The organism is Xanthomonas sp., from assembly GCF_017163755.1.
Classification (GTDB): domain Bacteria; phylum Pseudomonadota; class Gammaproteobacteria; order Xanthomonadales; family Xanthomonadaceae; genus Xanthomonas_A.
Genome location: NZ_JAFIWC010000016.1, coordinates 1 through 115,343, shown reverse-complemented (window position 1 = coordinate 115,343; position 115,343 = coordinate 1). Strand labels below are relative to the sequence as shown.

Sequence of the window (115,343 nt, the reverse complement as noted above, 5' to 3'; positions counted from 1 at the left end):
AGCAGCAGTTCGAGGTCGCCCGCGACGAGCTCGCCAGCGCCCTGCAGGTGGAGCTGGAGCAGGCCAAGGTCATGCCCTGAGCGGACCTGCACGACCCTCGATCATCGACCTCGGCGTAGGGCGGGCATGGCGCCGCCTGGACGGTCGCGCCGCATGTCCCTTGTGGGAGCGACTTCAGTCGCGACGCGGATAGCCAGAGCCTGTCCCCGCTGAAGCCGCTCACGCACGGGTGGGCGCAAGGCGCGTTCGCCATCTGCGACCGGGCGCGCCCGTGGGTGACGACCGGAGCTTGCCTGCGCCCTTGCGCCGATGCAATGCGTCCGGGTGCCTGTCGCGGCTGAAGCCGCTCCTACGAAAGCGTGCACGCACCGCTCCTTGTAGGAGCGGCTTCAGCCGCGACAGATGGCACGGCACGACCTCACGTCCATCAGGGATCGAACACATCCCAGGGATCCAACACATCCATGGAACGCCCGCATCTGCTGCGGCTTGACCCAGCCCGTCCAATCGCGCTAATGTGCTAACACGCTATTACATTAATGCAATGAAACAACGACCCGTTCCGCTTCCCGATCGCGATGTCGACGCCTCCTTCAAGGCGCTGTCGCGCGCCCTGGCCCACCTGAGCAAGCCGCAGGAGGTCGCCGCGTTCCTGCAGGACCTGTGCACGCCGGCCGAACTGGAGGCGATGTCCGACCGCTGGCGGGTGGTGCCGCTGTTGCTCAAGGGCGTGCCGTACCGCGAGATCCACGAGCTGACCCAGGTCAGCGTCACCACCATCGGCCGCGTCGCGCGAACCCTGGAACACGGCGCCGGCGGCTATGCCGTGGCGCTGCGCCGGCAGTCGGCGCGCCCTTCCGATTCCCATTGAGATGTCCTGATGAGTGCTTCCCTGGCAGCGCCGGCGCGTGACCGGCTGCGTATCGCGATCCAGAAGAGCGGCCGCCTGGCCGAGCCGGCGCGCGCGGTGCTGGCCGCCTGCGGGCTGAGCTGGCGCGAGAGCCGCGACAAGCTGTTCTGCTACGGCGAGTCGCTGCCGGTGGACCTGCTGCTGGTGCGCGACGACGATATTCCCGGGCTGATCGCCGACGGCGTGTGCGACTTCGGCATCGTCGGTCGCAACGAGTTGGAGGAGCAGGCCGGCGAACGCCGCCGCAACGGCCTGCCGGACGCCTATCGCGCGCTGCGCGGGCTCAACTTCGGCCAGTGCCGGCTGATGCTGGCGGTGCCCGACGGCTGGGAATGGACCGGCTCAGAACAGCTGCAGGGCAAGCGCATCGCCACCAGCTATCCGTCGGTGCTGGCCGACTGGCTGCAGGCGCGCGGCATCGACGCGCAGGTGGTGGAGCTGTCCGGCTCGGTGGAGATCGCGCCGCGCCTGGGCACCGCCGACCTGATCTGCGACCTGGTGTCCAGCGGCGCCACGCTCGCCGCCAACCAGCTCAAGCCGGTGGAGACGCTGCTGGAGAGCGAGGCGGTGCTGGCCGGGCCGGTACGCGAGCCGGGCGACGCGCGCGCCGGGCTGGCGGCGATGCTGCTGCGCCGGCTCGACGGCGTGCTCAAGCTGCGCGACAGCAAGCTGCTGATGTTCCGCGCCTCGCGCGACCATGTCGCCGAACTGACCCGGCTGCTGCCCGACGCCGACCCGTTGGTGCAGCTGCCCGGCGACGGCGACGGCCCGTTGCAGCTGCAGACGATGTGCCATGGCGCGATCACCTGGCAGCGGATGGAGGAACTGGAACGCGCCGGCGCGCAGGGACTGATGGTGTTGACGGTGGAGCGATCGCTGGCATGAACCGATTGGAGTGGAATTCGCTCGACGCGCAGGCGCGCACGCAGGCCCTGACCCGGCCGGTGCAGACCGTCGCCGCGCAGACCCGCACGGCGGTGGCGCAGCTGCTCGAGGACGTGCGCAGCCGCGGCGATGCCGCATTGCGCGAGATCACCGCGCATTTCGACGGGGTGGTGCTGTCGAGCTTCGAAGTCACCGCTGACGAGTTCGCCGCTGCCGAGGCCGCGGTGCCGGCCGTGCTGCGCGAAGCGATGGCGCAGGCCGCGGCGCGGATCGAGAGCTTCCACCGCGCCGGTATGACCCAGGCGTATGCGGTGGAAACCGCGCCCGGCGTGGTCTGCGAACGGGTGGTGCGGCCGATCGGCCGCGTCGGCCTGTACGTGCCGGCCGGCAGCGCGCCGTTGCCGTCCACCGCGCTGATGCTGTGCGTGCCGGCGGCGCTGGCCGGCTGCCGTGAGGTGGTGCTGTGCACGCCGCCGCGCGCCGACGGTTCGGCCGATCCGTCGGTGCTGGTCGCGGCCAGGCTGACCGGCGTGGATCGCGTGTTCAAGCTCGGCGGCGCGCAGGCGATCGCGGCGATGGGCTTCGGCACCGAGTCGGTGCCGTCGTGCGACAAGCTGTTCGGGCCGGGCAACGGCTACGTCACCGAAGCCAAGCAACAGGTGGCGCAGGCCGGTGCGGCGGCGATCGACATGCCGGCCGGCCCGTCCGAGGTGCTGGTGATCGCCGACGTCGGTGCCGATGCCGCGTTCGTCGCCGCCGACCTGCTGTCGCAGGCCGAGCACGGCCCGGATTCGCAGGTGCTGCTGCTGTCCGACAGCGCCGAACTGATCGATGCGGTCGAGGACGAGATCGAACGGCAGCTGGCGACCTTGCCGCGTGCGGCGATCGCGCGCCAGGCACTGTCGGCGTCGCGGCTGATCCAGGTCGGCACGCTCGAGGACGCCTTCGCGATCAGCAACCGCTACGCGCCCGAACACCTGATCCTGGCGCTGCGCGAGCCGCGCGGCTGGCTGGAGCGGGTCGAGGCCGCCGGCTCGGTGTTCCTCGGCGATTTCACCCCCGAAGCGCTGGGCGACTATTGCAGCGGCACCAATCACGTACTGCCGACCAACGGTGCGGCGCGCGCCTACAGCGGGGTCAGCGTCGCCAGTTTCCAGAACTTCGTCAGCGTGCAGAGCGCCAGCCGCGCCGGCATCGCCGCGATCGGCGCCTGCGCGGTGACCATGGCGCGTGCCGAGGGCCTGGACGCGCACGCCAACGCGGTGGCGCTGCGGATGGAGAAGGCGGCATGAGCGCGGCGACCGCTGCGGCGACGCCCGGCTCGGTGCTGGCGCTGGTGCGCCCCGACCTGCGCGACTTCGCCGGGTACTCGTCGGCGCGCAGCAGCGCGGTGCAGGGCGAGGTCTGGCTCAACGCCAACGAGTCGGCCTGGGCCAACCCCGCCGACCGCGATGCCGGCAACCGCCGCTATCCCGATCCGCAGCCGCCGGCGCTGCGCGCCGCGCTGGCCGCGCTGTACGCCTGCGCGCCGGAGCAGCTGCTGCTCGGGCGCGGCAGCGACGAGGCGATCGACCTGCTGCTGCGCGCGCTGTGCGAGCCGGGGCGCGATGCGATCGTGGTCACCCCGCCGGTGTTCGGCATGTATGCGGTGTGCGCGCGGCTGCAGAACGCGCGCCTGGTCGAAGTGCCGCTGCGCGACACCGCTGCCGGGCTGCTCACCGACGTCGACGCGGTGGTCGACGCGGCGCTGACCCAGATGGCCAAGATCGTGTTCCTGTGCTCGCCCGGCAATCCGAGCGGGGCGGCGATCGCGCTGGCCGATATCGAACGCGCCGCCGAGCGCCTGCGCGGACGCGCGCTGCTGGTGGTCGACGAAGCCTACGGCGAATTCTCCGAGACCGCCTCGGCGACCACGCTGTTGGGCCGCTACGACAACCTGGCGGTGTTGCGCACGCTGTCCAAGGCGCACGCGCTGGCCGCGGCGCGGATCGGCTGCGTGATCGCCGATCCGGCGCTGGTCGCGGTGCTGCGGCGCTGCCAGGCGCCGTATCCGGTACCGACGCCGTGCGCGCAGCTGGCGCTGGCCGCGCTGCAGGACGAGCCGCTGCGGCAGACCGCGCTGCGCGTGGCCGAGCTGCGCGGCGAGCGCGAGCGCATGCAGGCCGCATTGGCCGCGCTGCCCGGCGTGCGCCGGGTGTATCCCTCGCAGGGCAACTTCCTGCTGCTGCGTTTCGACGACGCCGAGGGCGCGTTCGGCGCCCTGCTCGCCGCCGGCGTGGTGGTGCGCGACCAGCGCGCCGCGCCGATGCTCGGCGATGCGCTGCGCATCACCCTGGGCACGCCGGAGCAGAACCAGCGCGTGCTCGGCGCGCTGCAGGCATGGAGGGCGGCGGCATGACCCCGATCCTGTTCGTCGACCGCGACGGCACCCTGATCGAGGAGCCGGCCGATTTCCAGATCGACGCGTACGAGAAGCTGCGCTTCGTGCGCGGCGTGATCCCGGCGATGCTGAAGCTGCGCGATGCCGGCTACCAGTTCGTGATCGTCACCAACCAGGACGGCCTGGGCAGCGAGGCCTATCCGCAGGCCGCGTTCGATGGCCCCAACGACCTGATGCTGCAGATCTTCGCCAGCCAGGGCATCGCCTTCCGCGAGGTGCTGGTCGACCGCAGCTGGCCGGCCGACAATGCGCCCACGCGCAAGCCGGGCACCGGCCTGATGCTGCCGTACCTGCAGGACCGCAGCATCGACTGGACGCGCTCGGCGATGGTCGGTGACCGCCTGACCGACATCCAGTTCGCCGACAACCTGCGCATCCGCGGCTTCCAGCTGAAGACCGAACAGTTCGGCGGCGACTGGGACTGGGCCGGCATCGCCCACGCACTGGCCGACGCGCCGCGTCGCGCCAGGGTGCAGCGCGACACCAAGGAAACCCGCATTTCGGTCGACATCGACCTGGACCTGGTGCGCGATCCGCACTGCGCCACCGGGCTGCCGTTCTTCGACCACATGCTCGAGCAGATCGGCAAGCACGGCGGCTTCGCGCTGGACGTGCGCGCCGACGGCGACCTGCACATCGACGAGCACCACACCATCGAGGACACCGGCCTGGCGCTTGGCCAGGCCCTGCGCCAGGCGCTGGGCGACAAGCGCGGCATTGGCCGCTACGGCTTCGATCCGCCGGACAGCCCGTGGCTGGCGACGGGCGAGGGCGGCCGCCACGGCTTCACCCTGCCGATGGACGAGACCCTGGCCAGCGCCGCGCTGGATTTCAGCGGGCGCCCGTATTTCGTGTTCGAGGGCGAATTCAAGCGCGAGCGCGTCGGCGACCTGCCAACCGAACTGGTGCCGCATTTCTTCCGCTCGCTGTGCGACGCGTCGGGCCTGAACCTGCACCTGAGCGTGCGCGGCGACAACGACCACCACAAGGTCGAGGCCTGCTTCAAGGCGCTGGCGCGCGCGTTGCGCCAGGCCGTGCGCCGCGAAGGCGATGCGCTGCCGTCGACCAAGGGGGTGCTGTGAGCGACATCGCGCTGATCGATGCCGGCGGCGCCAACCTGGGCTCGGTGCGCTATGCGCTCGAACGCCTCGGCGTGGAAGCGCGGCTGGTGCGCGACGCCGCCGGGCTGCAGGGCGCCGACCGGGTGATCCTGCCCGGCGTCGGCGCCGCGCCGCATGCGATGGCGCGGCTGCGCGAACAGGGCCTGATCGAGCCGCTGCGCGCGCTCGAGGCGCCGCTGATCGGCATCTGCCTGGGCATGCAACTGCTGTTCGAGCACTCCGAGGAAGGCGAGGTCGACTGCCTGGGCCTGCTGACCGGCGTGGTGCGGCACATGCCGCCGGCGCTGGGCATCCGCATCCCGCACATGGGCTGGAACCGGCTGCTGCCGATGCGCCCCTCGCCATTGATGGACGGCCTGCCGGAAGTCGCCAGCGCCTACTTCGTGCACGGTTACGCGGCGCCGGTCACGGCCGACACGGTGGCCGCCTGCGATCATGGCGGCCTGTTCACCGCGGTGGTGCAGCGCGGCCGTCGCTGCGGCGCGCAGTTCCATCCGGAACGCTCGGCCGACACCGGCGCGCGCATCCTGCGCAACTTCCTCGAGACCGACTTCCGATGAGCTTCGTCGTCTATCCCGCGTTGGACATCCGCGACGGTCGCGTGGTGCGGCTGGCGCAGGGCGACTACGCCCGCGAAACCCACTACGGCGACGATCCGCTGCCGCGCGCGCAGGCCTTCGCCGCCGCCGGCGCGCGCTGGATGCATTTGGTCGACCTGGACGCGGCGCGCGCCGGCGGCTATACGCTGGCGCCGCTGCTGACCCAGATCAGCGCCCGGACCGGCCTGCAGGTGCAGACCGGCGGCGGCGTGCGCTCGCGCGCCGACGTGCAGCGCATGCTCGACGCCGGCGCCGCGCGCGTGGTGATCGGTTCGCTGGCGGTGCGCGACCGCGAGTCGGTGCTGGAGTGGCTGGCCGAGTTCGGCGCCGAACGCATCACCGTGGCGCTGGATACGCGCCAGGACGCGCACGGCGTGTGGCGGCTGCCGGTGCTGGGCTGGACCGAGACCTCTTCGCTGACCCTGGAGGCGCTGGCCGGCGAGTACGCCGGTGCGGGGCTCAAGCACCTGCTGTGCACCGACATCGCCCGCGACGGCATGCTGTCCGGGCCGAACCTGGACTTGTACGCCTACCTGCGCCAGATCGCGCCGGGCGTGGACGTGCAGGCCTCCGGCGGCATCCGCGACGCGGACGACGTGCGCGCCGTGCGCGAGGTCGGCTGCGCCGGCGCGGTGCTCGGCAAATCGCTGCTGGAAGGGCGGCTGGGCCTGGACGAGGCGCTGGCATGCTGAGCCGGCGCATCATCCCGTGCCTGGACGTGCGCGACGGACGCGTGGTCAAGGGCGTGAAGTTCCGCGACCACGTCGACATGGGCGACATCGTCGAGCTGGCGCTGCGCTACCGCGACCAGGGCGCCGACGAACTGGTGTTCTACGACATCGGCGCCAGCCCGGAAGGGCGCTCGGTCGACTACGCCTGGGTCGAGCGGGTGGCGCGGCTGATCGACATCCCGTTCTGCGTGGCCGGCGGCATCCGCGACGTGGCCACCGCGCGCGCGGTGCTGCACGCCGGCGCCGACAAGATCTCGATCAACTCGCCGGCGCTGGAGCGGCCGGCGCTGATCGCCGAGCTGGCCGAGGCCTTCGGCGTGCAATGCGTGGTGGTGGGCATCGATTCGATCCGCGAGGACGACGGCCAGTGGCGCGTGCGCCGCTTCACCGGCGATCCGAACAAGACCCAGGCGCTGCGCGTGCGCACCGTGGACTGGGTGGTGGAGGCGCAGCAGCTGGGCGCCGGCGAGATCGTGCTCAACTGCATGGACAACGACGGCGTGCGCCGCGGCTACGACATCGCGCAGCTGCACGAGGTGCGCGCGCTGTGCAGGGTGCCGTTGGTCGCCTCCGGCGGCGCCGGGCAGATGCAGCACTTCGCCGACGTGTTCGAGCAGGCCGACGTGGACGGCGCGCTGGCCGCCAGCGTGTTCCACAGCGGCGCGATTCCGATTCCCGAACTCAAGCGCTTCCTGCGCCGCTGCCAGATCGAGGTGCGAGATGCCGGTTGAACACGCCGTGGCGCCGATGGCGGCGGACGCCGATGCGCTGGACTGGGACAAGGGCGAGGGCCTGCTGCCGGTGGTGGTGCAGGACGCCGACACGCTGCGGGTGCTGATGCTCGGCTACATGAACGCCGAAGCGCTGGCCGCGACCCGCGCCAGCGGCAAGGTGACCTTCTACAGCCGCAGCAAGCGGCGGCTGTGGACCAAGGGCGAGAGTTCCGGGCACGTGCTGGAGCTGGTGTCGATCGACACCGATTGCGACCGCGACACGCTGCTGGTGCTGGCGCGGCCGCAGGGTCCGACCTGCCACCTGGGACGCACCAGTTGCTTCCCGCAGGCACCGGGCCAGTTCCTCGGCGCGCTGGACCGGCTGGTCGAGCAGCGCGAGCGCGAGCGTCCGCCGGGCAGCTACACCACGCAGCTGTTCGAGAAGGGCACGCGGCGCATCGCGCAGAAGGTCGGCGAGGAAGGCGTGGAGACCGCGCTGGCCGGTGTCGCCCAGGGCGACGAAGACCTGCTGGGCGAGTCGGCCGACCTGCTGTACCACCTGGTCGTGCTGCTGCGCGCGCGCGGGCTGTCGCTGGCCGACGCGGTCGCCGTGCTCGAGGCGCGGCACCGCTGAGCGCGCCTGCGCGGGTACCGCGCGCGTCACCGTGCGTGGCTACAATCCGCGGTTTCCCGTCGCCGGAGTGCGCCGCATGATGCCACGCTCGTTTTCGCTCGCCGCCGCGCTGCTGGCGCTGTTCGCGGCCCCGGCCATCGCCGCGCCGGTGGTGGTCGACGGCACCGTCTACCAGGAACGCGACGGGCGCGCGGGACGCGGTGCCGGCGAGCGCGGCATCGCCGGCGTGCAGGTGTCCGACGGAGTACGCATCGTGCGCACCGACGCGCAGGGCCGTTACCGGTTGCCGGTGGAAGCCGGGCGCACGGTGTTCGTGATCAAGCCCGACAGCTATGACTTCGTCGCCGGCGACGATGGCCTGCCCGCTTACTGGCGGCACTATGCGCCGGCCGGCTCGCCGGCGACCAAATACGCCGGCATCGCCGCGACCGGCACCGCCACCGGCGGCTGGGACTTCGCGCTGCGCGCGCAGCCGCCGGCCGCGCCGACCGAGGTGCTGGTGTTCGCCGACACGCAGACCGCGAACATGGCCGATGTCGGCTACTACGCGCGCGGCATCGTCGCGCCGCTGCTCGGCAAGACCCGTGCGCGGCTGGGCACCACGCTCGGCGACGTGGTCAGCGACGACCTGTCGCTGTATCCGGCGTTGAACGCCGAAACCGCCAAGCTGGGCGTGCCATGGTTCCATGTGCCCGGCAACCACGACCTGAACTTCGACGCCCCCGACGATGCAGGATCGCTGTCCAGCTGGCGCGCGACCTACGGCCCGGACACCTATGCGGTGGAGGAGGGCGGCGCCAGCTTCGTGTTCCTGGACGACGTGGTCTACCAGCCGCAGCAGCGGCCCAACTACGTGGGCGGGCTGCGCGAGGATCAGTTCGCGTTCCTGCGGAACTACCTGGCGACGTTGCCAAAGCAGCGGCTGCTGGTGCTGGGCATGCATATCCACCTGTTCGATGCCGCCCCCGGCAAGGAAGCCTTCCGCCGCGCCGACCGCGCGCGGCTGTTCGCGCTGCTGAAGGACTTTCCCCACGTGCTGCTGCTCACCGGCCACAGCCATACCCAGCGGCACGTCTACTACACCGCGGCCGACGGCTGGGAGGGCGCGGCGCCGCTGCACGAATACAACGTCGGCGCCGCCTGCGGCGCGTACTGGTCCGGGGCCAAGGAGGCCGACGGCATTCCCGCGGCGACCATGGCCGACGGCACCCCGAATGGCTATGCGCTGCTGACCGTGCAGCGCGATGGCCGTTATGCGCTGGCCTACCACGCCGCGCGCGCCCACGACGATGCACCAATGGCTCTGCATGCGCCGAAGGTGCTGCGCCGCGGCGCCTATCCGGCATGGGGGGTATACGCGAACGTGTTCATGGGCGAGGACGGCAGCCGCGTGGAATATCGCATCGACGACGGCGCCTGGAAGCCGATGTTGCGCGTGCAGCAGCCGGATCCGGACCTGCTCGCCGAGAACGCACGCGACGATGCCGCCGAGGCCCTGCGCGGCTACGACCGCTCGCCGGAAGCGGTCCCGTCGCAGCACCTATGGCGCGGCGCCTTGCCGACCGACCTGAGCGGCGGCGAACACCGCATCGAGGTACGCGCCTTCGACCGCTGGCGCGGAGAGCAGCGCGCGACCACCCGCTATCGCCTGCAGGACGCGACGCCCTGAGTGCGCCACGGGTCGGCGCATTGATGCGAAGGGTTCCTGGCCTGGCAGACGGCAAGCGTTTCGCCTTCCGCGTCGGGACTGAAGTCCCTCCCACCGTGCACCCAGCCCGCTGATGCGCGCCCTTGTTGGAGCGGCTTCAGCCGCGACGAACGCGCCGGCAAACCGGTCGGCCCGCACGCGAACTTTCGGGGCTGAAGCCCTTCCTACAGTGCACTCCGGCTGGCTCGCCGCAAGTTCTTGTGGGAGCGGCTTCAGCCGCGACGGACGCGCCGGCAAACCGGTCGGCCCCGCACGCGAACTCTCGGGGCTGAAGCCCCTCCTACAGTGCACCCCGGCTGGCTCGCCGCAAGTTCTTGTGGGAGCGGCTTCAGTCGCGACGAACGCAGGCGACAGACCCTGCGTCTCGCGCCAGCGGCGCCGCTGGTCACAGGCCAGCAAGCGGATTTTCCGAATCCCAAAAACAAGAACGCCCCCACGCGGGAGGCTGTCGAAAGCGGTGATCCTGGCTGGCGAGCGAAGGCGAGCGGGCGGAAGGATCGGGCGCAGCTGGCTGGCGTGAGGCGGGCGGGCTTGCTGCGGAACGAAGTTTAGCGAGTTGCGGCAGTGCGCGATCAAACGCGAATCACTTGCATCTGGCTGCGGAAGGCGCTTGAGAAAACCACGCTCGACGCCGCATTCGGCGCTTGTGGCTTGGTCTCGATCGCTGCGCAGCATCGCCGCGCGGACCTCAGTGGCGGGGCGCTGTCGCCGACGGCGGTGCCGACGTCGGTATGTGCGCCGAACCTGCGGCCGCTGCCTTGGCCTCGCCATCGGCATTCGCAACCGACCCCGTTTCCGGCTGCGCATCGACCTTGCGGTTCGCATGGGCCTTGCCGTCGGCGGTCGGTTCCGGCGCTGCTGTCGTTTCCATCTGCATGTTCGCTGGCGCCCCGGTTGCCGTCTCCGGCTCAGGCTCGGGATAGGGATACGCCGGCGCCGCGACCGGTTGCAACTGCGCGCGCCAGCGCTGCAGCAACGGCGCGATCCGCGCGCCGACGTACAGCTGCGGATACGACGGCGTCTCGCCCTCGGCCTGTTCGCGCGCGGTGATCTCGGTGCTGGCCAGGCGATAGCTCTCGACGAAGTCGCTGGTGCGGGCCAGCGCATCGATCAGCCAGGCGCGGCCGAAATAGGTCGCGTTGGCGGTGTTGCCGCAGCCGAACGAGGGCCGGTCGCGGCGCGCGGCAGTGATGATCAGCGTGTCCGCGCTCTTCAGCGCCGGCACGAAGCCGCCCGAGTAGCACGCCGACAGCACGATCACCCGGTTGCGGATGCCGGCGTCGTCGAGCAGTTCGCGCAGTTCCGCCGGCGCGATGGTGTCGTAGTCGGCGTCCTCGCCGGGGCCGAACTGCAGGTACAGCTCGTGTTGCTCGGTGCCGTGACTGGTCAGGAACAGCAGCAGCGCGTCCTCGCGCCGGTCCATCAGCGTGCCGATCCGCTGCAGCGTCTCGGCCAGGTTGTCGTACGAGGCCTGCGGCGCGTAGGCGTGGGCGCCGAGATTGTCGGCGTGGTTGATCAGGGTGACGATGCGCCCCGCCGCGTCGAAGCGCTGCGCGAACAGCTCGCGCAGGTACAGCGTCTCGTTGCGGAACACGTCCTCGCTGGCGTCGCCGGCGAAGCCGACCACGTACAGGTCGGTCACGCCCGGCCGCTGCGGCTGCAGTGCGCGCAGCTGCGCCTGCAGCAACGGATCCCGTCCGGGATCGGGCGCGGTAGATGCGGCCAGCGCGACCGGCGCCGCCGGCGCCATCGCCGCGTGCGGCCCGGCGCCGCACAGCAGCAAACCCGCGGCCAGCAGGTATCGGTACGGACGTGAGCGCGGGCGGGAGGTGGCGGCCATGCGTAGATGATCGCGGCAAAGCGCAGGCCCGGCAATCGCCAGGCCGGACAGGAATCAGAAAGGTGCACGGAAGCGATCGGTTCTGCCGCTGCGCCACCGATTTTCGATTCGCGCGGCCAGGCGTAATCGGCGCCACAGCGAAGGGGCGAGCGTTGTGCAGGCATGTGGCCGAGCGTCTTGAGTGGGCCATCGCCGCCTGGGCGCGGCCAACCGGCTCGCGTGCGCCAAGAAAAACGACAGCCGCCTGGACCAGCGCGGCTGCCGTGGAGAGACCGACCCCATCGAAGCGCAGGAGCGGGTGCTCAGAACTTCCAGGTCATGCCGAGGTAAAGCTGGCGGCCGGTGTAGGTGTTGGACCGCAGGCGGGCCTGGGTGTCGTTGCCCAGGTAGATGCGCTGTTCGGACTTGGTCGCATTGAGTACCGACGCGGTCAGGGTCAGCGCATCGGTGACGTTGTAGGCCGCGTTGAGGTCCAGCTGATCGTAGGGCTCGGAGTATTCGGTCAGGCCATTGTTCAGGCCGCCGACGACTTCGCCGCGGCGGTTGTAGGAGGCGCGCGCCAGGAACTTCTGGTTCTCGTAGAACACGGTGAAGTTGGCCTGGTTCTTGGCGCTGCCGACCAGCGGCGAAGAGCCGATCTCCTGGCCATCCAGCACGATCGCGGCCAGATTGGTGTCGTTGTAGGTGTAGTTGGCTTGGAAGCCCAGGCCGATCTCGAACGTGTATTGCCCGTACAGCTCCACACCCTGCGACACGCCGTCCTGGCCGTTGGCCTCGGTCTCGTATCTTTGTACCGTGACCGACTGGCCGCCGACCATCATCTGCTGGTCGCGCACCACCGGCACGGTGAAGTTGTCCACGTTCTTGCGGAACAGCGCCACGCCGGCGACCGCACCCGGTTTGAAGTACCACTCCAGGCCCACGTCGAGCTGGGTCGCCTCGAACGGCTCCAGCGTCTTGTTGCTGCCCGAGCCCAGCCAGCCGGTAGTGTCGGTGCCGCCGGCGACGCGGCGGTCGTTGCTGTACTCCTCGCTGACGAAGCGCAGGCTGCCGGGGTAGGCGATGCTGGTGTAGCCCGGACGCGCGATCACCTTGGACGCGGCACCGCGCAGCACCAGGTTGTCGGTGATGTCCCAGGCGATGTTGAAGCTTGGCAGGAAGTCGGTGTACGTCTTCTCCATCGAGCTGAGCGCATAGGTCTTCTCGCGCGACAGGGCGTCGGGCAGGCGCACGAAGCCGCTTTCGCAGACGTAGCCGCTGTTGGATCCGATCAGCGCGGCGGCGGCGGGATCGTTGCAGCCCATCGGAGCGCCGGCGGCGTTGTCCTGGAAGTAGTCGTTGAACTGCTCCACCGAGTCGCTGGACTCGGCGAACTGCTTGGTGCGCACCACGCGCACGCCGACGTTGCCGCGCACGCGCTCGGTGCGGAAGTTGGCCTGGAAGTAGCCGGAGAAGATCTTCTCGTCGACGTTGTAGACGAAGTCCTCCTCGTCGCGGTTGTACGACCGGCCGTAGCGCTCGGTGAGGTGGCGCAGGTAGGCCGGGTAGTCGATGCCCGGGAACACGTTGGCGTTGAAGCCGCCGGCGATGTTGTCGATCGGGCTGGACAGGAAGAAGCCCGGCTGGGCGACACTCGCGTTGGGATCGCAACCGGCCTGGTAGCGGTTGTTGTCGTAGTCGGCCGGATCGGTGCCCTGGCACACCCAGTAGGTGTTGCCGGTATTGCGGTGCACCTGGCCGTCGCGATACTTGGCGCCCATCTGGATCGAATCCAGCCAGCCGCTTTCGAACAGCTTGGTGACGTCGGCCTGGAAGTAGTTCTGCTTGATGCTGGTCTGGGTCCACGACGAATCGGTCGAGCCGGTGTCGATCTCGGCGATGCCGGCCATCAGCTGGTCCTGCAGGTTCGGCGAGAAGGTGGCGCTCGGCGTGCCGGTCAGGTCCCACGCGCTGTAGCTGTTGCCGGATTGCCACACGCCGTCGACCTGGCGGCGCGGCTTGGCCGACATGCGGAAGTTCATCGACGGGCCGCCCTCGGACCAGGTGCGGCCACCGGTGAACGAGGCCTTCCACAACGGGCTGATGTCCCAGTCGATCGACAGGTCGGCGGTCTGCGACAGGGCCTTTTCGCGGCTGTAGTTGCCGGTGAGCTGCGGCGTGGGGATGGTGCAGTCGTCCGGACCCCAGCCGCCCGGCGCCAGGCCGGCCGCGGCGGCCTGTTCTTCGCTGCAGTAGTAGGCCTTGCCGGCCAGCTTCTCGTACTGCGCGCCGGTGACGACGCTGCCGCTCGGGTCGAAGCTCAACCCGTTGAGCAGGCGCCCGCCGTCCCAGTTGCCGTCGCCGTTGAAGCGCGCCAGGTTCCATTCCGGGATCTTCAGCATGTTCTGGGTGTAGTCGCCCTGCAGCTCGAAGCGGAAGTAGTTGGCGGTCAGGGTCAGGTTGTCGATCGGCTTGAACTGGAAGGTCAGCTGGCCGCCCTTGCGCTCGCGCTCTTCCTCGCGCACGGCGAAATTGACCGAGGTCGGCAGGAAGAACTCGCTGTAGTTGCGCCCGCTCTGGTCGTTGAAGCCGGACTGCCCCCACCAGTAGTGGATGCCGTCCTGGGACAGGGTATTGCCGTTGGCATCGACCGCATCGGTGCCGTTGCCGTACCACTGGTAGTCCTCGGTCTCCACTTCCATGCTGCGGTTGGTGCGCCTTTGCTGGGTCACGCCGACCAGCACGCCGAAGCGCTCGTCCTTGCTGTGCCAGGAGTACAGCGCCGACATCTGCGGATCGACGTCGTGGCTGGTATCGGACGAAGTGCCTTCGACGGTCACGTAGCCGGAGTTGCTTTCCATCTCCAGCGGACGGCGGGTGTGCAGGATCACCGTGCCGCCGATGCCGCCTTCGTCGATGCGCGCTTCCGGCGACTTGAACAGCTCCGCGCTGGACAGCATGTTCGACGGCAGCAGGGTGTAGTTGAACGAGCGCGTGGCCTCGTCGTTGGTTTCCGAGGTGGCGACGTAGTTGCCGTTCAACTGGGTCAGGGTCAGGTCCGGCGCCAGTCCGCGCACGCTCACGCTCTTGCCTTCGCCGCCATCGCGGGTGATGACCACGCCCGGTACGCGCTGCAGCGCGTCGGCCACGTTCTTGTCCGGGAACTTGCCCACGTCCTCGGCGGTGATCACCTCGACCACGGCGTTGGCGTCGCGCTTCTGCTGCAGGCTCTTTTCGATGGCATAGCGGTAGCCGGTGACATTGACGCTGTCCAGCGTGGTCGCATCGGGCGATTGCGCCGGCGCGGCGACTTGCTGCGCGAGCACGCTGGCCGGGGCCAGCGCGCCGCCGGCCAGGGCGGCCGCGATGGCCGCCGACAACGACATGCGGCGGTGCATGCGTGAGATCTGGTTCATTGCGCTCTCTCCCTCTCCTGGATTGAACTGGTGCGACGCAAGATCTGCATCGATCTAAAGACAAGAATCGATTCCCGGACGCCGGCACCCACGCGGCGCATGCAGCCGCGTGTTCGCGCCGGTTGGCTCCACTCCACAATCGTGCGATCGATGTAACTTGGATCGATCTAAACGACTGTTGCGAATTTTTTAACACGCGCAGACGGGCGGCGCATGCTGCTGCGCAATAGGAGCGGGTGAAGGCGCAACCGGAGCGGCAGCGAATCGGCACGGCGGATGTCGACCGTGCCGGCGACGATGCTGCGCCGCAGAATGCGCCGGCGGAAACGTCCATGGTCTACTTGAATCGATCTAAATACGTCAAAGTGCGCGGGCGGGCAGCGCCTCCAGGATTTCGCTGTTCGTGCTGTGCCGCCGCCGCGCTCACAAGGAGATTCGAGCCCGTGACCAGGTTCTTCTGCCATCGTTCCGTCCCCCTTGCGCCGGATGTCCCGCTCCCAGGCCGCGGCGACGGCCGCCCGACGCCCGCGCGGCGCCCGCTGGCCGGCCTGGCCTGTGTGCTGGCGCTGGCGTTCGCGCCGCTGCTGCAGGCCGCGCCGCAGGCGCTGGAACGGGAGGTCAACACCTTCATCGGCAGCAAAGACGACGGCAACACGTTCCCGGGCGCCTCGGCGCCGTTCGGGCTGATCCAGGTCAGCCCGATCGGCGAGCACTATGCCGGCTGGCGCTACGACGACCCGAAGATCCGCGGTTTCGGCCATTCGTTCCTGTCCGGCGCCGGGTGCTGGGAACAGGGCGGCCAGGTCTCGGTGCTGCCGGTGACCGGCCGCATCGGCCCGGGCGGCGATTTCGATACCGGCGATGCCAAGAGCTTCGACCACAAGCGCTACGCGTCGGCGTTCACCCACGACGGCGAAGTGGGGCAGGCCGGCTACTACAAGGTGCGGCTGACCGACTACGGCGGCATCGATGCCGAGGCCACGGCGCGCACCCGCGCCGCGGCCGAACGCTATACCTTCCCGGCCGCGGCCGGCACCGGCCACGTGCTGGTCAACCTCGGCCAGGCCAACGAGCGCCACTCGGTGATCGGCAGCGTGATCGACGTGGTCGGCGACCGGGTGGTCGAAGGCAAGCTGGTGACCAAGAGCTTCTGCGGCGGCCATCAGTACACCACCTGGTTCCGCATCGAGTTCGACCGCCCGTTCAAGGCGTTCGGCACCTGGGGCGAGGCCGGCGGGCTGCCCGGCGCCCGCCACGGCATGGAAGGCGAGCTCAAGCCGAGCGGGGCGTGGCTCAGCTTCGACCTGGCCCAGGGCCGCGCGGTGACCGCGGTCAGCGCCATCTCGCACGTGGATGCCGAAGGCGCGCGCGCCAACCTGCGCAACGACGGCATGCAGGACGGACGGCTGCTGGGCTTCGATCGGATGCGCGGCATGGCGCAGGCGCAGTGGCGCAAGGAACTGGCCACGGTGCGCCTGCGCGGCGGCAGCGGCGACGATCGCACCGTGTTCTACACCGCGCTGTACCACGCGCTGCTGCAGCCGCTGACCGGCAGCGATGCCGACGGCCGCTACCGCGGCTACGACGACAACATCCATCGCGCCGACGGCTGGACCTACTACGAGTACTTCTCGCTGTGGGACACCTACCGCGCGCAGAACCAGTGGCTGGCGCTGACCCGGCCGCAGGTGGCGCGCGACATCGGCCGCAGCCTGCTGGCGATCGACGAGCAGGGCGGCTGGCTGCCGCGCTGGGGCTATGCCAGTTTCGAAACCAACGTGATGACCGGCGATCCGGTGACCCCGTTCCTGGCCGACCTGTGGCGCTTCGGCGCGCTGCAGGGGCGCGAGCAGCAGGCCTACGCGGCGCTGCGCAAGAACGCCTTCGGCATCCCGCCGATGAACTCGCGCCATGCCGGACGCTCGGGCAATCCCAGCTACCTGGCCGACGGCTTCGTGCAGTACGACCGCGCGTTCCCGTCCAAGGGCATGGACGTGGACCCGCACCACGGCGGTTCGGCCACGCTCGAATACGCGCTGGCCGATTGCGCGCTGGCGCAGATGGCCGACGGGCTGGGCCACGCCGAGGATGCCGGCGTGTTGCGCGAACGCGGGCGCAACTGGCGCAAGGTGTGGGATCCGCAGGTGCGCGACGAGCAGGGCGGGTTCGAGGGCTTCCCGCGCCCGCGCATGGAGGACGGCAAGTGGTACACGCCGGCCGACGGCCGCTACAGCCCGCGCTCGCACCACGGCTTCCACGAGGGCACCGCATGGCAGTACCAGTGGCTGGCGCAGCAGGACATGCCCGGCCTGGTCCAGGCGATGCACGGCCGCGAACAGGCCGGGCGCCGGCTGGACGCGTTCTTCGCCTACGACGCGCTGCGCCAGGCGCCGCTGACCGCCGCGCGCAAGGAGTGGGTGGTCGGGCCGTACAGCTACTACAACCAGTACCGCTACAACCCCAACAACGAGCCGGACCTGCACGCGCCCTGGATGTACACGCTGATCGGCCAGCCGTGGAAGACGGCGACGGTGGTACGCGCGGCGCAGCAGCTGTTCACCAACGCGCCCAACGGCGTCACCGGCAACGACGACCTGGGCACGATGTCGGCCTGGTACCTGTTCAGCGCGCTCGGCCTGTACCCGGCGGTGCCGGGCAGCGGCCAGTTCCTGCTGCACCCCCCGCGCTTCGCCCAGGCCGAGATCGACCTGGGGCCGGGCAGGACGTTGACCCTGAAGGCGCCCGGCGCCGACGGCCGGCAGCTGCAGTACATCCAGCGCGTGCAGGTCGATGGCCGCGCGCATGCGCCGGTATGGCTGGACTGGGCGCGCCTGCGCCAGGGCGGCCGCGTCGACTTCGCGCTGGGCGCGCAGGCGCCGCAGCGGGGCTGGGGCACGCAGGGCGACGCGTTGCCGGTTTCGTTCTGCGCCACGCCCGGCGCGACGCTGGAATAGGCGCCGCACCCGCCGCCGGCGCTCCGGCGCAGGCGCGCAACGCGGGCGACCGGATCGTTTAGGCTTGCGTCCAACCGAGGAGCGCCGCGACGCGATGAACGACACCACCACCCCCGCCGGCAAGGGCGCGCGCGCGGTCACCGTGACCGACATCGCCGAGGCGATCGGCGTGTCGCGCGCGACCGTGTCGCTGGTCCTGCGCGGCAGCCCGCTGGTGAGCGTGGACACGCGCGCGCGGGTCGAAGCCGAGCTGCGGCGGCAGCGCTATGTCTACAACCGCGGCGCCGCCAACCTGCGCCGGCGCACGTCCTCCAGCGTGGCGCTGGTGATCAACGACCTGTCCAATCCGTTCTTCGCCGAATTCGCCTCGGGCGTGGACGAGGCGCTGGGCGGCAAGGGTTACGTGACCCTGCTCGGCAGCACCGGCGAATCGCCGCAGCGCCAGCAGGCGGTACTGGCGACCATGATGGAGCACACGCCAGCCGGCCTGATCCTGTCGCCGGCCGAAGGCAGCGAGGCCGCGCAACTGCGCCAGGTGCTGGGCCAGGCCAACGTGCTGCTGTTCAACCGCGAACTGGCTGGCGCGGACTGGGATTTCCTGACCCTGGACAACCAGCACGGCGCCTACCTGGCTACCCGTCACCTGATCGAGCGCGGTCACCGGCGCATCGCGTTCTTCGGCGGGCATGCCGCCTCCAGCTCGTGCCACCAGCGCCGCAGCGGCTACGCGCAGGCGCTGGGCGAGGCCGGGATGCAACCGCAGCCGGAATGGATGGTGGAAACGGCGCCCAGCCGCCTGGACGCCGCCGCGCGCACCGGCGAGCTGTTCGCGCATGCCGCCGCGCCGACCGCGGCGGTCTGCTACAACGACAGCGTGGCGCTGGGCCTGATGCTCGGCCTGGCCTCGCGCGGCGTGCAGCCGGGCCGCGATTTCGCGGTGACCGGGTTCGACGACATTTCCGAGGCCGCGGTGGCGTTGCCGCCGCTGACCACGCTGACCGTCGATCCGCGCGGGCGCGGGCGCCAGGCCGCGGAGCTGCTGCTGCAACGCGTGGACCGCCCGGACGCCACGCCGCAGCGCACGGTCGCGCCGGTGCAGCTGCGCATCCGCGAAAGCAGCAGCGCCAGCGTCGCCTGACGGCGCTCTTCGCCTGCCGCCGCGCCGCGGCGCGTAACCGCATGCGTACCGGTCGCCGTCGTCGTCGGACGTACGCAGTGCGCAGGGTAGCGACGCTCACGTACGGCTCCGCGCCCTCCGACACCTAGCGGCTGCTGCCGACTCCTGCCAATGGGCTGGACCTCGATGCGTCGATGTTCAACGCCGAGACGTGCCTATGGACACGCGGTGAGCCGGCGTCTGCCGGCCTGCGGTGCGCGGCGCGCGCATGCTCGAGCGATCATGGCCCGTCGAACAGGAGCGGACGGACGGCCGCCAGCTGGCTCCGCCGATTCCGCACCGATCCGCTCAGAGCACGATCTGCCGGAAATCCTCCGCGCGGTCGTGGCCATGCGTGGCCTCGCCGGTGCGCGGCTGCGGGTAGTCGTCCAGGCGGTCGAGCAGCCGGGTCTGCAGGCCGGCCTCGCGCGCGGCATCCAGTTCCTCGACCACGTCGGACAGGAACACGATCTCCGCGGCCGGCAGCCCGATCGCGGCGACGATGTTGCGGTAGCTGCCGGCCTCGCGCTTGCCGCCGATCTCGGTATCGAACCAGCCCGAGACCAGGCCGGTCAGGTCGCCGGCCTCGCTGAAGCCGAAGAACTGCTTCTGCGCCGCCACCGAACCGGAGGAATACACGTACAACGCGGTGCCGGCCGTATGCCAGGCCTTCAGCACCGCCGCCACCTCCGGATAGAAGTGCGCCTTGAAGTCGCCGTCGCGGTAGCCGCTTTCCCAGATCATGCCCTGCAGCGCCTTGAGCGCGGTGTGCTTGCGGTCCTGGTCGATCCAGCCCTGCAGCGTCTCCACGATCACCGCGTCGGTGCAGATGCCGCCGCACTCGGTGGCCACCTCGTCGAGCCAGCGGCGCACCTGCGGCTGCTGCCCCTGCGCGCGGACGAAGCCGGGCAGGGCGCGGCGCGCGTACGGGAACAGCACGTCCTTGACGAAGGAGATGCTGCTGGTGGTGCCTTCGATGTCGGTCAGGACCGCGCGCGTGGAGGACATCGGTCACTGCGCTCCGTCGTCGCGCAGCGCCGGCTCGTAGCGCGGGAAGCGCTGCGCGATGTCGGTGCCGGTGAAGTGGCCGACCCAGCCGTCCGGCTCGGTGAAGAAGCGGATCGCGACGAAGCGCGGCTCCGGCCCCATGTCGAACCAGTGGTGGGTGCTGTCCGGTACCGCGATCAGGTCGTCCTGCACGCATTCGATCTCGTAGACCTTGCCGTCCACGTGCAGGGTGAACAGGCCCGAGCCGGCGACGAAGAAGCGCACCTCGTCTTCCTTGTGGAAATGCTCGTCGAGGAACTTGCGGCGCATCTCCTCGCGCTGCGGGTGGTCCGGCGCGATGCTGACCACGTCCACGGTCTTGAAGCCGTGCTCGGCCACCAGGCGGTCGATGTCCGGCTTGTACGCCGCCATCACCGCTTCGGGCGTGGCACCGGGCTCGATCGGCTGGGTGGCCTTCCAGCGTTCGAAGGTCACGCCGATCTTGCTCAGCTCGGCGGCGATCAGCGCGGCATCGCGGCTGTCGAACTGCGGAGTGTCGGGGTTGCTGTCGGCGAAGATGCGGAGTCGGCTCATGGCGGCGGGCGAGGCGTCGAGGGGAGATCAAGGGTAGCAGCTGCGCGGTAAACGGCCGTGGCCGGCGCTGGAACGCTGCAGCGCGGCGGGTGTGCGCCCGTGGCGGGGCGGCAGCCTCAGTAGGACGCGGCCGGCATGCGCAGCTTGCGCAGTTCCAGTTCGCAGTTGAGCAGGAACTCGAACGCCTCCAGGTGCCGGCGCGCCTCGGCCATGTCGCGGCCCCAGGCGTACAGCCCGTGGCCGTCGATCAGGTAGCCCCACATCGGGCTGCGGTCCAGCAGCGCGTCGACCTGCGCGGCCAGCACGGTCATGTCCTGGGTGTTGGCGAACACCGGCACGTCCACCGCGGTCTCGTGGGTCTGGTTGCCGTGCAGGGCCTTGAGCAGTTCGTAGCCTTCCAGGCGGACATGCCCGGCCGCGGCGTACAGCCGCGAGGCGATGGTCTGCACCGGCGAATGCGTGTGCAGCACGCAGCCGATGTCCGGGAAGCGCCGGTACAGCTGGGTATGCAGCAGGGTTTCGGCCGACGGACGGTGTTCGCTGCCGACCGCCTTGCCTTCGAAGTCCACGACCATGATGTCGGCCTCCAGCAGCCGGCCCTTGTCGCGGCCGGACACGGTGATCGCGGCGTGGCGCGCGTCCAGGCGGTGCGAGAAGTTGCTGCTGGTGGCCGGCGTCCAGCCGGCCGCCGACAGTTCGCGGATGTTGCCGATCAGCAGGTCGGCCAGCGTGCGCAGGCGCGCGGAGTCGTAGGGCAGCTCGTTCATGCGCCTATTCTAGGGGCGGCCCGCATCGCCGGGTAGCCGCGCATCGAACCTGGCCCCGGTGGTCGGAGGACCCGCCGGCAGGCGCCGATCGGCGTCTCAACCCGCCGGCCGCCCGCGCAGGCGGCTGTGGCGGTAGCCATAGCCCAGGTAGATCGCCAGCCCGATCAGCGTCCATACCCCCATCAGCATCCAGTTGTGCGCGGTCATCGCCGACAGCAGCGCCAGGCAGCTGAGCACCCCGGCGATACAGATCGCCCACGCGAACGGGATGCGGAACGGGCGCGGCAGGTCGGGCTGGGTGCGGCGCAGGATCAGCACCCCGGCGCAGACCGCGGCGAAGGCGATCAGCGTGCCCATCGAGGTCAGTTCGCCGAGCACGTCGAGGGGAAACAGCGCCGCCAGCAGCGCGATGCCGGCGCCGGTGATCAGCGTATTGATGTGCGGGGTGCGGTACTTCGGATGGATCTTGGTGAACACCGGCGGCAGCAGGCCGTCGCGGCCCATGATCATGAAGATGCGCGGCTGGCCGATGATCATCACCAGCACCACCGACGACAGCCCGATCAGCGCGCCGATCTCCACCACGATGCGCAGCCAAGCCAGCTGCGGATGCGCGGCCACCGCGGTCACCACCGGCTCGTCGGTGCCGAGCTGCGCGTAGGGCACCAGCCCGGTCATCACCGCGGCCATCGCGATGTACAGCACGGTGCAGATCACCAGCGACAGCAGCATGCCGATCGGCATGTCGCGCTGCGGCCGGTGCGATTCCTGCGCCGCCACCGACACCGCCTCGAAGCCGATGTAGGCGAAGAACACCATCGCCGCGCCGCGCAGCACCCCTTCCATGCCGTACTTGCCGGGGCCTTCGTTGGCGGGGATGAACGGGTGCCAGTTGGCGGTGTCCACGTACTTCCAGCCGGCCGCGATCACCAGCACGATCAGCCCGGTCTTCAGCACCACCATCGCCATGTTCATCGCCGAGGACTTGCGGATGCCGACGTAGCACAGCCAGGTCAGCAGCAGCACGATCGCCGCCGCGGGCAGGTTGGCGATCGACCCGGTCGGCCGCATCCGCGCGTCCAGCGGCGCGCTGACCAACGCCTTGGGCAGGTGGATGCCGAAATGGTCGAGCAGGCTGAGCAGGTAGCCGGTCCAGCTGACCGCCACCGCCGACGCCGACACGCCGTATTCGAGCACCAGCATCCAGCCGATGAACCAGGCCGCCAACTCGCCGAAGGTGGCGTAGGTGTAGGTGTAGGCGCTGCCGGAGACCGGCACCATCGCCGCGAATTCGGCATAGGCCAGCGCGCAGAACGCGCAGCACACCGCGGCCAGCACGAACGACAGCATGATCGCCGGGCCGGCGTGGTCGGCCGCGGCCTGGCCGGTGATGACGAAGATGCCGCCGCCGATCACCGCGCCGATGCCCAGCGCGGTCAGTCCCCACGGTCCCAGCGCGCGCTGCAGGCCGAGCCCGCTGGCGTCCTCGTGGCTGGCGTGGGGATGTTTGGTGGCCCAGAGTTGCTTGAACATGGTCTTGGTGGTCTTCTTCGTTGGCGCGGCATCGCGCGCGCGGTACCGGAAACGACCGGGCCGGCGCTTGGCCGGCCCGGCGGTACTCAGGCGGAGGGGTTGTTCAGCTTGCTGTGGCGGATGCCGTAGCCGAAGTAGATGCACAGGCCCAGCAGCGTCCAGGCGACGAACAGGTGCCAATGCACCACGAACGCCTGATAGAACAGGAACAGGCACGCCAGCGCGCCAGCCGGGCAGATCAGCCACACCAGCGGCACGCGGAACGGACGCGGCAGTTCCGGGCGGGTGTAGCGCAGGATCAGCACGCCGACGCAGACCGTGGCGAAGGCCAGCAGGGTGCCCATCGAGACCAGTTCGCCGAGCACGTTCAGCGGCACCAGGCCGGCCAGCGCGGCGGCGACGGCGCCGACCACGACCGTGCTCCAGTACGGGGTGCGGAAGCGGCTGTGGACCTTGCCGAAGATCTTCGGCAGCAGGCCGTCGCGGGAAATGGTGTAGGCGATGCGGGTCTGGCCCATCATCATCACCAGCACCACCGAGGACAGGCCGGCGATCGCGCCGATCTCCACCGCCGTCTTCAGCCAGGCCAGGGTCGGGTAGGGCTCCAGCGCGGTGGCCACCGGCTTGTCGGTGCCCAGCAGGTGGTACGGCATCATCCCGGTCAGCACCGCGCAGACGATGATGTAGACGATGGTGCACACCGCCAGCGAGCCGAGCAGGCCGATCGGCATGTTGCGCTGCGGGTCCTTGGTCTCGCCGGCAGCGGTGGAGACCGCATCGAAGCCGATGTAGGCGAAGAACACGATGGTCGCCGCGCGGAACACGCCGCTCCAGCCGAACTCGCCGGACACGCCGGTGTTCTCCGGGATGAACGGGGTCCAGTTGGCCGGATCCAGGTGCGCGGCGCCGAAGCCGATGAACAGGCAGATCACGGTGACCTTGATCGCCACGATGATCGCATTGACGAACGCCGACTGGGTCACGCCCACGTACAGCAGGCCCGACACCGCCGCCACGATCAGCACCGCCGGCAGGTTGAACATCTTGCCGGAGGACACGAACTCGTGCCCGGTCCATGCGATCGGCGCCGCGCTGAGCGCGTCGGGGAAGGGCATGTGCAAGGTGGTGGTGATGAAGCTGATCAGGTACGCCGACCAGCCCACCGCGACCGAGGCCGAGGCGAACAGGTATTCCAGCACCAGGCACCAACCGATGAACCAGGCCATGCCTTCGCCCAGGGTGGCGTAGGAGTAGGAGTAGGCGCTGCCGGAGACCGGCATCATCGCCGCGAACTCGGCATAGCACAGGCCGGCCAGCGCGCAGGCGAAGCCGGCGAACACGAACGACAGCATCACCGCCGGACCGGCGTGGTTGGCCGCGGCCTGGCCGGTCAGCACGAAGATGCCGGCGCCGATCACCGCGCCGATGCCGAGCATGATGAGGTGCTTGGCCGTGAGCGTGCGTCTGAGCGTGGGCTCGCCCTGCAGGCTGCCTTCCACCGGCTCGCCGGCGTCCACGTGCGCGGTCGGCTCGATCGGTTTGACCCTCAACAGAGACTTCAGCATTCGGTGCATCCCCTGGCTGTCGGGGCGGAGTCGCCCCGGCAAGATGGTGCGCAAGGCCCGCAGCGGGCCGTGCAAGCGTCGTACCATGCCAAAGCCGGCCGGTCGCCACAAGCGCGGGCGCAGCATGACCGGCGATAATGCGCGCCCGCCCGCAGGGGCGTTCGCAGGAACCGGCAGTGGTGAATTCGAACTTGCGGCAGCAGTTGCTTGCTTATCGCACACATTGGCCCGAGGAAGCGGAAGTGGCGACGCAATTCATCGAACTGCTCGATGACGCCGCCGATCCGTTCGTGCGCGGGCGCCTGGAAGGCCATTTCACCGGTTCGGCGTGGCTGGTCGGGGGCGGCGGCGAGCGCGTGCTGCTGACCCACCATCGCAAGCTCGGCCGCTGGCTGCAGCTGGGCGGGCACGCCGACGGCGAGCGCGACCTGGCGCAGGTGGCGCTGAAGGAGGCGCAGGAGGAGTCGGGACTGAGCAGCCTGGCGCTGCGCGACGGCGAGATCTTCGACCTGGACCGGCACTGGATCCCCGAGCGCAAGGACGTGCCCGGCCACTGGCATTACGACGCGCGCTACGTGGTGCTGGCCGGTGCCGACGAGACTTTCGCGGTCAGCGAGGAGTCGCTGGCGCTGGCCTGGCGCCCGGTCGCCGAACTGCTGGCCGAGCCGGAGCTGGATCCCTCCCTGCGGCGCATGGCAAGCAAATGGGCGAAGCAACAAGCTGCTCTCGTCCCGGGAGAGGGGGCGGGGTGAGGGTCGGGCGAAGCCTGTGCGCTGTTCGAAGGCACGCGGTTTCGCCCGTACCCTCCACCGCTCACTCGATGCTCGGATGAGGCTGCGCCTGTACCCTCATCCGCTCACGCGATGTTCGGCTGCACGAGGCTTCGCCCGTACCCTCATCCGCCCCTGCGGGGCACCTTCTCCCGGTGGGAGAAGGGGGTGCTCCGCTGGAAGAAGGAGCACTGGGGGCTCCGCTCGGTAGAGACTCCGCGTCCGCAAGGCCACGATCTGCCCAATCGGGCGAAGCAACAAGCCCCTCTCCCTCCGGGAGAGGGGTTGGGGTGAGGGCCGGGGCGAAGCTCTCGCGATGTTCGACCGCACCAGGCATCGCCCGTACGCTCGTTCGCACCGCAAAGTTCTAGCGCACAACGCTTCGCCTTAGCCTTCATCCGCTCACGCGATGTTCGGCTGCACGAGGCTGCGCCCGTACCCTCATCCGCCCCTGCGGGGCATCTTCTCCCGGTGGGAGAAGGGGGGCGCTCCGCTGGAAGAAGGAGGACTGGGGGCTCCGCTCGGTAGAGACTCCGCGTCCGCAAGGCCACGATCTGCCCAAACGGTCAAAGCAACAAGCCCCTCTCCCTCCGGGAGAGGGGTTGGGGTGAGGGTCGGGGCGAAGCTCTCGCGATGTTCGACCGCACCCGGCATCGCTCGTACGCTCGTTCGCGCTGCAAAGTTCTAGCGCACAAGGCTTCGCTCGAGCCTTCATCCGCTCAGCGATGTTCGGCTGCGCGAGGCTTCGCCCGTACCCTCATCCGCCTCTGCGGGGCACCTTCTCCCGGTGGGAGAAGGGCGGCGCTCCGCTGGGAGAAGGATGGCTCCGCTCGGTAGAGACTCCGCGTCCGCAGGGCCACGATCTGCCCAATCGGGCGAAGCAACAAGCCCCTCTCCCTCCGGGAGAGGGGTTGGGGTGAGGGTCGGGCGAAGCTCTCGCGATGTTCGACCGCACCAGGCATCGCCCGTACGCTCGTTCGCACCTCAAAGTTCTAGCGCACAACGCTTCGCCTTAGCCTTCATCCGCTCACGCGATGTTCGGCTGCGCGAGGCTGCGCCGTACCCTCATCCGCCCCTGCGGGGCACCTTCTCCCGGTGGGAGAAGGAGGCGCCGTCTCCGGTGGGGAGGGGCGGTGCGATCAGTAGAGGATGCGCGTGCGCAAGGTGCCTGGCACCTGCGCCAGTTCTTCGCGCAGCGCCGCGGCCTGGGCCTCGGTGGCGCCGACGTCGATCACCACGTAGCCGACCTTGGGGTCGGTGCGCAGGAACTGGCCGTCGATGTTGACGTTGTGGCGCGAGAACAGCTCGTTAATCTGCGACAGCACGCCCGGCACGTTGCGGTGGATATGCAGCAGGCGCAGGCTCTCGGCGTGCTCGGGCAGGGTCACCTCGGGGAAGTTGACCGCGGTCAGGGTGCTGCCGTTGTCGCTGTAGCGCACCAGCTTGGCCGCCACCTCCACGCCGATGTTGTCCTGCGCTTCGAGCGTGCTGCCGCCCACGTGCGGGGTCAGGATCACGTTGTCGTGCGCGGTCAGCGGCGACTCGAACGCGTCGCCGTTGCCCTTGGGCTCGACCGGGAACACGTCCACCGCCGCGCCGCCGATCTGGCCGGAGGTCAGCGCCGCGTCCAGCGCGTCGATGTCGATCACGGTGCCGCGCGAGGCGTTGATCAGGTGCGCGCCGCGGCGCATTGCGGCGATCTGCTCGGCGCCGATCATGTTCTGCGTGGCCGCGGTCTCCGGCACGTGCAGCGTGACCACGTCCGAGCGCGCCAGCAGGTCGTTCAGGTCCAGCGCCGCGCGCGCGTTGCCCAGCGACAGCTTGGCTTCGATGTCGTGGAAGATCACCTGCATGCCCAGCGACTCGGCCAGCACGCCGACCTGGGTGCCGATGTGGCCGTAGCCGACGATGCCCAGCGTCTTGCCGCGGGTCTCGTGGCTGCCGGCGGCCGACTTCGACCAGCCGCCGCGGTGGCACTCGGCGTTCTTCTGCGGGATGCCGCGCATCAGCAGGATCGCCTCGGCGATCACCAGTTCGGCGACGCTGCGGGTATTGGAGTAGGGCGCGTTGAACACCGGGATGCCGGCCAGCTCGGCCGCGTCCAGGTCGACCTGGTTGGTGCCGATGCAGAAGCAGCCCACCGCCATCAGCCGCTTGGCGTGCGCCAGCACGTCCGCGCTCAGGTGCGTGCGCGAGCGGATGCCGACGATGTGCGCATCGGCGATGCGCGCCTTCAGTTCGTCTTCCGGCAACGACTTGGCATGCAGTTCGATCTGCGAATAGCCGGCGGCGCGGAACACGTCGACGGCGGTCTGGCTGATGCCTTCGAGCAACAGCACGCGGATATCCTGCTTCGGAAACGAGGTCTTCTTGGGCGACATTGCGGCAGCGCGGCGGTGGCGAAAGGGTCGGTCACTATGCCAGATGCGCCCGCGCTTTGGTGCGCCGCAATAGGATGCCGGGACCGGAAAAACGCAATGCCGGCAAAGGTTTCAGTTGCACCTATGCGGGACTCGGGACGCGGGACTGGGGACTGGGGACTCGGGACTCGGTGGGGGTCGTGCATCTGATGGAGTCGCCTTGCTTCATGCACGTGAGCTTTTGGCTTTGCCGAGTCCCGAGTCCCCAGTCCCGAGTCCCGGCCCCACCCCCAACTGGACGCCATCGCGCAACGCTGGCACGCTTGAATGCTTGCCTTCGCCGACCTCTTCAACCCCCATGACCGATCCGCGCCTGGATGCCTTGCTGCACGCCGTTCCCGACCTGCGGCTGAAGACCGATCCCGCCGACCTGGAACACTACGGCCGCGACTGGACCCGGCGCTGGACCCCGGCGCCGCTGGCGATCGCGTTGCCGGCGACGGTGCAGCAGGTGCAGGCGGTGGTGCGCTGGGCCAACGAATGCGCGGTGGCGCTGGTGCCGTCCGGCGGGCGCACCGGCCTGTCCGGCGGCGCGGTGGCCGCGCACGGCGAACTGGTGCTGAGCCTGGAACGGATGAACAAGCCGCTGGCCTTCGACCCGGTGGACCGCGCCCTGACCGTGCAGGCCGGCATGCCGCTGGAGGCGGTGCACAACGCCGCGCGCGAGCATGGCCTGGTCTACCCGGTGGATTTCGCCGCGCGCGGTTCGTGCTCGATCGGCGGCAACATCGCCACCAATGCCGGCGGCATCCGCGTGATCCGCTACGGCAACACCCGCGAGTGGATCGCCGGGCTCAAGGTGGTGACCGGCAGCGGCGAGCTGCTGGAGCTCAACCGCGGGCTGATCAAGAATTCCAGCGGCTACGATTTCCGCCAGCTGCTGATCGGCTCGGAAGGCACCCTCGGCATCGTGGTCGAGGCCACGCTGCGGCTGACCGATCCGCCGCCGCCGAGCAACGTGATGCTGCTGGCGCTGCCGTCGTTCGACGTGTTGATGCAGGTGTTCGACGCGTTCCGCGCGCGGCTGCAGCTGGAGGCGTTCGAGTTCTTCACCGACCGCGCGCTCGAGCACGTGCTGGCGCACGGCGCGCAGGAACCGTTCGACCAGGTGCATCCGTACTACGTGGTCACCGAGTTCGCCGCCGGCGACGAGGCGCGCGAGGCGGCGGCGATGGCGGCGTTCGAGCACTGCCTGGAGCAGGGCTGGGTCAGCGACGGGGTGATCAGCCAGAGCGACGCGCAGGCCGCGCAGCTGTGGCGGCTGCGCGAGGGCATCACCGAGGCCGTGGCGCGCTACAAGCCGTACAAGAACGACGTGTCGGTGCGGATCTCGGCGATGCCGGCGTTCCTGGCCGAAACCCAGGCGCTGCTCGGCCAGGCCTATCCGCAGTTCGACGTGGTCTGGTTCGGGCATATCGGCGACGGCAACCTGCACATCAACGTGCTCAAGCCCGACGCCACCGCCGACGCCGAATTCCTCGCCCAGTGCGAGCAGGTGACCAAGCTGCTGGCGCAGGCGCTGGCGCGCCACGGCGGCAGCATCTCCGCCGAGCACGGCATCGGCCTGGTCAAGAAGCCGTACCTGGGCAGCACCCGCAGCGAGGAGGAGATCGCGCTGATGCGCGCGGTCAAGCGCGTGTTCGATCCCAACGGCCTGCTCAACCCGGGCAAGCTGTTCGATCCGTGATTCCCGGTTCCTGATCCGGCCGGTCCGCGCGGTACGCGTGGGCATGCGTTCAGCCCTGCCTGGCGGCGTGCGGCTACGCTAGCGCGGTCCGGCATCAGCGCCAGGCATCTTCCCCATCTTCGTTTGGAGTCGTACTCGATGAACAGAATGACCTTGGCTTGCGCGCTGCTGTTGAGCCTGTCGGTGCCGGCGCTGGCGCAGGCCTCGAGCTTTGCCGGCACTTCTGCCGGCGCCTCGTCGGCGGGCAGCTCGGGCAGCAGCTCCGGCGACGACAAGGTGGTGCTGCAGGCGCGCGACGATGCGGCGAGCTTCGTCGCCAGCGCAGGCCGCATCCGCGGCGCGCAGCTGGAAGCGGCGCTGCGCGTGCTGCGCGAGCGCGACCCGGGCGCGCGCCAGGCCAGCGACCTGCAACTGGCGCAGGCCATCCTGACCCGGTGAGGCCGCGCCGGCCGCCGCCGGCGCGGTGGCTGGCCGCGGCGCTGCTGCTGTGCGCGCTGCCGGCGCAGGCGGCGCTGCAGTTGCGCACCGACGCGGACGGGCTGAGCCCGGCCGAGACCGAGGCCAGCGCGCGCCTGCTCGCCCGCGGCCTGCAGCGCCTGCCGCCGGCGTGGAGCGGGGCGATCGACCGCACGTTGCCGGTGCAATGGCGCGACGACCTGCCGGCACAGGTGCACGGGCGGGCGCGGGCGCGGCGGCTGCTGCTGAACAAGCGCCTGCTGCGCGAATGGATGGCGGGTCCGGCGGCGGCGGAGGCGTCGCCCGCCGCGGACCCCGCGCTGTCGGCGCTGATCCACGAACTGGCGCATTTCTACGACCGCTCCGCGCAGGGCCGGATGTCGTCCGATCCGCGCCTGCTGGACCTGGCCGGCTGGCAGGTGAGCCCGCTGCGGCTGGGGTTGCGCAATGGGCGCAACGCCTTCACCGATCGCAGTCCGGACCGCTACGAACTGACCTCGCCGGTGGAATTCGTCGCGGTGAACCTGGAGCATTTCGCACTCGATGCGGACTACGCGTGCCGCCGTCCGGCGCTGTATCGCTATTTCTCGCAGCGCCTGCAGTGGTCGCCGCCGCGCGTGGAGTGCGCGCCGGGCCTGGCCTACCTGCAGGATCCGCAGGCCGGCGAGGCCGCCTTGCTGCAGCTGGACCCGGCGCGGGTCTACGCGGTGGATTACCTGCTGGCCGAAGGCAACGCGCAGGCGATGAGCCGCTGGGGCCACAGCATGCTGCGGCTGGTGGTCTGCGCGCCGGGGCGCGCGCCAGGACCGGACTGCCGGCTGGACCTGGCCTACCACCGCGTGCTGTCGTTCCGCGCCTTCGTCGACGACGTGCAGATCTCCAGCGTGCGCGGGCTGGTCGGCGCGTACCCGTCGCGATTGTTCGTGCTACCGCTGCAGCAGGTGGTGGACGACTACACCAAGGTGCAGCTGCGCGGCCTGCGCTCGATCCCGCTGCGGCTGCGACGCGGCGAGATCGCGAGCCTGCTCGAGCGCGCCGCGCAGTTGCACTGGAACTACGACGGCCGCTACTACTTCCTCGGCAACAATTGCGCGGTGGAGACCTACAAGCTGCTGCACGACGGCGTGCCGCGGCTGGCGTCGGCACGCCTGGGCGGCATCACCCCGACCGGCGTGCTGCGCCGCCTCGAGCGCGCCGGCGTCGCCGACGCGTCGGTGCTGGACGACGCCGCGGCCGCGGCGCGCCAGGGCTACTATTTCGCCTCGCTGAGCGCCCACTACCAGGCGATGTTCGAGGTCGCGCGGCAGCAGCTGCCGTTGCCGGCCGCGCGCGTGGAGGACTGGCTGGACCTGCCGCCGGCGCGGCGCGCGCCGTGGATGGCCGCCGGCGACCTGCGCGCCAGCGCGGCCTTGCTGCTGCTGGAGAACGCGGCCAAGCGGCGCGAAGAGCAGCGCGGGCGCGACGCGCTGAAGCGGCGCTACCTGGATGGTGGCGACGCTGCGCGCGGCGAGGCGCCGGGGCCGGGCGAAACCGAGCGCGCGCTGCGCGCCATCCTGCAACAGCAGGGCACGCTGAGCCGTCCGGCGACGCTGCTGCGGGACCGGCCCGGCTACGGCTTGCCGCAGGCCGCCGAGCGCGCGTGGGTGGAGCGGCAAGGGCAGGCGCGGGTCGAAGCGCTGCGCGCCGACAGCGCCGCGCTGGAAGCGCAGCTGCGGGCGTTGTTGCCGCCGGCGCTGCGCGCGGAGCTGCAGCATATCGACGCGAACCTGGCCGCGCTCGGCGAGCGCCTGCGCGAACTCGACCGCGCCGATGCGGGCATGCGGCTGCGCGTGCCGCCGGCGCAGCTGCCGCCATCGGCAGGCAACTGAGCTCCGGCAGCCATCTCGCAGGCATGCCTTCGGCCCCGTGGGAGAGGCCATGCGCGAGCGGGCCGCTAGCGGCCCTGCTGGCTTCTGAGCTTGGGCACGGCGATGCCCGTCGGCCGCACACGCCCACGCCACGCACCGCCAAGGCGCCGGCCGCTTCCCGCAGGCGTCAGCGCGGCTCCATGCCGGGCAGGTCCAGCCCGGCGTCCTCGCCGTAGCGCCGCAGCCATGCGGCGCGCTGCGGATCGTGGCGGTGGCGTTCGCGCAGGCGCGTCCAGGTCGCGTCGTTGCCGCTGCAGAACTCGTCGATGGCCGCGTCCAGCTCGCGCCGGCGCTCGGCGTCGTACGGCTCCTCGCCGGCGAAATGCTCGCAGGTGTCCTGCCGCGCGACGAAGGCGCGCACGTCCGGCGGCATCTGGCAGAAGCCGGGCTGGTGCTCCGGCGCCACTTCCGCGGGAATCGTGCACGTCGCCGCCTTCGCCGGCGCGCGTTCGGCCGCCGGCGCCGTGCAGGGCGCCGCCAGCGCCGCGGCCACGACGAAGGCGAGGGCGCGCGGGCGCGGCACGGTCAGTCGGCGCGGCCGGCGAATTCGCCGGTGGTGGTGTTGACCAGCACGCGCTCGCCGGTGCCGATGTACTCCGGCACCATGATCTCGATACCGGTGTTGAGCTTGGCCGGCTTCGGCCGCTTGGTCGCGGTGCCGCCCTTCAGTTCCGGCGGGGTCTCGACCACTTCCAGGGCCACGCTCTGCGGCAGCTGCACCGCCACCGGCTGGTCGTCGATCACCTGCACGTAGATGCCGGTCAGGCCCTCGGTGATGTAGCCGGCGTCGTCGCCGACCACGTCCGCGTCCAGGGTGTAGGGCGTGTAGTCCTCGTCGTCCATGAACACGAAGGCGTCGCCGTCCTTGTACGAGAACGTCGCAAGGCGCCGCATCAGCTCCACCTCGCGCAGGTCGTCGTCGCCGTCGAAGCTGGCGTCGAGCTTGTTGCCGCCCGGCACGCTGTACATGACGAAGCGGAAGCGCACGTTGCCGCCGCGGCCCTGCGGCGAGCTGCGCTCGATGTCGCGGATCTGATAGACGCCGTTGTTGTATTCGACGACGTTGCCTTTCTTGATTTCGTTGGCTTTCATGGGAATAGGGAATAGGGAATGGAAAAGGGTAAGCCGGCGTGCGAGGATCAGGGGGAGGGATGCGCCTTGCGATTCCCGGTTCCCTATTCCCAACTCCCGGCTACTTGGGCGCCAACCGCACCGCGCCATCGAGGCGGATGACCTCGCCGTTGAGGTAGCGGTTGCGCAGCGCGAACACGACGGTGTCGGCGAATTCCTCCGGACGGCCGAGCCGTGCCGGGAACGGGATCGACGCGGACAGCGACTGCTGCACCGCCTCGGACATGCCGTCGACCATCGGGGTCCAGAAGATGCCGGGGGCGATGCTGTTGACGCGGATGCCGAAGCGCGCCAGTTCGCGCGCCATCGGCAGGGTCATGGCCACCACGCCGCCCTTGGAGGCGGCATAGGCGGCCTGGCCGATCTGGCCTTCGTAGGCGGCGACGCTGGCGGTGTTGACGATCGCGCCGCGTTCGCCGTCCGCGTCCGGCGCGTTGTGCTGCATCAGCGCGGCAGCGGCCTTGGCGACGTTGAAGCTGCCGACCAGGTTGACCATCACCGTGCCGCGGAAGGTGGCCAGCGGCATCGGCGCCTCCTTGCCCAGCACGCGGCCGGCGCCGAGGATGCCGGCGCAGTTGACCGCCGCGTTGAGCCCGCCCAGGAACGCGCGCGCGGCATCGGCATTGGCCGCCACCTGCGCCTCGTCGACGACATCGGTGCGGAAATAGCGGGCCTGTGCCTGGCCCAGCGCGACGACCGCGGCGGCGCCCTTGGCGTCGTCGATGTCGAACAGCGCGACCTTGCCGCCGTCGGCGACGATGCGTTGCGCCACCGCCAGGCCCAGGCCGGAAACGCCGCCGGTGACGATGGCGCGGATGTCGGGAAGCTGCATGCCGGACGCTTCCGAAAGAGGAAGGGGGCGATTCTAGCCTGCGCGCCGTCGCGCCGGCAGCGTCGCCGGGCCGGCGTGGGCGCGGCACGCCGGTGCCTTGAATCGAACGACCGTTCGTGTTTTCATGCCGACATGAGCATGCAACCCCGCAAGGGCGATCTCACCCGCGAACGTCTGGTCGGCGCCGGCTGCGCGCTGGCGCGTACCGAAGGGCTGGACGGGGTGACCATCGGCGCCCTGGCGGCGCTGGCCGGCATGTCCAAGAGCGGCGTGTTCGCCCATTTCGGCACGCGCGAAGATCTGCAGCTGTGCATCCTCGACCGGGCGTCGGAGGAGTTCACCGAACAGGTGTTCCGCCCGGCGTTGCGCGAGCGTCGCGGCCTGCCGCGTTTCCGCGCCATCGCCCGGCACTGGTTGCGATTCCTGCGCGACATGGGCAAGACCGGCGGCTGCGTGCTGATGGCCGCGGCCAGCGAGTTCGACGACAAGCCGGGCCCGCTGCGCGAGCGCGTGCGCACCTACCAGCGGCAGTTGCGCGGCGAGATCCAGCGCTGCGCGCAGATGGCCATCGATGCCGGCGACCTGCGTTCGGAAAGCGACGCGGCGCAGATCGCCTTCGAGACCTATGCGGTGGCGCTGGCCTGCCACCACGACCTGCGCCTGTTCGGCGCCGACGAGGTGCTCGCGCGCGCCGAACGGGCGATGGAAGCGCTGCTGCAACGTTACATCCCCTGACGGTCCGAATGGAGAAACACGATGGTTGCCGTTGCCCGTAAAAAAAGAACGACCGTTCGTTTTCTGGACGAAGTGCGCCTGCAGTGCCTGCGGCTGGCGTTCGGCATCGGCGGCTGGGTGCTGCCGCAGCGCACCGGTCGCCATGTCGAACGCCTGTTCACCCGGCCGCTGCGCGACAGCCGCGAGCGCGCGCTGGCCGCGCCGCTGCACGGCGCGGAACTGGACAGCCTGCAGATCGACGGCGAGACGGTGGCGCTGTACCGTTGGGGCGATCCGGCCACGCAGCCGCTGCTGCTGTTCTCCCATGGCTGGTCGAGCTTCGGTCTGCGCGTGCTGCCGTGGCTGCCGCGCCTGCGCGCGCAGGGCTACGCGGTGGTCAGCTTCGACCAGATCGCGCACGGACGCAGCAGCGGGCGCCACGCCACGCTGCCGGGATTCGGCAGGGTGCTGGCCGAGGTGGCGCGGCGGCAGGGTCCGCTGCACGGCGTGATCGGGCACTCGCTGGGCGCGGCGGCGATCGTGCTGGCGCTGGCCGAGGGCGTGCACGCGCGGCGCGTCGTGCTGGTCGCGCCGCCGGCGGACGCGCTGGCCGCCACCGACCGTTTCGCAGGCCTGCTGGGTCTGGGCCGGCCGGCGCTGCCGGCGTTCCACCGCGCCGTCGAGGCGCGCGCCGGGGTGTCGTTCGCCGCGGTCGCCGCGCAGCACATAGGGCCCGGCCTGGCCACGCCGGCGCTGGTCGTGCACGACCTCGCCGACGGCGAGGTGCCGTGGGACGAAGGCGAACGCTATGCGCGCTACTGGCCGGGGGCGCGCCTGCTCAACACCGTCGGGCTCGGCCACCATCGCATCGTCGGCGACGCGGGCGTGATCGACGCCGGCCTGCGCTTCCTGCGCGGCGAGGCGGTCGGCGAACGCGTGTTCTCCACCGCCGAGTTGCCGTACGGCCTGGCGTAGGCGCGCTAAGCCTCGCGAAAACAGGACTTGAGCTCGTGCCGCCGGGCGCGGAGGAAGGCGTTGGCGCGGTCCGCGCTCAGCCCAGCCGTCGCGCGAACTCGTCCGGCGACAGTCCCGGGGCGAACAGGAAGCCCTGTCCGACCGGCACCCCCATGCGCAGCAGGAACCGGCGCTGCGCTTCCGATTCCACGCCTTCGGCGACCAGGCCCAGGCCCAGGCTGCGGGCGATGCCGCACACCGCCTCGCATACCGCCACGTCCGAGCGGTTGCCGGGCACGCCCTCGACGAACAGCTGGCTCAGCTTCAGGCCGTGGATCGGCAGCCGGCGCAGGTAGTTCAGCGCGCTGTAGCCCTCGCCGAAATCGTCGATGGTCAGCATCACCCCCATCTCGCGCAGCTCGGCGAAGGTGCGCAGCGTGGCCGGCGCGTCCTCGATCAGCACGCGCTCGGTGAATTCCAGTTCCAGCGCGGTGCCGGGCAGGCCGAACGCCTCCAGCGCGCCGCGCACGTTCTGCGCCAGGTCCTCGCCGACGAACTGGCGGTAGGAGACGTTGATCGCCACGCGCACCAGCCCCAGGCCCTGCTCGAGCCACTGGCGGATCTGCCGGCAGGCTTCGTGCAGCACCCAGTTGCCGATGCGCACGATGTCGCCGGTGCTCTCGGCATGGCCGATGAACAGGTCCGGGCGCAGCTCGCCGAGCTGGTGGTTCTGCCAGCGGATCAGCGCCTCGGCGGCGATCACCCGGCCATGGCGCAGGTCCACCTGCGGCTGGTAGACCAGGCGGAACTCGTGCTGGTCCACCGCGCGGCGCAGCTGGGTCTCGATCTGCAGCCGGTCCTGCTGGTGTTGCGCCAGTTCCGGGCTGAACGCCTGCCAGCCGTTGCGCGAGCGGCGCTTGCAGTCGTACATCGCCATGTCCGCGTTCTGGATCAGCTGCTGCGGGCGGGTGCCGTCCTGCGGCGCGCGGGCGATGCCGATGCTGGCGGTCACCGAGAATTCGTCGCTGCCGAAGCGGAACGGCTCGGCGAACGCACCGGTGATCGCCTCGGCCAGCCGCTGCGGCTGCTCGGGCACGTCGCGCGCGTCGCAGATCACCAGGAACTCGTCGCCGCCGAAGCGCGCGATCAGGCCTTCGGTGCCGACCGCGGTGGCGATGCGCCGCGCCGCTTCGATCAGCAGTTCGTCGCCGGCGTTGTGGCCGAGCACGTCGTTGACCGTCTTGAACCGGTCCAGGTCGATGTACAGCACCGCGGCCATGGCGTGCGAGGGATTGGCCAGGCGCGCGTCCAGGTCGCCCAGCACCGCGTCGCGGTTCATGATCCCGGTCAGCGGATCGGTGCGCGCCTGGATGCGCAGCGTCTCCTCGGCCTGCTTGCGCTCGGTGATGTCCTGCATGGTCCCGGCGATGCGCGAGGCCGACAGGTCGCCGGCCTCCACCTCGCCGATCATCCGCACCCAGAACGAATGGCCGTCGCCGCGCTGGCCCTGCAGTTCCAGTTCGAACCCGGCCTGGCGCTCGACCGCTTCCAGCAGCGCCGCTTCCAGCCGCCGCTGGTCCACGCCGCGCAGGCTGGCCAGCAGCGCGGCCATGCTGTCGGGCGCGGTGTGCTGGCCGAGGATGCGCTGGGTCTCTTCGGTCAGGTACAGCCGCTGCTGGCTGCGGTCCCACTCCCAGCCGCCGATGTGCGCCAGCGACTGCGCGCGCTCGAACAGCGCGTTGTCGCGCTTGAGCTCGGTGATGTCGCTGAACAGGGTGAAGACGTGGTCGGCCTGCGCGCGCCCGGACGAGAACACCGGCACGTTGGTGGCCGAGATCCACACCATGCGCCCGCGCGGGCGGTGGTACAGGCCGATGGTGGTACTGGGGATGATCTGGCCGCTGCGGAACGCGCGCACGATCGGCCATTCGTCCTGCGGCATGCGCCGGCCGTGCTGGTCGACGGTGATCCAGTCCTCGGCCTGCATCAGCGCGGTCAACGGTTCGCCGTGGCCGACGCCGAGGATGCGGTGCGCGGCGGGATTGGCCGAGACGATGCGGCCTTCGCGGTCGAACAGCAGCACGCCCTTGTCGATCGACTCCATCAGCAGGCGGTAGCGCGATTCGGCCTGCCAGCGCCCGCTCAGGTCGCGCGCGACCGCGACGATGCAGCGCGCGCCCTGGTGCTCGAACCCGGCCGAATGCACTTCCACCGGGAAGCGGCTGCCATCGCCGCGCATGTTGGTGACTTCGATGACGTAGGTCTGGCCGCGATTGAGGCAGTCCCACACCGGTTCCAGGTGGTCCTTGGGCAGGTCCGGGTTCAGCGTCTCGATCGGCTGGCCGACGATCGCCTCGCGCGGGCGCTGGTAGGCGGCGACGCCGGCGCGGTTGAGGTCGAGCACGATGCCGTGCTCGTCGAGGATGCTGACCGGGTCGGGCACCGCGTCGAACAGCGCCGCGTAGCGCCGTTGCGCCACGTCGCGTTCGGCGAGGGCGCCCAGCAGGGCGGCGCCGGCGCGTTCGAGCAGCTGGCGGGTAGCCGCATCGGCGGCCGCGGCCCGCGCGCGGTCCAGTTCGGCCAGCAGCGCCGGCGCGGCGCAGGGCGCGCCCGGCCCGCCGACGTCGGTGCGCGGGCCGGGCGCGCTCATGAGGCCGCCAACGCCTGGCCGACCTTGCTGCCGGTGGCGCGGCCGAGCTTGGCCGCCAGCCAGCGGCCGGTGGCGGCCAGCGCGTCCAGGTCGATGCCGGTGGCGATGCCGGCGCCGTGCAGCAGGTACACCACGTCCTCGCTGGCGACGTTGCCGCTGGCGCCCTTGGCATAGGGGCAGCCGCCGGCGCCGGAGACCGCGGCGTCGACCACGCGCACGCCTTCCTCCAGGCAGGCGGCGATGTTCGCCAGCGCCTGGCCGTAGGTGTCGTGGAAGTGCACCGCCAGCGCCGCCATCGGCAGTTCGGCGGCGACGGCGCGCAGCATCGCCCGCGCCTTGCCCGGGGTGCCGACGCCGATGGTGTCGCCCAGCGAGATCTCGTAGCAGCCCAGCGCGTGCAGCCGCACCGCCACGCGCACCACGTCGGCCAGCGGCACCTGCCCCTGGTACGGGCAGCCGAGCACGGTGGAGACGTAGCCGCGCACGCGCACGCCGTCGGCGGCGGCGCGCGCCAGCACCGGGCGGAAGCGTTCGATCGACTCGTCGATGCCGGCGTTGGTGTTGGTGCGGTTGAAGGTCTCCGAGGCGGCGGTGAACACCGCCACCTCGCGCACGCCGACTTCGCGCGCGCGCTCGTAGCCCTGCAGGTTGGGCACCAGCACCGGATAGTCCACGCCGGGCGCCTGCGCGATGCCGGCGTAGACCTGCGCGGCGTCGGCCATCTGCGGCACCCAGCGCGGGCTGACGAAGCTGGTGGCCTCGATGCTGCGCAGCCCGCAGCGCGCCAGGCGCTCGATCAGCGCGATCTTGTCGGCGGTGGCGACGTGGGTCTTCTCGTTCTGCAGGCCGTCGCGCGGGCCCACTTCCACCAGACGCACGGAATCGCTCATCGGCGCCGCCCGTGTTGCGCCGGGCATGCAGGTGCCGCGGCGGCGGCGCGGGACGGCAGGATGGAAGTCACGGCTACTCCTGTGGTGAGCGAGGGTGGTCCGCCCTTTGCCGGGCCCCAAACCACAGCCTACGCAGTATCCGGCGCGAACCGGCCAATGGCGTCGGCAGGCCTAGGCCGGTTCGGGCCGGTGGCAGACCGCCTCGAGGTTGTGCCCGTCCGGATCCAGCGCGAACGCGGCGTAGTAATCGGGGTGGTAGTGCGGGCGCAGTCCCGGCGCACCGTTGTCGCCGCCGCCGGCGGCCAGCGCGGCGCGGTGGAAGGCGTCGACCTGGGCGCGGCTGGGCGCGACCAGCGCCAGGTGCAGGCCGCCGGCGCCGCTGCCGCCGTCGCTGAGCCACACGCTGGGCTTGCCGTCGCGGCCGAAGCCGACGTGGCGCGCGCCGCCGCTTTGTTCGGCAGTGACCTCCATCACCTGGACCAGCCCCAGCGCGGCCAGCGCGGGCCGGTAGAACGCCAGGCTGCGGTCCAGGTCGCGGCAGCGCAGGCCGATGTGGTCGAGCGGGTTCACCAGAAGCCGATCCAGTTCGCCGGGCGCTTTTCCAGGAACGCGCTGAGCCCTTCCTGGCCCTCGGCCGAGACCCGCAGCCGCGCGATCAGCGCGGCGTTGTCGCGGTCCAGCGTCGCCGCATCGCCGCCGGCGGCGACCCGCCGCACCAGCGCCTTGGCGCCGGCCGCGGCCAGCGGGCCGGCCTGGCCCAGCAGTTCCACCTGGCGCTGCACCGCCGCGTCCAGCGTGGCCGGGGCGACCGCCTGGTGCACCAGCCCGATCTGGGTGGCGGTGGCCGCGTCGAAGGCCTCGGCGCTGGCGAACCAGCGCCGCGCCTGGCGCGCGCCGATCGCGGCGATCACGTACGGCGAGATCACCGCCGGCAGCAGCCCCAGGCGGCTCTCGCTGAGCCCGAAGCGGGCGTCGGTGGAGGCGATGGCGATGTCGCAGCAGGCGATCAGCCCGACCGCGCCGCCGAAGCTGGCGCCATGCACCCGCGCCACGGTCGGCTTGGGCAGCTCGTCGAGCGTGCGCAGCAGCCGCGCCAGGGCCAGCGCGTCGTCCAGATTCTCCTGTTCGCTGGCCGTGGCCATCGAACGCATCCATTGCAGGTCGGCGCCGGCCGAGAACGAGCCGCCGGCGCCGGCGAGCACCACCACCTTGACCTTGGGGTCGGCGCCGACCTCCTCCAGCGCGGCGGTCAGCCGCGCGATCAGCGCCGCGTCGAAGGCGTTGTGCACCTCGGGCCGGTTCAGCCGCAGCGTCAGGACCTTGCCCGAGCGTTCCAACAGCAGCGCCTCGCCCATCGGCGGTCCTTGTACATGAGGGATAACGGAAGCCATACGCCGATGATAGCGAGCGCGGCCGGCGGCGCCATGACGCGATGCGGCGATGCTACAATTGATAACCATTCTTATCGACGGAACGTTCCGTGACGTTGTCCGACATGCCGCTGCGCAGTATCGCCACCGTGGAGACCGTGCACGACCGCCAGCCCAACGACGCCATCGCGCGCCGGCTGCGCGAGCTGGGGTTCGTCCAGGGCGAGCAGGTGCAGGTGCTGGCGAGCGGCCCGGTCGGCGGCGAGCCGTTGCTGGTCCAGGTCGGCTACACCCGCTTCGCGCTGCGCCGCAGCGAGGCGGCGCGGGTGCAGGTGCGCCGCGACGCGGAGGCCGCCGCATGAGCGCCGACGCCGTGCCGCTGCGCCTGGCCCTGGTCGGCAACCCGAACTGCGGCAAGACCGCGCTGTTCAACCAGCTCACCGGCAGCCGGCAGAAGGTCGCCAACTACACCGGCGTCACCGTCGAGCGCAAGGAGGGCCGGTTCCGCGCGCCGTCCGGGCGCGATTTCGCCGTGCTCGACCTGCCCGGCGCCTACAGCCTGCATCCGGCCAGCCTGGACGAGGCGATCACCCGCGACCTGTGCCGCGGCTTCTACCCGGGCGAAGCGGCGCCGGACGTGCTGGTGTGCGTGGTCGATGCGACCAACCTGCGCCTGCACCTGCGCTTCGCGCTGGAACTGCGCGAGCTGGGCAAGCCGATGCTCGTCGCGCTGAACATGGCCGACGCCGCGCAGCGCCGCGGCATCCGCATCGACCGCCAGGCGCTGGAGGACGCGCTCGGCGTGCCGGTGATCGAGACCGTGGCGGTGCGCCGCAACGGCGCCAGGGCGCTGGTCGAACGGCTCGACGCGCTGGCCCCGGCGCTGCCGCCGGCGGTGGCGCCGGCCGAAGGGCAGGGCGACTACCACCAGCAGGTGCGGCGGATCTTGGCCGCGGCGGTGTCGATGCCCACGCGCACCTCGCGCGTCGACGACGCGCTGGACCGCTGGCTGCTGCACCCGGTCGCCGGGTTGCTGACCCTGGCGGTGGTGATGTTCCTGATCTTCCAGGCGGTGTACGCCTGGGCCACGCCGCTGATGGACCTGATCGACGCCGGCACCGGCGCGCTGGGCGGGTGGGTCGGATCGACGCTGCCGGAAGGGCCGCTCAACAGCCTGCTGGTCGACGGCATCATCGCCGGCCTCGGCGGGGTGGTGATCTTCCTGCCGCAGATCCTGATCCTGTTCGCCTTCATCCTGGCGCTGGAGGAATCGGGCTACCTGCCGCGCGCGGCGTTCCTGCTCGACCGCATGATGTCCGCCGCCGGCCTGTCCGGGCGCTCGTTCATCCCGCTGCTGTCCAGCTTCGCCTGCGCGGTACCGGGGATCATGTCCACGCGCAGCATCCAGGACCCGCGCGACCGCCTGGCCACCATCCTGGTCGCGCCGCTGATGACCTGCTCGGCGCGGCTGCCGGTGTACGCGCTACTGATCGGCGCGTTCATCCCGCAGAAGCAGGTGTGGGGCGTGTTCAACCAGCAGGGCCTGGTGCTGTTCGGGCTGTACTTCGCCGCGATCGCCAGCGCGCTGGCGGTGTCGTGGACGATGAAGAAGTGGCGCCGCGACAAGGGCGAGCACCCGCTGCTGCTGGAACTGCCGTCGTACCGCGTGCCGCACCTGCGCGACCTGGCGCTGGGGCTGTGGGAGCGCGCGGCGATCTTCCTCAAGCGCGTGGGCGGCATCATCCTGGCGCTGACCATCCTGCTGTGGTTCCTGCTGTCGTTCCCGGCCGCGCCGGCCGACGCCACGCTGCCGGCGATCGACTACAGCTTCGCCGGGCGCATCGGCCATGCGATGACCACGGTGTTCTCGCCGCTCGGCTTCAACTGGCAGATCTGCATCGCGCTGATCCCCGGCCTGGCCGCGCGCGAGGTCGCGGTGGCGTCGCTGGCCACGGTGTACGCGCTGTCGGAGGCCAACGACGATGCCGCCGCGCAGGCGCTGTCGCCGCTGATCAGCGACGGTTGGTCGCTGGCCACCGCGCTGTCGCTGCTGGTCTGGTACATCTACGCGCCGATGTGCATCTCCACGCTGGCCACGATCAAGCGCGAGACCAACTCGTGGAAGCAGATGAGCTTCGCCGCGTTCTACCTGTTCGCGCTGGCGTACCTGGCCTCGCTGGTCACCTACCAGGTCGCGGTGGCGCTGGGCGCCGGCTGAGCCATGTCCGACTCCATGTCGCTGCTGCTGCAGTACGCGGTGATCGCGCTGGCGGTGCTGGTCAGCGCCTGGGTGGTGCTGAAGAAGCAGTTCCCGGGCACCGCGCGCCGGCTGCGGGTGGCGGTGGCGCTGCCGCTGCTGCGCGAAGGGCGCCCGGCCTGGCTGCAGGCGCTGGGCCGCAAGATCGCACCTGCGGCCAGTGCCGGTAGCGGCGCCTGCGGCGGCTGCGACAGCTGCGGCCCGTCGCCGAACAAGCGCTGAGCGGCGCCGCGCCGGCGGGCGCCTTCGCCGAGGCGAAGGCCTCGCGCACAATCCCGCACCAGGCCGCCGTCCACCACCAGGTTCTGCCGGTCATCGCGCGCGCGCAAGGCGAGGCGAAGAACAGCGCCGCGTCGGCGAACTCGGCCGGGAAGGCGACGCTGCGCAGCGGCGTATTGGCGGCGATTGGTAGAAACGGGTATCGGGGAACCGAGGGAGACACGCCAGCGTAGCAGCGCTTACACTGATGCCCGCCGCAGGGGGCGGCGCGACAAGGAACGTGGCATGAGGGCACTGGTATTGGTGGCGGTTCTGGTCGCTGCCGCGTGCGTGTACCGCTTCGGCGGCGAATCGATCGACGAGGCGCAGGTCCGGGACCTGTACCTGCGCGAGCAGCGCGCCTTCGAGGCGCTGGACCACGAGGCGTTCTGTGCGTTGCTGGACGAGGGCTTCGCCCGGTCGATGCTGGTGCGCCACGAGAACCAGCAAAAGCGCGTCACCGCCGACAAGGCGCAGGCCTGCGATGCCGCCGCGGACACGGTGAAGGTGTTGAGTCAATTGCGCAGCGCCGACGGGCGCCGCAAGCGCTACGAATACAGCCACACCATCCTCAGCATCGAGATCGCCCCGGACGAGCGCTCGGCGCGGGTGCAGGCACGCTCGACCCTGGTCACCCCGTTCCTGCGCACCACCACCCGCACCCACGACACCGTCGTGCGCCGGCGCTGGCGCACCTATGCCAGCGCCAGCGAAGGCACCACCTGGGTGGGCCCGGTGTACCGCTGAGCGCCGTCCGCTGCGCCGCACAGCGAAAGCGAAGCCGCGCTGCCGTTATGCTATCGGCCATGACCACCTCCTTTCCGTTCTCCCGCCGTGCGCAGGCGCTGACCAGTTCGGCGATCCGCGAAATTCTCAAAGTCACCGAACGCCCGGAGGTGATCTCCTTCGCCGGCGGGTTGCCGTCGCCGGACACGTTCCCGGTCGAGCGCATGCAGTACGCCTGCGACAAGGTGCTGCGCGAGGCGCCGCACGCGGCGCTGCAGTACGGCCCCACTGAAGGCTACCTGCCGCTGCGCGAATGGGTGGCCGCGCGGCTGAGCCGCCATGGCGCCACGATCCGCGCCAGCCAGGTGCTGATCACCACCGGCTCGCAGCAGGGCCTGGACCTGCTCGGCAAGATCTTCATCGACGAGGGCAGCAAGGTGCTGGTGGAGACGCCCAGCTACCTCGGCGCGCTGCAGGCGTTCTCGCTGTTCCAGCCGGCGTTCTCGGCGATGCGCTCGGACGAGTACGGCCTGGTGGTCGATGCGCTGACCGACGCGCAGCTCGCCGGCGCGCGCTTCATGTACTGCCTGCCCAACTTCCAGAACCCGACCGGGCGGCGGCTGCCGCTGGAGCGGCGCCAGGCGCTGGTCGCGCGCGCGGCCGCGGCGGGCGTGCCGCTGGTCGAGGACGATCCCTACGGCGAGCTGTGCTATAGCGGCGACACGTTGCCGAGCCTGCTGTCGATGAACCCGGACGAGGTCATCTACATGGGTTCGTTCTCCAAGGTGCTGGCGCCGGGCCTGCGCCTGGGCTTCGTGGTGGCGCCGGAAGCCGTGCACGCCAAGCTGGTGCAGGCCAAGCAGGCCGCCGACCTGCACACGCCGTCGTTCAGCCAGCGCATCGTCTACGAGGCGGTGCAGGACGGTTTCCTCGATGCGCACATTCCCGGCATCCGCGCGCTGTACGCGACGCGCTGCCAGCAGATGCTGCAGGCGCTGGACAAGCACTTTCCCGCGCAGGTGCGCTGGAACCGCCCCGAGGGCGGCATGTTCATCTGGGTCGACCTGCCGCCGGGCATGGACGGCGGCGCACTGCTGGCCAAGGCGATCGAGCGCAACGTGGCGTTCGTGCCGGGCGCGCCGTTCTACGCGGTCGACCCGCAGCGCAATACGCTGCGGCTGTCCTTCGTCACCGTGCCGGCGGAGAAGATCGACGCCGGCGTCCGCGTCCTCGGCGAACTGCTGAAGGACGAGGTCGCCGCGCACCTCGGCGCCGCCGCCTGATGCGGGCCGGCGGCGCATGAACCCGGGACCCATGGCGCTGGACCTGGCCGTCGATGCGGTGCTGGCGGGCAAGGCCGAGGCCTTCACCCGCCCCGGCAGCCGCAGCGCGATCGCCAAGCGGCCGCTGCACGGCCCGCAGCGCATCGGGCCCGAAGGCCTGGAGCTGGACGAGCAGGGCGACCGCCGCGTGCACGGCGGCGTCGACAAGGCCCTGCACCATTATCCGCGCGACCACTACGGCGCCTGGCGCGAGGAACTTGGCGCGCACGCGTTGCTGGACGCGCCCGGCGCCTTCGGCGAGAACCTCAGCACGCTCGGCGCCACCGAGGCCGACGTGTGCCTGGGCGACCGCCTGCGCCTGGGTACCGCGCTGGTGGAGGTGTCGCAGTCGCGGCAGCCGTGCTGGAAGCTGTCGGACCGCTTCGGCGCGCCGGCCCTGGCAAGGCGCGTGCAGGAAAGCGGCCGCACCGGCTGGTATTACCGCGTGCTGGAACCCGGCGAGGTCGCCGCGGGCGACCGGCTGGTGCTGCTGGAGCGCCCGTATCCGGCCTGGTCGCTGGCGCGGCTGATCGAGCTGCTGTACCGGCGCGCGATCGACCCGGCGCAGCTGGACCAGGTCCTGGCCTTGCCGCTGGTGCCGAACTGGCGCGTGCTGTTCGAGCGCCGCCTCGCGCAGCGCGAGGTCGAGAACTGGGACAAGCGCCTGCTGGGCCAGCCGGCGGCCGAGTAGCCAGCACTTGCCGGCGGCGTGGCGCCGCAGCGGTAGTGCTTGCCAGACCCGGATGCCTGTCGGGGCTGAAGCCCTTCCTACAGTGCATCCGGTGTGCAGGTCGCAAGTCCCTGTAGGAGCGGCTTCAGCCTCGACGAACGGAGTGGTGGGATTTCCGGTTTCGGATGCTGTCCGGCTGAAACCCCTCCTGCAGTGCGGGTAACCACTGATCGCAAGTCCCTGTGGGAGCGACTTCAGTCGCGACGAACGGAGCGGTAGGCCTACTGGCTTCGGATGCCATCGGGACTGAAGTTCCTCCCAGTACGCCCAGTGAGTTGGTTGCAAGTCCCTGTAGGAGCGCTTCAGCCGCGACGAACGAAGCAATGGGCCTTGAGGTTTGCGAGACCGCCAGGACCCAACGGCTTCCACGACCCGCCCACACCTGGCGCGTGCCCCCTGTCGCGCACCGCGACAAACCGCTAGCCTTGTGCCGATGACGACTTCTCCCGTGCGTGTGTTGATCCATGGTGCGTCCGGCCGCATGGGCCAGGCGTTGTTGCGCCTGGCCGCGCAGGAGCCGGCGCTGCAGGTGGTCGGCGCGGTGGTGCGCCGTTCGCCGGCGCAGCGGGTGGTCGACGGCGTGCCGTTCTTCGCCGCCGCCGAACTCGCCGGCGCGCCGGCGTTCGACGTCGCCATCGATTTCAGCCTGCCCGAAGGCTTCGATCCGATCCTGGCGCTGTGCGTGGCGCGCGGCGCGGCGCTGGTGTCCGGCACCACCGGCCTGGAGGCGCCGCAGCGGCAGGCGCTGGACGCGGCCGCCGCGCGCATCGCGCTGATCTGGGCGTCGAACTTCAGCCTCGGCGTGGCGGTGCTGAGCGAGCTGGTCGAACGCGCCGCCGCGGCGCTGCCGGGCTGGGACTGCGACATCGTCGAATCGCACCACGTGCACAAGAAGGACGCCCCGTCCGGCACCGCGCTGAGCCTGGGCGCGTCGGCCGCGCACGGCGGCGCGCAGCCGCATTATGCCAGCCTGCGCGCCGGCGACATCGTCGGCGAGCATCTGGTGCAGTTCAGCGGCCTGGGCGAGCGGGTCGAGCTGGTGCACCGCGCCAGCAACCGCGACATCTTCGCCCGCGGCGCGCTGCACGCCGCCGCGCGCCTGCCGGGGCGGCCGCCCGGGGCCTACCGGCTGCGCGATCTGCTCAGCTGAACGGCGCTTTCACATAAACGTCTGGCGCGGACAGGTCCGCGCCGGTACAATTCTCGCTCGCCTGTTACCCATCGCCACGGACCCGGAGAAGCGCCGAGTTCGCGGTTTCTTGCAGCCGCAAGTTGGTGGGGCAGGGTTCCTCTCACCCCAAGGCGAACCCCGTGACTCAACCCGCAATCCTTGTCCTTGAAGACGGCACCGTGTTCGAGGGCGAATCCGTAGGCGCCCCCGGCCTGTCCGTCGGCGAAGTGGTGTTCAACACCGCGATGACCGGCTACCAGGAGATCGTGACCGATCCGTCCTACGCCCGGCAGCTGGTCACCCTGACGTACCCGCATATCGGCAACACCGGCTGCACCGACCAGGACGACGAGGCCGCGCAGGTCTGGTCGGCCGGGCTGATCGTGCGCGACGTGCCGCGCCGTCCCAGCAGCTGGCGCAGCCAGGTGTCGCTGCCGGACTGGCTGCTCACCCGCGGCGTGGTCGCCATCGCCGGCATCGACACCCGCAAGCTGACCCGCATCCTGCGCCAGAAGGGCGCGCAGAACGGCGCGCTGATGGCCGGCGAGATCGACCTGGACAAGGCGCTGGAAGCGGCGCGCAAGTTCCCCGGCCTGAAGGGCATGGACCTGGCCAAGGTCGTGTCCACCGACAAGACCTATCCGTGGCGCGACGGCCAGCTCGACCTGGACAGCAACGCCTTCGCCCAGGCCGCGCCGACGTACAAGGTGGTGGCCTACGACTACGGGGTGAAGCTCAACATCCTGCGCATGCTCGCCGAGCGCGGCTGCGAGGTCACCGTGGTGCCGGCGCAGACCCCGGCCGCCGAGGTGCTGGCGCTGAACCCGCACGGCGTGTTCCTGTCCAACGGCCCCGGCGATCCGGAACCGTGCGACTACGCGATCGCGGCGATCCAGGAATTCATCGCGCGCAAGGTCCCCACCTTCGGCATCTGCCTGGGCCATCAGCTGCTGGCGCTGGCCGCCGGCGGCAAGACGGTGAAGATGGCCACCGGCCACCACGGCGCCAACCACCCGGTGCAGGACCTGGACAGCGGCCGGGTGATGATCACCTCGCAGAACCACGGTTTCGCGGTCGACGAGGCGTCGTTGCCGGGCAACGTGCGGGTGACCCACCGCTCGCTGTTCGACGGCACCAACCAGGGCATCGCGCTGACCGACGCGCCGGCCTTCAGCTTCCAGGGCCACCCGGAAGCCTCGCCGGGCCCGCGCGACGTGGGGCCGTTGTTCGATCGGTTTATCGTGTCGATGCGGGACTCGGGACTCGGGACTCGGGACTCGAGCTCGGTGCAGTGAGCCCTTCGCATTTCCGAGAACTCGATGTCTGGCAGCTGGCGATGGTGTTGGCCAAGCAGGTCTACGAAATCACCGCGGATCTTCCGCGGGAAGAGCGTTATGGATTGACGGCGCAACTGCAGCGTTCCGCCGTATCCATTCCGTCGAACATCGCCGAAGGCAACGCACGCTACGGCGCGCGTGACTACGCAAGATTCATTTCCATGGCGCAGGGATCCTGCGCCGAACTGCAAACGCAATTGCTGTTGGCGCTGGAGCTTTTCCTAGGCGACGCAGCAGCAATCGAAGAAGCCCTTTCTACGTGTGACCGGGTCGGCCGCATGCTGCACAAGCTGCATCGCAGCTTGCTGCAGAAGCTCGAATCCGAGTCCCGAGTCCCGAGTCCCGAGTCCCGGAGCTGACATGCCCAAGCGCACCGATCTAAAAACCATCCTCATCATCGGCGCCGGCCCGATCGTCATCGGCCAGGCCTGCGAGTTCGACTACTCCGGCGCGCAGGCGTGCAAGGCGCTGCGCGACGAGGGCTACCGCGTGGTGCTGGTCAACAGCAACCCGGCCACGATCATGACCGACCCGGAGATGGCCGACGCGGTCTACATCGAGCCGATCAACTGGCAGACGGTCGAGAAGATCATCGCCAAGGAGAAGCCCGACGCGCTGTTGCCGACGATGGGCGGGCAGACCGCGCTGAACTGCGCGCTGGACCTGGCCGACCACGGCGTGCTGGAGAAGTACGCCGTGGAGCTGATCGGCGCCAAGCGCGAGGCGATCATGATGGCCGAGGACCGCGAGCTGTTCCGCGTGGCCATGGGCGAGATCGGCCTGGAATGCCCGAAGGCGGAAGTGGCGCGCAGCTTCGAGCAGGCGGTGGAGATCCAGGCCAAGGTCGGCTACCCGACCATCATCCGGCCCAGCTTCACCCTCGGCGGCAGCGGCGGCGGCATCGCCTACAACCGCGAGGAGTTCGAGGAGATCATCAAGCGCGGCCTGGAACTGTCGCCGGTGCACGAAGTGCTGGTCGAGGAGTCGGTGCTGGGCTGGAAGGAATTCGAGATGGAAGTGGTCCGCGACACCGCGGACAACTGCATCATCGTCTGCTCGATCGAGAACCTCGACCCGATGGGCGTGCACACCGGCGACTCGATCACCGTGGCCCCGGCGCAGACCCTGACCGACAAGGAATACCAGCGCCTGCGCGACGCCTCGATCGCGGTGCTGCGCAAGATCGGCGTGGACACCGGCGGCTCCAACGTCCAGTTCGGCATCAACGCGCAGACCGGCCGCGTGGTGGTGATCGAGATGAACCCGCGCGTGTCGCGGTCCTCGGCGCTGGCGTCCAAGGCCACCGGCTTCCCGATCGCCAAGGTCGCGGCCAAGCTGGCGGTGGGCTACACGCTGGACGAACTGAAGAACGAGATCACCGGCGGCCTGACCCCGGCCTCGTTCGAGCCGTCGATCGACTACGTGGTGACCAAGATCCCGCGCTTCGCGTTCGAGAAGTTCCCGCAGGCCGATGCGCGCCTGACCACGCAGATGAAGTCGGTGGGCGAGGTGATGGCGATGGGCCGCACCTTCTCCGAGTCGCTGCAGAAGGCGCTGCGCGGCCTGGAGACCGGCAAGATCGGGCTCGACCCGACCGGCCTGGACCTGGGCAGCGAGGACGACATGGCCGCGCTGCGCCGCGAACTGAAGGCGCCGGGCCCGGAACGCCTGTTCTACGTCGCCGACGGCTTCCGCGCCGGCATGAGCGTGGAGCAGGTGCACGAACTGTCGTTCATCGATCCGTGGTTCCTCGACCAGATCGAGGACCTGGTCGCGCAGGAGAAGCAGCTGGCCGCCGACGGGCTGGGCTCGCTCGACGCCAGGCGCCTGCGCACGCTCAAGCGCGCCGGTTTCTCCGACGCGCGCCTGGCCGAGCTGACCGGCACCAACGAGGCGGCGATCCGCGCGCTGCGCCGCGCGCACAAGGTGCGCCCGGTGTACAAGCGGGTGGACTCGTGCGCGGCCGAATTCGCCACCGACACCGCCTACCTGTATTCGACCTACGAGGACGAGTGCGAGGCGCAGCCGAGCAACCGCGACAAGATCATGATCCTCGGCGGCGGCCCCAACCGCATCGGCCAGGGCATCGAGTTCGACTATTGCTGCGTGCACGCGGCGCTGGCGCTGCGCGAGGACGGCTATGAAACCATCATGGTCAACTGCAACCCGGAAACCGTGTCCACCGACTACGACACCTCCGACCGCCTGTACTTCGAGCCGCTGACGCTGGAGGACGTGCTGGAGATCGTCGAGCTGGAGCAGCCCAAGGGCGTGATCGTGCAGTACGGCGGGCAGACCCCGCTGAAGCTGGCGCGCGCGCTGGAGGCCAACGGCGTGCCGGTGATCGGCACCAGCCCGGACTCGATCGACCTGGCCGAGGACCGCGAGCGCTTCCAGCAGCTGGTCGAGAAGCTCGGCCTGAAGCAGCCGCCCAACCGCACCGCGCGCACCGCCGAGCAGGCGCTGACCCTGGCGCGCGAGATCGGCTATCCGCTGGTGGTGCGCCCGAGCTACGTGCTCGGCGGCCGCGCGATGGAGATCGTCTACGGCGAGGCCGACCTGGCGCGCTACGTGCGCGATGCGGTGAAGGTGTCCAACGACTCGCCGGTGCTGCTGGACCGCTTCCTCGACAACGCGGTGGAAGTGGACGTGGACATCATCGCCGACAAGGACGGCCACGTGCTGATCGGCGGGGTGATGGAGCATATCGAGGAAGCCGGCGTGCATTCGGGCGATTCCTCGTGCTCGCTGCCGCCGTACTCGCTGTCGGCCGCGACCCAGGCCGAGCTGCGCCGCCAGGTGGTGATGCTGGCCAAGGGCCTGAACGTGGTCGGGCTGATGAACACCCAGTTCGCGGTGCAGGTCGACGAGGCCGGCGACGACATCGTCTACCTGCTCGAAGTGAACCCGCGCGCCTCGCGCACGGTGCCGTTCGTGTCCAAGGCTACCGGCATGGCGCTGGCCAAGATCGCCGCGCGCTGCATGGCCGGCAAGACCCTGGCCGAGCAGGGCGCGCTGAAGGAGATCGTGCCGGACTACTACTCGGTCAAGGAAGCGATCTTCCCGTTCGCCAAGTTCCAGGGCGTCGATCCGATCCTCGGCCCGGAGATGCGTTCCACCGGCGAGGTGATGGGCGTGGGCCGCAGCTTCGGCGCCGCGTTCGCGCGCGCGCAGGAAGCCGGCGGGATCAAGGCGCCGCCGGTGGGCAAGGTGTTCCTGTCGGTGCGCGATCCGGACAAGCAGCGCGTGCTGTCGGTGGCGCAGGCGCTGGTCGAGCGCGGCTATTCGCTGGTGGCCACGCGCGGCACCTGCGCCTGGCTGCAGCAGCACGGCCTGCGCTGCGACCAGGTCAACAAGGTCGCCGAAGGCCGGCCGCATATCGTCGACCTGATCAAGAACGGCGAAATCGTGTATATCGTCAACACCACGGAGGGCCGCGCGGCCATCTCCGATTCGTTCTCGATCCGGCGCGAGGCCTTGCAGCAGCGCGTCACCTATTCGACCACCGTCGCCGGCGCGCGCGCGCTGGTGCATTCACTGGAATTCCGCGGCACCGGCCCGGTCTGGGCGCTGCAGGAACTGCACAAGGAGCTGGAAGCGTGAGAGTCCCGATGACCATGCAGGGCGCGCAGCGCCTGCGCGAGGAACTGGAACAGCTGAAGTCGGTCAAGCGGCCGGAAGTGATCGCCGCCATCGCCGAGGCGCGTGCGCACGGCGACCTGAAGGAAAACGCCGAGTACCACGCCGCGCGCGAACAGCAGAGCTTCATCGAAGGCCGCATCAAGCAGCTGGAAAGCGAACTGTCGCATTCGGAAGTGATCGACGTGACCAAGCTGGAGGTCGGCAGCAAGGTGGTGTTCGGCGCCACCGTGACCCTGGCCGACGAGGAAACCGGCGAGGAGAAGCGCTACCAGATCGTCGGCGACCTGGAGGCGGACATCAAGCAGGGCCTGATCGCGATCTCCTCGCCGCTGGCGCGCGCGCTGATCGGCAAGCTGGAAGGCGACAGCGTCACCATCGACGCGCCCGCCGGCCGCCGCGACTACGAAATCGTCAGCGTCCAGTACATCGGCTGAGCGCATGGCCGTCGCCACCTTGCTGTTGCCGGAACGGGCCCGTCTGGCCGGACCGGCGCTGAGCGGCGAGGTGGCGCGGGCGCTCGGCCGCGCGCAGCGCGACACGCTGGCCGCCGGCAGCCAGGCGCAGCTGCGGCGCCATTTCGCGCTGCCGCCGGCGTCGTGGCCGGTGGCGGCGCTGACCCGCCAGTTCGACAGCGGCGATGCCGGCGACGCCGTGTGGCTGCGCGCCGACCCGGCCTACGTGGTGCCGGACATGCAGGGCGCGCGGCTGATGGCCCACGGCGACATGCTCGCGCCCGATGCCGACGACGTGGCCGCGCTGCTGCCGGCGTTGCAGCCGCTGTTCGCCGACGCCGGCATCGAGCTCGATGCGCCGGACCCGGCGCGCTGGTACCTGCGCCTGCCCGCCGGCAGCGAGCTGCCGGCGTTCGCGGCGCCGGCGCAGGTGCTCGGCGACGACCTGTTCGACCACCTGCCCGAGGGCGCCGACGCCAGGCGCTGGCGCGCGCTGCTGACCGAGGCGCAGATCGTGCTGCACCAGCATCCGTGGAACCGGCAGCGCGCCGCGCTCGGGCGCCCGGCGATCAATTCGCCGTGGTTCTGGGGCGGCGGTTCGTTGCCGGCCGGGGTGAGCTCGCCGCACGCGCAGGTGCGCAGCCGCGACCCGCTGCTGCGCGCGTTGGCGCTGGCCGCGGGCATCGGCGACGCCGCGCCGCGCATCGATGCGCTGGTGGACCTGCGCCAGTTGCGTTCGCACGAGCAGTTCGTCGGCGAGGCGCTGCAACCGCTGCTCGAGGCGTTGCGCGGCGGCGAACTGGCGCAGCTGGTGCTGGATTTCGAGGACGGCGCGCGTTTCCGCATCGACCGCGGGCAGCGCTGGCAGCTGTGGCGGCGGCCGTTGCCGCGCCTGGACGCATGAGCCCGTCGCCACGCATCACCCGGCGACCGGCGCTGGAAGGCGGCCCGTGGCCGGAGGCGGTGCTGCCGCTGCTGCGGCGGATCTACGCCGCGCGCGGCGCGCACGACGCCGAGCTGGCGCAGCCGAAACTGGCGCGGCTGCTGCCGCCGGACACGCTGAGCGGCATCGACGCCGCGGTCGCGCTGCTGGCCGAGGCGATCGCAGGCGGCAGGCGCATCCTGGTGGTCGGCGATTTCGACTGCGACGGCGCCACCGCCTGCGCGGTGGCGGTGCGCGGATTGCGCCTGCTCGGCGCCGCGCAGGTGCTGCACGCGGTGCCCAACCGCAAGGTGCATGGCTACGGGCTGTCGCCGGCGCTGGTCGCCGAACTGGCGCCGCTGCAGCCGCACCTGCTGGTCACCGTCGACCACGGCATCGCCTGCCACGCCGGCGTGGCCGCGGCCAAGGCGCTGGGCTGGCAGGTGCTGGTCACCGACCATCACCTGCCGGGCGCGGCGCTGCCGCCGGCCGACGCGATCGTCGACCCGAACCTGGCCGGCGATGCGTTCCCGAGCAAGATGCTGGCCGGCGTCGGGGTGATCTTCTACGTGCTGCTGGCGTTGCGCCGGTACCTGCGTGAGCGCGGCGCGTTCGCCGAGCCGGCGCCGGACCTGAGCGTGCTGCTGGACCTGGTCGCGGTGGGCACCGTCGCCGACCTGGTGCCGCTGGACGCGAACAATCGCGCGTTGGTGTCCGCCGGGCTGCGCCGCCTGCAGCGCGGCCAGGGCTGCGTCGGCCTGCGCGCGCTGATCGAGGCCAGCGGGCGCGATCCGGCGCGGCTCACCGCCAGCGACATCGGTTTCGCGCTGGCGCCGCGGCTCAACGCGGCCGGGCGACTGGAGGACATGGCGCTGGGCATCGAGCTGCTGCTGTGCGAGCAGCCGCAGCAGGCGCGCGAGATCGCCGCGACGCTGGAACAGATCAATGCCGAGCGCCGCGCCGTGCAGCAGCAGATGACCGACGAGGCCGAGGCCACGGTGGCGCGCGCGCTGCTGGATGCGCCCGACGAGCCGCCGGTGACGGTGTGCCTGTTCGATGCGCAATGGCATCCGGGCGTGATCGGCCTGGTGGCTTCGAAGATGAAGGACCGCCTGCACCGCCCGGTGATCGCGTTCGCGCCGGCCGAGCCGGGCAGCGAACAGCTGCGCGGCTCGGCGCGCTCGATTCCCGGGTTCCATATCCGCGACGCGATGGCCGCGGTGGAGGCGCGGCGGCCGGGGCTGATGGAGAAGTTCGGCGGCCATGCGATGGCGGCGGGACTGAGCCTGCGCCAGGACGCGCTGGCCGAGTTCGAGCAGCTGTTCCGCGAACACGCCTTGGCCAGCCTGGACGCGGCGCTGCTGCAGGCCGAGCTGCTCAGCGATGGCGAACTGTCGGCGCACGAACTGGACCATCGTCATGCCGAGGCGCTGCGCCTGGCCGGGCCGTGGGGGCAGGGCTTTCCCGAGCCGCTGTTCGATGGCGAGTTCGACGTGGTGCAATGGCGCGTGCTGAAGGAGCGCCACGTCAAGCTGAGCCTGCGCCACCCGGAGGTGGCCGCACCGCTGAACGCGATCCACTTCGGCGGCTGGTGCGGCAGCGAACCCGGCCGCCGCGTGCACATCGCCTACCGCCTGGTCGCCGACGACTATCGCGGCGGGCAGGCGATCCAGTTGCTGGTGGAGCATTGCCGGCCGGCGGCCGGCTGAACCCGGCGTCCGCCCGCATCGTCGCGGGCGGACGCCAGACCGGCCTGGCGTCAGCCGTCCTTCTTGATCAGCGATTCGATCTTGGCCGCGCGCGCGTCCGAGCCGGGGTGCGAGGACATCAGCCCGCCCTTGCTCGACAGCTTGCGGAACATGCTCACCATCGCGTTCGGATCGTACTGGTGGCGCTTCATGAAGCGGTAGCCGTATTCGTCGGCCGCGCTCTCTTCCTTCTGCGAGAACTGCGCGTTGACGAAGCCTTCGGCCAGTTCGCCGAGCTGGCCGGAGCTGAGGCTGGCGACGGTGGAGTTGCCGGCCGCCGCGGCGGTCTCGCGGCCGGCCGAGGCCAGCAGCGCGGTGCGCATCTTGGTCTTGCTGTGGCCGAGCTTGACGTGGCCGATCTCATGGCCGATCACGCTGCGCACTTCGTCGTCGGTGGACATGTCCATCAGGCCGGAGTAGACGCGCACGCAGCCGTTCGCCATCGCCCAGGCATTGACTTCCTGGGTCTTGTAGACCTTGAAGCTGAGCTTGAGCCCGTCCTCGCCGGCCAGGCCCTGGGTGATCTTGGCCAGGCGCTGTGCGTAGGGGTCGTTGCCCTCGGCGATGGTGTTCTCCGCGTCCATGTACTTGCAGGCCGCGTCGGCGGCCTGGGCCACGTCCTGGTCGGACAGGGTCAGCGCCTGGCCGGCCTTGAGGCCGGTGGAGGAGAGTTGCTTGAGGTCGATGGCCGAGGCGTTGGCCGCGGCCAGACAGGCGACGGCCAGGCAGGTAGCCGGCAGAAGAGTCCTCATGGTGTTGCTCCTTGGTTGGGTCGGATGGCGCATTCCCGCCGGGGTTGGCGGAGGTTGCGGCGGACGGGATGGTAACAGCGGCGCTGATCGGGGCGCGATCGCGTCCGCATGCGCCGCGCCCAGGTGGCAGACTCGGGCACGGCGCCAGGCTCGCGCGGACCGGCCGGCGCGGCGGACACCGCGCTAACCCCGTTGCGCCGCGGCGGACGTTCAATGTCCACGTCCGTATCCTTCAGGGAGTGATCCATGCCGTATGTCGCCAAGGTCCTGCGTTGCATGCTGGCTTCGATGCTGTTGACCGTGGGGGCGGCGCAGGCCCAGCCGGCGCCGCCAGCGCGCATCGCCGAGCCGTTGCTGTCGGCGCCGCAGGCCGAGCGCGCGGTCCAATTGCGCTCGGCCTCGATCAGCGCGCATGCCGCGGCCGGGCTGGCGGAAACCACGGTGGAACTGGAGTTCTTCAATCCCAATGCGCGGGTGCTGGAAGGCCAGCTGGCGTTCCCGCTGCGCGACGGACAGCAGATCAGCGGCTTCGCCCTGGACATCGACGGGCAGATGCGCGAGGCGGTGCCGGTGCCCAAGGCGCGCGGGCGCCAGGTGTTCGAGGCGATCGAGCGGCGCGGCGTGGATCCGGGGCTGGTCGAGCAGACCGCCGGCAACCAGTTCCGGCTGCGGGTGTATCCGATCCCGGCGCACGGCAGCCGCCGCGTGCGGCTGATCTATCGCGAGTCGCTGAGCCGCGACGCGGCCGGCTGGCAATGGCGCCTGCCGCTGGACTACGCCGCCGGCGCGCAGTCGCTGCGGGTGCAGCTGACTAGCCAGACCGCGCCGCTGGACACCCAAGACCTGCCAGCGGGACTGCGCCTGCGCGCGCACGACGGCGGCTATGCGGCGAGCTGGTCCGGCACCGCGGCGCAGCTGCCTGCGCGGATCGCGCTGTCGCTGCGCGCGGCCAGCGAGCCGCGCGTGGCCAGCGGCAGCCGCGACGGGCAGCGCTATTTCCAGGCGCTGGTGCCGATCGCCGACATCCGCGGCGCGCGCGTGCTGCCCAGGCGCATCGGCCTGTTGTGGGACGCGTCCGGCTCGGCGCGGCATCGCGACGTGGCCGCCGAGCTGGCCTTGCTCGAGCGCTACTTCGCCGCCGCCGGCGCCATGCAGGTCGACCTGATCGTGCTGCGCGACCGCGCGCAGGCGCCGCGCCGCTTCCAGGTGCGCGACGGCGACTGGAGCTCGCTCAGGGCGACGCTGGCCGCGCTGCAGGCCGACGGCGCCAGCGCGCTGGGCGACTGGCGCGCGTCGGCGGACGTGGAGGAATACCTGTTGTTCAGCGACGGCCTCGGCAACTACGGGCCGCAGGCGTTGCCGGCGCTGTCCGGCCTCCAGCGCCTGTACGCGATCAATTCCGCCGGCGCCGATGCCGACGCCGGGCGCCTGGCGGCGGCGGCCGAAGCGCGCGGCGGGCGCCTGGTCGAACTGCACGGCGTGGCGGGACTGGCGGCGGCAAGCGCGCAGTTGCTGCAGCAGGGCGGCGAGCTGGTATCGCTGCAGGGCGAGCGGGTCGCCGACCTGGTCGCCGAGTCGCGGCATGCCGACGCCGGCTATCTGCGCATCGCCGGGCGCCTGCTGTCGGACGACGCGACGCTGCAGCTGGAGATCGCCACCGCCGCCAGCCGTCGCACGCTGCGCATCGCGCTGCGCGATGCCAGCGAAGTGCCCGGCGACCTGGTGCCGGGCGCGTGGGCGCGCGCCATGCTGCGCGCCCTGGCCGCCGACCCGCTGGGCGATGCGCAGCGGCGCCAGCAGCTGGCCAGCCGCTTCGGCGTGGTCAGCGCCGACACCTCGCTGCTGGTGCTGGAGGACGTGGACGACTACGTCCGCTACGACATCGCGCCGCCGCCGGCGTTGCGCCAGGCGGTGGCGCAGGCGCGCGCGCAGCGCCAGTCGGCCGAACGGGAGCAGCGCAAGCAGCGCGTCGATCGCGTCGCCGGGGAGTTCGCCCAGCGCATCGCCTGGTGGCAGCGCAGCTTCCCCAAGGACGCGCCGCCGCGCGCCAAGACGCAGATCGACGACGGCCACTACGTGGCGCAACGCGCGGCCTCCGCGCCGGCGCCGGCGCGGGCGTTGGCCCGTCGTGCCGCCCCGGCCCCGCCGCCGGCTCCTGCGCCGGCCATGCTGGCCGAGTCGGCGGCACTGGACGCGGTGGCCATCTCCGGCGCCGTGACCGACGCGGCCGCGGCCGGTGCCGCGGCGCCGGCGACGATCGCGCTGACGCTGCAGCCGTGGCAGCCGGACTCGCCGTACGCCAGGCGCCTGCGCGCGGCGGCGCCGGCCGAGGTCTATCCGCTGTACCTGAGCGAGCGTGCCGCGCACGCCGACAGCGTGGCCTTCTACCTGGACGTGGCCGACGTGCTGTTCGAGCGCGGCCAGCCGGAACTGGCGCTGCGCGTGCTGTCCAACCTGGCCGAGCTGCAGCTGGAGAACCGCCACGTGCTGCGCGTGCTCGGCTACCGGCTGCTGCAGGCGGGCAGGGCGGACCTGGCGGTGCCGGTGTTCGAACAGGTGCTGCGGCTGGGCGAGGAGGAGCCGCAGAGCTTCCGCGACCTGGGCCTGGCCCAGGCCGCGGCCGGCGATGCGCAGGCGGCGATCGAGCAGCTGTACCAGGTGGTCGCGCGCGACTGGGACAGCCGTTTCGACGGCGTGGCGCTGATCGCGCTGAACGAGCTCAACGCCATCGTCGCCCGTGCCGGGCGCCCGCTGGATACCGCGTTCGCCGACCCGCGGCTGCTGCGCAACCTGCCGCTGGACCTGCGCGTGGCGCTGAGCTGGGACAGCGACAATAGCGACATGGACCTGTGGGTGACCGACCCCAACGGCGAGCGCTGCTACTACGGCAACCGCGACACCTACCAGGGCGGGCACCTGTCGGACGACTTCACCGGCGGCTACGGCCCGGAGGAATTCGTGCTGCGCCACGCCAAGCCGGGCAAGTACAAGGTGGAGGCGAACTTCTTCGGCGACCGCCAGCAGCTGGTCACCGGCGCCACCACCTTGCACCTGCAGCTGAGCACCGGCTGGGGCGGCGCCGTGCAGCGCGACCAGCAGGTCACGCTGCGACTGAAGGACCGCAAGGACACGATCCTGGTCGGCGAGTTCGAGGTGCGCTGAGCGCCGCCAGCGCTGCCGGCACGGTTCAGGCCGTGCTGGCGCCGCTGCGCAGCGCGGCCGCGTCGGCGCCCCGTGCGTGCTTGAGCCCGAACAGCGGACGCAGCCAGTCGATGCGCCTGACCACGTCGTAGCCGGCAAAGCACAGCGCGAAGGTCGCCGCCACCAGCAACGGCCCTTCGAGCAGCGGCGGCAGCCGCCACGGCTTGAGCTGGTGCGCCAGCACCACGATCACGGTCTGGTGCAGGATGTAGACCGGGAACACCGCTGGCGCCAGGTAGCGCAGCGCGCGGTTGTCGGCGTGGCGGAAGCGGTAGGCGAACCCGAGCAGGGCGGCGATCGCGCACCACTGGTCGACCGCCCAGGCCACGCGCAGGCCCATCCGCAGCGCGGCGGGCGGCGGTGCGGCGTCGCTGTAGCCGGCGAAGTACCAGGTATGGACCATCAGCCCGTAGCAAGCCGCGGCCAGCAGCAGGGCCGGCCAGCGCAGCCGCTGCAGCGATTCCCAGAAGCCGGTGGCCGTTGCCGTCGCCACGCCGATCAGGAACATCGGCACGTACTGCGCATGGTTGTACCAGTCGTCGACCAGCGCGTGGGTCGACTCGAAGCGCTCGACCAGCAGCAGCCGCGCCGCCGCCAGCAGCGCGACCGGCAGCAGCAGCGCGCGCCAGCCCTGCAGCGCCGCGCCGGCCCAGCCGCGCAGCCGCGCCAGGACCGGTTCCGGCAGCAGCCGCCAGCCCAGCCACAGCAGCACGGTGTAGACCCACAGGTAGGCGACGAACCACAGATGGTTCCAGGTGGGCAGGCGCAGGCAGTCGCCATCGGCGCCGCAGAACCCGTGGTAGCCGCCGAGGTAGCGGGCATAGAACGCCAGGTAGCCCTCGCGGTAGCCGCCGGGCAGCTGTTCGACCACCTGGTAGTACGCCTGCGGCGGCACCACCACGGCCATGCCGAACAGCAGCGGCAGCAGCAGCCGCCATGAGCGCAGCCGCAGGAACCGGCGCGGCGTCCGGCGCAGCATGAAGGCGGTGGCCGCGCCGGAGATCAGGAACAGCAGCGACATCCGCCACGGCCCGCTCGACAGCATGAACGGCTCCAGCGCGGTGCCGGCGTGCGGGCTTTTGACGTGCCAGTCCCAGCTCACGTAGTACATGCCCACGTGGTAGAGGAGCAGCAGGCCGAAGGCGCACACGCGCACCCAGTCCAGATCGTGACGGCGTTCCATGGCGCATCCAGGTTCGGGGAAGCGCCCAGGGAACGGCGCATCGCGCCGCCGCGCCCGCCCGCAGTGACGAACATCGCGTCCTTGGGGACCGATGGCGGAGCGCAGGGACGAACCGCGGCGGCCGCCGCGGCTGCGGACGTTAAGATGCGCGGCATGCCCGATCCCCGCGCCGACACCTTCTACCAACGCTTCGCGCCGTGGCGGCGCAGCTTCGAGGTCGGCTTCTGGGTCGTGCTCACCCTGGTCAACGGCACCGCCAACAGCATCACCGTACTGATGGACATCCACAGGACCGGGTTGCACTTCGCCGCCTGGGAGCCGGCGGTGTGGGAGTGGTCCAGCGGCCTGGTGTTCCTGCTGATCGTGCCGGTGCTGGTGGTGCTGACCCGGCGCTATCCGCTGCACTGGGACAACTGGCGGCAGCGGCTGCCGGCCTACCTGCTGGGCAGCGTCGCGTTGTCGGTGCTGCACGTGGTGGGGATGGTCGCGATCCGCAGCGTGGTCTATCGCCTGCAGGGGGCCACTTACGACTTCGGTTCCTGGCCGCAGGGGCTGCTCTACGAATACCTGAAGGACGTGCGCAGCCTGGCCTCGATGCTGGTCAGCGTGGAGGCCTACCGCTTCCTGCTGCGCCGCTGGCAGGGCGAGGCGGCGCTGCTGGGGGCGCCCGACGAAGGGCCGCCGGTGGAATCGCTGGAGCGTCCGGAGCGGTTCCTGGTGCGCAAGCTCGGCCGCGACTTCCTGGTCGCCGCCGCCGACATCGAATGGCTGCAGGCCTCGGGCAACTACGTCAACCTGCGCGTGCGCGGCCACGACTATCCGTTGCGCAGCACGATGGCGGCGATCGAGGCCCGGCTGGATCCGGCGATGTTCGTGCGCATCCACCGCAGCTACCTGGTCAACCTGGGCTGCGTGGTGTCGATCGAGCCGCTGGAGGCGGGCGAGGCCTGGGTGCACCTGCGCGACGGCAGCCGCGTGCCGTGCAGCCGCCGCTATCGCGCCGGCCTGCGCGCCGTGGCCGGCAACGCCGACGCCGGCGCGGTGGGCTAGGGCGCCGCTATCGGCGCAGGCCATGGGCCGCCGTTGCGGCGGCGGGGCGGGACCGCCCGGCTTGTACGACGACGCCAACCCGACCACGCACGCGGCAGGACTGCCCGGCGCTGTGGCCGCTGCGGCGGAATTGCTAGAATCGGCGTCTTGTTTGCCGGAAAACCGACATGATCGAACTCAATCCCATCCGCCAGCGCATCGCCGATCTGTCCGATCGCGTCCTGTCGCTCAGGGGGTTTCTTTGACTACGACGCCAAGAAAGAGCGTCTAGAGGAAGTCACCCGCGAGCTGGAAAGCCCCGACGTCTGGAACAACCCCGAGCGCGCGCAGGGCCTGGGCCGCGAGCGCGCCAACCTGGAGAAGACCGTCGGCGGCATCGCCAGCGTGCTCGACGGGCTGGCCGAGGCGCGCGAGTTCCTGGACCTGGCCGAAGCCGAGGACGATGAGGACACCGCGCTGGCGGTGGTCGCCGACGTCGACCGCTACCAGACCCACATCGAGAAGCTCGAGTTCCAGCGCATGTTCTCCGGCGAGATGGATGGCGCCAACGCCTTCGTCGACATCCAGGCCGGCGCCGGCGGCACCGAGGCCCAGGACTGGGCCGAGATGCTGCTGCGCATGTACCTGCGCTGGGCCGAAGGCCGCGGCTGGAAGACCGAACTGCTGGAGGTCTCCGGCGGCGAAGTGGCCGGCATCAAGTCCGCCACGTTCCGCGTCGAGGGCGATTTCGCCTACGGCTGGCTGAAGACCGAGACCGGCGTGCACCGGCTGGTGCGCAAGTCGCCGTTCGACTCGGACAACCGCCGCCACACCAGCTTCACCTCGGTGTTCGTGTCGCCGGAGATCGACGACAACATCGACATCGACATCAACCCGGCCGACCTGCGGACCGACGTCTACCGTTCCTCGGGCGCCGGCGGCCAGCACGTCAACAAGACCGAGTCGGCGGTGCGCATCACCCACGTGCCCACCGGCATCGTGGTCGCCTGCCAGACCGGGCGCAGCCAGCACCAGAACCGCGACAACGCGATGAAAATGCTGGCGGCCAAGCTGTACGAGCTCGAGATCCAGAAGCGCAACGCCGAGCGCGACGCGGTGGAGGCGACCAAGTCCGACATCGGCTGGGGCAGCCAGATCCGCAACTACGTGCTCGACCAGAGCCGGATCAAGGACCTGCGCACCGGCATCGAGCGCACCGACACGCAGAAGGTGCTGGACGGCGACCTGGACGAATTCGTCGAGGCCAGCCTCAAGTCCGGCCTGGAAGTCGGCGCCAAACGCAGCGACGCCTGACCTGCGCCAGCGCCGCGGCCCGCCGCCGCGGCGCGCCCCACGCGGCCGGCAGCGCGCCGGCCACGCTCCTCCCCCACCTCCGAAGAACGACCGCCATGACCGAGCAGACCCCCGCAACGCCGACTCCCGCCGACGAGAACAGTCTCATCGCCGAGCGCCGCGCGAAACTGGGTGCGCTGCGCAGCCAGGGCATCGCCTATCCGAACGATTTCCGGCGCACCCACTTCGCCGGGCAGCTGCAGGCCGAGTTCGCCGACGCCGAGCGCTGGAGCGCCGAAGCGCTGGAAGCGCAGGGCCGCACGGTGCGCCTGGCCGGGCGCATGCTGGCCAAGCGGGTGATGGGCAAGGCCAGCTTCGTGCAGCTGCAGGACGAGTCCGGGCGCATCCAGTTGTTCCTGCAGGCCAACGCGCTGGGCGCGGCCTACGACGCGTTCAAGGGCTGGGACATCGGCGACATCGTCGGCGTGGAGGGCGGGCTGACCCGCACCAGGACCGGCGAGCTGTCGGTCAAGGCGACCGCGCTGCGGCTGCTGACCAAGTCGCTGCGCCCGCTGCCGGACAAGTGGCATGGCCTGAGCGACGTGGAGCAGCGCTACCGCCAGCGCTACGTCGACCTGATCGTGTCGCCGGAGGCGCGCGAGGTGTTCGTCAAGCGTTCCAAGATCATCCGCGCGATGCGCGCCTGGCTGGACGCGCGCGGCTTCCTGGAAGTGGAGACGCCGATGATGCACTACATCCCCGGCGGCGCCACCGCCAAGCCGTTCACCACCCACCACAACGCGCTGGACCTGGACCTGTACCTGCGCGTGGCGCCGGAGCTGTACCTGAAGCGGCTGGTGGTCGGCGGCCTGGAACGCGTCTACGAGATCAACCGCAATTTCCGCAACGAAGGCGTCAGCACCCGGCACAATCCGGAATTCACCATGATGGAGCTGTACGAGGCCTACGCCACGTACCACGAAGTGATGGACCTGACCGAGAACGTGATCCGCGACGTGGCCCAGCAGGTGCTCGGCACCACCCAGGTGCACTGGGACGGTGCCGACATCGACCTGGGCCCGCGCTTCCGCCGCTGGCGCATGGACGAGGCGGTGCGCCACCACAACCCGCAGATCAGCGCCGCCGACTGCACCGACCGGCAGGCGCTGCTGCGCCACTGCGAACGGCTCAACCTCCGGGTCAAGCCGTCCTACGGCTGGGGCAAGCTGCTGCTGGAGATCTTCGAGGCCACCGTCGAGCACACCCTGGTGCAGCCGACCTTCATCACCGACCACCCGGTCGAGGTGTCGCCGCTGGCGCGCAGCAGCGACACCGAGCCGGGCTACACCGACCGCTTCGAGCTGTTCATCAACGGCAAGGAGCTGGCCAACGGCTTTTCCGAACTCAACGATCCGGAGGACCAGGCGGCGCGGTTCCAGGCACAGGTCGAGGCGAAGGACGGGGGCGACGACGAGGCGATGCACTTCGACGCCGACTACATCCGCGCCCTGGAAGTGGGCCTGCCCCCGACCGGCGGCCTGGGCATCGGCATCGACCGGCTGGTAATGTTGCTTACCGGCAGCAGCTCGATCCGTGATGTGCTGCTGTTCCCGTACATGCGTCCGGAGGCTTAATCTAGCGGCTGGGACGCAAGCCGTGGCGTGTTTCTTGCATCTGACGTCGGCAGTAGCGTAAGTGAAGGGGTGCCCGCGCCGGGCTGACCGGTTCCGGCGCCGCCGCTCGTTGTTTCTCGATAGCCCGTGGTGTCGTGGGCCGGAGGATCGCAGATGCAAGATGCCAGCATGAGCTTGACCGGAGTATCTTCCCCGCAAGACCACCCAGCCTGGGTGGCAGGGGCGGACCACCGCTTGAACATCGTCATCGTCGACGACCAGACGTCCGCGCGCACCATGCTGCGCCACGTGATCGAGGACATCGCGCCGGAACTGACCGTGCGCGACTTCGGCGATCCGCAGGCCGCGCTGGCGTGGTGCGAGGCCGGCAAGGTCGACCTGCTGCTGCTCGACTACCGCATGCCGGGCATGGACGGGCTGGACTTCGCCCGCCGCTTCCGGCGCCTGCCCAAGCACCGCGACATCCCGATCATCCTGGTCACCGTGGTCGGCGACGAGCCGATCCGGCAGGCGGCGCTGGAAGCGGGCGTGATCGACTTCCTGGTCAAGCCGATCCGCCCGCGCGAGCTGCGCGCGCGTTGCCACAACCTGCTGCAGCTGCGCCTGCAGAGCGAGAACATCAAGCAGCGCGCGATGTCGCTGGAGCAGCGCCTGCTGGCCAGCATGCACGAGGTCGAGGAACGCGAACGCGAGACCCTGTCGCGGCTGGCGCGGGCGATCGAGTACCGCGACGCCGGCACCAGCGCCTACCTGGAGCGCATGGCGCACGTGGCCGGGCTGATCGCCGAGCAGCTGGGCCTGTCCGAAGAGGAAGTGCGGGTCATCGAGATGGCCGCCACGCTGCACGACATGGGCAAGATCGCCATCCCCGACGCGGTGCTGCTCAAGCCCGGCAAGCTCAGCGAGGAGGAGATGGCGGTGATGCGCATGCACCCGCGCATCGGCTACGAACTGCTCAGCGGCAGCCAGAACCGCTTCATCCAGGTCGGTGCGCTGATCGCGCTGCGCCACCACGAGCGCTACGACGGCAGCGGCTACCCTGACGGCCTGGTCGGCGAGGCGATCCCGCTGGAGGCGCGGATCGTGGCGGTGGCCGACGTGTTCGACGCGCTGATCTCGCCGCGTCCCTACAAGGAAGCCTGGACCATGGACGCCACGCTGGCCTACCTGTACGCGCAGCGCGGCCGGCTGTTCGACCCGCGCTGCGTGGACGCGCTGTTCCGCGGCCGCGAACAGCTGCAGACGATCTGCGAGCAGTACTCCACGGCATCGGCGCGACCGGGGGTGTGACGTGAAGGCGATCGTCGGCTGGCTGCGGAACCGGCTGTCCCAGCGCCCGGACAGCGAGCACGGGCAGGCCATCGTGCGCATCGTCATGGTGGCGCTGATCCTGACCTACGAAACCCTGTTCGCCAACAGCTGGGGCCTGCCGCCCACGCAGGTGCGCTACGTGATCGGGCTGACCCTGATCTCGCAGTGCCTGGCGCTGGCGTTGATGGCCTGGATCCTGGTGCAGCCGAAGCGTTCGGACGTGCGCCGGGTGATCGGCATGCTCGCCGACTACGGCCTGATGGCGATGGCGATGAGCGCGATCGGCGAGCCGATGGCCTGCATCTACGTGGTCGTGATGTGGGTGACGATCGGCAACGGCCTGCGCTTCGGGAACCGCTATCTGTATCTGGCGGTGGCGCTGGCCTGCGTCAGTTTCAGCGTGACTCTGCTGACCAGCGACTACTGGGCCGCCAACCGCGGCCTCGGCGTCGGGCTGCTGGTGGGGCTGGCGGCGATCCCGCTGTACCTGTCCGGACTGCTGCGCGAACTGACCCGGGCCACCGCCGAGGCGCGCCGCGCCAGCGAGGCCAAGAGCCGGTTCCTGGCCAACATGAGCCACGAGTTCCGCACCCCGCTCAACGGACTGTCCGGCATGACCGAGGTGCTGGCCACCACGCGCCTGGATGCCGAGCAGCGCGAATGCGTCAACACCATCCAGGCCTCGGCGCGCAGCCTGCTGTCGCTGGTGGAGGAGGTGCTGGACATCTCGGCGATCGAGGCCGGCAAGATCCGCGTCGACAAGCACGACTTCTCGCTGCGCGAGACCCTCGGCAGCATCGGCCTGATCCTGCAGCCGCAGGCGCGCGGCAAGGGCCTGGCCTACCACCTGGACGTGGCCGCCGACGTGCCGGACAACCTGTCCGGCGACGCCGGGCACCTGCGCCAGGTGCTGCTCAACCTGGCCGGCAACGCGGTCAAGTTCACCGAGATGGGCCGCGTCGACGTGCGCGTGCGCATCCTCAAGGGCGAGCCGGGGCAGGCGATGCGGCTGAGCTTCGACATCGTCGACACCGGCATCGGCGTGCCGCCGGCGATGCGTCCGCGGCTGTTCGAGGCGTTCGAGCAGGCCGACGTGGGCCTGGCGCGGCGCTACGAGGGCACCGGCCTGGGCACCACGATCGCCAAGGGCCTGGTCGAGGCGATGGGCGGCAGCATCGGCTACCAGGAGAACCCGCCGCGCGGCAGCCGCTTCTGGTTCGAGCTGCCGTTCGAGCCGGGCAGCGCGCTGTCGACCACCATGGCCAGGCAGGGCAGCGCGGCGCTGCTCGAGGACCCGACCCAGGCCGGCAACGTCATCGCCTTCGCCGACCCGTTCCTGCGCCATCGCGCGCGGGTGCGCAGCATGCGCGTGCTGGTCGCCGACGACCATGCGGCCAACCGCATGGTGCTGCAGCGCATGCTGCAGAAGGCCGGGCACCGGGTGATCTGCGTGGAGGGCGCCGAAGCGGTGCTCGACGCGCTGGCCGAAACCGAATTCGACGCGGTGATCGTCGACCTGCACATGCCAGGCATGAGCGGGCTGGACATGCTCAAGCACCTGCGGGTGATGCAGGCCGGCGGCCCGCGCACGCCGGTGGTGGTGTTGAGCGCCGACGTCACCCCCGAGTCGATCCAGCGCTGCGAACAGGCCGGCGCGCACACCTTCCTGGCCAAGCCGGTGGTCGCCACCCGGCTGCTGGACACGCTGGCCGAGATCGCCACCAACGGCAAGCTGCGCACCACCGAGCCGGCGCCGCGCGCCAGCGCCATGGTGGAAGGCGTGCTGGATCCGTCGGTGCTCGACGAACTGGCGGGCCTGGGAATGGGCGACGGTTTCGAGCGCGAGTTCATCTCGCAATGCCTCAACGATGCCGACGGCTGCCTGGGCGGCATGCAGCTGGCCGGCGACGCCGGCAACTGGGAGCGCCTGCGCGAGCATGCGCATGCGATCAAGGGCGTGGCGAGCAACCTGGGGCTGGTGAAGCTGGCGAGCCTGGGCGGCGAGCTGATGCGCATGGCCGACTGGCAGGTGCGCAGCGAATGGCGGCAGCGGCTGATGGCGCTGAACGCCAGCCTGAGCGAAGGCCGCGATGCGCTGGAGCTGCGTGCCCGGCAGGGCGTGATGCAGGACGGCGGCGAACTGCGTTGAGGGAAAGCCCGGCGCTGGGCCGGGCCGGTCCCCTGACTACCGGCGCAGGCGGGACTCAGGCGGCAACGCCCTGCGAACGCCGTGTCTGTGCCCGCACCAGACGATCCATCGTCCGCAGCGACTTGTCGCCGAGCGCCAGCGCGGTGTCCACCCAGATCTCGGTGACCGCCACCAGTTCCTCGCGCCGGATCGGCTGCACCACGTTGCGCATCGCGTTCATCGCCAGGTGCGACAGCGGCGCGCGGCGCTGCTGGCGGATCAGATCCTCCACCGCCGCCACGCCCTGGCCCTTGGGCACCAGCACGTCGACGATGCCCATCCGGTGCATTTCCTGGCTGCTGTAGACGCGGCCTTCGAGGATGATCTTCTCGGCCAGCTGCGGCGCGACCCGGCGGCTGAGGAACGAGTAGGCGCCCATGCCCGGGAACAGGCCGAACAGCACTTCCGGCAGCCCCATGCCGACGTCTTCCTCGGCGACGATCATGTGGCAGGACAGGGCCATCTCCAGGCCGCCGCCGAGCGCGTCGCCCTGCAGCAGGGCGATGGTGCGGAAGTCGCCGCCCAGGCCCTGATGGAACTGGTAGACGCCCTCGATGCAGCTCAGCGCATAGGCGCGCAGGCCTTCGCGGTCGCGGCGGCGGATGTACTGGCCGAACAGTTCCAGGTCGCCGCCCAGGTTGAAGGCGGTGCTGTCCGAGGCCAGCACCAGGTTGCGCAACTGGTCCGGCTGGCGCAGGCTGGGATGCGAGATCGCGCCCAGGTAGGCGTGCATTTCGCGCATCAGCGGCGGGCGGAAGCACGGCCGGACACCTTCGGCGGCATCGGCATGCATGTACAACCAATGGCTGTCGCCGGCGACGGACGAATCGACGCGGATGGTGGAATAAGGGCGGGTACGGGGCAGGGTGTCGATCATGTTCATGGCTCGGGCTCTCGGGGAAACGCCCGCGGAGGGGTGTGGCGCAGCGGGCGAGTGCGGGCTCCACCCGATCGATGCTACACCCGGCTCATCATCATGAATGGCAACGTGCGTGACGGACGCTCATCGCCAGGCAAAGCGGCCGGCGCGGCGAGCGCCGACCGTGCCGGGATCATTGCGGCTGGCTGTCTCGCAGTTCGCGACGCAGGATCTTGCCGACGTTGGTCTTGGGCAGTTCCTTGCGGAACTCGATGATGCGCGGCAGCTTGTAACCGGTCAGGTTGGCGCGCGCGTGCGCCTTGACGTCCTCGGCGGTCAGCGCCGGGTCCTTCTTGACGATGACCACCTTGACCACCTCGCCGGACTTCTCGTCGGGCACGCCCACCGCCGCCACTTCCAGCACGCCGGGCATCATCGCGATCACGTCCTCGACCTCGTTGGGATACACGTTGAAGCCGGACACCAGGATCATGTCCTTCTTGCGGTCGACGATGTAGCAGAAGCCCTGCGCGTCCATCCGCGCCATGTCGCCGGTATGCAGCCAGCCGTCGGTGTCGATGGCGCTGGCGGTTTCCTCCGGGCGCCGCCAGTAGCCCTTCATCACCTGCGGGCCCTTGATGCACAGCTCGCCGACCTCGCCGATCGGCAGGACCTGCCCGGCGTCGTCCTTGATGCAGGCGTCGGTGGACGGGATCGGCAGGCCGATGGCGCCGTTGTATTCCTTGAGGTCGAGCGGGTTGATGCACGCCGCCGGCGAGGTCTCGGTCAGGCCGTAGGCCTCGACCAGGGTCACGCCGGTCACCTGCTTCCAGCGCTCGGCCACCGCGCGCTGCACCGCCATGCCGCCGCCCAGGGTGAACTTCAGCGACGAGAAATCCACCTGGTCGAAACCGGGCGTGTTGAGCAGGCCGTTGAACAGGGTGTTGACGCCGGTGATGCCGGTGAAGCGGGTCTTGCGCAGTTCCTTGACGAACCCAGGCATGTCGCGCGGGTTGCTGATCAGGTGGTTGAGGCCGCCGAGCTTCATGAACACCAGGCCGTTCGCGGTCAGGGCGAAGATGTGGTACAGCGGCAGCGCGGTGATGACCACCTCGTTGCCTTCCTCCAGCTTGCCGGTGGCGGCGATCCACGCCGCGGCCTGCTGCATGTTGGCGACCAGATTGCGGTGGGTCAGCATCGCGCCCTTGGCCACGCCGGTGGTGCCGCCGGTGTACTGCAGGAAGGCGATGTCCTCCGGGCCGATGTCCAGTTCCGGCAGCGCGTGCAGCCGGCCCAGGGTCAGCGCGTCGCGGAAGCGCACCGCGCCGGGGATATCGTAGTCCGGCACCAGCTTCTTGACGTACTTGAGCACGAAGTTGACCAGCGGGCCTTTCGGGAAGCCGAGCATGTCGCCCAGGCCGGTGGTGATCACCTGCTTGAGCGGCGTGTCGGCGACCACGTCCTGCACGGTCTTGCCGAAGTTGTCGACCACCACGATCACGCTGGCGCCGGAGTCCACCAGCTGGTGCTTCAGTTCGCGGGGGGTGTACAGCGGGTTGACGTTGACCACGGTCAGGCCGGCCAGCAGCACGCCGAAGGTGGCGATCGGATACTGCAGGCAGTTGGGCATCATCAGCGCGACGCGGTCGCCCTTCTTGAGCTTGAGTTCGCCGAGCAGATAGGCCGCGAACTGCTTGGCCAGCTCGCCGGCCTCGCGGTAGGTCAGGGTCTTGCCGAAGTTGCAGTATGCGGGCCGGTCGGCGAACTTGGACACCGACGACTCGAACACCGCGGCGACCGAGCGGTACTGGTCGACGTCGATCTCGGCCGGAATGCCTGCCGAATAGCTCTGCAACCACGGACGTTCCTGATGCATATGCCCCCCTCGAATTTGAATGCCGCTTCATTCCACGCCCGTATGACGGTCCAGGGCGTGGCGAGTGGCAGGATACCGTTCCGAATGGAAAAGGCGAAGCCGCGATGAGCAAGCGACCGGGCGCGATGCGATGGCTGGTGTGGCTGGCGCTGTGCCTGGCGGTGGCCGGCTGCCGGCGCGATCCGCCGGAACAGCGCCTGCGCGCGCGCATCGCCGAGCTGCAGCAGGCGCTGGAGGACCGGCGGATCGGTGCGGCGATGGAGGTGATCGCCGAGGATTTCTCCAGCGGCCCGGGGATGGATCGTGCTGCGTTGCACAACCTGTTGCGCGCGCAGTTCCTGCGCAACGCCAAGGTCGGAACCACCCTCGGTCCGTTGGCGGTGGCGATGCGTCAGGACAGCGCGACGGTGGACTTCGACGCGATGCTCAGCGGCGGCGATGGCGGCCTGCTGCCCGACCGCTTACAGCGCTACCGGGTCAGCACCGGCTGGCGCGAACGCGACGGCCAGTGGCAGCTGTACTACGCGCAGTGGGAGGCGCAGTAGCGCGGACAACAGGCGGCCGACGCAGGTCCGCGCGCGAACGCGGCGCCCCGATCGCACGAGTGGCAAAGCGGAATGTCGTGTCGTCGGTCGTGCAGCAAGACGAAAAAAGCGAGCGATGGCATCCGCATGCCGACGCGGCAGCGCTGCCGCGGCACCGAGGCGAGCCCCGGCGCCGCGCGACGCATGGATCAGGCCGCCTTGCGCCCGGCCAACTGGCGCAGCACGTACTGCAGCAGGCCGCCGTGCTTGAAGTACTCCACTTCCTTCGGCGTCAGCAGCAGCACCTTGACCTGGAACTGCTTGACGCTGCCGTCGGACTTCTTCGCATCGATGACCGCGCGGCGGCTGGCGCCGTCCTCCAGGCCGGTGATGTCGAACACTTCCGAGCCGTCCAGGCCCAGCGTCTGCGCGTTCTCGCCTTCCAGGTACTGCAGCGGCAGCACGCCCATGCCGACCAGGTTGGAGCGGTGGATGCGCTCGAAGCTCTCGGCGATCACCGCCTTGACCCCGAGCAGGTTGGTGCCCTTGGCCGCCCAGTCGCGCGAGGAGCCGGTGCCGTATTCCTTGCCGGCCAGCACCACCAGCGGCACGCCGTCGGCCTTGTACTTCATCGCCGCGTCGTAGATCGCCAGCTTCTCCGGCGCGCCCTGGGCGGGGTAGTACAGCGTGTTGCCGCCTTCCTCGCCGCCGAACATCAGGTTCTTGATGCGGATGTTGGCGAAGGTGCCGCGCACCATCACGTCGTCGTTGCCGCGGCGGCTGCCGTAGCTGTTGAAGTCGGCCGGCTGCACGCCGCGCGACTGCAGGAAGCGGCCCGCCGGCGAGTCCTTCTTGATGTTGCCGGCCGGCGAGATGTGGTCGGTGGTGATCGAGTCGCCGAACAGGCCGAGCACGCGTGCGCCGTGGACGTCGTCGATGCGGCCGACCTGCATGGTCATGCCGTCGAAGTAGGGCGGGTTCTTGATGTAGGTGGAGTCCCCGTCCCAGGCGTACAGGTCGCCGTCCGGCGACTGGATCTGGGCCCAGCGGCTGTCGCCCTTGAACACGTCCGCGTAGTTCTGCTTGAACATCTCCGGGCCGACGGTGGCGGCGATGGTGTCGCCGATCTCCTTGTTGCTCGGCCAGATGTCGCGCAGGTACACCGGTTGGCCGTCGCTGCCGGTGCCCAGCGGCTCGGTGCTCAGGTCGATGTCGGTGGTGCCGGCGATGGCGTAGGCCACCACCAGCGGCGGCGAGGCCAGGTAGTTCATCTTCACTTCCGGATGCACGCGGCCTTCGAAGTTGCGGTTGCCCGACAGCACCGAGGTCACCACCAGGTCGTCGCGCGCGATCGCCGCGGACACGTCCTCCGGCAGCGGACCGGAGTTGCCGATGCAGGTGGTGCAGCCGTAGCCGACCACGTAGAAGCCGAGCTTTTCCAGGTCCTCGAGCACCCCGGCCTTCTTCAGGTAGTCGGTCACCACCAGCGAGCCCGGCCCGAGCGAGGTCTTCACCCACGGCTGCGCCTTCAGTCCCTTGGCCACCGCGTTGCGCGCCAGCAGGCCGGCGCCGAGCATCACCGCCGGATTGGAGGTGTTGGTGCAGGAGGTGATCGCGGCGATCACCACCGAGCCGTCGCGCAGCTGCCAGCCGGCACCGCTGTCTTCAGCGGCCTCGGCCTGCGAGGCCTTGGCGCCGACCGCGGTGCCGCCGCCGCCCTCGTTCTTGAGCCGGTCTTCCTGCTTGAGGTCGCTGTTGCGCTTGGCCGCGCGCGCGTCGACGAACGGCGCCAGGCTCTCGCGGAAGTTGCGCTGCATGTCCGACAGCAGCACCCGGTCCTGCGGGCGCTTGGGGCCGGCCAGCGACGGCTTGACCTCGGCCATGTCCAGTTCCAGCGTGGCGCTGTAGGCGGCGTGCGCGGTGTCGGCGTCGTGCCACAGGCCCTGCGCCTTGGCGTAGGCCTCGACCAGCGCGATCTGCGCCTCGCTGCGCCCGGACAGGCGCAGGTAGGTCAGCGATTCGCCGTCGATCGGGAAGATGCCGCAGGTGGCCCCGTATTCGGGCGCCATGTTGCCGATCGTCGCGCGGTCGGCCAGCGGCAGGTGCTGCAGGCCGTCGCCGTAGAACTCCACGAACTTGCCGACCACGCCGTGCTTGCGCAGCATCTGCGTCACCGTCAGCACCAGGTCGGTGGCGGTGGCGCCTTCGGGCAGCTTGCCGGTGAGCTTGAAGCCCACCACCTGCGGGATCAGCATCGACGAGGGCTGGCCGAGCATCGCCGCCTCGGCCTCGATGCCGCCCACGCCCCAGCCGAGCACGCCGATGCCGTTGATCATCGTGGTGTGGCTGTCGGTGCCGAACACGGTGTCGGGATAGGCGAAGGCGCGGCCGTCCTTGTCGGCGGTCATCACCACCCGCGCCAGATGCTCCAGGTTGACCTGGTGCACGATGCCGGTGTTCGGCGGCACCACCTTGAAGTTGTCGAAGGCCTTCTGGCCCCAGCGCAGGAAGCCGTAGCGCTCCTTGTTGCGCTGGAACTCGATCTTGCCGTTGAGGTCCAGCGCCTGCGCGTTGCCGAACACGTCCACCTGCACCGAATGGTCGATCACCAGCTCCGACGGGATCAGCGGATTGATCTGCTCGGGGCGCCCGCCGAGCTTGACCACCGCATCGCGCATCGCCGCCAGGTCGACCACGCACGGCACCCCGGTGAAGTCCTGCAGCACCACCCGCGCCGGCATGAACGCGATCTCGGTGTCCGGCTCGGCGCCGGCGTCCCAGCGCGCGACCGCCTCGATGTGGTCCTTGCCCACGGTGACCCCGCCGTCTTCGTGGCGCAGCAGGTTCTCCAGCAGGATCTTCATCGAGTACGGCAGCCTGGCGATGTCGAAATGCTGGCCGAGCTTGGGCAGGCTGTAGTAGGCGTAGGAGGTGCCGTTGACTTCGAGGCTGCTGAGGGTGGAGAACGAATCGCTCATGCTAGGGGGCTCCTGTTGCGAGTTGCTGGCGGCGTGCGCGGGCTGATGGCAGTCACAGGTTCCGCGGCGGCGGAAAGCGGCATTATCCCGCAGTCAGGGGTGAGGAAAGTGTTTTCTGCGTGCGCGTGCGCGGCAATAGTGCATTGCAGCGGCGGCTGCATGCGAAGCTGCGCGGTCGCGTGGCCGGCTGCGTGCGTTGAAGCCGGTCGGCGCCTGGCGGGTGCGCGGACAGGTCGCAGCGTCGCCTGCGTGGTCGAGTGGGCATGGGGCAAGTCAAGCCTGCGCGCCGAGACAGCGGACGAGCGATGAGACATCCGCAGGTCGGTCCTCGCCTGCGGGCACAAGCGCCGTGAATGGAGGCGACGTGCGCAGAAGGGGCGTCGTCGCCCAATTGCGGCGCCTCCGGTTTTCAGGGCCATGCGCGTGATGCGCCGCAATCTGGGGCGCGTGGCTCGGCGCCGGCGGCGCCACCGCATGCGGACTTGGGTATGCATCCTGAAGTATGTATAATTCGTACATACCTCGCGGAACCGTCCCCATGGAAGCCACTGTCGCCGAACGCGGCCAGATCACCTTGCCCAAGGCGGTGCGCGATGCCCTGGGCCTGACCAAGGGCACCATCCTCAAGGTCGAACTGGACGGCAGCCGCATCGTGCTGCGCAAGAGCGTGGACGATGCGATCTCGCGCGCACGCGGCCGCTTCAGCCTGGACGGCTTCGACGCGCCCGACGTGGCGGTGCGCAGCATCCGCCACGACGACGCAGGCGATGCCTGAGCCGCGCATGATCGCGATCGATTCCCCCGCGCTGGTGGACCTGCTGGCCGACGGCCCGCGCGCCGACGCGGTCGAGGCCTGCCTGCGCCAGTGCCTGGGCGCCGGCCGCGTGGTGGTCTGCGACCTGGCCCTGGCCGAGATCTGCAGTTCGCTGCGCAACGGCGCCGACGCGCTGGCCGCGCTGGAGGAGATGGGCATCCATTTCCATGCGCTGGAAGCCAAGTCGGCGTTGCGCGCCGGCGAGATGCATCGCCGCCATCGGCAGCGCGGCGGCCGCGGCCACGCCCTGGCCGATTTCCTGATCGGTGCGCACGCGCTGCTGCAGTGCGACGGCCTGATCACCTACGACGACGGTTTTTTTCGCGACTACTTCAAGGGCCTGAAGCTGATCGTGCCGCAAGCCTGAGCCCCATCCTCACCGTTCATCCGATCCCGGAGTTGCCATGTTGGAAGCCTACCGCCACCACGAAGCCGAGCGCGCCGCGCTGGGCATCCCGCCGCTGCCGCTGACCGCGCAGCAGACCGCCGAGGTCATCGAGCTGCTGAAGAACCCGCCGGCGGGCGAGGAGGCGTTCCTGGTCGAGCTGCTGAGCCAGCGCGTGCCGGCCGGCGTCGACGACGCCGCCAAGGTCAAGGCCTCGTACCTGGCCGCGGTCGCGCTGGGCAGCGAGCGGTGCGCGCTGATCAGCCGCGAGCGCGCCACCGAACTGCTCGGCACCATGCTCGGCGGCTACAACATCCACCCGCTGATCGAGCTGCTGGACAGCGCGGAGCTGGGCGCGATCGCCGCCGAAGGGCTCAAGCACACGCTGCTGATCTTCGATGCGTTCCACGACGTGCAGGAAAAGGCCGAGGCCGGCAACGCGCACGCCAAGGCGGTGCTGCGCAGCTGGGCCGATGCCGAGTGGTTCACCAGCAAGCCGGAAGTGCCGCAGAGCCTGACCGTCACCGTGTTCAAGGTGCCGGGCGAGACCAACACCGACGACCTGTCGCCGGCGCCGGACGCCACCACGCGCCCGGACATCCCGCTGCACGCGCTGGCGATGCTGAAGAACAAGCGCGACGGCGCGGCGTTCGCGCCGGAGGAGGACGGCAAGCGCGGCCCGATCCAGGCCATCGCCGAGCTCAAGGCCAAGGGCCACCTGGTCGCCTACGTCGGCGACGTGGTCGGCACCGGCTCCAGCCGCAAGTCGGCGACCAACTCGGTGCTGTGGTGGACCGGCGAGGACATCCCGTACATCCCCAACAAGCGTTTCGGCGGCGTGTGCCTGGGTTCGAAGATCGCGCCGATCTTCTACAACACGATGGAAGACGCCGGCGCGCTGCCGATCGAGCTGGACGTGTCGCAGATGGAGCACGGCGACGTGGTCGAGCTGCGTCCGTACGAAGGCAAGGCGCTGAAGAACGGGCAGGTGATCGCCGAATTCGCGATGAAGTCCGACGTGCTGTTCGACGAAGTGCGCGCCGGCGGACGCATCCCGCTGATCGTCGGCCGCGGCCTGACCGCCAAGGCGCGCGAGTTCCTCGGCCTGCCGCCGTCGGACCTGTTCCGCCTGCCGATGGTGCCGCCGGACACCGGCAAGGGCTTCTCGCTGGCGCAGAAGATGGTCGGCCGCGCCTGCGGCCTGGCGGAAGGCCAGGGCATGCGCCCGGGCACCTATTGCGAGCCGAAGATGACCTCGGTGGGCTCGCAGGACACCACCGGGCCGATGACCCGCGACGAGCTGAAGGACCTGGCCTGCCTGGGCTTCTCCGCCGACCTGGTGATGCAGTCGTTCTGCCACACCGCCGCGTACCCGAAGCCGGTCGACGTCAAGACCCACCACACCCTGCCGGAGTTCATCTCCACCCGCGGCGGCGTGTCGCTGCGTCCGGGCGACGGCGTGATCCACAGCTGGCTCAACCGCATGCTGCTGCCGGACACCGTCGGCACCGGCGGCGATTCGCATACGCGCTTCCCGATCGGCATCTCGTTTCCGGCCGGCTCCGGCCTGGTCGCCTTCGCCGCCGCCACCGGCGTCATGCCGCTGGACATGCCGGAAAGCGTGCTGGTGCGTTTCAAGGGACAGATGCAGCCGGGCGTGACCCTGCGCGACCTGGTCAACGCGATCCCGCTGTACGCGATCAAGGACGGCCTGCTGACCGTGGCCAAGCAGGGCAAGAAGAACATCTTCTCCGGACGCATCCTGGAGATCGAGGGCCTGCCGGACCTGAAGGTGGAGCAGGCGTTCGAGCTGTCCGACGCCTCGGCCGAGCGTTCGGCCGCAGGCTGCACGGTGCGCCTGAACAAGGAACCGATCATCGAGTACCTCAACAGCAACATCACCCTGCTGAAGTGGATGATCGCCGAAGGCTATGCCGATGCGCGTTCGCTGGCGCGGCGGATCAAGAAGATGGAGGAGTGGCTGGCCGACCCGCAGCTGCTCGAGCCCGATGCCGATGCCGAGTACGCGGCGGTGATCGAGATCGACCTGGCCGACATCCACGAGCCGATCGTGGCCTGTCCGAACGACCCGGACGACGTGAAGACGCTGTCGGAGGTGTCCGGGGCCAAGATCGACGAGGTGTTCATCGGCTCGTGCATGACCAACATCGGCCACTTCCGCGCGGCGGCCAAGCTGCTGGAAGGCAAGCGCGACATCCCGACCCGGCTGTGGGTCGCGCCGCCGACCAAGATGGACGCCTCCGAGCTGACCAAGGAAGGCCACTACGGCACCTTCGGCGCGGCCGGCGCGCGCATGGAGATGCCCGGCTGCTCGCTGTGCATGGGCAACCAGGCGCAGGCGCGCGAAGGCGCCACGGTGTTCTCCACCTCCACCCGCAACTTCCCCAACCGCCTGGGCCGCAACACCAACGTGTACCTGGGCTCGGCGGAACTGGCGGCGATCTGCTCGCGCCTGGGCCGCATCCCGACCAAGGACGAGTACATGGCCGACGTGGGCGTGATCAAGACCAGTGGCGAGCAGATCTACCGCTACATGAACTTCGATCAGATCCAGGAGTACCAGGACGTGGCCGACACCGTCGCGGCCTGATCGGCATGCATCGGCGATGAAGGAAAAGCCCGGCGCGAGCCGGGCTTTTTCGTTGCCGCCGTCGCGATCGCGGCGCGAGGCACCGGGACGCATCCGCAGACGGTGCCGCGTCGTTGCATCGGCGCGGCGACGGATGCGGCGCCCATCGCCGCGGGCGCATCAAGCCGCAAGCGCCTCGACCCGGTTGCGGCCGTTTTCCTTGGCCCGGTACAGCGCGCGGTCGGCGATGTCGAGCAGGCGTACCGCCGAGCGGTTTTCCGCCGGCCATTTGCTGGCGCAGCCGACGCTGACGGTGACGTACGGCCCGATCGCCGACGGCGCGTGCGCCAGCGCGCAGGCTTCCACCGCGTTGCGCAGCCGCTCGGCCACGCGCTGCGCCTGGTCCGGATCGCAGTTGGGCAGCAACGCCACGAACTCCTCGCCGCCGTAGCGCGCCAGCATGCCGTCGGCGCGGACCTGCGCGTCCATGGCCTGGGCGACCTGGCGCAGGCATTCGTCGCCGGCCAGATGGCCGTAGTGGTCGTTGAACAGCTTGAACTGGTCGATGTCGATCATCAGCGCGCTCAGCGGCTGGCCGCGTTCGGCGGTCTGCGCCCACAACGCCTGCAGGCGCTCTTCGCAGTGGCGACGATTGGCCAGGCCGGTCATCGGATCGCGCTGCGATTGTTCCAGCAGGCGCCGGTTGGCCTGCTCCAGTTCCAGGGTGCGCTTGCGCACCAGCCGGGTCAGCGCGTCGCGGCGGCGGCGCAGGCGGTAGCCGCGTAGGTACCAGCCGCTCAGCAGCGTCGCGACCAACAGCGCCGCACCCAGGCACCAGGCCAGCGGGCGCAGGTACCACGGCGGCGGGACGTCGAACCGCAGCCGCGCCGGCGTGGCCGACCAGTCGCCGCTGTCGCTGCGCGCGATGATCTCCAGCGTGCTCCGGCCCCAGGGCAGCAGCGGAAAGTGCAGGCTGCGCTGCGCGCCGATGTCGATCCAGGGGCCGGGCTGCTGCGGGCGCGACAGCCGGTAGCGGAAACGGGTCTTCTCCGGCGAGCTCAGGTTGATCGCGGCGAAGCGCACTTCGATGTCGCGGTTGCGCTGGTGCAGCGGCAGCGGGTCGGCGAACGGCACGGCGCGGCCGCCGCTGTCGACCGACACGATGCGCACCGGCGGCGCCGCGCGGCGCGTGCCGATCGCGCCCGGATCGATCCGGGCGAAGCCGGAAATCAGCGGAAACCACAGCGCGCCGGCCGCGTCGCGCAGGCAGGCGGGCTGGCCGCCGCCGTTGGTCTCGGCTGGGTCCAGGCCGTCGCTTTCGGAGAAGCCGAGCGCGGTCAGCTCGCTGCTGCCGGCCGCGGCCTTGCGCAGTTCCTCGGCCGGCAGCAGCGAGATGCCGCGGTTGCCGCTGAGCCACAGGCCGCCGCGCGGGTCGGCGACGATGCACGACACCACGTCGTCGAACAGGCCGTGGCTGCGGTCGAAATGGCGCACGCGCCCGTCGGCGATGCGGTTGAGGCCGCCGCCGTAGGTGCCCACCCACAGCGTGCCGTCGGACTGCTCGTGCAACGAACGCACGAAGCGGCTGGACAGGCCGCGCGCGGTGGTCCAGCGCTCGACCACCTGCTGCCTGCGCCAGCGCATCAGGCCTTCGCTGCCGGCCAGCCACAGTCCGCCCTGCTGCGCCGGCTGGATCAGGTTCACGCTGCCGGTCAGCCCGGGTACCGCCTGCGGCTGGCCGGTGCGCCCGTCGTCCCCGACCGGGAGCGCGTACACGCCGTGGCCGGTGCCCACCAGCAACTGGTGCTTGGCCCGGCGGTAGAGCGCGCGGATCGGCAACTGGTCCGGCCACTGCGCGACGAAGCGCACCGCCGCGCCGTTGTGCGCCGCGTCCGCGCCGGCCGTGGCGGCGGACTGCGCCGCGCGCGGAAGATAGCCCAGGCGGCCGTCGATGGTGCCGATCCACAGGCCGCCCTGGTCGTCGCGATGCAGCGACCACACGCACTCGTTGCCGACGCTGCGTTGCAGCGACCAGCGCCGCAGGCGGCCGCTGTTCGCGTCCCAATGCTGCAGGCCGCCGCAGATCGTGCCCAGCCATAGCCCCTTGCCGCCATCGCCGACCACCGGCAATCCGGGCAGGTCCAGTCCGGCCGCCGGATCGTCGAGCAGGCCGATCCGCGACTGCGCCACGCGCAGCAGGCCGCGCGCGTTGCTGCCGATCCACAGGTTGCCGTCGCGGTCGGCGAACAGGCTGCGCGCCAACGCCGAGGCCAGCTGCGGATCCTGCAGCGGCTGCAGCCCCGGGCCGTCGTGGCGGAACAGGCGGCCGTGGACGTCGGCCAGCCACATGCGCTGCGCCGCGTCGCGGCTCAGCGCCTGCACGCCGTTCAACGCCGGGGAGGGCGGCAGCGGCGGCAGCCACGCCTGGCGGCGCGTGTCGTAACGCAGCACGGCCTGGCCGGTGCCGATCCACAGCACGTCGCCGTCGCGATGCAGGCCGGTGACCGTGGCGTCGGCCGCCGCCACCGGCAGGGCGACCGCCTCGCGGCGTCCGCGCCGCATGCGCGACAGGCCGCCGCTGCCGCCCAGGTAGATCCGCCCGTCGCCGCCGGCCGCGGCGGCGGTGTCCAGCACCGCCGGGTCGTGCGCGAGCGTGCGCAGGCCGACCGGATCGACGCGGAACAGCCCGGAACTGCTCAGCACCCACAGCGTGCCGTCGGCGTCGGGCACGAAACCGCGGACCAGGCAGCGACCCTCGCACAGGCCTAGGCGCAGGAAGCGGCCGTCGCGGTACACGCTGACCCCGGCGTCCTCGCTGCCGATCCACAACTGGCCGCGCGCGTCGTACAGCAGCTGCAGGATGCGGTCGCTGGACGGGCCGCCGTCGGCCAGGCTGCGGTAGACGGTGAACTCGCTGCCGTCGAAGCGCGCCAGGCCGCCGAAGGTGCCCAGCCACAGGAAGCCGTCGCGGTCCTGCACGATCGCGTTGACCGAGTTCTGCGGCAGCCCGTCGTCGGTCGAGTAGCGCCGGACCACGTCGCGATACGCAGGCTGCAGCGTCTGCGCATCGAGCGCACCGGTGGACAGCAGCAGGAGCAGGAGCAGCGAAAGGCGGGCCAGCATCGTTATCGGGGTCGGCGACTCTGCATGCGGGCACGCAAATAGCGTGCCGTGGCACAACGACGCAACGCTTGCGTGGGGCGTCCGGCGCATGGGCCGCTCATGCGGAGGCGGGCGCGCGGCCGTCGCGCTCGTCCAGCCAGTGCTCCAGCGCGGTGGCCGGCAGCGCCGGGGAGAACAGGAAGCCCTGCAGCACCTCGCAGCCCAGCTGCGCCAGGAACGCCCGCTGCGCCTCGGTCTCCACGCCCTCGGCGACCACGTGCAGGCCCAGGCTCTCGCCGATGCGCAGCACCGAGGTGGTCAGCGCGCGCGCGGTCTCGCTGTCGGCCAGGTCGCGCACGAAGCTCATGTCCAGCTTCAGTTCGTTGACCGGCAACTGGTGCAGGTGGCTGAGGCTGGAGTAGCCGGTGCCGAAATCGTCCAACGACAGGCGCACGCCGCTGGCCTGCAACTGCCGCAGGTTGGCAAGAACCGCCGGCGCGTTGGACAGCATGACGCTCTCGGTCATTTCCAGCGCCAGGTCGCTGGGCGCCAGCGCGTGCGCGCTGAGCACCTGCGCGACCCGCTCGGGCAGCTGCGCGTCGGCGAAGTTGCTGGCCGACAGGTTGACCGCCACGCGCGGCACCCGTACCCCGCGCACGCGCCAGTCCGACATCTGCCGGCAGGCCTGGCGCAGCACCCAGTGGCCGAGTTCGTCGATCAGTCCGCATTCCTCGGCCATCGGCACGAAGCGCGCCGGGGAGATCTCGCCCAGCTGCGGATGCTGCCAGCGCAGCAGCGCCTCCACCCCGTACAGCGGATACGGCGCCTGGCTCAGCAGCTGCGGCTGGTAGTGCAACTGCAGCTGGTCGCGGCGCAGCGCATCGCGCAGCGCGGTCTCCATCGCCACGCGCTCTTGCGCCATCCGGTTCATGTCCGAGCTGAAGAAGCGGAAGCTGCCGCCGCCTTCGTCCTTGGCCCGGTACATCGCCAGGTCGGCGTGGCGCAGCAGGGTCTCGATGTCGCGGCCGTCGTCGGGGAATATCGCCACGCCGATGCTCGCCGCCGGGTGCAGGGTCATGTGCCCGACCACCAGCGGCTCGGCCAGCGCCAGCAGCAGCCGCTCGGCCACGCCGGCGGCCTGCTCGGCGCCGCACTGCGGCAGCATCAGCACGAACTCGTCGCCGGCCTGGCGTCCGATCAGGTCGGCGGTGCCGAGGGTCTCGCCGAGCCGCCGGGCGATGTCGCGCAGCAGGCCGTCACCGGCCGCGTGGCCCTGGGTCTCGTTGATGCGCTTGAAGCGGTCGATGTCCACGAACAGGATCGCCACCGGCGTGTCGTGGTGCTCGGCGTTGGCCAGCGCCTGCTCGGCGCGGGCGCTGAACATCACCCGGTTGGGCAGCCCGGTCAGCGAATCGTAGAACGCCAGCTGGTGCACGCGCGCCTTGGTCTGCTCGCGCTCCAGCGCCAGCGCGCACAGGTGCAGGCACAGGTCGATCAGCCGCAGGTGCCACGGCTCGGGGTCGCGCGCGCGCTTGTCGCGGTAGTACAGCGCGAAGCTGCCGAGCACGCGGCCGCCGCTGGACTTGATCGGGCTGGCCACGCAGGTGCCCAGGTCCAGGCGCGCGACCAGCTCGCGGTAGTCCTCGAACAGCGGGTCGGTGCGCGGGTCGCGCACCACCACCTGCTTGCTGCGCCAGATCGCGGTGCCGCAGGCGCCGACGTTGGGGCCGATGCGCAGGCCCTCGACCGCTTCGTTGAAGTAGCCGGGCATGCTCGGCGAGGCCAGCGGGCGCAGCCGGCCGTCGCCATCGACGCTGATGATCGAGGCCAGCACCTGCGGGGCGATGCGCTCGACCTCGCGGCAGATCAGCGTGGCCACGTCGACCAGCGGCTGTTCGCGCACCAGCGCCTCGAGCACGTTCTTGTGCAGCACCTCGTGCATCTTGCTGTGGGTGATATCGGTGAACGACAGCACGTAGTGGTGGATGCCGCCGGCCTCGTCGGCGATCGGGTTGGCCACGATCGTCGTCCACAGCGGCGAGCCGTCCTTGCGGTAGACCAGCAGGTCGGCCTGGTGGCCGTGGCCGGCGAGCACGCGTTCGCGGATCTGCTGCACCACCTGCAGGTCGGTGCCGTCGCCGGGCAGCACGCTGCTCGGCAGGCGCCCGCGCACCTCGTCCAGCGCGTAGCCGAACATGCGCACGAAGCCCTCGTTGACGTACTGCGCGTGCAGCAGCGGCGCGCAGACCATGATCGCGTTGTCGCTGCGGTCCAGCGCCAGCGACAGCAGCCGCATCTGCGCGTCGCGTTCGCGCTCGGCGCTGACGTCGCGCACGAAGGCGACGTACAGCGCCTCGCCTTCGCGCCGGGTGTCGGCGGTGGTCACCGCGAGCACGCGCTGGCTGCCGTCCGGATGCTGCAGCAGCAGGTCGTTGCTGGCGCCCTCGCGGGTCCTGACCCGGGCGCGGCAGGCGGCCAGGAACGCCTCGCGCGCGTCCGGCGGCACCAGTTCGCCGACCGGGCGCCCGAGCACCTGCGTCTGGCTCAGGCCCCACAGCATTTCCGCGGCGCGGTTGAAGGCCACGATCCGCCCCTGCGCGTCGATCACCACCACGCCGTCGGGCGCATGCAGCAGGCTGCACGGCAGCGCGCGCTCGGCCTGCTCGTCGTGCAGGCTAGCGTCCGCCGTCGCGGCGACGCTCGCCGCCGCGCCATCGGCGAGCGTGGGCGTGCGGGTGGGCCAGCGCGCCATCGTTCATCGCGCCTGGTTGGACAGCGCGATCAGGCGTTCGGCGATCTTGTCCAGCGGCAGCACGTCCTGCGCCGCGCCCAGCCGGAACGCGCTGCCGGGCATGCCCCAGACTACGCTGGTGGCCTCGTCCTGCACCAGGGTGCTGGCGCCGGACTGCAGCATCTCAAGCAACCCGCGCGCGCCGTCGTCGCCCATGCCGGTCAGGATCGCGCCGATCGCATTGGGCCCGGCGTTGCGCGCCACCGACTGGAACAGCACGTCCACCGCCGGCTTGTGCCGGTTCACCGGCGGGCCGTCGTCGATCTTGCAGCGCCAGCGCGCACCGTCGCGCACCACCTGCAGATGCTTGCCGCCGGGCGGCAGATAGGCGTGCCCGGGCAGGATCGCCTCGCCTTCGCTGGCCTCGCGCACGGCCATCGCCGAATGCCGGTTGAGGCGGTCGGCGAAGGCGGCGCTGAAGCCGGCGGGCAGGTGCTGGGTCATCACCACCGCCGGCGCGTCGGCCGGCATGCCTTCCAGCACCACGCGCAAGGCCTCGGTACCGCCGGCCGACGCGCCGATCGCGATCAGCCGGTCGGTGGTGCGGAACTTCAGCGTGCTGGGCGGCGTGACCGCGACGTTGCCGCCCGGCCTGGGCGCCGCCGGACGGTCCAGCGCGCGCACCTTGGCCTTGGCCGCGGCCTTGACCTTGGCGACGATCTCCTCGGCGTATTCCTCCAGGCCGCGCGCGACGTCGAGCTTGGGCTTGGAGATGAAATCGACCGCGCCCAGCGACAGCGCCTGCAGCGTGGTGTCGGCGCCGCGCTCGGTCAGCGAGGAGATCATGACCACCGGCGTGGGCCGCAGCCGCATCAGGTTCTCCAGGAACGCCAGCCCGTCCATGCGCGGCATTTCCACGTCCAGGGTGATCACGTCCGGATTGAGCCGCTTGATCTTCTCGCGGGCCAGGATCGGGTCGGCGGCCGAGCCGACGACCTCGATGCCGGGGGCGCGCGACAGGATCTCGGTCAGCATCTGCCGCACCACGGCCGAGTCGTCGACGATCAATACGCGGCAAGGTCCTTCGACATTCATTCGAACAGCTCCACTGCGCCGGTGACCGGCGCTTTGGACAGGCGGGCGCGCACCGCGGATTCGGCGGCGGCGACTTCGGCTTCCTCGTGCGCGTGCGGCAGGCGCTGCACGACCACGCGGCCGGTGGTGGGGAAGAACCAGATCTTGCGCGGATGGATGCCGCGCAGGTCCTCGGCGATGACCGGGATGTGCTCGGCCTTCAGGTACGTCAGCACGAACTCGGCGTTGCGGGTGCCCACCGGGTTGTTGGTGAAGCCCTTGAGCACGTTGCCGCCGCCGAACACCTTGGCTTCCAGGCGCCCGCGGCTGGCGCCGCGCTTGAGCAGGTCGTTGATCAGCAATTCCATCGCATAGCTGCCGTAGCGCGCCGGAGCGCCGTCGCCGACCTGACCGTCGGGCAGCATGAAGTGGTTCATGCCGCCGATCTTCAGCAGCGGGTCGCGGATGCACGCGGCCACGCACGAGCCGAGGATCGTGGTCAGCGCGGTGTCGTCGTCCACCACCAGGTACTGGGTCGGCAGCAGCTTGGCCGCCACCGTCTGGAAACGGGTGTCGTGGTAGCGCATCACCTGGTCGGTGACCATCGCTGCGGCACTCATGTGCGGTTCCCGGTGGCGCGCCGGTACAGGGTGCGGCCGCACGGCTGGATCAGGTCGGCCGCGTGCAGGTAGTTCTCCGAGTGGCCGGTATAGAGCATGCCCCGCTCGTCGACGTGCGGGATCAGCCGCGACAGGATGCCGTGCTGGGTGGGCTTGTCGAAGTAGATCATCACGTTGCGGCAGAACAGCGCCAGGTACGGCCCGCTGACATCGTAGCGCGGTTCCAGCAGGTTCAGCTGGCGGAACTCGAGCAGCTCGCGCAGCGCCGGAATCACCCGGCAGTGGCCCTCGTTGGGGCCGCTGCCGCGCTGGAAGTACTTGCGCTTGAGCGCCGGGTCCAGGCTGGCCACGCGGTCCAGGGCGTAGACGCCGCGCGAGGCGGTCGCCAGCACCTGGGTGTCGACGTCGGTGGCCAGGATCCGCACCGGCGGGGTCAGCGTGCCGAACGCCTCGCAGGCGGTGATCGCCAGCGAGTAGGGTTCCTCGCCGGTGGACGCGGCGCAGGACCAGATCTTCAGCGGCGCGGACGCGGCGTGCTTCTGCAGCTCCTCGCGCAGCCGTTCGAAATGGTGCGGCTCGCGGAAGAACGAGGTGAGGTTGGTGGTCAGCGCGTTGGTGAACGCCTCCCACTCGTCGCCGCCGTCGCGTTCCAGCCAGTCCAGGTAGTCGCGGAACGAGCGCAGGCCGAGCGCGCGCAGGCGCCGCGACAGGCGGCCGTAGACCATGTCGCGCTTGGCCGGCGCCAGCGCGATGCCGGCTTTCTGGTAGATCAGGTCGCAGACCCGCTTGAAATCGCGATCGCTGAATTCGAAATCGCGGTTGTCGGAGCCGGGGTGGGGCAGGGAGGACGTTGGAGTGGCCATGGTTCGCAGCGCTGGTCGGTCTATCGGGTTATCGGCGGCCCGGAGTCGAAGTTGACGCCGGCGCGGTGGACGCGCCGATCCCGGTGCCGCTGGCCGGCATCGGATCGGCGCCCTCAGCCGACGCGGTTCAGAATTCCTGCCACTGCTCGTCCGCCGGCTTGCCTGCGGTACGCACCGCGGCCAGACGCGCGACCGGCTTGGCGCGCGGCGCCATGGCGGCCGGACGCGCACGCGGGGGCAGCGTCACCGGGAGCGGCGCCGCGCGCAGCACGGGGCTGTTGCGCGTGTCGAGCTTGAACTCGGCCACCGCCTCGCTGAGCTGCCCGGCCTGCTCTTCCATCGCGCGCGCCGACGCGGTGGCTTCTTCCACCAGCGCGGCGTTCTGCTGGGTGGCCTCGTCCATCTGGGTCACGGTCTGGTTGACCTGTTCGATGCCGGCCGACTGTTCCTGCGAGGCGGCGGAGATCTCGCCCATGATGTCGGTGACGCGCTGCACCGAGGACACGATCTCCTGCATGGTCTGCCCGGCGCGGGCGACCAGCGCCGAGCCTTCGCTGACCCGGTCGACGGATTCGTCGATCAGTCCCTTGATCTCCTTGGCCGCGCCGGCCGAGCGCTGGGCGAGGGTACGCACTTCCGAGGCGACGACGGCGAAGCCGCGGCCCTGTTCGCCGGCACGCGCCGCTTCCACCGCGGCATTCAGCGCCAGGATGTTGGTCTGGAACGCGATGCCGTCGATGACGCTGATGATGTCGGCGATGCGCTTGGACGAGGTCTCGATGCCGCTCATCGTGGTCACCACCTGGCTGACCACATCGCCACCTTGCGAGGCGACGCCGGCGGCGCCGACCGCCAGCTGGTTGGCCTGGCGCGCGTGCTCGGCGTTCTGCTTGACCGTGGAGGTCAGCTCTTCCATCGAGGCGGCGGTCTCTTCCAGGCTGGCGGCCTGCTGTTCGGTGCGCCGCGACAGGTCGTCGTTGCCGGCGGCGATCTCGCTGGCGGCGGCGTTGATGCTGACCGCGGCGGTCTGGATGCGGCCAACGATGGCCGCCAGTTGCCCGGCGGTGGCATTGGCGTCGTCGCGCATCCGCGCGAACACGCCGTGGAACTCGCCGTCCATGCGCGCGGTCAGGTCGCCGGCGGCGATCGCCTGCAGCAATGTGGACAGCTGGCCGAGGTTGCGGTCGCTGACCTCCATCATCACGTTGAGGTTCCGCACCATGGTGCCGAAGTCGTGCTGGAAGCGCCCGGCATCGCCGCGCACGCTGAAATCGCCGAGCGCGGCGGCTTCGGCCAGCTGCTTCACCTGCTGGCTGATCGCCGCCAGGTTGGCCTTGGTCGTGTCCATCGCCTCGGTCAGCACCGCCTTTTCGCCGGGCAGCCGGTCCATGTCCTCGGACAGGTCGCCGACCGCGTAGCGCTGCATGATCTGCACCAGGCGCAGCTTCACCGCCACGTGCGAGGCGACCAGGTCGTTGGTGCCCTTGACCATCTGCCCGTACTCGCCCGGGAACGCGTCCTGGTCCATGCGGTAGCTGATCGTGCCTTCCTCGTGGCGCAGCGCCATCTGCTTCTGCGCGTCGATGACCTCGCGGATGCGCAGGCGCATGTCGAGCATGTCGTCCATCAACAGGCCGACCTCGTCGCGCGAACGCGCCTGCACCGCACTGTCCAGGTCGCCGCCGGCGATGGCCTGCGACAGGCGCCGTGCCACGTCAAGCTGCCGGGTGATGTTGCGCGACAACAGCCAGCCGATCAGGCCGGCGCACAGCACCGCCATCGCCAGCAGCGTCAGGATCAGCACTTTGGTGCGCGACAGCTGCGCATGGGCCACGTCCATTTCGGCGTTGAGCTGGGCGACGTTGTACTCGGTCAAGGCCACGATGCGTTCGAACAGCTCGCGCCGCAGCGGCCGCGACTGGCTGTCGGACACCTTCTGCGCCGCGGCGAGATCGCCGGCGCGCACCGCTTCGCCCATCTTGGTATTGGCCGCCAGGTAGGCGTCGAGCTTTTCCTTGACCCCGGTGTACATCTGCTGCTGTTTCGGCTCGATCGCCACCTTCTCGAAGATCGCCTGGTTCTTGGTCACTTCCGCGCGCACCTTCTGCATGCGCTTGAAGTAGTCGGCCACCGCTTCGGGCTCGTTGATCCGCGCCAGCTGCGCCAGTTCGTAGGTGCGGAACTCGCCGAGCTGGGCGCGCACTTCCGCCAGTGACTGCGTGGCCGGCACCCAGTCGTGCTCGATGCGGGTGAATTCGGCGATCGATTCGCTGGTGCGCGAATAGGTGAACGCGCCCAGCACCACGGTCAGCAACGTGATCAGCGCGAAGGCGGCGATCAGCTTGTCGCGGATTTTCATCTGGCTAAAGACATTCATGATTTTTCTTCTTGAAGACGGCTGAGCAGCCAGGAAGGCGACGCGGTGGTTCAATCGATGGCGGCGAGGCGTCCGCCGCCGGCGGAGCCAAGGTCGTGCTGTCCGTGCAGGCGGGTGAGCACGACCAGGTCGGCGAACAGCGCGCGGCGCTGCGGCAGCGCCTGGCGCACCGAAAGCAGGCGCGCGGCGTCGATGTCTCCGGCGTGCACCGCCGCAGCGAGTTGCTCGTGGGTATGCAGGTAGAGGTCCAGCTTGCGCCGCACTTCGATGAAGGCACGGCGTTCGACGCCCGTGGGCTGGCTGGACGCGTAGATCGCAAGTTGCTTGTTCGCCGCGACCAGCGCGGTGGCGATGCGGCGGTCGTAGTCGGCCATGGCCGCCGGATCGCCGAACTCGGCGAGCTGGGCCAGCTCGTAGACCCGCAGTTCCGCCAGTTGCGCATGCAGTTCGCGCAGCGCCATCGCCTCGGGCGCCTGCCGCGTCTGCAGGTAATGCAGGCGCTGGCTGGACGCGTCGATGTCACGGGTCGCCAGCGGCGCGATGAGCAGCAGCAGTACGCCACCGGCCGCACACAGCAGCGAGGCTCTCAGTGCGGACGTCAGATCGGTATAGCGTGCCATGGCGAACTCCTTGGGCAGCGGGTGCGACGTGTGGCGGCGGTGCGCTGCAACGTCTACATCTGGAGTATCGACCGGGCTTGGCATTCACTTGAGCGGCATGTATGGCGAAGCGGTGACGGCGCCATTGCCGCATTGCGACATGGCGGCCCGGGCGCGATCCGTCGCGCCGCGGGCCGGTCTTGCGTTCAGAATTCGGACCAGTCCGCTTCCACCGCCTGCGCACGTGCCGGCGCGGGCTTGATCTGGGCCTTGCGTGCAGGCGCCGCGGCGATGCGGGCCGGCCTGGTGGGTGCTGGCTTGGCCGACCCGGGGTGCGGGGCAGGCGCCTGCAGGCCGCGTTGCGCCTGCAGGCGGAACACCGCGGCGGCCTGGCTGAGCTTCTGCGCCTCGGCTTCCATCGCGCGTGCCGATGCGGTGGCTTCTTCCACCAGCGCGGCGTTCTGCTGGGTCGCTTCGTCCATCTGGGTCACGGTCTGGTTGACCTGCTCGATGCCGGCGTACTGTTCCTGCGAGGCGGCGGAGATCTCGCCCATGATGTCGGTGACGCGCTGCACCGAGGACACGATCTCCTGCATGGTCTGCCCGGCGCGGGCGACCAGCGCCGAGCCTTCGCTGACCCGGTCGACGGATTCGTCGATCAGTCCCTTGATCTCCTTGGCCGCACCGGCCGAGCGCTGGGCGAGGGTACGGACCTCGCTGGCGACGACGGCGAAGCCGCGGCCCTGTTCGCCGGCGCGCGCGGCTTCCACCGCGGCGTTGAGCGCCAGGATGTTGGTCTGGAAGGCGATGCCGTCGATCACCGAGATGATGTCGGCGATGCGCCTGGACGAGGTCTCGATACCGCTCATCGTGGTCACCACCTGGCTGACCACCTCGCCGCCCTGCGAGGCGACGCCGGCGGCGCCGACCGCCAGCTGGTTGGCCTGGCGCGCGTGTTCGGCGTTCTGCTTGACCGTGGAGGTCAGTTCCTCCATCGAGGCGGCGGTTTCTTCCAGGCTGGCGGCCTGCTGTTCGGTACGCCGCGACAGGTCGTCGTTGCCGGCGGCGATTTCGCTGGCCGCGTCGTTGATCGCGGCGGCCGCCTGCTGGATCCCGCCGACGATGCCGGCCAGCTGGTCGGCGGTGGCATTGGCGTCGTCGCGCATCCGCGCGAACACGCCATGGAACTCGCCGTCCATGCGCGCGGTCAGGTCGCCGGCGGCGATCGCCTGCAGCAGGGTGGACAGCTTGCCGAGGTTGCGGTCGCTGACCTCCATCATCGCGTTGAGGTCCTGCACCATCAGCCGGAAATCGTGCTGGAAATGCGCCGCATCGCCGCGTGCGCTGAAGTCGCCGTTGGCCGCGGCCTGGGCCAGGCGCTTGATCTCGGTATTGATCGCCAGCAGGCTGCGCTTGGCCGCGTCCATCGACTCGTGCAGCACCGCGCGGCTGCCGGGCAGGCGCCGTGCGTCGCGCTGCAGGTTGCCGACGGCGTATTCGTTGAGCACCTCGATCGCATCGACGATGGCATCCAGGTGCTCGAACATCATCGTGTTGATGCCCTTGGCCAGTTCGCCGTAGACGCCGGGGAAGTCCTCCGGCAGGCGGTGCGACATGTCCTTGTCGGCATGCAGTTCGGCCATCTTGCCGGTCTCGGCGGAGAAGCGCTCCAGCATCTGGATCATCTCGCCGGTGGCGCGCAGCATCTGCCCGGTCTCGTCGCGGCCCGGGTTGTCGATGCGCACGCTCAGGTCGCCGCGCGACACCGCGCGGATCGCCTGCAGGGTGCGCCCCACCGGCACCAGCACGGAACTGCCGATCAGCCAGTTGATGCCGAAGGTGAGCAGCACCAGCACCGCGCCGACCAGGGTCATCACTCCGGTGAAGGCCAGCGCCTGCGCCTGCACGTCGTCCATGTACACGCCGGTGCCGACCACCCAGCCCCACGGCGCGAACGGCGCGTTGTAGGACACCTTCTCCACCGGATCCGGGCTGCCGGGCTTGGCCCACTGGTAGCTGACATAGCCGCCGCCGGCCTTGGCCACGTCGGCGAACATACGGAAGATCGGCTGCCCGTCGGGGCTGAGGGTCTGGCCGAGGTCCTTGCCGACCAGGTCCTGGCGCAGCGGGTGCATCAGCATGGTGGGCTGCATGTCGTGCACGTAGAAGTAGTCCACGCCATCGCTGGCGCGCATCGCCTTGATCGTGCCGAGCGCCATGCGCTGCGCATCGGCCAGCGGCAGCTGGCCCGCGTCCACCTTGGCCGCGTAGTCGCGCGCCACGCCCAGCGCCAGTTCGATCTGGCTCTTCAGCGCCTTCTCGCGGCTGTTGCGGATGTCCAGGTACTGCATGCGTGCGGCGATCACCGCCAGCAGGACGATACCGGCGCCCAGCAGCACGGTCTGCCAGACGAACTTCCGCCGCAGCGGCAGATCGGACAAACGCGCAACCACTCTCGAGAAATATGACATTGTCTAGCTCCCCTCCCTAATCCCTGAGTCCTTATCGGCCTGGCGGCGGCAAGGTTGAGCGGGGCGGGGCGGGGGCACGATCGCAAAAGAAAAACCCCGGTGCCTGCGCACCGGGGGGGCCTGTCGTGCTGTCGGCAGCGGCGCCCTCGGGCGCCGCGCCGGTCAGAACTCCTGCCAGTCCGATTCGGCCAGCGCCGGTTCGGTCTTCTTGCCGCGCGGGGCGGCGGCGACCGGCTTGCGCGCGGCGACCGGCGCCTTGCCGGCCGCGGCACGGATCGGGTGCACCTGCGCCAGCGGCGGCGCCGCCGGGGCGTGAACCTCGCCTTGCTCCAGGCGGAAGATCGACACCGCTTCGGCCAGTTGCCCGGCCTGCTCCTCCATCGAGCGCGCCGCGGCGGTGGCTTCCTCCACCAGCGCGGCGTTCTGCTGGGTGGTCTCGTCCATCTGGGTCACGGTCTGGTTGACCTGCTCGATGCCCGCGGACTGCTCCTGCGAGGCCGCCGCGATCTCGGACATGATGTCGGTGACGCGCTGCACCGAGGCGACGATCTCGCCCATGGTCTGGCCGGCCTGGCGCACCAGCGCCGAGCCGTCGGACACCTGGTTCACCGAGGCGTCGATCAGGCCCTTGATCTCCTTGGCGGCGCTGGCCGAGCGCTGGGCCAGGGTGCGAACTTCCGAGGCGACCACGGCGAAGCCGCGGCCCTGTTCGCCGGCGCGCGCCGCTTCCACCGCGGCATTCAAGGCCAGGATGTTGGTCTGGAAGGCGATGCCGTCGATCACCGAGATGATGTCGGCGATCTTCTTCGACGAGGCCTCGATGCCGCTCATCGTGGTGACCACGCGGCTGACCACCTCGCCGCCCTGCGAGGCGACCGTGGCCGCGCCGACCGCCAACTGGTTGGCCTGGCGCGCGTGTTCGGCGTTCTGCTTGACCGTGGAGGTCAGCTCTTCCATCGACGCGGCGGTCTCTTCCAGGTTCGCCGCCTGCTGTTCGGTGCGGCGAGACAGGTCGTCGTTGCCGCTGGCGATCTCGCCGGCGGCGGCATTGATCGCGCTGGCGGCGCCCTGGATGCGGCCGACGATGCCGGCCAGCTGCTCGGCAGTGGCATTGGCGTCGTCGCGCATCCGCGCGAACACGCCGTGGAAGTCGCCGTGCATGCGTGCGGTCAGGTCGCCGTGCGACAGCGCGTTCAGCAGTTGCGAGACCTGCTCGATGCTGTCGCCGTTGGCCAGCAGCAGGCTGTTGAGCTGTTGCGCCAGCTGCAGGAAGAAGCCCTGCTTGCCTTCGGTGGCGATGCGGCCGCTCAGGTCGCCGGCGGCCGCGGCCTGGACGATCTTGGCCACTTCCTCCTCGACCTGCGCCTCGACGGTGCGGTCGCGCGATTCGCAGACGAAGCCGACATGGCTGCCGTGCGCGTCGCGGATGCTGGATACGATCTGGGCGATGCGGGCGTGGCCGTACGCCATCTCGCGCTCGGCCACGCCCTGCTTCTCGATCGCGGCCACGGTGCGGGCGTCGATCTGGTTGCCGTATTCGAGCACCGCCAGCGACGAGCCGACCAGCGGCATGCTGGAGTCGAACGCCGGGGCCACGCGGTGGATCTGCTCGGCGTACTTGTCGACGATGCCCTGCATCGACGGGTTCGCATAGACGATGGTGTAGTCCAGGTCGGCGATGAACATGCCGGTGGAGGAGTTGTCCAGCGCGGTGCGGATGCGCAGGTTCTCGGCGGCGACCGCCGCGTCGCGCTCGGTGCGCTCGCGCAGATCCTGCTGCATGCGCTTGAGCGCCTGCATCAGCTCGCCGATCTCGTCCTTGGCGCTGGCGTCGATATGGCCGTCGAGCTTGCCGCCGGCGACCTCGTTGGCGACCTTGACCGCGCTGCCCACGTGGTTGCGCAGCATGCGCCCGAACAGCCAGGCCAGGCCGACCGCGCCGGTCGCGCCGAGCAGCACGCACACCACCAGGATCAGCGTCGCGCGGACGTAGCTGCCGTTGGCGGTCGCCGCGGCCAGGCGCGCCTGGCGATCGTTCTCGGCGGTCAGGTCGATCACGTCCTGCACCACCTTGTTGTGCAGCGTGCGGGTCTCGCCGGTGAAGGTGTCGATCGCGTCGTCGATCAGATCCAGCTGCTGCATCTCTTCGACCGAGGCGTAGGATGCGCTGACCTTCTTCCAGTCGGCGGCGATGCGCTCGTAGATCTGCCGTTCCTGCGGACTGCCGATCAGCTTCGGATAGTCCTTGATGATCTGGTCCATCTCCTTCTTCAACGCGAGCTTGCGCGTCTCCGATTCCTTCTTCACCGCATCGCTGCTGCGGATCAGGCTCTGGTAGGCCGCATTGCGGTACTCGCCGAGGATCCCGCGCATCTCGCCGTTGATGCGGACGCTGGGCACCACCTTGGTCGAGACGCTGTCGGCCACGCCGTTGATCGAGCGCAGTCCCGCGTAGCCCATTCCTCCCTGGATCAGCATCAGGGTCAACACCAGGCCGAACGCCAGCATCAGCTTCGGCATCAGCCTCAAGTTCTTTATCCACTGCATGAACGCAATCCCCTTGGTTCGATAACGGCGGCAAAAAAAAAGCGTCGTTGCGCCGGCGATCCGATCGCCCGCGCAACGACGCCTGCAGTGTTACTTGATGGTGGCCAGCTTCAGGCTGGACGGTGCGCTCACCTGGATCTCGGCGCGCGAGCTGTCGCGCTCGATCTTGCCCAGCACGCAGACGTCCTTGCCTTCCAGCGATTCGGGCGCGAAGCCGAACTTGCCGCGGTCGGCGCCGGCGATGCGCGCGGAAAAGGTGTGGCGCGGGAACATGCCGCCCATGTACAGGAAGGTCGGCTCGCCTTCCGAGTTCTGCGCGTACTTGGCCTTCTCGACCTTGCCGCAGACCATGCCGTCCTTGCCGACGAAGCGCGAGGCCATTTCCGGCGGGATCATCTGCTGCGACTGGGCGAAGGCGGCCGGGGCGGCGGCGACGAGCAACACGAGCAGCAGGGGGAACGAAGGCTTCATGGGGGTTGGTACTCCATAGGGTGGTCGGAAGGGATCGGCCCATTGCTTCCGTCGGGCCACCCTTCAGGTATCGGCCCCGTTCAGGCGAACTTTATCCGGCTAAATGATAAGCAGTTCGCATTTTCCAACTAAAAACCCGCCGGCAAGCGGCGGGTTCGGTAGTGCGGCCGGACGAACGGGCTCAGGCGGCCTGGTCGACGTGGGCCTGCTGGCTCAGGTCGGCGCTGTCGAGCAGCGTCTCGATATCGAGCAGGATCAGCATCTTGTCGTCATGGGTGCCGATGCCGGAGATGAAGCGGGTGTCCACCGCGGCGCCGAACTCGGGCGTCGGCAGGATCTGGTCGTCGTTCAGCGGCATCACGTCCGAGACGCTGTCCACGACGATGCCGACCACGCGGTCCTCGACGTTGAGCACGATCATCACGGTGAAGGCGTCGTAGCGCGCTTCCTTCAGGCGCAGCTTCAGGCGCAGGTCGATCACCGGCACGATGGTGCCGCGCAGGTTGATCACGCCCTTGATGTATTCCGGCGCGTCCGGCACCCGGGTCACCGAGTCGTAGCCGCGGATTTCCTGGACCTTGAGGATGTCGACGCCGTAGTGCTCTTCGCCGAGGGTGAAGCTGAGGAATTCGCCGCCGGTGGCACCGGAGGCGGAGGTGTGCTTTTCGTTCATCGTGTGCTCCTGGTGCGCACGGAATTGCGGAGGGATGGCGGGAAGCGGGAATGCGGCTCTTGCACTAGATCGGCGTGGCGGGGCAGAACTTTAGCGGTCCCGCCGTCTCGACCTGCCTGGTGTATTCGATGCAAGCGACATGGCCTGCAGGAGCGGCGAGGGCAGGTTGAAGCGCATCAAGAGAGCACGCCGCTCTTGCGGGCGCTGCGCTGGCGTTCGATGCGGAAGATGTAGCGCTGGATCGCCGCGTCGGCGCCGCGCGGCAGCTCGGCGAAGTGCATGCCCACGCGCAAGGCATCCTGGCCGTTGGCCAGCTTCTGCGGGAACAGGTTGCACACGTGCAGGGTGAGGGCGATCGCGTCGGCGTCGGGCAACTGCAGCACGCAGCGCGGATAGCTCTGGCGCACCGTCGGCAGCGGTTGTCCCGGCATCAGCGCCACCGCCAGGCCGCCGCCGCTGATGTCGATGACCCGCAGCGCCAGTTCGGTGGGCGGCGGGCCGTCGTCCAGGCGCAGCACGCAGATCGGCGGTTCGGTGATCGGGGTCTCCAGCCGGTAATGCTCGCGGCGCTGCAGGTAGTACAGCGACTCGGGCAGCGGCGCACGGAAGCCGGGCACGCCATCGATCTCGACCCGCTCGACGCGTTCCACGCGGAAGCGCAGGCGCACATTGTCCAGCTGGGCGAAGCACAGCAGGTGCCCGGCGTGCTCGGCGGCGCGGTTGCTGGCCTCGTTGACGCTCAGGTCCAGCAGCAGCCAGTCGCCATCGCCGTCCAGCTCCAGCACCGCGGTGGAGAACGATTGGTCGCGTCCGCCCAGGTGCGCGCTGACCTGCGAGCGCTGGTTCTTCAGCGACTGCAGCAACTGGCGGATCTGCCGGTGGTTGGTCAGCAGGAAACGGTCGTCGTCCTGCGCTTCCTCGTGCCGGGACGGTTCGGACTCGCTGGAGGTGGCTTGGGCCATGGGCGACGGATCGGTTGGCGGATAGGGTGGGTGCGGCTACAGCACCCGTCTCAGGACCCTATCGGCCGCCGCGGTGCTTTTTGTAGGCCGACGCGGTGCCGCACCATGGACCCCTGGGGCGGCGGTGCCAGGTTCGAGCCGGAACGAGGCCACCGCCTGCGCCAGTTCGCCCGCCTGTTGCTCCATCGCGCGCGCCGACGCCGTGGCTTCTTCCACCAGCGCGGCGTTCTGCTGGGTCGCTTCGTCCATCTGGGTCACGGTCTGGTTGACCTGCTCGATGCCGGCGTACTGTTCCTGCGAGGCGGCGGAGATCTCGCCCATGATGTCGGTGACCCGTTGTACCGACGAGACGATCTCCTGCATGGTCTGCCCGGCACGGGCGACCAGCGCCGAGCCCTCGCTGACCCGGCCCACCGATTCGTCGATCAGGCCCTTGATCTCCTTGGCCGCGCCGGCCGAGCGCTGGGCCAGGGTACGCACTTCCGAGGCGACGACGGCGAAGCCGCGGCCCTGTTCGCCGGCACGCGCGGCTTCCACCGCGGCGTTGAGCGCCAGGATGTTGGTCTGGAAGGCGATGCCGTCGATGACGCTGATGATGTCGGCGATGCGCTTGGACGAAGCCTCGATGCCGCTCATGGTGGTCACCACCTGGCTGACCACCTCGCCGCCCTGCGAGGCGACGCCGGCGGCGCCGACCGCCAGCTGGTTGGCCTGGCGCGCGTGTTCGGCGTTCTGCTTGACCGTGGAGGTCAGCTCTTCCATCGAGGCGGCGGTCTCTTCCAGGCTGGCGGCCTGCTGCTCGGTGCGCCGCGACAGGTCGTCGTTGCCGGCGGCGATCTCGCTGGCCGCGTCGTTGATCGCGGTGGCCGCCTGCTGGATTCCGCCGACGATGCCGGCCAACTGCTCGGCAGTGGCGTTGGCGTGCTCCTTCATCTGCGCATACACGCCTTGCAGCTCGGCGTCGATGCGGGTGGCCAGGTCGCCGTCGGCCAGTGCCTGCAACATGTGCTGGATATGCCCAAGCCCCTGGTTGCTCGCTTCGAGCAGGGCGTTGATCTGTTCGGCCAGCAGGCGCAGGAAGCCCTGCTTGTCGTCCAGGCGCACGCGCCCGGACAGGTCGCCGGCGGCCGCGTTGCGGACGATGCCGGCGATTTCCTCTTCCACCGCGACTTCCTCGGTGCGATCGGACCATTCGACGACGAAGCCCTGGCGCGTGCCGTCCTCGCCCAGCACCGGGTTGACGATCAGCTGCATGGTATGGCCGCCGACGCGGATCTGCGCGCGGTGCGTGCCTTGCAACTGCGCCAGCAGCCTGGCCTGGTGCTCCGGATGGCGGTGGAACAGGTCGATGCTGCCGCCGATCAGCGCCTGCGCGTCGAAGTTGGGCAGGTCGCGGCGCAGATCGTCCTGCGCCTCGCCGAGCATCTTCAACAACGGGCGGTTGACGTAGACGATGCGGCGCTCGGCGTCGGCGATCATCACGTTGGTGCTGACGTCGTCCAGCGCGGTCCGCACGCGCAGGTTCTCGGCGGCGACGATGCGCTCGCTGTGCAGCCGCGTGCGCAGGTCGTCGCGCATGCGGCGTACGCCGCGCAGCAGGCGGCCGATGTCGTCCTGGCGCGTGCCCACGTCGATGTGCCCATCCAGGCGTCCGTCGCCGATGTCGGCGACCGCCGCCTCGACCGTGGCCAGCGGTCGCGAGACCATGCGCCGGGCCAGCACGAACACCAGCGTCGCGCAGCCGGCGAGCATCAGCAGCGAGAACAGCAGGATGTCGCGCATCAGCACGCGCAGCGGCGCATCGATGCTGCTGCGCGGCTGCACGCCGAGCAGCGCCCATTGCCACGGTGCGTACGCCTGCACGCTGACCAGCGACGGTTCCAGCCGCTCGCCGCGCTTGAAGCGCAGCGTCGCGCTGCCGCGCTTGCCGTCGAGCAGGGCCTGCAGTTGCGGCAGGTCGTCTTCGGCGACCAGCGCCTGCAGCGTGGCGGCTCCCGCGTCCGGATGCGCCAGCAGGCGGCCGCGGCGCTCGCCGGCGGCCATGTCCACGGCGACGAAATAGCCGTGCGTACCGATGCGCGTGCTGCGCAGGCGCTCCTTCAGCGCGGCCAGGCCCTGGGTGTAGTTGCGGCCGACGAACAAGGCGCCGACCAGCGCGCCGGAGGCGTCGCGCAGCGGCTGGTAGTGGGTCATGTAGTCGCTGCCGAACAGGTGCGCCGGACCGGTGTAGCTCTTGTCCTGCATCAGCAACGCGTAGGCCGGATGCTTGTGGTCCAGGCGGGTGCCGATGGCGCGCGCGCCGCTCTGGTCGTGCAGCGAGGTGCTGACCCGCACCAGGTCCTCGCCCATGCGCACGAACACCGTGGCCACGCCGTCGCTGGCCTGGGCGAAGCGGTCGACCGCGGCGAAATCCAGGTTCAGCGGCTGTCCGCCCAGGCGCAGCGAAGGTGTATCGAATTCGCCGACCCGGACCGTCTGCTTGGCGTCCAGTTCGGCCCCGGCCGGCAGCATCGTCTCGAACAGCCGCGCCAGCCGCTGCGTCTCCTCGGTCAGCACGCGGTCGTACATGGCCACCGACTGTTGCATCAGTGCCGTGGATGCGTCCGCGTCGCGCGCGGCCTGCGACTCGTAGCTGGCCGCCGATTCGCGGTAGATCAGCGCCGCCAGCAGGGCCAGCGCCAGCGCCACGCCGGCGGTCAGCAGCACGGAAAGTTGGGTGCCGATGGAAAGACGGCCGAGCTTGTTCATGGGGTGCCTGCGATGGAGGGAAATGCCGGCGTTAAAAACGCGTGATGGACTTATCGGCGACGCGCAGGGGAAGTTGACGATGCAGTTCGCAGTTTCGTCGATCTGCCGTAGACAGATTCGGGAATGCGCGCAGAGCACACGTGGGTTCGGCTGCGCAGTGGAGCGACAAAGGGACCCTTGCGGCGGGGAGTCGCGGTTCGGGGCGATCCTGGGTCTGCCGGGTTGGGGGATGGCGACAGGGCGGGCGTTTAGCGCGTGAACACGAAAACAACGATTGTCGGTGCATCGCGTCGTGATGTGGCCGGGCGGCACAAACGGCATCGGCCGCGGATCTGCTCCGCGGCCGATGCTGGCTACCTCATGGGCATGGCGCGGTCAGAACTCGTGCCACTGCGATTCGGCCACCGCGGCGTTGCCGTGGCTGGCGTGCGCCGGCTGCGGCTTGCGCTTGGGTGCCGAGGTCGTGGCACCGGCCGGCGCGCGCTTGGGCTGGGCCTTGAACGCCGGGGCAGGACGGACCTGCTGCGAGGGCGCGGCGTGGGCGCCGTCGATCTTGAACAGGGCGACGGTCTCGGTCAGCTGCCCGGCCTGTTCTTCCATCGACCGCGCCGCGGCGGTGGCTTCTTCCACCAGCGCGGCGTTCTGCTGGGTGGCCTCGTCCATCTGGGTCACGGTCTGGTTGACCTGCTCGATGCCGGCGTACTGTTCCTGCGAGGCGGCGGAGATCTCGCCCATGATGTCGGTGACCCGTTGTACCGACGAGACGATCTCCTGCATGGTCTGCCCGGCACGGGCGACCAGCGCCGAGCCCTCGCTGACCCGGCCCACCGATTCGTCGATCAGGCCCTTGATCTCCTTGGCCGCGCCGGCCGAGCGCTGGGCCAGGGTACGCACTTCCGAGGCGACGACGGCGAAGCCGCGGCCCTGTTCGCCGGCACGCGCGGCTTCCACCGCGGCGTTGAGCGCCAGGATGTTGGTCTGGAAGGCGATGCCGTCGATCACCGAGATGATGTCGGCGATGCGCCTGGACGAAGCCTCGATGCCGCTCATGGTGGTCACCACCTGGCTGACCACCTCGCCACCCTGCGAGGCGACGCCGGCGGCGCCGACCGCCAGCTGGTTGGCCTGGCGCGCGTGCTCGGCGTTCTGCTTGACCGTGGAGGTCAGCTCCTCCATCGAGGCGGCGGTTTCCTCCAGGCTGGCGGCCTGCTGTTCGGTGCGCCGCGACAGGTCGTCGTTGCCGGCGGCGATCTCGGTGGAGGCGGCGTTGATGCTGATCGCGGCGGTCTGGATGCGGCCGACGATCCCGGCCAGCTGCTCGGCGGTGGCGTTGGCGTCGTCGCGCATCCGCGCGAATACGCCGTGGAACTCGCCGTGCATGCGCGCGGTCAGGTCGCCAGCGGCAATCGCCTGCAGCAGTTTGGACAAGGCCTCCAGGTTGGTGTCGGCGGTGGTCATCAGCGTGTTGAGGCTGGCGACCATGGTGCGGAACTCGTACTGGAAGCGCTCGGCATCGCCGCGCACGCTGAAGTCGCCGGCGGCCGCGGCCGCGGCCAGCTGGCCGATCTGGCCGTTCATCGCGGTCAGGTTCTGCTTGACCGTGTCCATGGTCTCGGTCAGCACCGCCTTTTCGCCGGGCAGGCGGTCCATGTCCTCGCTGAAGTCGCCGATCGCGTAGCGGCCCATGATCTGCGCCAGGCGCATCTTCACTGCGATATGCGAGCCGGCCAGCGCATTGCTGTCGTGGACCATGCGGCCGTAGTCGCCCGGGAACGCCGACTCGTCCATCCGGTAGCTGATCTGGCCGGCGTCGTGGCGGCGCGCCATCTCCAGCTGCGCGGCGAGCACCGCCTGCAACTGCGCCTGCATCCGCTTCATGCTGGCGAGCAGGCGGCCGGTCTCGTCGCGGGCGTCGTTGCGGATCTCGTCGTCGAGCGTGCCGGCGGCGATGTTCTCGGCCACGCGGGTGGCCAGGCTCAGCGGCTGGGTCAGGCTGCGGGTGATCAGCCACGCCAGCACGATGCTGATGAGCACCACCGCGACGCCGCCGGCGATCAGTACGTTGCGGCCGGTCGCCATCGCCGCCACGGCCGCCGCGTAGGCGTCCTGGCTCTGCTTGCGCTGCAACGCGACGTTGGCGCGAATGGCGTCCTGCCAGCTGTCCATCGCCGGGCCGGCTTCGCTGATCAGCAGCGCCTGCGCCTCGGCATTCTGGTTGTTCTTGGAAAGCTCCATGACCTGGTCGTTCAGCCCCCGCGCCTTTTCGCGGCGCTGGTCGAGCGTGTCGCGGATCTTCTGGCCCTCGGCATTGGTCGCGATCGCATACAGCGCCTCGCGGTTGTCGCTGTAGCGCTTGCGCTGCTCGGCGATGGTGGCCAGCGCCTTCTGGTTGTCCTCGGGCGTGGTGACGATGGTGGAATTGCGCAGCGCGATGGCGATGCCGGAGTTCGCGTCCAGCATCTCGCTGGACAGACGGATCTTCTCCATGTTGGTCTTGACGATGCCGTCGAGCTGCTTGCGGGCACTGGACATCGAAGTGAGGCCTGCGGCGACCAGCAGGACGGACAACAGGATCAACAGGCCGAAGGCCGCCGCGAGGCGATGGCCGACGTTGTAGCGTTGCAGTAGTGCATTCATGGCTGAATTCCAGTGGGCCCAGGGGCGTGGGATTTGGCTGATGGGACGGGTGCTCGAGTGCGGGTTGCAGCGTCCTTGCTGGAGGCCTGCCATGGCCGGTACTACGATCGGGACGGGTTTCTCGACCGCCGCCGCTTTTGTGGGTAAACGTGGGCTGTAGCGATCCGGACCGGTTTGCCGGATGCCAAGCGCCGCCGCTTCCAGGCGCGGTGCGCGCAGCTGCGGACGGAGCCGGGCCATTGCGCAAGCGCCAGCGGCGCCTGCGCGGGCGTCCGGCATGCCGGCGCTACGGCTCGCCCAGAAATAGCGACAGTTCCATGGTGTTCTTAAGCGAGCCGACTTCAGGCTCATTAACCCGGCGGCGCTTGCAGCGAGGATCAAGCGCACGCGGCCGCGGCCATTGTGCGGAGCGCTTTCGATGGCCTGCGGGCGCGGCGGCTCAGAACGCCTGCCACTGCCCATCGATCGCATCGGCGATCGCTTGCGCCGGCGACGCACCGTGCGGCGCGCGCGTCGGCGCGGGCTTCGGTGCGGGCGGCAGCGCCGGCATCGCCGCCGCGACCGGCGGCCGCGCCCGCGACGCGGTGGCCGCGCCGGAGCCGTCGATGCGAAACACCGCCACGGCCTGGCTCAACTGCGCCGACTGCTCTTCCATCGAGCGTGCGGCGGCGGTGGCTTCCTCGACCAGCGCGGCGTTCTGCTGGGTGGCTTCGTCCATCTGGGTGATGGTCTGGTTGACCTGCTCGATGCCCGCCGACTGTTCCTGCGAGGCGGCGGAGATCTCGCCCATGATGTCGGTGACCCGTTGTACCGACGAGACGATCTCCTGCATGGTCTGGCCAGCGCGGCGCACCAGCGCCGAACCGTTGGCGACCTGGGAGACCGATTCGTCGATCAGTCCCTTGATCTCCTTGGCCGCGCTGGCCGAGCGCTGCGCCAGGGTGCGCACTTCCGAGGCGACGACGGCGAAGCCGCGGCCCTGCTCGCCGGCGCGCGCCGCTTCCACCGCGGCATTCAGCGCCAGGATGTTGGTCTGGAACGCGATGCCGTCGATGACGCTGATGATGTCGGCGATGCGCTTGGACGAGGTCTCGATGCCGCTCATCGTGGTCACCACTTGGCCGACCACTTCGCCGCCCTGCGAGGCCACCGTGGCCGCGCCGACCGCCAGCTGGTTGGCTTGGCGCGCGTGTTCGGCGTTCTGCTTGACCGTGGAGGTCAGCTCTTCCATCGACGCGGCGGTCTCTTCCAGGCTGGCGGCCTGCTGTTCGGTGCGCCGCGACAGGTCGTCGTTGCCCGCGGCGATCTCGGTCGATGCCGTATGGATGCTGGATGCGGCGTGCTGGATGCGGCCGACGATGCCGGCCAGGCGCTCGGCGGTGGTGTTGGCATCGTCGCGCATGTGCGCGAACACGCCCTGGAACTCGCCGTGCATGCGTGCGCCCAGGTCGCCGTCGGACAACGCGCTGAGCAGGCGCGAGACTTCGGCGATGCTGATCGCATTGGCCTCGAGCAGGCTGTTGAGCTGCTGCGCCAGCTGCAGGAAGAAGCCCTGCTTGCCGGCGACCTCGATGCGTCCGGACAGGTCGCCCGCCGCGGCGCTGCGCACCACGTCGGCGACCTCGGCTTCGACCCTGGCCTCGGCGCTGCGGTCGCGCCACTCGCAGACGAAGCCGAGGTGGCGGCCGGCGTCGTTGCGGATGGTGGAGATCTCCTGGGCGATGCAGGCCTGGCCGTAGCGCACCTCGCGCTGCGCCGCGCCCTGGCGGTCCAGCTGCTGGTAGATCTCCGCGTCCTGGCGGTTGCCCACTTCCAGCAGCGACACCGGCTGCCCGACCAGCGGGATCGAGGCGTCGAACGCCGGCGCGCAGTTGCGGATGTCGTGCGCATGGACCTGCAGCAGCCGCTGCAGGGCGCCGTTGGCGTAGATGATGGTCAGGTCCGGATCGGCGATGTACATGCCGGTGGAGGAGTTGTCCAGCGCCACGCGGATGCGCAGGTTTTCCGCGGCGATGGCGCGCTCGCGCTCGATGCGCTCGCGCAGGTCGTGCTGCATCCGCGCCAGCGCCGCCATCAGGCTGTGCTGGCGGCCGGCCGGCACCGGGATGGCCTGGTCCAGGCGGCCTTCGGCGATGTGCTGCGCCGCCGCCATCGCCAGCCGCGGTTCGCCGCCGAGCAGGCGCGACACCGAGCGCAGGATCCAGCCGCCGACCAGGCACAGGACCAGCACCGCCAGCAAGGCGCCGGCGATCTGCTGCCACATGATCCGGCTGCCGTAGCGCTCGGCCTCGGCCCGGTTGGCCTGGTTCAACGCCAGGATGCGGTCGCTGATCGTGCCCATGCCGGTTTCCAGCGTGGAGAACGCCTGGTTGAAATCGGCATAGGCGGCGCTGCTGTCGGCGTGCGCCTCGACCAGGGTCAGCAACTGGTCGGACGTGGCGATGTAACGCTGCAGCGACGGCGCGACCGCATCCAGCTCGCGGCGCAGCTGCGGATCCAGCGGCAGTTTCTGGTTGTCGGCCAGCGCCTGCTGGAACACGCCGGCGTGCTCGCCGAGCGACGCGCGGGCCTCCTTGATGCCGGCCTCGTCCTGCTGGGCGCCGGCGAGCAGCGCGGCGATGACGTCGCCGCGCAGCGCGTCGTGCATCATGTCGGCCTGCATGTGGTTGCGCAGCGCGTCGGACGAGGTGACCTGCGCCGACACCACCGACAGCAGGCCGCGCTGGCCGGCGAAACCGAAACCGCCCACCACCAGCAGGGCGGCCACGGCCACCAGTACCAGCAGCCCCAGCATGTGCATGATCTTCATCTGCGTGCTCCGCGGATCAGAAGCGGACGGACAGGCCCACGCCGAGCGCGTGGTCCGGCGTGCGATGGTTGAGGCCGTGGCTGTAGACCGCGTCGAGCTGCACATCGTTGCTCAGCAGCCAGGCCGAGCCGACGTTGAGCAGCGCCTGGGTGCCGCCGTCGTCGCTGCGCGCGATCTGCGGCAAGGCCAGCTCGACGAACGAGCGGCTGGTGTCGCTCCACGACTTGCCCAGCACCGCGCCGAAGATGCCCGCGGCGTAGCGGTGGCCGTCGCCGTCGTCGTCCCAGATCACGCCCGGCATCACGCCCGCCGACAGGCTGTCGCTGAGTTCCCATTCGGCGACGACGCGAAACGAAGGCCGCGCGCCGTGGCCGCGCAGTTCGCGATCGCCGCTGGGCAGATCCACGTGCAGCAGCCAGGCCAGCGACGGCTGCCCGCCGTCGGAGGCGGCGATGTGGTGCTTCAGCCCGACCGACAGGTCGGCCAGGCCGGAGACCGAGTGCTCGCCCGAGGTGTGGATGTGCTGCCAGCCATCGGTTTCCAGGCGCAGCTCCCAGGTCTCGCCGAGGCCGTAGCGGAACAGGGTGGGCGTGCTGTAGCTGTCGGTATCGTCATCGCGTTCCCAGGCGGCGCTGGTTTCCACCTGCAGGCGGCGATCGCCGACGGTGAGGCTGGATTCGACGAAGTCCGGGCGGTCGGTGGCGATCGGGTCTTCGGCGCGCGCGTCGGCGAACGCGCCGAGCAGGGCCAGGGAGGTGGCGAATGCGAAGGATTTCATAGGGCGGTCCCAGAGGATGGTCATCATCGGGCCGCGGGTGCGCGCTGTCGCACGTGTCACATGGCCTGCCTGACAGGCTGCCGGCGCGCAGGGCGGTTGCGGCATTTGTCGCCACAGATAACGGCGGCAAGCCGAGTTTCTTTACAAAATTTGTCCTGTCGAAGGCCATTCATCGGACATGCGGTGGGACCGGGCGCTGCTGGCCGGCGCCAGGATTGCGTCGGGCGTTGCGCGGACGGTTGCTCCGGGCCGGGCAGGTGGACCGCTCTGGACCGGTTCGGTTACGCAGGGCAGGACGTGTCGGTGCTGAAGGCCACCATCATGCACTCGGCCAGCCGCCCTTGCGTTCCTGCGATCGGCGCAGCTATGGGAGCGGCTTCAGCCGCATACCGCAACCTGCGCGATGAACGGATGGGCCTTGGGCGTGGGTACCCTGGTCGCTGCTGAACAAACGATGGTCACGGCAGTGCGCAAGCTTGCGGCCTTCGCATGCGGGGGCTGCATGGCTGCGATGGGAGCGGGGGGGCAGGTGGCGTAGCTGTGACAGCCGTGGCTGGTGCCGAGCGGGATCAGGGACGATCCCGCCGCCACACGGGCGGCTGACGGCCAGCCGATCACGCGGAAGTCAGAATTCCTGCCACTGCGAATCGGCCGCGGCCGGGGACGAACCGCGCTGCGCCGGACGCGCCACCGGCTTGGCGCGCTTGACCGGGGATGCCGCCGGCCGGCCGCTGCCCGGCACCGCGGCGAGCGAGGGCGCGGCACGCGCCGCTGGTACGGCGTGGGCGCCATCGATCTTGAACAGCGCGACGGTCTCGGTCAGCTGCCCGGCCTGCTCCTCCATCGACCGCGCCGCGGCGGTGGCTTCTTCCACCAGCGCGGCGTTCTGCTGGGTGGCCTCGTCCATCTGGGTCACGGTCTGGTTGACCTGCTCGATGCCGGCGTACTGTTCCTGCGAGGCCGCGGAGATCTCGCCCATGATGTCGGTGACCCGTTGTACCGACGAGACGATCTCCTGCATGGTCTGCCCGGCACGGGCGACCAGCGCCGAGCCCTCGCTGACCCGGCCGACCGATTCGTCGATCAGTCCCTTGATCTCCTTGGCCGCGCTGGCCGAGCGCTGGGCGAGGGTACGGACCTCGCTGGCGACCACGGCGAAGCCGCGGCCCTGTTCGCCGGCGCGTGCCGCTTCCACCGCGGCATTCAGCGCCAGGATGTTGGTCTGGAACGCGATGCCGTCGATGACGCTGATGATGTCGGCGATGCGCCTGGACGAGGTCTCGATGCCGCTCATCGTGGTCACCACCTGGCTGACCACCTCGCCGCCCTGCGAGGCGACGCCGGCGGCGCCGACCGCCAGCTGGTTGGCCTGGCGCGCGTGCTCGGCGTTCTGCTTGACCGTGGAGGTCAGCTCCTCCATCGACGCGGCGGTTTCCTCCAGGCTGGCGGCCTGCTGTTCGGTGCGCCGCGACAGGTCGTCGTTGCCGGCGGCGATCTCGGTGGAGGCGGCGTTGATGCTGATCGCAGCGGTCTGGATGCGGCCGACGATGCCGGCCAGCTGCTCGGCGGTGGCATTGGCGTCGTCGCGCATCCGCGCGAACACGCCATGGAACTCGCCGTGCATGCGCGCGGTGAGGTCGCCTTCGGCGATGCTGCGCAGCAACTGCGACACCGACGCCAGGTTGACCTCGGTGGTTTCCATCAGCTGGTTCAGTCCGGCGATCATCGCGCGGAAGTCGTGCTGGTAGCGGGCGGCGTCGCCGCGTTGCGAGAAGTCGCCGGCGGCGGCGGCTTCGGCCAGCTGGCGGATGTCGCGGTTGATCGCCGACAGGTTGGCCTTGGTCGCCTGCATCGCTTCGGTGATCGCGGCCTTTTCGCCGGGCAGCGCTTCCATGTCCTCGGCCAGGTCGCCGACCGAATAGCGGCGCATCACCTCGAGCAGGCGCTGCTGCAGTTCCACGTGCGAACCGACCAGGCGGTTGGTGTCGCCGACCATGCGTCCGTAGTCCCCGGGGAAAGCGTTGTGGTCCATGCGATAGCTCAGCTCGCCGGCATCGTGGCGCGTGGCCATCAGGTTCTGCGCCTGCAGCACCGCGCGCAACTGGTCCTGCATGCGCCGCAGCGAGCCGAACAGGCGGCCGAGCTCGTCGTTGCGCCGGTACTGGATGGGGCTGTCGAGCCGGCCTTCGGCCACCGCGCCGGAGACCTGCACCGCCTCGTTCAGCGGCCGCAGCACCATCCGCCGCAGCAACAGCAGCAGGCCGCCGCTGAGCAGCAGTGCGGCGCAGGCGCCGACCGCGACGATCGTCCACAGCAGCGTGCGCGCCTGCTGCATCAGCACCGCCTTGGGCACCATCACGCCGAGCGCGAAGCGCTCCTGCGCCTGGCCGATCTGCAGCGGCACGTAGCTCTCGATGTCGGTGTCGCCGTCGGCGTCGTCGACTTCGCGGGTGATGGCGCGGCCCTGGGCGACGCTTTGCAGGATATCCCGGGTGGCGGCGTCCTCCAGCTTCTTGCCGACCAGTGCGGCATCGCGGTCGGCGACGATCACCCCGGCCGGCGACAGCAGGCGCACGCGGCCGGCGCCGAGCGGGCGCAGCTGCGCCAGGCGCGCCTGCAGCTTGGCCAGGCCGAAATCGGTGATCGTCACGCCGAGGAACTTGCCCTGGTCGAGGATCGGCGTGGTCAGTGTGGTCATCAGCACCTGCTTGCCGCCGATCTCGTACAGGTACGGCTCGACCACGGTCGGGCGCAAGTGCTGGCGCGCCTTGAGGTACCAGTCGCCGGCGCCGGGCACCTCGTAGTCGCGCAGCGGCTCGCGCACCTGGGTGTCGCCTTGCCAGGCCCAGTAGATCATGTAGCGGCCGGTGGCATCGTGGCCTTCGGCGCCGGCATAGCCGGCGTCGTTGCCGTCGAACGCCTGCGGCTCCCACATCGTGCCGTGGGCGGTCCACTCCGGGTGCGCGCGCAATTCGCTGCGCACCACGTCGCTGAAGGTCTCGCGCTTGGCGCCGCCCTGCTGGCGCTGCACCAGCAGGCTGTTGGCGAAGCTCTGGTTGGCGTTGAACGCGGCGCCCAGGTCGGCCGACACCCGCTGCGCCTCGAGCTGCGCGACATCGTTCATGCCGGACTTGGCCGAGTCGAGCAGCATCCGGCTGCTGCTGGCGTAGATGATCACGGCGGTCACGCCGAAGCACAGCACGGCGATCGCGGCCACGCCGAGCATCAGGCGAGTGGCGACACTGGCGGAGCGGAGAAACGCAAACGGCTGGGTCATGGCGGCCACGCGACGGAAGTGAAGGGATCGGGAAACGCGCCAGCATCAATGCGGCGACAGCGCGCACCGCCTGAGGCGATGCGTTTCGTCCTGTCAAGGTCTATCGGCTGCCGCGTGCGGAAATTGAACGCTCCCCGCCGCCGGCGAACCGTCGCGCGCATCGCACAGGCATCGCGGTTGGCACCGCCTGCGGTCTGGAGTGGGGGTGCTGGAGCGCCGCGACCATCGCAAACAAAAGCCCCGGCATCGCTGCCGGGGCTCGGGGTTCAACGCGTGCGGGCGTGGCCGGGCGCGATCAGGCCGCCTGCGGAATCCGCAGCGAACGCACCAGGCCGCCGATGTCCACGATCAGCGCGACGCGTCCGTCGCCGAGGATGGTCGCGCCGGAGATGCCGCCGATGCGCCGGTAGTTGTTCTCGATGTTCTTGACCACCACCTGCTGCTGGCCGACCAGTTCGTCCACTTCCAGCGCGATCTTCTGGCCGTCGGCCTCGACCACCACCACCAGCGGATCGCTCTGCTCGGTGCGGCCGAAGCCGTAGCAGTTGCTCAGCGACAGGATCGGCAGGTACTCGCCGCGGACCCGCAGCACCCGGCCTTCGCCGGCCATGGTGCGGATGTCGTCGGGCTGCGGCTGCAGCGCTTCGAGCACGTAGGCCAGCGGCAGGATCAGCGTCTCGCCGGCGACCGACACGGTCATGCCGTCCAGGATCGCCAGGGTCAGCGGCAGGCGGATCAGCACGCGGGTGCCGCGTCCGGAGTTGCTTTCCAGCTGCACTTCGCCGCCCAGGCCCTGGATGTTGCGGCGGACCACGTCCATGCCGACGCCGCGGCCGGACAGGTCGGTGACCGCGTCGGCGGTGGAGAAGCCGGGCGCGAAGATCAGGTCCCACACCTGCGCGTCGGTCGGGTTGTCCGGCACGCTCAGGCCGCGTTCGGCGGCCTTGGCCAGGATCCGCTCGCGGTTCAGGCCGGCGCCGTCGTCGCTGACTTCGATCACGATGTGACCGCCTTGGTGCGAGGCGGCCAGGGTGATGGTGCCGGTCTCGTCCTTGCCGGCGGCGCGGCGCGCTTCGGGCATTTCCAGGCCGTGGTCGATCGAGTTGCGCACCAGGTGCACCAGCGGGTCGGCGATCTTCTCGATCAGGCCCTTGTCCAGTTCGGTGCCTTCGCCGATGGTGCGCAGGCGCACCTGCTTGCCCAGGCGCGTGGACAGGTCGCGGACCAGGCGCGGGAAGCGGCGGAACACCGCGTCCACCGGCAGCATGCGCACGCCGATCACCGCTTCCTGCAGGTCGCGGGTGTTGCGTTCGAGCAGTTCCAGGCCGGCGAACAGGCGCTCGGCATGGGCCGGGTCGAGGTCGCCGGAGACCTGCTTGAGCATGGCCTGGGTGATGACCAGTTCGCCGACCAGGTTGATCAGCGCATCGACCTTGTCGACGCTGACCCGGATCGAGCTTTCCGCCTCGTGCGCGGCGGCGGCGTTGCCGGCCGGCGCGTTGGCGGCGACGCTGGCCGCCGGCGCGGCGGTGGCGCTGGCCGGCGGCTGCGCCAGGGTGGGGGCGGGCGCCGTGGCCAGGCTCGGCGGCGGCACTGCGCGGATGTCCAGTTCGCAGTCGTCGATGACCCAGGCGAAGGTGTCCTCGATCGCGCTGCGCGGAACCTTGGCGACCAGGCCCAGGTCCCAGGCCAGGTAGGCCTCGAGCGGATCGAGGTCGCTGAAGCCGGGCAGGCGGCCGCTGCGGCAGGCGATCTGCAGCGGGCCCAGGTGCTCGAGCTCGCGGATGATGCGCAGCGGGTCGTTGCCGCTCATGAACAGCGACGGCGACGGGGTGAAGCCGATCTGCCAGGCTTCCGGCTCGGCCGACTGGTTGGCGGCCGGGGTGGCGACGGCGGCGGCCGGCGCCTGGCCGGTCAGCGCCTGCTGCAGGCGGTCGTGCACGGCCTTGACCGCGGCCGGATCGGCTGGCTGGCCGTGTTCGGCTTCGCGCAGCAGCGCGCGCAGCACGTCGACCGAACCGAGGATCGCGTCGATCGCGGCGGCCTCGACGGCGCGCTTGCCCGAGCGCCACTCGTCCAGCAGCGTCTCCAGCACGTGGGTCAGGCCGGCCATCGCCTCGAAACCGAAGGTGGCGGCGCCGCCCTTGATCGAATGCGCGGCGCGGAACACCGAGTTGATCACTTCCGGATCGCGATTGCCTTCTTCCAGCGACAGCAGTCCGGCTTCCATCGCGTCCAGCCCTTCACGGCTTTCCTCGAAGAAGGTGGCGTGGAAACGTTGCAGGTCCATGCTCATGGGGCGGGAATCCGGGAAAAGGAGAAGAAGGGATCAGCCCAGGACTTTCTGGACGGTGGCGACCAGCTGTTCGGGGTTGAACGGCTTGACCAGCCAGCCGGTGGCGCCGGCGGCCTTGCCTTCGGACTTCTTGTCCGCCGCCGACTCGGTGGTCAGCATCAGCATCGGCGTGAACTTGTAGTCCGGCAGCTGGCGCAGCGCACGGATCAGCGAGATGCCGTCCATGTTCGGCATGTTGACGTCGGTGACCACGGCGTTGAAGCGTTGGCCCTGGGCGCGGCCGAGGGCGACCTGGCCGTCTTCGGCTTCCTCCACCGCGAAGCCGGCCGAGGTAAGGGCAAAGGCGACCATCTGGCGCATCGACGCCGAATCGTCCACCACCAAGATACGTGCGCTCATGCGGCGTTCTCCACAGATTTCAGGTTGTCAGGGGTTGCCGCCAGGCCCAGCGTGTCGCTGACCCCGAGAAGGCGTGCGGCGTCGCGGAAGGTGTCGTTGCACGCTTCGAACTCGGTGTGCCTGCCTTCCTGGCGGCGTGCGGTCACGAATGCGCACAGCACCTGCACGGCGGCGGTATGGATGCGGCGGACCTCGCCGGCGTCCAGCCGCAACGTGTCGTCCGACGCCAGGTGCGGCGCCAGAAGCTGTTTCAGGTCGGCGCTGGACTCGATACCGAGATCCTCGCCAAGGTGGACTGTGCTCATCATTGCTCCGCACGGATGGTTCTATCGCAGGTAACGGCCGCGCCGCGAAAAGCTTTAGCGGCGGGCCGTCGAAGTGGGGCGTGGTTGGCGCTCGGGCGCTGCCGCCGGCGCCGGCCACGCGTCAGTGGAGCAGCTGTTCGGCGTCGAGCAGGATCATCGGCTGGTGCGAAATGCGCGCCACGCCGCGGAACAGGTGGTTGGAAATGCGGCAGATGCGCGCGTTGTCCGGCGGCTCGATCTGCTGGTCGGTGAGGCTGGCCACGTCCTCGACCGCCGACACGCGCAGGCCCAGGGTTTCGCCGTTCTCCTCCAGCACCACCACGCGGGTCAGCATGTCCATCTCGATCGGCGAGGCGCCCAGGTGGATGCCCAGGTCGATCACCGGCACCACCTGGCCGCGCAGGTTCATGATGCCGAGCATCGCCGGCGGGGTGCCGCGCAACGGCAGCAGCGGCACCGGCAGCACCACTTCCTGCACCTTCAGCAGTTCCAGCGCATAGGCCTGTTCGCCGCAGCGCAGGCGCAGCCAGCGCGTGCTGCGCTCGGGCGCGCGGCGCTGGTGCGGCGACGGCTCGTGGGCGGGGCCCGGCGCCATGAACGATTCCAGGTTCGGCGGGACGCGCGAGCCCGGCGAGGCCGCCGCGCGTTCGGCTTCGGCGCGGCGCTCCGGCGGCACCGCCATCGGCGCGCGCCGCTTCAGGATGGCCGCAGCGGCGTCGTCCTCGTCGGCGAGATTGCGCACCGGCGCGGCGGCGCGCTGCATCTCCATCGCCGCAACCACTTCGAGGTCCGCCTCGCGTTCCGCGGCGGCGGCCGACGCAGCGGCAGGCTGCGCCATGATGCCGGCCAGCGCCGGATCGGAATCGGCCTCGGCCAGCACCGCGGCGGCGATCTCCTCGGGCGTGGGCGCGGCCGGCTTCGGCGGGGAAGCCGGTCGCGCCATGATGCCGGCCAATGCCGGATCGGAATCGGCTTCGGCCAGGACCGCGGCGGCGATCTCCTCGGGCGTGGGCGCGGCCGGTTTCGGCGGGGAAGCCGGTCGCGCCATGATGCCGGCCAGCGCCGGATCGGAATCGGCCTCGGCCAGGACCGCGGCGGCGATCTCCTCGGGCGTGGGCGCGGCCGGCTTCGGTAGGGAAACCGGTCGCGCCATGATCCCGGCCAATGCCGGATCGGCCTCGGCCTCGGCCAGGACTGCGGCGGCGATCTCCTCGGGCGTGGGCGCGGCCGGCTTCGGCGGGGAAGCCGGTCGCGCCATGATGCCAGCCAGCGCCGGATCGGAATCGGCTTCGGCCAGCACCGCGGCGGCGATCTCCTCGGGCGTGGGACCGGCCGGTTTCGGCGGGGAAACCTGTTGCGACATGATGCCGGCCAATGCCGGATCGGAATCGGCTTCGGCCAGCACCGCGGCAGCGATCTCCTCGGGCGTGGGACCGGTATCGGTGTCGGCCTCGGCGGCGGCCGCCGAGCGCCCGGCCGGCGGCGCGGCGGCCGCCTGCGCCGAGGCCTGCTCTTCGGCGATGACGTCGTGCAGCAGGCCTTCCAGATAGTCGTCGATCACGCCGGGGGTGGTCATGCGGCTTGCTCCATCGGCACCGCGTCGCTGGCGATCAGCCATTCCAGCGCGCGGCGGTACGCGGCCAGGCCGCGGCCGGGGTATTCGCCCGGGGTGCCGGCCACGGTCAACGCCTTGACGTTGCAGATCTTGGTGTCCACCGGGATCGCGTCTTCCCACACGCGCTCGCCGTAGCTGTCCTGCATCTGCTTGAGGGTGTCGGTGCCGGCGCGGGTGCGCTTGTCGAACAGCGTCGGCAGGACCGAGGCCGGCAGCGTGCGGCGCCGCGAGCGTTCGACCATGTCCACGGTGCGGACCATGCTGGCCAGCCCGTGCAGCGCCAGCGGCTCGGCCTGGGTCGGGATGACCACGCGGTCGGCGGCGGCCAGCGCGTTGATCATCAGCAGGCCCAGCGTCGGCGGGCAGTCGAGCAGGATGTAGTCGTGCTGGCCGGCGTGCCGCGCCATCGCCTGCTGCAGCGCCAGGCCGAGCCCGGGCTGGTTGGCGCTGCGCCGTTCCAGCGTGGCCAGCGCGGTCTGGCCGCAGACGAAGCTCAGCCGCTCGATGGCGCTGTCGCGCGCGAGCGCGGCCAGGTCGCTGGGCGGCGTGGCGAACAGGTCCAGCACGCCCGCCGGCGGCGGGTCCTGCGGCACGTCGAAGGCGCGGGTCAGCGAGGCGTGCGGATCGAGGTCGATCATCAGCACGCGGTGGCCGAGCATGGCCAGGCCACGGCCCAGCGCCAGCGTGGTCGTGGTCTTGCCCACGCCACCTTTCTGGTTGGCAATCGCCCAGATGCGCATCAGTTCACTCCTTCAATGGCGGCAGGTACGGCGCGTGCGCCGCCGGAAATCCCGGCGGCCCCCGCGGCGGAGGGTGGGGACGCCGGCGCGGCCGCAGGCGGCGCGCTGGCGGTAAGGCCGGGGTCCGGCGCCGGCTCGGCGCCGGCATCGCCGCCGGCGTCGGCGAGGATGATCAGCACCACGCGGCGGTTGGCGTTGCGCCCGGCTTCGCTGTCGTTGGGCGCGCGCGGACGGAATTCGCCGTAGCCGATCATCGACAGCCGCGACGGCCGCAGGCCCTGGTCGGCGAACAGGTGCACGACGCTGGCCGCACGCGCCGCCGACAGTTCCCAGTTGGACGGGAACTGCAGGGTGTTGATCGGGCGATCGTCGGTATAGCCTTCCACGCGCACGCCGTTGGGCACCGAGCCGAGTACCTGCGCCAGCTGCGACAGCGTGGCGCGCGCGCCGTGGTCGAGCGAGGCCGAACCGGGGCCGAACAGGATGTCGCTGTTGATCTCCACCTCGATCCACAGCCCGGAACGGCGCACGGTGATCAGCTTCTTGTCGATCAGCGGCGCCAGCGCCGCGCCGAGCCGGGCGGCGATCGCGTCGAGCTGGCGCTGCGCGCGGCGCAGTTCCTCCTCGTTGCGCAGCGAGCCGGCCTGCGCGCGCATCGGCGAGGCCGACGGCAGCCGGTTGGCGTCGGGCAGGGACAGCGCCGGGCTGGACTTGATCGGGGTCGGGCGTTCGCCGCCCTGGCCCTGCATCAGCCGCTCGCCGACCTGCACCGGGCTCATCGTGCGCGGCGCGCCGCCGAAGGCGGTGCTCATCGCGTCGGCCATCACCCGGTACTTGGCCTCGTTGACCGTGGACAGCGCGTACATCACCACGAAGAAGGCGAGCAGCAACGTCATCAGGTCGGCATAGGGGATGGCCCATGCCTCGTGGTTGACGTGATCTTCGTGGGGACGCTTGCGGGCCATGGTCGGGTCAATGCAAGAAGCCGGCCAGCTTCGATTCGATGTTGCGCGGGTTCTCGCCCTGGGCGATCGCGATCAGCCCCTCGATGACCATCTCGCGCTCGCCGCTGCTGTGCTGGATGACGCTCTTGAGCTTGCTGGCCATCGGCAGGAACAGCAGGTTGGCCGAGGCGATGCCGTAGATGGTGGCGGTGAACGCGGCGGCGATGCCGTGGCCGAGCTTGCTCGGGTCGGCGAGGTTCTTCATCACCGCGATCAGGCCCAGCACCGCGCCGATGATGCCCAGGGTCGGCGCGTAGATGCCCATGCCTTCGAACACCTTGGCCGCGGCCAGGTCGCAGTGCTCCTGGCCGCTGAGGTCGATCTCCAGCATGTGGCGGATCGACTCCGGCTCCACGCCATCGACCAGCATCTGCAGGCCCTTGCGCACGAACGGGTCGGGCTGCTGTTGCACCTGGCCTTCCAGGCCGAGCAGGCCCTGGCGGCGCGCGATGTTGCTCCACTCCACGATCTGTTGCAGCAGCGCGTTGCGGTCGCTGGCCGGCGGCCGGATGATCCACTTGGCGATCTGGAACGCGCGCCGGAAAACCGCCGGCGGCGTATGCACCAGGATCGCGGCGACGGTGCCGACGATCACGATCACGAACGCAGCCGGCGACCACAGCGCGGCGATGCCGGCGCCCTTGAGAATGCTGCCGCCGACCAGCGACAGGAGCGCGAGCAGCAGACCGACGAGACTGAGTTTGTCCATGCAGGAACTATCGGCAGCTAGGGGGGGAACTTGATGGGGCC

The 115,343-nt window shown here is 70.2% G+C and carries 86 protein-coding genes (1 of these 86 running past the window's edge); 42 read left to right on the top strand and 44 right to left on the bottom strand.

Features of this window, described 5'->3' with window-relative positions; translation table 11 throughout:
• The 11 genes from hisS to JR065_RS12265 form a co-directional block, all read left to right on the top strand.
• Positions 1-80 carry the end of a histidine--tRNA ligase gene (gene hisS / locus JR065_RS12315; protein WP_206234507.1) on the top strand. The gene continues 1,318 nt to the left of window position 1, outside the view, so 80 of the gene's 1,398 nt are visible here — the last part of the coding sequence; the start codon falls outside the window, past its left edge; the stop codon is at positions 78-80.
• 464 nt (positions 81-544) lie between these two features.
• On the top strand, positions 545-871 hold the full coding sequence (locus tag JR065_RS12310) for a YerC/YecD family TrpR-related protein (protein WP_206234505.1): 327 nt from the start codon (positions 545-547) through the stop codon (positions 869-871).
• A 9-nt stretch (positions 872-880) separates the two neighbouring features.
• On the top strand, positions 881-1,795 hold the full coding sequence (hisG, locus tag JR065_RS12305) for an ATP phosphoribosyltransferase (RefSeq protein WP_206234504.1): 915 nt from the start codon (positions 881-883) through the stop codon (positions 1,793-1,795).
• Positions 1,792-3,087, top strand: a complete 1,296-nt coding sequence (hisD, locus tag JR065_RS12300) for a histidinol dehydrogenase (protein ID WP_206234503.1) — start codon at positions 1,792-1,794, stop codon at positions 3,085-3,087. The genes hisG and hisD overlap by 4 nt, the downstream gene beginning before the upstream one ends.
• Complete coding sequence (hisC, locus tag JR065_RS12295; RefSeq protein WP_206234501.1) at positions 3,084-4,193, top strand: histidinol-phosphate transaminase; 1,110 nt, start codon at positions 3,084-3,086, stop codon at positions 4,191-4,193. The genes hisD and hisC overlap by 4 nt, the downstream gene beginning before the upstream one ends.
• Positions 4,190-5,317 (top strand): bifunctional histidinol-phosphatase/imidazoleglycerol-phosphate dehydratase HisB, encoded by a 1,128-nt coding sequence (hisB, locus tag JR065_RS12290; protein ID WP_206234500.1) that lies wholly within the window; start codon positions 4,190-4,192, stop codon positions 5,315-5,317. Before hisC ends, hisB begins: the two co-directional genes overlap by 4 nt.
• Complete coding sequence (gene hisH, locus JR065_RS12285; protein ID WP_206234499.1) at positions 5,314-5,916, top strand: imidazole glycerol phosphate synthase subunit HisH; 603 nt, start codon at positions 5,314-5,316, stop codon at positions 5,914-5,916. The genes hisB and hisH overlap by 4 nt, the downstream gene beginning before the upstream one ends.
• Entirely contained in the window at positions 5,913-6,647 is a 735-nt protein-coding gene (gene hisA, locus JR065_RS12280; RefSeq protein WP_206234498.1) for a 1-(5-phosphoribosyl)-5-[(5-phosphoribosylamino)methylideneamino]imidazole-4-carboxamide isomerase, read from the top strand. The genes hisH and hisA overlap by 4 nt, the downstream gene beginning before the upstream one ends.
• Positions 6,641-7,417: an imidazole glycerol phosphate synthase subunit HisF gene (gene hisF / locus JR065_RS12275; protein WP_206234497.1), complete on the top strand. Its 777-nt coding sequence runs from the start codon at positions 6,641-6,643 to the stop codon at positions 7,415-7,417. Before hisA ends, hisF begins: the two co-directional genes overlap by 7 nt.
• 16 nt (positions 7,418-7,433) lie before the next feature.
• Positions 7,434-8,033 (top strand): bifunctional phosphoribosyl-AMP cyclohydrolase/phosphoribosyl-ATP diphosphatase HisIE, encoded by a 600-nt coding sequence (gene hisIE, locus JR065_RS12270; protein ID WP_206234542.1) that lies wholly within the window; start codon positions 7,434-7,436, stop codon positions 8,031-8,033.
• Positions 8,034-8,112: 79 nt separating this feature from the next.
• Complete coding sequence (locus JR065_RS12265) at positions 8,113-9,702, top strand: calcineurin-like phosphoesterase C-terminal domain-containing protein (RefSeq protein ID WP_206234541.1); 1,590 nt, start codon at positions 8,113-8,115, stop codon at positions 9,700-9,702.
• A 727-nt stretch (positions 9,703-10,429) separates the two neighbouring features.
• On the opposite strand, the gene JR065_RS12260 is transcribed toward JR065_RS12265, so the two are convergent.
• Together JR065_RS12260 and JR065_RS12255 are read right to left on the bottom strand one after the other, a co-directional pair.
• Positions 10,430-11,581: a C13 family peptidase gene (locus tag JR065_RS12260; RefSeq protein ID WP_206234496.1), complete on the bottom strand. Its 1,152-nt coding sequence runs from the start codon at positions 11,579-11,581 to the stop codon at positions 10,430-10,432.
• A gap of 302 nt (positions 11,582-11,883) precedes the next feature.
• Positions 11,884-14,976, bottom strand: a complete 3,093-nt coding sequence (locus JR065_RS12255) for a TonB-dependent receptor (RefSeq protein WP_206234494.1) — start codon at positions 14,974-14,976, stop codon at positions 11,884-11,886.
• A 443-nt stretch (positions 14,977-15,419) separates the two neighbouring features.
• On the opposite strand from JR065_RS12255, the gene JR065_RS12250 reads away from it, so the two are divergent.
• Both JR065_RS12250 and JR065_RS12245 read left to right on the top strand, forming a co-directional pair.
• Positions 15,420-17,930: a GH92 family glycosyl hydrolase gene (locus JR065_RS12250; protein WP_429001862.1), complete on the top strand. Its 2,511-nt coding sequence runs from the start codon at positions 15,420-15,422 to the stop codon at positions 17,928-17,930.
• Between the two features lie 94 nt (positions 17,931-18,024).
• Positions 18,025-19,068 (top strand): LacI family DNA-binding transcriptional regulator, encoded by a 1,044-nt coding sequence (locus JR065_RS12245; RefSeq protein ID WP_206234538.1) that lies wholly within the window; start codon positions 18,025-18,027, stop codon positions 19,066-19,068.
• Positions 19,069-19,395: 327 nt separating this feature from the next.
• Here the strand turns inward: JR065_RS12245 and mtnC are convergent, their stop codons facing one another.
• The 5 genes from mtnC to JR065_RS12220 all read right to left on the bottom strand — a co-directional run bounded on the left by mtnC (position 19,396) and on the right by JR065_RS12220 (position 24,532).
• Positions 19,396-20,094: an acireductone synthase gene (mtnC, locus tag JR065_RS12240; protein ID WP_206234493.1), complete on the bottom strand. Its 699-nt coding sequence runs from the start codon at positions 20,092-20,094 to the stop codon at positions 19,396-19,398.
• Positions 20,095-20,097: 3 nt separating this feature from the next.
• Positions 20,098-20,667 (bottom strand): 1,2-dihydroxy-3-keto-5-methylthiopentene dioxygenase, encoded by a 570-nt coding sequence (locus JR065_RS12235; protein ID WP_206234492.1) that lies wholly within the window; start codon positions 20,665-20,667, stop codon positions 20,098-20,100.
• Positions 20,668-20,783: 116 nt separating this feature from the next.
• The gene (locus JR065_RS12230; protein ID WP_206234491.1) at positions 20,784-21,434 is read right to left on the bottom strand and encodes a methylthioribulose 1-phosphate dehydratase; all 651 of its coding nucleotides are present in this window, start codon (positions 21,432-21,434) and stop codon (positions 20,784-20,786) included.
• Positions 21,435-21,530: 96 nt separating this feature from the next.
• A complete protein-coding gene (locus JR065_RS12225) occupies positions 21,531-22,967 on the bottom strand; it encodes an amino acid permease (protein ID WP_206234489.1) in 1,437 nt (478 codons plus the stop codon).
• A gap of 86 nt (positions 22,968-23,053) precedes the next feature.
• Positions 23,054-24,532, bottom strand: coding sequence for an amino acid permease (locus JR065_RS12220; RefSeq protein WP_206234488.1), 1,479 nt, complete (start codon positions 24,530-24,532; stop codon positions 23,054-23,056).
• 137 nt (positions 24,533-24,669) lie between these two features.
• Here JR065_RS12220 and JR065_RS12215 point away from each other — a divergent pair, with 137 nt between their 5' ends.
• Positions 24,670-25,284, top strand: a complete 615-nt coding sequence (locus tag JR065_RS12215; protein WP_206234487.1) for an NUDIX hydrolase — start codon at positions 24,670-24,672, stop codon at positions 25,282-25,284.
• Positions 25,285-26,441: 1,157 nt separating this feature from the next.
• Here the strand turns inward: JR065_RS12215 and serA are convergent.
• Positions 26,442-27,683: a phosphoglycerate dehydrogenase gene (gene serA / locus JR065_RS12210; protein WP_206234486.1), complete on the bottom strand. Its 1,242-nt coding sequence runs from the start codon at positions 27,681-27,683 to the stop codon at positions 26,442-26,444.
• 337 nt (positions 27,684-28,020) lie between these two features.
• Here serA and JR065_RS12205 point away from each other — a divergent pair, with 337 nt between their 5' ends.
• The 3 genes from JR065_RS12205 to JR065_RS12195 all read left to right on the top strand — a co-directional run bounded on the left by JR065_RS12205 (position 28,021) and on the right by JR065_RS12195 (position 31,733).
• Positions 28,021-29,409 (top strand): FAD-binding oxidoreductase, encoded by a 1,389-nt coding sequence (locus JR065_RS12205; RefSeq protein WP_206234484.1) that lies wholly within the window; start codon positions 28,021-28,023, stop codon positions 29,407-29,409.
• A gap of 147 nt (positions 29,410-29,556) precedes the next feature.
• Complete coding sequence (locus JR065_RS12200; RefSeq protein WP_429001863.1) at positions 29,557-29,847, top strand: DUF2388 domain-containing protein; 291 nt, start codon at positions 29,557-29,559, stop codon at positions 29,845-29,847.
• A complete protein-coding gene (locus JR065_RS12195; RefSeq protein WP_429001861.1) occupies positions 29,844-31,733 on the top strand; it encodes a DUF4105 domain-containing protein in 1,890 nt (629 codons plus the stop codon). Before JR065_RS12200 ends, JR065_RS12195 begins: the two co-directional genes overlap by 4 nt.
• 166 nt (positions 31,734-31,899) lie before the next feature.
• On the opposite strand, the gene JR065_RS12190 is transcribed toward JR065_RS12195, so the two are convergent.
• The 3 genes from JR065_RS12190 to JR065_RS12180 all read right to left on the bottom strand — a co-directional run bounded on the left by JR065_RS12190 (position 31,900) and on the right by JR065_RS12180 (position 33,735).
• Positions 31,900-32,295, bottom strand: coding sequence for a hypothetical protein (locus tag JR065_RS12190; protein WP_343237266.1), 396 nt, complete (start codon positions 32,293-32,295; stop codon positions 31,900-31,902).
• Positions 32,296-32,297: 2 nt separating this feature from the next.
• Positions 32,298-32,864 (bottom strand): elongation factor P-like protein YeiP, encoded by a 567-nt coding sequence (gene yeiP / locus JR065_RS12185; RefSeq protein WP_206234482.1) that lies wholly within the window; start codon positions 32,862-32,864, stop codon positions 32,298-32,300.
• 100 nt (positions 32,865-32,964) lie between these two features.
• Positions 32,965-33,735, bottom strand: a complete 771-nt coding sequence (locus JR065_RS12180; RefSeq protein ID WP_206234481.1) for an SDR family oxidoreductase — start codon at positions 33,733-33,735, stop codon at positions 32,965-32,967.
• A gap of 132 nt (positions 33,736-33,867) precedes the next feature.
• On the opposite strand from JR065_RS12180, the gene JR065_RS12175 reads away from it, so the two are divergent.
• Both JR065_RS12175 and JR065_RS12170 read left to right on the top strand, forming a co-directional pair.
• Positions 33,868-34,470, top strand: coding sequence for a TetR/AcrR family transcriptional regulator (locus JR065_RS12175; RefSeq protein WP_206234480.1), 603 nt, complete (start codon positions 33,868-33,870; stop codon positions 34,468-34,470).
• Positions 34,471-34,491: 21 nt separating this feature from the next.
• On the top strand, positions 34,492-35,424 hold the full coding sequence (locus tag JR065_RS12170) for an alpha/beta fold hydrolase (protein ID WP_206234479.1): 933 nt from the start codon (positions 34,492-34,494) through the stop codon (positions 35,422-35,424).
• Between the two features lie 76 nt (positions 35,425-35,500).
• On the opposite strand, the gene JR065_RS12165 is transcribed toward JR065_RS12170, so the two are convergent.
• The 4 genes from JR065_RS12165 to JR065_RS12150 form a co-directional block, all read right to left on the bottom strand.
• Positions 35,501-38,053 carry a sensor domain-containing protein gene (locus JR065_RS12165; RefSeq protein WP_206234478.1) on the bottom strand — a complete coding sequence of 851 codons (2,553 nt, stop codon included), beginning with the start codon at positions 38,051-38,053 and terminating at the stop codon, positions 35,501-35,503.
• Positions 38,050-38,943: a hydroxymethylglutaryl-CoA lyase gene (locus tag JR065_RS12160; protein WP_206234477.1), complete on the bottom strand. Its 894-nt coding sequence runs from the start codon at positions 38,941-38,943 to the stop codon at positions 38,050-38,052. Before JR065_RS12160 ends, JR065_RS12165 begins: the two co-directional genes overlap by 4 nt.
• A gap of 171 nt (positions 38,944-39,114) precedes the next feature.
• Positions 39,115-39,513, bottom strand: a complete 399-nt coding sequence (locus JR065_RS12155; protein ID WP_206234476.1) for a VOC family protein — start codon at positions 39,511-39,513, stop codon at positions 39,115-39,117.
• The gene (locus JR065_RS12150; protein WP_206234475.1) at positions 39,510-40,298 is read right to left on the bottom strand and encodes an enoyl-CoA hydratase-related protein; all 789 of its coding nucleotides are present in this window, start codon (positions 40,296-40,298) and stop codon (positions 39,510-39,512) included. Before JR065_RS12150 ends, JR065_RS12155 begins: the two co-directional genes overlap by 4 nt.
• A gap of 125 nt (positions 40,299-40,423) precedes the next feature.
• On the opposite strand from JR065_RS12150, the gene JR065_RS12145 reads away from it, so the two are divergent.
• The 13 genes from JR065_RS12145 to recJ all read left to right on the top strand — a co-directional run bounded on the left by JR065_RS12145 (position 40,424) and on the right by recJ (position 54,839).
• Positions 40,424-40,675, top strand: a complete 252-nt coding sequence (locus tag JR065_RS12145; RefSeq protein ID WP_206234473.1) for a FeoA domain-containing protein — start codon at positions 40,424-40,426, stop codon at positions 40,673-40,675.
• Entirely contained in the window at positions 40,672-42,531 is a 1,860-nt protein-coding gene (gene feoB, locus JR065_RS12140) for a ferrous iron transport protein B (RefSeq protein ID WP_206234472.1), read from the top strand. The genes JR065_RS12145 and feoB overlap by 4 nt, the downstream gene beginning before the upstream one ends.
• Before the next feature lie 15 nt (positions 42,532-42,546).
• Positions 42,547-42,792 (top strand): DUF6587 family protein, encoded by a 246-nt coding sequence (locus JR065_RS12135; RefSeq protein WP_206234534.1) that lies wholly within the window; start codon positions 42,547-42,549, stop codon positions 42,790-42,792.
• A gap of 282 nt (positions 42,793-43,074) precedes the next feature.
• The gene (locus tag JR065_RS12130) at positions 43,075-43,575 is read left to right on the top strand and encodes a nuclear transport factor 2 family protein (RefSeq protein ID WP_206234471.1); all 501 of its coding nucleotides are present in this window, start codon (positions 43,075-43,077) and stop codon (positions 43,573-43,575) included.
• 47 nt (positions 43,576-43,622) lie between these two features.
• Positions 43,623-44,837, top strand: coding sequence for an aminotransferase class I/II-fold pyridoxal phosphate-dependent enzyme (locus JR065_RS12125; protein WP_206234470.1), 1,215 nt, complete (start codon positions 43,623-43,625; stop codon positions 44,835-44,837).
• 16 nt (positions 44,838-44,853) lie between these two features.
• The gene (locus JR065_RS12120) at positions 44,854-45,567 is read left to right on the top strand and encodes an MOSC domain-containing protein (protein WP_206234469.1); all 714 of its coding nucleotides are present in this window, start codon (positions 44,854-44,856) and stop codon (positions 45,565-45,567) included.
• A 472-nt stretch (positions 45,568-46,039) separates the two neighbouring features.
• Positions 46,040-46,756 (top strand): 4-hydroxy-tetrahydrodipicolinate reductase, encoded by a 717-nt coding sequence (gene dapB / locus JR065_RS12115; protein ID WP_206234468.1) that lies wholly within the window; start codon positions 46,040-46,042, stop codon positions 46,754-46,756.
• Positions 46,757-46,917: 161 nt separating this feature from the next.
• The gene (gene carA / locus JR065_RS12110; protein WP_206234467.1) at positions 46,918-48,072 is read left to right on the top strand and encodes a glutamine-hydrolyzing carbamoyl-phosphate synthase small subunit; all 1,155 of its coding nucleotides are present in this window, start codon (positions 46,918-46,920) and stop codon (positions 48,070-48,072) included.
• Positions 48,069-48,473: a four helix bundle protein gene (locus JR065_RS12105; protein ID WP_206234465.1), complete on the top strand. Its 405-nt coding sequence runs from the start codon at positions 48,069-48,071 to the stop codon at positions 48,471-48,473. Before carA ends, JR065_RS12105 begins: the two co-directional genes overlap by 4 nt.
• Position 48,474: 1 nt before the next feature.
• On the top strand, positions 48,475-51,717 hold the full coding sequence (carB, locus tag JR065_RS12100) for a carbamoyl-phosphate synthase large subunit (protein WP_206234464.1): 3,243 nt from the start codon (positions 48,475-48,477) through the stop codon (positions 51,715-51,717).
• An 8-nt stretch (positions 51,718-51,725) separates the two neighbouring features.
• Complete coding sequence (greA, locus tag JR065_RS12095; protein WP_206234533.1) at positions 51,726-52,190, top strand: transcription elongation factor GreA; 465 nt, start codon at positions 51,726-51,728, stop codon at positions 52,188-52,190.
• 4 nt (positions 52,191-52,194) lie between these two features.
• Positions 52,195-53,112, top strand: coding sequence for a phosphoglycerate mutase (locus JR065_RS12090; protein ID WP_206234462.1), 918 nt, complete (start codon positions 52,195-52,197; stop codon positions 53,110-53,112).
• Positions 53,109-54,839 (top strand): single-stranded-DNA-specific exonuclease RecJ, encoded by a 1,731-nt coding sequence (gene recJ, locus JR065_RS12085; protein WP_206234460.1) that lies wholly within the window; start codon positions 53,109-53,111, stop codon positions 54,837-54,839. The genes JR065_RS12090 and recJ overlap by 4 nt, the downstream gene beginning before the upstream one ends.
• A 50-nt stretch (positions 54,840-54,889) precedes the next feature.
• Here recJ and JR065_RS12080 read toward each other — a convergent pair whose 3' ends face one another.
• Complete coding sequence (locus JR065_RS12080) at positions 54,890-55,630, bottom strand: M48 family metallopeptidase (protein ID WP_206234459.1); 741 nt, start codon at positions 55,628-55,630, stop codon at positions 54,890-54,892.
• Positions 55,631-55,876: 246 nt separating this feature from the next.
• Here JR065_RS12080 and JR065_RS12075 point away from each other — a divergent pair, with 246 nt between their 5' ends.
• Entirely contained in the window at positions 55,877-58,792 is a 2,916-nt protein-coding gene (locus tag JR065_RS12075; protein WP_241093576.1) for a VIT domain-containing protein, read from the top strand.
• A 25-nt stretch (positions 58,793-58,817) separates the two neighbouring features.
• Here JR065_RS12075 and JR065_RS12070 read toward each other — a convergent pair whose 3' ends face one another.
• Positions 58,818-60,014, bottom strand: coding sequence for an acyltransferase family protein (locus JR065_RS12070; RefSeq protein WP_206234458.1), 1,197 nt, complete (start codon positions 60,012-60,014; stop codon positions 58,818-58,820).
• 153 nt (positions 60,015-60,167) lie between these two features.
• Between JR065_RS12070 and JR065_RS12065 the strand changes: the two genes are divergently transcribed.
• The 5 genes from JR065_RS12065 (at position 60,168) to JR065_RS12045 (ending at position 67,430) form a co-directional block, all read left to right on the top strand.
• Positions 60,168-61,064, top strand: coding sequence for a LytTR family DNA-binding domain-containing protein (locus JR065_RS12065; protein ID WP_206234457.1), 897 nt, complete (start codon positions 60,168-60,170; stop codon positions 61,062-61,064).
• 167 nt (positions 61,065-61,231) lie between these two features.
• Positions 61,232-62,357 (top strand): peptide chain release factor 2 gene (gene prfB / locus JR065_RS12060; RefSeq protein ID WP_206234455.1). Its coding sequence is split into 2 segments (ribosomal slippage): positions 61,232-61,306 and positions 61,308-62,357, totalling 1,125 coding nucleotides; the frame shifts between segments, so codons are not numbered across the junction.
• A gap of 95 nt (positions 62,358-62,452) precedes the next feature.
• Positions 62,453-63,970, top strand: a complete 1,518-nt coding sequence (gene lysS, locus JR065_RS12055) for a lysine--tRNA ligase (RefSeq protein WP_206234454.1) — start codon at positions 62,453-62,455, stop codon at positions 63,968-63,970.
• Positions 63,971-64,123: 153 nt separating this feature from the next.
• A complete protein-coding gene (locus JR065_RS12050) occupies positions 64,124-65,260 on the top strand; it encodes an HD domain-containing phosphohydrolase (protein WP_206234453.1) in 1,137 nt (378 codons plus the stop codon).
• Between the two features lies 1 nt (position 65,261).
• On the top strand, positions 65,262-67,430 hold the full coding sequence (locus JR065_RS12045) for an ATP-binding protein (protein WP_206234452.1): 2,169 nt from the start codon (positions 65,262-65,264) through the stop codon (positions 67,428-67,430).
• A gap of 55 nt (positions 67,431-67,485) precedes the next feature.
• Here the strand turns inward: JR065_RS12045 and JR065_RS12040 are convergent, their stop codons facing one another.
• Together JR065_RS12040 and JR065_RS12035 are read right to left on the bottom strand one after the other, a co-directional pair.
• A complete protein-coding gene (locus JR065_RS12040) occupies positions 67,486-68,352 on the bottom strand; it encodes a crotonase/enoyl-CoA hydratase family protein (RefSeq protein ID WP_206234451.1) in 867 nt (288 codons plus the stop codon).
• A gap of 169 nt (positions 68,353-68,521) precedes the next feature.
• The gene (locus tag JR065_RS12035) at positions 68,522-70,204 is read right to left on the bottom strand and encodes a long-chain fatty acid--CoA ligase (protein WP_206234449.1); all 1,683 of its coding nucleotides are present in this window, start codon (positions 70,202-70,204) and stop codon (positions 68,522-68,524) included.
• A 104-nt stretch (positions 70,205-70,308) separates the two neighbouring features.
• Between JR065_RS12035 and JR065_RS12030 the strand changes: the two genes are divergently transcribed.
• Positions 70,309-70,749: a nuclear transport factor 2 family protein gene (locus JR065_RS12030; RefSeq protein WP_241093575.1), complete on the top strand. Its 441-nt coding sequence runs from the start codon at positions 70,309-70,311 to the stop codon at positions 70,747-70,749.
• A 188-nt stretch (positions 70,750-70,937) separates the two neighbouring features.
• On the opposite strand, the gene acnA is transcribed toward JR065_RS12030, so the two are convergent.
• Positions 70,938-73,706 (bottom strand): aconitate hydratase AcnA, encoded by a 2,769-nt coding sequence (gene acnA / locus JR065_RS12025; protein ID WP_206234448.1) that lies wholly within the window; start codon positions 73,704-73,706, stop codon positions 70,938-70,940.
• Positions 73,707-74,244: 538 nt separating this feature from the next.
• On the opposite strand from acnA, the gene JR065_RS12020 reads away from it, so the two are divergent.
• Genes JR065_RS12020 through acnB form a run of 3 tightly spaced genes read left to right on the top strand, consistent with a single transcriptional unit; the run spans position 74,245 to position 77,516 of the window.
• Positions 74,245-74,481 carry an AbrB/MazE/SpoVT family DNA-binding domain-containing protein gene (locus tag JR065_RS12020; RefSeq protein ID WP_206234447.1) on the top strand — a complete coding sequence of 79 codons (237 nt, stop codon included), beginning with the start codon at positions 74,245-74,247 and terminating at the stop codon, positions 74,479-74,481.
• Positions 74,482-74,488: 7 nt separating this feature from the next.
• Entirely contained in the window at positions 74,489-74,887 is a 399-nt protein-coding gene (locus JR065_RS12015) for a type II toxin-antitoxin system VapC family toxin (RefSeq protein WP_206234446.1), read from the top strand.
• Positions 74,888-74,924: 37 nt separating this feature from the next.
• Positions 74,925-77,516 (top strand): bifunctional aconitate hydratase 2/2-methylisocitrate dehydratase, encoded by a 2,592-nt coding sequence (acnB, locus tag JR065_RS12010; protein ID WP_206234445.1) that lies wholly within the window; start codon positions 74,925-74,927, stop codon positions 77,514-77,516.
• A gap of 159 nt (positions 77,517-77,675) precedes the next feature.
• Here the strand turns inward: acnB and JR065_RS12005 are convergent, their stop codons facing one another.
• From JR065_RS12005 to JR065_RS11890, 24 genes are all read right to left on the bottom strand, one after another.
• Complete coding sequence (locus tag JR065_RS12005; protein ID WP_206234443.1) at positions 77,676-80,618, bottom strand: ligand-binding sensor domain-containing diguanylate cyclase; 2,943 nt, start codon at positions 80,616-80,618, stop codon at positions 77,676-77,678.
• A gap of 97 nt (positions 80,619-80,715) precedes the next feature.
• The gene (locus JR065_RS12000) at positions 80,716-83,349 is read right to left on the bottom strand and encodes a sensor domain-containing protein (protein ID WP_206234442.1); all 2,634 of its coding nucleotides are present in this window, start codon (positions 83,347-83,349) and stop codon (positions 80,716-80,718) included.
• A 3-nt stretch (positions 83,350-83,352) separates the two neighbouring features.
• Positions 83,353-84,423 (bottom strand): protein-glutamate methylesterase/protein-glutamine glutaminase, encoded by a 1,071-nt coding sequence (locus tag JR065_RS11995; RefSeq protein WP_206234441.1) that lies wholly within the window; start codon positions 84,421-84,423, stop codon positions 83,353-83,355.
• Positions 84,420-85,022 carry a chemoreceptor glutamine deamidase CheD gene (cheD, locus tag JR065_RS11990; protein WP_206234440.1) on the bottom strand — a complete coding sequence of 201 codons (603 nt, stop codon included), beginning with the start codon at positions 85,020-85,022 and terminating at the stop codon, positions 84,420-84,422. The genes JR065_RS11995 and cheD overlap by 4 nt, the downstream gene beginning before the upstream one ends.
• Positions 85,019-85,885 (bottom strand): CheR family methyltransferase, encoded by an 867-nt coding sequence (locus tag JR065_RS11985; protein WP_206234439.1) that lies wholly within the window; start codon positions 85,883-85,885, stop codon positions 85,019-85,021. The genes cheD and JR065_RS11985 overlap by 4 nt, the downstream gene beginning before the upstream one ends.
• Before the next feature lie 127 nt (positions 85,886-86,012).
• The gene (locus JR065_RS11980; protein ID WP_206234438.1) at positions 86,013-88,262 is read right to left on the bottom strand and encodes a methyl-accepting chemotaxis protein; all 2,250 of its coding nucleotides are present in this window, start codon (positions 88,260-88,262) and stop codon (positions 86,013-86,015) included.
• A 50-nt stretch (positions 88,263-88,312) separates the two neighbouring features.
• On the bottom strand, positions 88,313-88,966 hold the full coding sequence (locus JR065_RS11975; RefSeq protein ID WP_241093574.1) for an MCP four helix bundle domain-containing protein: 654 nt from the start codon (positions 88,964-88,966) through the stop codon (positions 88,313-88,315).
• A gap of 101 nt (positions 88,967-89,067) precedes the next feature.
• Positions 89,068-91,332, bottom strand: a complete 2,265-nt coding sequence (locus JR065_RS11970; RefSeq protein WP_206234436.1) for a methyl-accepting chemotaxis protein — start codon at positions 91,330-91,332, stop codon at positions 89,068-89,070.
• Positions 91,333-91,494: 162 nt separating this feature from the next.
• Positions 91,495-93,879 carry a methyl-accepting chemotaxis protein gene (locus JR065_RS11965; RefSeq protein WP_206234435.1) on the bottom strand — a complete coding sequence of 795 codons (2,385 nt, stop codon included), beginning with the start codon at positions 93,877-93,879 and terminating at the stop codon, positions 91,495-91,497.
• Positions 93,880-93,969: 90 nt separating this feature from the next.
• Positions 93,970-94,350, bottom strand: a complete 381-nt coding sequence (locus tag JR065_RS11960) for a hypothetical protein (RefSeq protein WP_206234434.1) — start codon at positions 94,348-94,350, stop codon at positions 93,970-93,972.
• A gap of 181 nt (positions 94,351-94,531) precedes the next feature.
• Positions 94,532-95,023, bottom strand: a complete 492-nt coding sequence (locus JR065_RS11955) for a chemotaxis protein CheW (RefSeq protein WP_206234433.1) — start codon at positions 95,021-95,023, stop codon at positions 94,532-94,534.
• Between the two features lie 176 nt (positions 95,024-95,199).
• Positions 95,200-95,985, bottom strand: a complete 786-nt coding sequence (locus JR065_RS11950; protein ID WP_206234432.1) for a flagellar brake protein — start codon at positions 95,983-95,985, stop codon at positions 95,200-95,202.
• A gap of 36 nt (positions 95,986-96,021) precedes the next feature.
• The gene (locus JR065_RS11945) at positions 96,022-98,733 is read right to left on the bottom strand and encodes a methyl-accepting chemotaxis protein (protein ID WP_206234431.1); all 2,712 of its coding nucleotides are present in this window, start codon (positions 98,731-98,733) and stop codon (positions 96,022-96,024) included.
• Positions 98,734-99,108: 375 nt separating this feature from the next.
• A complete protein-coding gene (locus tag JR065_RS11940) occupies positions 99,109-101,370 on the bottom strand; it encodes a methyl-accepting chemotaxis protein (RefSeq protein ID WP_206234429.1) in 2,262 nt (753 codons plus the stop codon).
• Positions 101,371-101,809: 439 nt separating this feature from the next.
• Positions 101,810-104,179, bottom strand: coding sequence for a methyl-accepting chemotaxis protein (locus JR065_RS11935; protein WP_206234428.1), 2,370 nt, complete (start codon positions 104,177-104,179; stop codon positions 101,810-101,812).
• 16 nt (positions 104,180-104,195) lie between these two features.
• The gene (locus JR065_RS11930) at positions 104,196-104,957 is read right to left on the bottom strand and encodes a transporter (RefSeq protein ID WP_206234427.1); all 762 of its coding nucleotides are present in this window, start codon (positions 104,955-104,957) and stop codon (positions 104,196-104,198) included.
• A gap of 625 nt (positions 104,958-105,582) precedes the next feature.
• Complete coding sequence (locus tag JR065_RS11925; RefSeq protein ID WP_206234528.1) at positions 105,583-108,183, bottom strand: methyl-accepting chemotaxis protein; 2,601 nt, start codon at positions 108,181-108,183, stop codon at positions 105,583-105,585.
• Positions 108,184-108,529: 346 nt separating this feature from the next.
• On the bottom strand, positions 108,530-110,530 hold the full coding sequence (locus tag JR065_RS11920; RefSeq protein ID WP_206234426.1) for a chemotaxis protein CheA: 2,001 nt from the start codon (positions 110,528-110,530) through the stop codon (positions 108,530-108,532).
• Between the two features lie 33 nt (positions 110,531-110,563).
• Positions 110,564-110,929, bottom strand: a complete 366-nt coding sequence (locus JR065_RS11915; RefSeq protein WP_206234424.1) for a response regulator — start codon at positions 110,927-110,929, stop codon at positions 110,564-110,566.
• Positions 110,926-111,234, bottom strand: a complete 309-nt coding sequence (locus JR065_RS11910) for an STAS domain-containing protein (protein WP_206234423.1) — start codon at positions 111,232-111,234, stop codon at positions 110,926-110,928. Before JR065_RS11910 ends, JR065_RS11915 begins: the two co-directional genes overlap by 4 nt.
• Positions 111,235-111,355: 121 nt before the next feature.
• The gene (locus JR065_RS11905) at positions 111,356-112,810 is read right to left on the bottom strand and encodes a chemotaxis protein CheW (protein ID WP_206234422.1); all 1,455 of its coding nucleotides are present in this window, start codon (positions 112,808-112,810) and stop codon (positions 111,356-111,358) included.
• Positions 112,807-113,589 carry a ParA family protein gene (locus JR065_RS11900; RefSeq protein WP_206234421.1) on the bottom strand — a complete coding sequence of 261 codons (783 nt, stop codon included), beginning with the start codon at positions 113,587-113,589 and terminating at the stop codon, positions 112,807-112,809. The genes JR065_RS11905 and JR065_RS11900 overlap by 4 nt, the downstream gene beginning before the upstream one ends.
• Positions 113,589-114,554: a flagellar motor protein MotD gene (gene motD, locus JR065_RS11895; protein WP_206234420.1), complete on the bottom strand. Its 966-nt coding sequence runs from the start codon at positions 114,552-114,554 to the stop codon at positions 113,589-113,591. The genes JR065_RS11900 and motD overlap by 1 nt, the downstream gene beginning before the upstream one ends.
• A gap of 7 nt (positions 114,555-114,561) precedes the next feature.
• Entirely contained in the window at positions 114,562-115,302 is a 741-nt protein-coding gene (locus JR065_RS11890) for a flagellar motor protein (protein ID WP_206234419.1), read from the bottom strand.
• Between the last annotated feature and the right edge of the window lie 41 nt (positions 115,303-115,343).

Excerpts from the sequence above, each read along its gene's own strand:
- carB (WP_206234464.1), top strand. The coding sequence starts at position 48,475 with ATGCCCAAGCGCACCGATCTAAAAACCATCCTCATCATCGGCGCCGGC.
- JR065_RS12225 (WP_206234489.1), bottom strand. The coding sequence starts at position 22,967 with ATGTTCAAGCAACTCTGGGCCACCAAACATCCCCACGCCAGCCACGAG.
- JR065_RS12215 (WP_206234487.1), top strand. The coding sequence starts at position 24,670 with ATGCGCGCCCGCCCGCAGGGGCGTTCGCAGGAACCGGCAGTGGTGAAT.
- hisD (WP_206234503.1), top strand. The coding sequence starts at position 1,792 with ATGAACCGATTGGAGTGGAATTCGCTCGACGCGCAGGCGCGCACGCAG.
- recJ (WP_206234460.1), top strand. The coding sequence starts at position 53,109 with ATGAGCCCGTCGCCACGCATCACCCGGCGACCGGCGCTGGAAGGCGGC.
- JR065_RS11910 (WP_206234423.1), bottom strand. The coding sequence starts at position 111,234 with ATGAGCACAGTCCACCTTGGCGAGGATCTCGGTATCGAGTCCAGCGCC.
- hisA (WP_206234498.1), top strand. The coding sequence starts at position 5,913 with ATGAGCTTCGTCGTCTATCCCGCGTTGGACATCCGCGACGGTCGCGTG.
- feoB (WP_206234472.1), top strand. The coding sequence starts at position 40,672 with ATGAGCGCCGACGCCGTGCCGCTGCGCCTGGCCCTGGTCGGCAACCCG.
- JR065_RS12160 (WP_206234477.1), bottom strand. The coding sequence starts at position 38,943 with ATGAGCGATTCCGTGCGTCTGGTGGAAGTGGGCCCGCGCGACGGCCTG.
- JR065_RS12150 (WP_206234475.1), bottom strand. The coding sequence starts at position 40,298 with ATGGGCGAGGCGCTGCTGTTGGAACGCTCGGGCAAGGTCCTGACGCTG.
- JR065_RS11915 (WP_206234424.1), bottom strand. The coding sequence starts at position 110,929 with ATGAGCGCACGTATCTTGGTGGTGGACGATTCGGCGTCGATGCGCCAG.
- JR065_RS11950 (WP_206234432.1), bottom strand. The coding sequence starts at position 95,985 with ATGGCCCAAGCCACCTCCAGCGAGTCCGAACCGTCCCGGCACGAGGAA.
- yeiP (WP_206234482.1), bottom strand. The coding sequence starts at position 32,864 with ATGAAAGCCAACGAAATCAAGAAAGGCAACGTCGTCGAATACAACAAC.
- greA (WP_206234533.1), top strand. The coding sequence starts at position 51,726 with ATGACCATGCAGGGCGCGCAGCGCCTGCGCGAGGAACTGGAACAGCTG.
- JR065_RS12075 (WP_241093576.1), top strand. The coding sequence starts at position 55,877 with ATGCCGTATGTCGCCAAGGTCCTGCGTTGCATGCTGGCTTCGATGCTG.
- JR065_RS12170 (WP_206234479.1), top strand. The coding sequence starts at position 34,492 with ATGGTTGCCGTTGCCCGTAAAAAAAGAACGACCGTTCGTTTTCTGGAC.
- JR065_RS11890 (WP_206234419.1), bottom strand. The coding sequence starts at position 115,302 with ATGGACAAACTCAGTCTCGTCGGTCTGCTGCTCGCGCTCCTGTCGCTG.
- lysS (WP_206234454.1), top strand. The coding sequence starts at position 62,453 with ATGACCGAGCAGACCCCCGCAACGCCGACTCCCGCCGACGAGAACAGT.
- JR065_RS11970 (WP_206234436.1), bottom strand. The coding sequence starts at position 91,332 with ATGTCATATTTCTCGAGAGTGGTTGCGCGTTTGTCCGATCTGCCGCTG.
- acnB (WP_206234445.1), top strand. The coding sequence starts at position 74,925 with ATGTTGGAAGCCTACCGCCACCACGAAGCCGAGCGCGCCGCGCTGGGC.
- hisC (WP_206234501.1), top strand. The coding sequence starts at position 3,084 with ATGAGCGCGGCGACCGCTGCGGCGACGCCCGGCTCGGTGCTGGCGCTG.
- JR065_RS11955 (WP_206234433.1), bottom strand. The coding sequence starts at position 95,023 with ATGAACGAAAAGCACACCTCCGCCTCCGGTGCCACCGGCGGCGAATTC.
- JR065_RS12130 (WP_206234471.1), top strand. The coding sequence starts at position 43,075 with ATGAGGGCACTGGTATTGGTGGCGGTTCTGGTCGCTGCCGCGTGCGTG.
- JR065_RS12050 (WP_206234453.1), top strand. The coding sequence starts at position 64,124 with ATGCAAGATGCCAGCATGAGCTTGACCGGAGTATCTTCCCCGCAAGAC.
- hisIE (WP_206234542.1), top strand. The coding sequence starts at position 7,434 with ATGGCGGCGGACGCCGATGCGCTGGACTGGGACAAGGGCGAGGGCCTG.
- JR065_RS11920 (WP_206234426.1), bottom strand. The coding sequence starts at position 110,530 with ATGAGCATGGACCTGCAACGTTTCCACGCCACCTTCTTCGAGGAAAGC.
- JR065_RS12220 (WP_206234488.1), bottom strand. The coding sequence starts at position 24,532 with ATGCTGAAGTCTCTGTTGAGGGTCAAACCGATCGAGCCGACCGCGCAC.
- JR065_RS12080 (WP_206234459.1), bottom strand. The coding sequence starts at position 55,630 with ATGAGGACTCTTCTGCCGGCTACCTGCCTGGCCGTCGCCTGTCTGGCC.
- JR065_RS11945 (WP_206234431.1), bottom strand. The coding sequence starts at position 98,733 with ATGAACAAGCTCGGCCGTCTTTCCATCGGCACCCAACTTTCCGTGCTG.
- JR065_RS11975 (WP_241093574.1), bottom strand. The coding sequence starts at position 88,966 with ATGCCAAGCCCGGTCGATACTCCAGATGTAGACGTTGCAGCGCACCGC.
- JR065_RS11905 (WP_206234422.1), bottom strand. The coding sequence starts at position 112,810 with ATGACCACCCCCGGCGTGATCGACGACTATCTGGAAGGCCTGCTGCAC.
- JR065_RS12005 (WP_206234443.1), bottom strand. The coding sequence starts at position 80,618 with ATGCTGGCCCGCCTTTCGCTGCTCCTGCTCCTGCTGCTGTCCACCGGT.
- hisG (WP_206234504.1), top strand. The coding sequence starts at position 881 with ATGAGTGCTTCCCTGGCAGCGCCGGCGCGTGACCGGCTGCGTATCGCG.
- serA (WP_206234486.1), bottom strand. The coding sequence starts at position 27,683 with ATGTCGCCCAAGAAGACCTCGTTTCCGAAGCAGGATATCCGCGTGCTG.
- JR065_RS12090 (WP_206234462.1), top strand. The coding sequence starts at position 52,195 with ATGGCCGTCGCCACCTTGCTGTTGCCGGAACGGGCCCGTCTGGCCGGA.
- JR065_RS12165 (WP_206234478.1), bottom strand. The coding sequence starts at position 38,053 with ATGAGCGCGCCCGGCCCGCGCACCGACGTCGGCGGGCCGGGCGCGCCC.
- JR065_RS12175 (WP_206234480.1), top strand. The coding sequence starts at position 33,868 with ATGAGCATGCAACCCCGCAAGGGCGATCTCACCCGCGAACGTCTGGTC.
- JR065_RS11935 (WP_206234428.1), bottom strand. The coding sequence starts at position 104,179 with ATGAAGATCATGCACATGCTGGGGCTGCTGGTACTGGTGGCCGTGGCC.
- JR065_RS12255 (WP_206234494.1), bottom strand. The coding sequence starts at position 14,976 with ATGAACCAGATCTCACGCATGCACCGCCGCATGTCGTTGTCGGCGGCC.
- JR065_RS12180 (WP_206234481.1), bottom strand. The coding sequence starts at position 33,735 with ATGCAGCTTCCCGACATCCGCGCCATCGTCACCGGCGGCGTTTCCGGC.
- JR065_RS11965 (WP_206234435.1), bottom strand. The coding sequence starts at position 93,879 with ATGCAGTGGATAAAGAACTTGAGGCTGATGCCGAAGCTGATGCTGGCG.
- JR065_RS12070 (WP_206234458.1), bottom strand. The coding sequence starts at position 60,014 with ATGGAACGCCGTCACGATCTGGACTGGGTGCGCGTGTGCGCCTTCGGC.
- JR065_RS12235 (WP_206234492.1), bottom strand. The coding sequence starts at position 20,667 with ATGAGCCGACTCCGCATCTTCGCCGACAGCAACCCCGACACTCCGCAG.
- JR065_RS12135 (WP_206234534.1), top strand. The coding sequence starts at position 42,547 with ATGTCGCTGCTGCTGCAGTACGCGGTGATCGCGCTGGCGGTGCTGGTC.
- JR065_RS12230 (WP_206234491.1), bottom strand. The coding sequence starts at position 21,434 with ATGAACGAGCTGCCCTACGACTCCGCGCGCCTGCGCACGCTGGCCGAC.
- JR065_RS12200 (WP_429001863.1), top strand. The coding sequence starts at position 29,557 with ATGACCTTGGCTTGCGCGCTGCTGTTGAGCCTGTCGGTGCCGGCGCTG.
- JR065_RS12265 (WP_206234541.1), top strand. The coding sequence starts at position 8,113 with ATGCCACGCTCGTTTTCGCTCGCCGCCGCGCTGCTGGCGCTGTTCGCG.
- dapB (WP_206234468.1), top strand. The coding sequence starts at position 46,040 with ATGACGACTTCTCCCGTGCGTGTGTTGATCCATGGTGCGTCCGGCCGC.
- JR065_RS12245 (WP_206234538.1), top strand. The coding sequence starts at position 18,025 with ATGAACGACACCACCACCCCCGCCGGCAAGGGCGCGCGCGCGGTCACC.
- JR065_RS12065 (WP_206234457.1), top strand. The coding sequence starts at position 60,168 with ATGCCCGATCCCCGCGCCGACACCTTCTACCAACGCTTCGCGCCGTGG.
- cheD (WP_206234440.1), bottom strand. The coding sequence starts at position 85,022 with ATGAGTGCCGCAGCGATGGTCACCGACCAGGTGATGCGCTACCACGAC.
- JR065_RS12020 (WP_206234447.1), top strand. The coding sequence starts at position 74,245 with ATGGAAGCCACTGTCGCCGAACGCGGCCAGATCACCTTGCCCAAGGCG.
- motD (WP_206234420.1), bottom strand. The coding sequence starts at position 114,554 with ATGGCCCGCAAGCGTCCCCACGAAGATCACGTCAACCACGAGGCATGG.
- JR065_RS12120 (WP_206234469.1), top strand. The coding sequence starts at position 44,854 with ATGAACCCGGGACCCATGGCGCTGGACCTGGCCGTCGATGCGGTGCTG.
- hisB (WP_206234500.1), top strand. The coding sequence starts at position 4,190 with ATGACCCCGATCCTGTTCGTCGACCGCGACGGCACCCTGATCGAGGAG.
- JR065_RS12205 (WP_206234484.1), top strand. The coding sequence starts at position 28,021 with ATGACCGATCCGCGCCTGGATGCCTTGCTGCACGCCGTTCCCGACCTG.
- JR065_RS12015 (WP_206234446.1), top strand. The coding sequence starts at position 74,489 with ATGATCGCGATCGATTCCCCCGCGCTGGTGGACCTGCTGGCCGACGGC.
- JR065_RS11930 (WP_206234427.1), bottom strand. The coding sequence starts at position 104,957 with ATGAAATCCTTCGCATTCGCCACCTCCCTGGCCCTGCTCGGCGCGTTC.
- acnA (WP_206234448.1), bottom strand. The coding sequence starts at position 73,706 with ATGAGCGATTCGTTCTCCACCCTCAGCAGCCTCGAAGTCAACGGCACC.
- mtnC (WP_206234493.1), bottom strand. The coding sequence starts at position 20,094 with ATGTCCTCCACGCGCGCGGTCCTGACCGACATCGAAGGCACCACCAGC.
- JR065_RS12030 (WP_241093575.1), top strand. The coding sequence starts at position 70,309 with ATGAGCAAGCGACCGGGCGCGATGCGATGGCTGGTGTGGCTGGCGCTG.
- JR065_RS12035 (WP_206234449.1), bottom strand. The coding sequence starts at position 70,204 with ATGCATCAGGAACGTCCGTGGTTGCAGAGCTATTCGGCAGGCATTCCG.
- JR065_RS11985 (WP_206234439.1), bottom strand. The coding sequence starts at position 85,885 with ATGGCCACTCCAACGTCCTCCCTGCCCCACCCCGGCTCCGACAACCGC.
- JR065_RS12310 (WP_206234505.1), top strand. The coding sequence starts at position 545 with ATGAAACAACGACCCGTTCCGCTTCCCGATCGCGATGTCGACGCCTCC.
- JR065_RS11925 (WP_206234528.1), bottom strand. The coding sequence starts at position 108,183 with ATGCTCGGCGTGGCCGCGATCGCCGTGCTGTGCTTCGGCGTGACCGCC.
- JR065_RS11960 (WP_206234434.1), bottom strand. The coding sequence starts at position 94,350 with ATGAAGCCTTCGTTCCCCCTGCTGCTCGTGTTGCTCGTCGCCGCCGCC.
- JR065_RS12040 (WP_206234451.1), bottom strand. The coding sequence starts at position 68,352 with ATGAACATGATCGACACCCTGCCCCGTACCCGCCCTTATTCCACCATC.
- JR065_RS11900 (WP_206234421.1), bottom strand. The coding sequence starts at position 113,589 with ATGCGCATCTGGGCGATTGCCAACCAGAAAGGTGGCGTGGGCAAGACC.
- JR065_RS11995 (WP_206234441.1), bottom strand. The coding sequence starts at position 84,423 with ATGAATGTCGAAGGACCTTGCCGCGTATTGATCGTCGACGACTCGGCC.
- hisF (WP_206234497.1), top strand. The coding sequence starts at position 6,641 with ATGCTGAGCCGGCGCATCATCCCGTGCCTGGACGTGCGCGACGGACGC.
- JR065_RS12000 (WP_206234442.1), bottom strand. The coding sequence starts at position 83,349 with ATGGCGCGCTGGCCCACCCGCACGCCCACGCTCGCCGATGGCGCGGCG.
- JR065_RS12125 (WP_206234470.1), top strand. The coding sequence starts at position 43,623 with ATGCTATCGGCCATGACCACCTCCTTTCCGTTCTCCCGCCGTGCGCAG.
- JR065_RS11940 (WP_206234429.1), bottom strand. The coding sequence starts at position 101,370 with ATGAATGCACTACTGCAACGCTACAACGTCGGCCATCGCCTCGCGGCG.
- JR065_RS12260 (WP_206234496.1), bottom strand. The coding sequence starts at position 11,581 with ATGGCCGCCACCTCCCGCCCGCGCTCACGTCCGTACCGATACCTGCTG.
- JR065_RS11980 (WP_206234438.1), bottom strand. The coding sequence starts at position 88,262 with ATGAATGTCTTTAGCCAGATGAAAATCCGCGACAAGCTGATCGCCGCC.